The organism is Flectobacillus sp. (assembly GCF_049240685.1).
Classification (GTDB): domain Bacteria; phylum Bacteroidota; class Bacteroidia; order Cytophagales; family Spirosomataceae; genus Flectobacillus.
Genome location: NZ_JBMLSD010000425.1, coordinates 9,846 through 92,792, shown reverse-complemented (window position 1 = coordinate 92,792; position 82,947 = coordinate 9,846). Strand labels below are relative to the sequence as shown.

Below are 82,947 nucleotides of genomic sequence, written 5' to 3'. Positions count from 1 at the left end.
AAGACTAAAAAAGTAAGTCTCGAACTGGCACCGTATTCATTTTATGTAGTAAGGATAAAAACGCTTTAATCTATCTTTTAAAATCTGCTTTAGTTTGAGGGGAAAATTGTTATGATTTTCCCCTTCTTTTTTCAATTTCTCAAAAATGAAATCTATTTATATTGGTTGTATGGCATTGCTGATGTGGTGCCAATATGAAATCGCTTTTGCTCAAACTTCGCATCCTTATTCTCACGACCCAAGTACTATTGTAAAGGAAGGTGACAAGTTTTGGTACTTTTCAACAGGCTGGGGAATCACGCCAGCATTTTCAAAAGATTTGAAACATTGGGAAACTAAAACGCCTCCTATATTTAAAAAGGGAGAACATCCTGCTTGGATAGATAGCACTGTACGAGGCTTTAAAGGGCATTTTTGGGCACCTGATGTGATTTTTATGAATGGAAAATATCATGTATATTACTCATGTTCAACCTTCGGCTCACCGACTTCTGCTATTGGATTGGTAACCTCATCGAGCCTCAATCCAGACAGTCCCAATTACGGATGGGAAGACCAAGGTGTGGTCGTAAAATCACTAGACAAAAAAGATTTTAATGCCATTGATCCTAGCATTTTGAAAGATTTAGACGGTCGAGTGTATATGACCTATGGGTCTTTTCATGCGGGTATTGCTGGCGTAGAGCTAGATACCTTAACTGGTAAAGTAAAAGTGGGGGCATCTATTACCCCATTGGCTGGTGGCCGCGAATCAGATTGGGAAGCTTCTTGTTTGATTCGTGAAGGGAGGTATTTCTATCTTTTTGTAAATAATGGCTTATGTTGTAAAGGCTTGAATAGTACTTATTATATCGTGGTGGGTCGTTCCGAAAGTCCTCTAGGGCCATTTGTTGACCAATCGGGTCGTAAACTTACTGAAGGTGGTGGCATGGTTTTGCTTCGTAGTCAGGGTACTAAACTGGGGCCTGGACATGTGGGTTTGTTACGTGACGGAAAAAAACTTATTACCTCTGTACATTTCTACGACGCTTCAGATGAAGGAAAGTCAAAGTTTGCTTTGATTAATTTGAAATTTAAAAATGCTTGGCCTCTCCTCACGTGGGAATGAGTAGAGGCAGTTAAGTTTGAAAAACCAAGGCACTTTTTTTTACTTGTGGGAGTACACAAGTCATTTGTATACAGAGGTTTATCGTAGGTAATTTTAATAATCTTATAAATTTTTCTTATTATTTTTTGTATTAATCAAATATTTGATTTAAAATTGTGTCATAATAACACGTTTTGAATAATCATAGCGATTTGTATTTCATAAATAGTATATAGTGGGGGAATCGCTGATTCCCTTTCACTTCGATAGAAAGGAATAAATTTGAAATAATTTCCTCATTTTTAGTCCTTTTTTAAGTGAAAATAAGTTATTTCGAATTTTTAAAGTAAAAAGTATCTTTATAAGCATCATATTTTTACTTTAAGTTAAACGAATAACCATTTTCTGAGAGTAATCAGGCTATTTATGACAAAGCCCAAAGCTTTATAAAAACTATAACAAAGAATGCTAGCAAGATATAATCATAGTACTCGAATCCTTTTGGCTCTAGACTGTATTGTGTTTGGGTTTGATGGAGAAGAGTTGAAGTTATTATTAATCAAACGTGATTTTGAACCTGAGCGTGGCAAGTGGTCATTGATGGGTGGTTTCTTGAATGAGGATGAGGATTTGGAGGTGGCGGCCAACCGTATTTTGTATGACTTGACAGGTTTGAAAGATATATATTTCGAAGAAATTAAAACTTTTGGCGAAATCAATCGTGACCCCGTGGAGCGAACAGTTTCGGTTTGTTTTTTTGCTTTGATTAATATCCACGCACATAGTCAGGATGCAGCCAAGGCACAAAATGCTTTTTGGATTAGTCTGAAAGACCGTCCAGATTTGATTTTTGACCATAGTAATATGGTTGATTTGGCACTCGAAAGATTGCGGTATCGTGCGGCATTGCATCCCATTGGATTTGAGTTATTGCCTGAGAAATTTACGATTCCTCAATTGCAAAAACTCTACGAAGCGATTTATGATACGCCTCTGGACCGTCGTAACTTTAGCCGTAAAATTCTATCGACTAAATTGTTGATAGATACAGGTGAAAAGAACGAAAACTCGGCGACCAAGAAGGCGATTTTGTATAAACTAGACCAAGAGAAATATCAGAGACAGTTTAATGCTTTTCATTATTTTGTATCTGATTTTAAAGTCTAAAATCCGAAAGTACCAAGAGCGAATAAGTGAATCCATATAAACCTGAATAGGTCATGAGTATTTTATAAATAACTTGTGCTTAGGGAAATAACAGAAGGTTTATAAGAAAAAGTACTTATTCGCTTTTTTGAAATATAAAATTGTGTCAATTTAACGCATTTGGCTGATTTCAGCTCGGCTTTAAACATATATTCAACGAATGAAAAATCAATTTGTAATCGGAGTTGATTACGGAACAGACTCGGTAAGAGCATTGGTAGTAAATACCGCAACAGGCGAAGAAGTAGGTACAGCCGTTCACTATTATGCTCGTTGGAAGCAAGGTTTGTATTGCGATCCAGCTTCATCGCAGTTTAGACAACACCCTTTGGATTATTTGGAGGGTTTACAAAATTCGATAGCTGGTGCATTAGAAGGTTTGACCGATGAGGTAAAACAAAATATTGTAGGAATTTCGGTAGATACTACAGGTTCTACTCCTGTGGCCGTTGACCAAAACGGTACACCTTTGGCTTTGTTACCTGAGTTTGCTGAAAATCCGAATGGGATGTTTATTCTTTGGAAAGATCATACTGCAAATGCCGAAGCTGAAGAAATCAATCATTTAGCACATCATTGGGATACCGATTTTACAAAATATGTTGGAGGAATTTATTCATCAGAATGGTTTTGGGCAAAAATCCTTCGTACCCTACGCGTAGATGAAACCATTCGTGAAAAGGCCTATTCTTGGGTAGAACACTGTGACTGGATTTCGGCTGTACTAACAGGAAATACCGACCCAATTTCGATGAAAAGAAGTCGTTGTGCCGCAGGACATAAGGCGCTTTGGCACCAAGAATTTGAAGGACTTCCTTCTGAAGAATTTTTGACAAAATTAGATCCACTTTTGGGCGGATTAAGAGATAGACTTTTTAGCGAGACTTATACTTCAGACAATAGTATGGGTACCATTTCAAAAGAATGGGCTGACAAACTTGGTATTTCTGATAAAGCAATAATTGGTGTAGGCGCTTTTGATTGTCACATGGGGGCAGTTGGGGCAGATATTCAGCCTTATTCTTTGTGTAAAGTTATCGGAACGTCTACTTGCGATATGTTGGTAGCGCCAAACGAGGAAATTGGACATTTGTTGATTCGTGGTATTTGTGGTCAAGTAGATGGTTCTATTATTCCGGGTATGTTAGGAATGGAAGCAGGACAATCGGCTTTTGGCGATTTGTACGCTTGGTTCCAAAAAGTGATTGTTGGACCTGTTCGTGATTTATTGGGTCAGGAAGCTGCCGACAAACTTAGTGCTGAGTTGATTCCTTATCTTTCAGAAAAGGCCTCAGAATTACCTGTAAAAGTTAGTGATATTGTCTCTGTTGACTGGATGAATGGTCGTCGTACGCCTGATGCTAAACATACACTCAAAGGAGGTATTATTGGTTTGAATTTAGGTAGCGATGCTGTGAAAATTTTCAAATCATTAGTAGAGGCAACCGCTTTTGGTGCAAGAGCTATTTCTGACCGTTTCCAACAAGAAGGTGTACCTATTAAGCAAGTAATTGCCATTGGTGGAGTAGCCAAAAAATCACCATTTGTTATGCAAACTTTGGCAGATGTATTGAATATGCCGATTAAAGTAGCAAGTTCAGATCAAGCTTGTGCTTTGGGTGCAGCGATTTGTGCTTCGGTTGCAGCTGGTGTGTATCCAGATATGGCTTCGGCTCAGAAAAATATGGCTTCAGCATTTGATGCAACTTACGAACCTCGTCCAGAAGTTGTGCCTATCTACGAAGCACTTTATCAAAGATACCAAGGCATCGGACAGTATATCGAGGAGAATATATAAAAGAGCCTTAAGCTGTAAGCTGTATGCTATAAGCAAAGTCAATTATTGCTTACAGCTTATGGCATAAAGCCTAAAGCATCTTTCTAACAACTTAAAACATCAAGACAATCAGAACAATGAGTAATTTAAAAACATTTGGCGGTTTGCCATTAGAAGTGTGGTTCGTAACAGGTAGCCAGCATTTATACGGTGAAGAAACACTTCGTCAGGTAGATGAACATTCGAAAATCATTGCGGACTCGTTCCAAGCATCTTCGATTATCCCTGTAAATGTGATTTTCAAGCCAGTGGTGAAAACACCAGATGAAATTTATACGATCTGTCAAGAAGCAAACTTTGCTCCTAACTGTATTGGTATTGTTGCATGGATGCACACTTTTTCTCCTGCAAAAATGTGGATTCGTGGTTTGAATATTTTGAAAAAACCATTGTTGCACTTGCATACACAGTTCAACCGTGATATTCCTTGGTCGAGCATCGACATGGACTTTATGAACCTTAACCAATCGGCACATGGTGACCGTGAGTTTGGTTTCATTATGTCTCGTATGCGTTTGAGCCGTAAAGTGGTGGTAGGTCACTGGCAACAAGAAGATGTGTTACAAAAAATCAATGTTTGGGCACGTGTAGCGGCAGGTCGTTTCGAAATGCAACGTTTGAAAGTAGTTCGTTTCGGTGACAACATGCGTCAAGTAGCAGTAACAGACGGCGATAAAGTTGGTGCTGAAATGACTTTTGGATTCTCAGTAAATACACACGGTGTTGGTGATTTAGTAAAAGTAATCAACCAATTCTCTGATGCTGAAATCAATCAATTAGTAAAAGAATACGAAGATACCTACCAAGTAATGGATTCTTTGAAAGCTGGTGGTGCTATGCGTGCCTCTTTGTTTGAAGCTGCTCGCATCGAACTTGGTTTGAAAGCATTCTTGGAAGATGGTGGCTTTGGTGCTTATACCAATACCTTCGAAGATTTGTACGGTATGAAGCAATTGCCGGGTATCGGTTCACAACGTATGATGGCTGCTGGCTATGGTTACGGTGGCGAAGGTGACTGGAAAACCTCTGCTATGGTTCGTGTGATGAAGTTTATGGCGAGTGGTTTGGAAGGTGGTAACTCTTTCATGGAAGATTATACTTATCATTTCGATCCAGCTAATCCGATGGTATTGGGTGCACACATGTTAGAAATCTGTCCAAGTATTGCGAAAGGTGCAGTAAAATGTGAAGTACATCCATTAGGAATTGGAGGGAAAGAAGATCCAGTTCGTTTGGTGTTTAATGGTGGTGCTGGTGCAGCCTTGAACGTTTCTTTGATTGATATGGGTAACCGTTTCAGAATCTTAGTAAACGAAGTAGATGGCGTAGATGTAACAGAAGAATTACCAAAATTACCTGTAGCGCGCGTATTGTGGAAACCACAACCAGATATGGCAACAGGATGTGCGGCATGGATTTTGGCGGGTGGTGCTCACCACACCGTATTTAGCCAAAACCTTACAACTGAATATATCGAGGATTTAGCGGATATGTTTGGTGTTGAGTTGGTAGTAATTAATAAAGATACTCAGTTACGCAATCTTAAAAACGAGTTACGTTGGAATGAAGTAGCATACAAATAAGCAGTTTTGGGCGAATGGTGTCATTCGCATTATTCGCCCAAATACCAAAGTAGTGATAATGTAAGGTTTTGTATTAGAATAAAACAGACTCACTGCTTTATCGATTGCAAACAAACTATCCTCCTAAATTAATTAACTAAACTATGAAAAAATGGATTTCGACATTAGCGCTTGCAGCTATGTCATTACAAGGATTTGCTCAAAACGAAGTAACGCTTGATGCCTCGCAAGCTAAAACTCAAATCAACCGCCAGATATATGGTCACTTTGCTGAACATTTGGGGGCTTGTATTTATGGAGGTTTGTATGTTGGTGAAAATAACACGAAGATTCCTAACATCAATGGTGCTCGTAAGGATGTGATTGAGGCCTTGAAAAAAATGAAGATTCCTAACCTTCGTTGGCCAGGTGGATGTTTTGCTGATACTTACCACTGGAAAGACGGTATTGGTCCTAAAAAACAACGTCCTTCTATCGTGAATGCTTGGTGGGGTGGTGTAACAGAGGATAATAGTTTTGGTACACATGATTTTTTGAATTTGTGTAAAGAATTAGGTACAGAACCCTATTTGGCTGGAAACGTAGGTAGTGGTACTGTAAAAGAATTGTCTGACTGGGTTCAATATGTAAACCATAATGGCGTGAGTCCAATGGCTAATTTGCGTAAAGAAAATGGTCAGGATAAAGCTTGGGGAGTAAAATACTGGGGTGTTGGAAACGAGGCTTGGGGTTGCGGTGGTAACATGAAGGCGGAATACTATGCCAACATTTATCGTCAATACGCCACTTTTATGACGGATTGGGATAACGGTTCGAAGTTGTTCAGAATTGCGTCTGGCGCTAACTCGAAAGATTATAATTGGACAGAAGTTTTGATGCGTGATATTCCTCATCACATGTTGGAGGGTATTGCATTACACCATTACTCGGTGATTAACTGGGACAAAAAAGGTCCAGCAGCGAATTTTACAGAAGAACATTATTTCAAAACTATGCAGCAGGCTTTGTTTATGGATGAGCTTATCCAAAAGCATACAGCCATCATGGACAAATATGATCCTAAAAAGAAAGTAGCATTGGTAGTTGACGAATGGGGTGGCTGGTACGAAGTAGAGCAAGGAACAAACCCAGGGTTTTTGTACCAACAAAATACGATGCGTGATGCGGTGTTAGCGGGTGCAACTTTGAATATTTTCCACAAACATTCGGAACGTGTAAGAATGGCCAACTTAGCTCAAATCGTAAACGTATTACAGGCTGTAGTGTTAACGAAGGAGGAAAAAATGATTTTGACTCCAACTTATCACGTCATGGAAATGTACAATGTACACCAAGATGCAACTAATATTCCTGTGGAGATAAAGTCAAATGACTATGTGTTTGGTACTGAAAAATTACCAGCGGTTTCGGTTTCGGCTTCAAAAGACCAAGCAGGTGTAGTACATATTTCATTAACGAACATCGACATTAACAAAGGACAAGAGATTTCTATCAACTTGAAAGGAATCACAGCGAAGGCTGTTACAGGTCGTGTGTTAACGTCGGCAAAAGTACAAGACCACAATACTTTTGACAATCCTGAAAAAGTAAAACCAACTACTTTCACAGGGGCAAGTATTTCGGGTAATACGCTTAAAGTAAAATTACCTGCTACCTCGGTAGTAGTATTAGAGCTGAAATAATAAAGCTTTTACTATACAATTGTAAAAACTCGCTAGAAACCTCTGGCGAGTCTTTTACCTAAAATAAATTACAATCATGACTTATCAATCTCTACGTGAGGAATGTTATGAAGCAAACATGCAGCTTCCAAAACTGGGTTTGGTGCTTTTTACTTTTGGTAATGTAAGTGCTGTTGACCGTTCGCAAGGGGTGTTTGCTATCAAACCAAGTGGTGTACCCTATGAGTTTTTGAAACCAGAGGATATCGTTATTATGGATTATGATGCCAAAGTAGTAGATGGCAAAATGCGTCCTTCTTCAGATACCAAAACGCATGCTCAGTTATACAAAAACTGGGAAGGTATCGGCGGAATCACACATACACATAGTACTTATGCGGTGGCTTGGTCACAAGCTGGTTTGGACATTCCTATTTTCGGAACTACACATGCAGATCATACTCACCAAGATATTCCATGTGCTCCTGTGTTGACTGACGAAATGATTGAAGGTGATTATGAATTTGAAACTGGTAATCAAATCTTCAACTGTTTTGCTGATAAAGATCTTTCTTACAAAGAAATGGAAATGGTTCTTTTACAAAACCATGGCCCATTTACTTGGGGAAAAACGGCTGAAAAGTCAGTTTATAGCGCAGCTGTTCTTGAAGAGGTCGCTCGTATGGCTTATTTGACATTACAAATCAATCCTAATACACCCCGCATTAAAGACACTTTGCGCCTTAAGCATTACGAACGTAAACATGGTAAAAATGCTTACTACGGTCAAGGTTGCTAAGTGATGAGTTTAGATTTCTGAGTTTTGAAAACTAAACATTGTAAAGCATTTCTTTAAATGTACCTACGTTTCCGCTATTGGTTTTCTTGAAACATTAAAACCAATAGCGAAACAACCTACAAGTCAAACACTATATAATAATGAAGAGTGCTGAGTTGGGTAGAATTGTTGGGTTGTGAACACTAAATTTTTCATGCTCAATTCAGCAACGTATTTTTCAAAATAAACCTAAAAATCTTTGGTGAGTCTTAACCATCTTTTATCTCCTTCTATTAATCTATGAAGCTCGGATTAGAATCTCTCGACTACATTATTTTCTTTGTTTACTTCGTAATCGTGGCGAGCTACGGTTATTGGGTTTACAAAAATAAGGGTAAGCAAACTGCTGACTCAAAAGACTTTTTCTTGGCGGAAGGTTCACTTACATGGTGGGCTATTGGTTCGTCAATTATTGCCTCAAATATCTCAGCCGAGCAGTTTATCGGTATGAGTGGACAGGCTTTTCAATTAGGTATTGCTATTTCGGTGTACGAATTGGTGGGTGCTTTCTCGCTGATTTTGATTGCGGTATTTTTTTTACCGATGTATATCCGAAATAATATTTACACGATGCCGCAATTTTTGGCAAGTCGTTACGACAATCGTATCAGTACGATTATGGCGGTGTTTTGGTTGTTTTTGTACATTTTGGTAAACCTAACATCCATCATTTACTTGGGTGCCTTGAGTCTTGAAACGATGACAGGCTTTAGTTTTATGGCTTGTGCAACTTTCTTGACCATCTTTGCGATTTTTATTACCCTTGGTGGTATGAAAGTAATTGGTTATACCGACGTAATTCAGGTGGTTTGTTTGGTAGTAGGTGGTTTGGCAACGACTTACTTAGCCTTAGATTTACTTTCTGCAAAAGTGGGCTCGGGAGCAGGTATTTTCGAAGGCTTAAGTTTGATTAAAGACAAAGCGGATAGTCATTTACACATGATTTTTGCTAAAGGACAATATCAAGTGCATGATGGTCAAGGTGGTATGATTGATGCGTACAACCAATTGCCAGGCTTGTTGATGTTTATTGTTGGTGGTCAATGGATTGTAAACCTGAATTATTTTGGTTGTAATCAATATATCACACAACGCGCTTTGGGTGCAGATTTGAAAACGGCTCGTTCGGGTTTGTTGTTTGCTTCTTTCCTCAAAATGTTAATGCCAATTATCGTAGTGTTGCCAGGTTTGGCGGCGTATGTATTGTTCCAAGAAAATGCTGATATGGCAATTGTCGAAGGAATTAGAGAAGGTGGTATTGTAAAACCAGATAATGCTTATCCAGTTTTGTTAAATATCCTTCCTACAGGATTGAAAGGTATGGCGTTCGCAGCCCTTACTGCAGCGATTGTAGCGTCATTGGCAGGAAAGGCCAACAGTATCTCGACGATTTACGTTTTGGATATTCATAAGAAATTCTTTGCACCAGACCTCAACGAAAAGCAAATGGTATGGTTGGGTCGTGTATCTATTGTCGTTTCTTTTGTGATTGCATTGGCTATTAGTCCATTGTTGAAAAACTTAGGTCAAGGTTTCCAATACATTCAAGAGTATACGGGCTTTATTTCTCCAGGTATCTTGGCAATTTTCTTGTTAGGTTTCTTCTGGAAAAAAGCTACAGCCAATGGTGCTTTAGCAGCGACTATCTTGAGTATTCCAATGTCGGCATTCTTGAAAGTTCAAGCGCCAGATATGCCCTTCCTTAACCGTATGGGTGTTGTATTCTGGATTTGTGCACTGGTAACTGTTGTCATCAGTTTAATTGAATCAAAAGGGAAAGACCATCCAAAAGCATTTGTTGTAGATAGCAGCTGGTTTAAGTCAGATAAAGCGTTCCGTTTTGGAGCACTATTAATTACTGCCGTTGTTGTATTGATTTACACAATTTTCTGGTAGGATTATCGATTTGAAAATATGAAAATGAATTTGTATCCGTGGCTAGTACTCCAAACCATGGATACAAATTTTAAAAATCACTCAACCACTAATTCCATAAATCACTTAATACTTATCCCCACCCAATATTTCAGTTATTGATATGAAAATTCGATTTTTTTTAGGACTCCTCGTTGGAATGCTTCTTGGACTTGGAACAACATCTATGGCACAAAAAGATGTCTATTTGTTTTCTTCTTTCAGAGATAACGGTCAGGATGGTTTGCATTTGGCTTATAGTTATGATGGTTACAATTGGACTGCTTTGAAAAAAGATAGTTCATTTTTACGTCCAACTGTTAGCAAAGACAAGCTCATGCGTGATCCTTGTATTTTGAAAGGTCCAGATGGTTACTTTCACATGGTATGGACAGTTTCTTGGAATGATCTTGGTATTGGCTATGCACGTTCGAAAGATTTAGTGCATTGGTCTGAGCAGCAATTTATTCCTGTAATGGCACATGAACCAACGGCGCTCAACTGCTGGGCACCAGAGATTAATTATGATGCCAAAACCAAAGAATATTTGATTTATTGGGCTACTACCATTCCTGATAGATTTGTTAGTACCGAAGGTGGCAAAGGCGATGGCAAATACAACCACCGTATGTATGCGACTACAACAAAGGATTTCAAGACATTTACCCCTACTCGCTTGTTTTATGACCCTGGTTTCAACGTAATTGACGTATCTATTTTTCAAGTTTCCAAGAAAAAATATGCTATGATTATGAAAGATGAGACCAAAAACCCTGTCAAAAAGAATTTGAAGCTTGCTTTGAGCAAACAGTTGAACAGTGGTTTTTCGCCTGCTTCTGAACCAATCTCAAAACTAGATTGGATTGAAGGGCCAACGGTAACTAAAATTGGAGAGGACTGGGTTGTATATTTCGACCAATATACACGCCACAAAATGGGAGCTTTGAAATCGAAGGACCTAAAAAATTGGATAGATATTTCTGAAGAAGTTCATTTTCCGAAGGGTACTCGTCATGGTACGGTATTTAAGGCAAGTAAGGCAGAGTTGGAGTTTTTATTAAAACAATAAAAATCATTGGTGATGCAAAATGCTCTAATTTTTGATATGGACGGAACCATGGTGGACAACATGATGGTTCATCACCGTGCATGGCAAAAGAAACTCGCCGAACTGGGAAAAGTAATGACTTTGGAAGAAGTTATCGCTACATGTCATGGCAAAAATGATGAAATTTTACAGCGTATTTTCGGGGAACAATATTCTTTTGAAGAACGTGATAAAATTTCATTTGAGAAAGAAGCAATTTACCGAGAGGTATTTTTGCCCGAACTCAGGTTGGTGGATGGGTTAGCACAATTGCTACAAACGGCTCATGAGGCTGGCATTCCGATGGGGATTGGTACAGCTGCACGTGCCGAAAATGTAGATTTTGTACTAGACAATTTGAACATTCGTCATTATTTCAAGTCGATTGTTTGCGATCGTGATGTGACTTTAGGCAAACCCGATCCGACTGTATTCTTTAAGGTCGCCAACCAACTGGGCGTGCCTTACGAGCAGTGTTTGGTATTTGAGGATTCGCCCACAGGAGCACGCACGGCGCTCAATGCTGGAATGAAGGCTGTCATTATTACGACAACGCACAAAGCGGAAGAATTCGAAGGGTTTGCAAGCGTATTGTTTTGCCTACCCGATTACACAACCCTTAATCTGTTTTCAACTTTAAAACGTATTTGACATGAAATTTTTTATTGACACTGCCAATTTGCAGGAAATTCAAGAAGCACAAAACTTAGGTGTTTTGGATGGTGTAACAACCAATCCATCATTGATGGCCAAAGAAGGTATCAGTGGTAAAGACAATATTATTGCTCATTACAAAGCCATTTGTGCGATTGTAGATGGCGACGTAAGTGCTGAGGTAATCTCAACTGATTATGAAGGCATGATTGCTGAAGGCGAAATTCTTGCGGCATTGGATGAAAAAATCGTGGTAAAAGTGCCCATGATTAAAGACGGTATTCGTGCCATTCGCTATTTTTCTGATAAGGGCATCAAGACAAACTGTACGTTGGTATTCTCAGCAGGACAGGCCTTATTAGCTGCAAAAGCTGGTGCTACTTATGTTTCGCCATTTGTGGGACGTTTAGATGATATTTCATTTGATGGTATAGAGTTGATTGAGCAAATTCGCACAATTTATGACAATTATGGTTTCGAAACAGAAATCCTAGCAGCGTCTATACGTCACCCAATTCATATCTTGAAATGTGCTGAAATCGGTGCAGATGTGATGACTGGTCCATTAAGTGCTATCTTGGCATTACTTAAACATCCTTTGACTGATATCGGTCTTGAGAAGTTTATGAAAGATATGGCAGGAAAGTGGAACTAATTGTCTGAAGAAAGAAGAGTGCGGCGTTTTGAATTATTACTAAAAAATAGACAATTTTGGATAGGATTTTTGATTTCAAGATAGGAGAAGCTTTATCAATTCGAAATCAAAAATCCGACATCCGATATAATTCTTGATAACCCAAATTTTTCCATTTTACAGTAAAAAAACTATGAAAAAAAACAATCTCCTCGTAGCAAGTTTATTAGCAGCTAGTTTGTTGTTGGCTTGCGAAAGTAAAAAATCTGAATCTACTCAAGGAACTTCTGATAGCTTGAAAATCGAACAATCGGCTTTCGGAAAAGTTTCCGATAGCACACAAGCTACGCTTTACACCTTGCACAATGCCGCAGGAACTACCGTTCAAATTTCTGATTTTGGTGGTACAATCGTTTCTTGGACAGCTCCAGATAAAAATGGAAAATTTGATGATATCACGCTTGGTTGCGATTCACTTTCGGGTTATCAGAAAGGTGTTCCATATTTCGGCGCTTTGATTGGTCGTTATGGCAACCGTATCGCCAAAGGACAATTTACTTTAGATGGAAAAGCTTACTCTCTGGCTAAAAATAACGGACCAAATGCTTTACATGGCGGTTTGAAAGGGTTTGATAAAGTACTTTGGAAAGCTACGCCAATCGAAGGTGAAGAACCATCATTGAAATTGACTTACACAGCAAAAGATGGCGAAGAAGGTTATCCGGGCAATTTATCAGTAGAGGTGGTTTATACTTTGCAAAAAGATAATTCTTTGAAAATCGATTACAAGGCAACTACCGACAAAGCAACGGTAGTAAACTTGACAAACCATGCTTATTTCAACCTGAAAGGTGGTTTTGATAGCGATATCCTTGATCACGAAGTAACATTGAATGCTGATAAATTCTTACCAGTAGATGCAACGTTGATTCCTACGGGTGAACTAAAACCAGTAGCAGGTACTCCATTTGATTTCACTAAGCCATTCAAAATCGGTGCTAGAATCAATGATACTAAGGATGAGCAAATTAAATTTGGATTAGGTTACGACCACTGCTGGGTATTGACGGATTCAACGAAGAACTTGAAATTGGCCGCTTCGGTGTATGAGCCAACAAGCGGACGTGTGTTGGAAGTATTCACAACCGAACCAGCGATTCAGTTTTATACAGGTAACTTCTTGGATGGTACGATCACAGGAAAAGGTGGCAAAGTATACAAGCACCGTTTTGGGTTGTGTTTAGAGACGCAACATTATCCTGACTCTCCAAACCAAGCAAAATTCCCAAGCACTGTATTGAAACCTGGAGAAACGTATGAAACGACAACAGTTTATAAGTTTTCAGTAAAGAAATAAGAAAAATACAAAATGCTTTAAGGAAGACAGCTCTGTGTGAGCTGTCTTTTTTATTTTTTGTTAACAATAAAATTTAATTTTTTTTATTTTAAATATAATTATAATTTAAAAAATAGGGAAAAGTCCTATTTTTTTGGGCAAAACCGACATCTACACTAATTTTGTAATAAATCATGATATATTTTAAAAGTAACATATTGACCGCTTTTGCTATGATGCTCGCTATAATAATGATTAATTATGGCATTGCGGGGAAGGTTGTGTTACAATATCAGATTGAAAGCAAACCAGAAACCAATATCATTTTAGAACCAGTCGATGGCTATTTTGATGACATTGCTTTAGGCATTTCAAAGTGTTTTAAAAGCTTAGTAAAAATCTTACATGAATATGACGAACTAGGCTTTGGTCTTAAGTTCAATGCTCATCAGGCATCAATAAGATTTTATCATGCTTTTACGTTATGTAATATATTTCTTCTCATTCCTTATCGGTTATTAACCCAATATTATATCGACATCAATGCTCCATGAATTTTGGGTATATCGACTGAACTCTTCAGATATACAATTTATTTTTACAGTTAGGAACAAGCCAAATCACTGAATTCTGCTCTTGATGGAACAACTCAAGCTTTTGAGGAGTTGTAAAAGAGCCAACCTTATCATTTAACATTACACTATATGTGGAATAAAATCGCAGCGCTAATCATCCGAAATAGATTATTTTGGATTGGATTAATTATCGTATCAACCATTTACATGGGGTATCAGGCTAGCCGAATCCAATTATCTTATGAATTTGCCCGTATTCTTCCAGCAAACGACCCAATCGAACAAGAATATCAACGTTTCAGAAAATTATTTGGCGAAGATGGTAGCCTTATGGTGATTGGATACCAGTCGCCTGACTTATACAAATTAGAGAATTTTAACGATTGGTATGACCTTTCGCAGGCGATCAAAAAGCATGAGGGAATCAAAAATGTAATCTCTCTAACAAATTTGATTGACCTAAAAGTCAACGAGACAACCAAGCGTTTTGACGTAAAACCTTTGTTGACTCAAAAACCAAAGTCTCAGGCCGAGGTTGATTCAATTAAGGAAAAAATTGCCAATTTGAAGTTCTATGATGGTATGGTGATTAATACAAAAACCAATACCACCTTGATGGCGATTACTTTCAATGAGAAAGCTTTGAACTCAAAGAAACGTATTTCAATAGTTCAAGAAATCAGAGATTTAGCACATCAGTTTGAGGAAAAACACCATACTAAGCTTCATCTTTCGGGTATGCCTTTTATTCGTACTGCTACGATGCAAAAGGTATCGCACGAAATGGAGTTGTTTATGGGATTGGCCGTACTAGTGACTGCGGCAATTTTATGGTTTTTCTTCCGCTCTATTCGTTTCACTCTAGTATCAATTTTGGTGGTATTGATTGGTGTGGTATTTTCGGTGGGAACACTCGTAATGATGGGTTATAAGATTACGATGCTAACAGGTTTGATTCCGCCATTATTGATTGTGATTGGTGTACCAAACTGTATTTTCTTGATTAATCGCTACCAAGCAGAACTGTCGGCTCATGGCGATAAGCAGCTTGCGATTCATAATATGATCACAGGGATTGGTTTATCGACCTTCCTTGCCAATATGACTACTGCCATTGGATTTGGGGTGTTTTATTTTACTAACAGTAGTTTGTTGGTTGAATTTGGCGTTGTATCTGCCCTGAATGTAATGGTTACTTATGTATTATGTTTGGTGTTAGTTCCTATTTCGGTGTACTATATGGGCTTGCCGAAGGTAAAACATCTGAAGCATTTAGATGGAAAATGGGCAAAAAGTTTCTTGTCATGGATTGATCAAACAGTTCATAATCACCGTCCAGCAATTTATTTGACAGCTTTAGTAGTTGTGTTGGTATCTGCTTATGGTATGACCAAAATCAATGTAATCGGATATGTAGTAGATGACCTTCCTAAAAAAGATCCTATTTATGCTGATTTGCGCTTTTTCGAAGAAAACTTCAATGGTGTTTTACCTTTCGAAATTATGGTAGATACTAAGCATAAGAATGGGGTATTTGATAACCAAGCTGAAACCTTGTACAAGATAAAATCTTTACAAAATCGTTTGAAGCAATACAAGGAGTTTTCAAAACCATTATCGATTGTTGAGGCGGTTCGTTTCTTATACCAATCTTATAAAGGTGGCGAAGGACGATACTTTATTATGCCTAGTGTTTTTGAGTTGTCAAAACTCTCAGAATATCTACAAACTGATTCTTCATCAGCTTCAAAACAAATCAAACCGTTTTTGAACGATGATAAAAGTATCACTCGTATCAGTTACCAAATGGCTGATGTTGGATCGGTACGTATCAAAGAATTGATGAAAGAAATCCAGCCACAAGTGGATGAGATTTTTCCGAAAGACCAATATAAAGTAAGCTTGACAGGACATAGCTTGGTGTTTTTGAAAAGCAATGACTACTTGTTGGGCAACTTGTACGAAAGTTTGTTGATTGCCATTGTGTTGATTGCTTTGGTGGGTATGGTGCTTTTCCGCTCGATTCCTATCATTATTTTATCAAAATTACCTTGTTTGATTCCATTGGCATTGACAGCGGGAATTATGGGCTTTTTCGATATTCACTTTAAGCCTTCTACGATTCTAATCTTTAGTATTACTTTCGGTATTGCCTCAGATGGAACAGTTTATTTCTTGACTCGTTATCGTCAAGAATTGGAAGAAAAAGGCAATAGTGTACGCGAATCTATTACTAACACCATTTTTGGTACAGGTTTGAGTATGATTTATACAGCCGTGATTTTGTTCTGTGGATTCTCTATATTTGCTGCCTCAAGTTTTGGCGGTACCGCTGCAATGGGTGTGATGGTATCTATTACACTTTTGATTGCGATGTGTACCAACTTGATTTTGCTACCTGCTTTGTTGCTTACCATCAATCGTAAAAAATTGGATGTTAGAAAAACGAAAGCTGTAGTGTTAGAAGAACAATAAGATTGCTTTAAGCAGAATAGAATATACTAGAGGGATGATTGTCTTGTACAATCATCCCTCTTTTGTTTTTGACCGAATAATAGATTTTGGTGTATTATGAATGCTGAAATGCCTATTTTGCAGAAAATCTATCATAACATACATTTTAATCTCTCATGAAACACCTACTACCACTTTCTTTGCTAAAGCAGTCTGTTTTAGCCATAATTTTGTCCATTCTTTTTGCCTCCTGTAATGTTCTCAAAAATGAGGTTGACAAAATTGATTTGACCAAACCCCTCAACAAAGCCGAACCTGCCTTGAGTAATTTATCGTCAAAAGTAGGTGAAAACTTAGTGCTAGGTGCTACCAAAGCTCTTCCACACGCTGCGTCGAGTATAAAGGGATTTGCCGATACCTTAAATCCTGATATCGAAAAACTCATTCATGCGATTGCCATTGCGGGAGATACAACAAATATTCAGTTGACAAAGCTAGGGGATAATCTACATTGGCAAATTGGAAGACTCAAAGGAGATTTGAAATTCACAGATGAATTGGTTGCCAAAATCATGCGAACACTCGACAAAAATTCGCAAAGACTTTTGACCAATATGTTACAAAATGCCTTGGATTCAATGAATAGTCCAGCGTCGAAAGCAAAATTGGATTCTATTATTGGCAATATTTTAAGTGAAAAAACTTCCGTGCGTACCCAGCAATTGGTCAATAATACTTTACAACCAACAATAGATACTCTTACCAGTCGCATTGATAAAATCGTACATAAAGATATCCCTTTTGTGCAACGTCAGGCATCCATGATTATTGGCGGTATTACTTTGGCTGCATTGCTAATTATTGGTTTTGTGTGGTATCAAAGAAGAAAATATTTGAGACTGATTAAAGTATTAACCTACCAAATAGACCAAATTGCCGACCAATCTATTTATGATAATCTTACCAAGCATATAAGTTCACAAACTAAAAAGGAAGATTTAGAACCACTTCTAAAGAATATCCTCAGCGAGCAAGGAATCAATTAGTAGTTTGGAATTTTGAGTGATGAATTGTCCTTTGTCCTTGCCTAAAATAGGTTGTCCTCAAAACTGAACTCGATTTTAGCTTGTATTCCAAAGCTTGCTACTCAAAGCCAAACAAAAAACCACCGTACAAAATGCGCGGTGGTTTATTCAGTGCATTACAATATCAGATAATACACCTTGTCACTATTTCTATGATTTATTATCCAAAAAACTACTGCATTTGCATCCCTTCCATCGATGAGGCATTTTTAGAACTTCTCTTAAATATGCTCATATCCATCTGTCCGAAACGAATGGAGAGGTTCAATCTCACCAATTGTGGGTTGTTCAAACGATAGTAAGTTTGTGTAAATCCTTCGCCGTAAGATACTTGCGTATTTCCTCTTGTTCTGAAAATATCGTTTACCGAAAGTGTTGCCGAGGCAATATCGTTTTTCAAGAAACTTTTCTTAATAGCTATGTCAACTCCATAAAAAGGCTTGATATATCCTTGTGATGAACTTTGCGCCTGACTCATTGGAGGCCCAAAACCTTGATTTTGCGTAATAGGCATATTGGTTTTGCCTTGATAATCGCCAGAAAGCTGGATAACCCATTTTTTGGGTAAGGTAAAGTTATTGTTGATTTTACCAAACACTGTCCAAAGGGCATCTGTTGCCTGTGCGTTTTCTACGTTATCTGTGTTTATTTTTGAGTTATAGAAGTTCAAATTTGCAGTCAAATCCCAAAATGCCTTTAATTTAGTCGTAAATGTAAACTCTGTACCATAGGTAACGCTCGAATTGGCGTTGATATAGGTATTAATCAAGTCTGTTTTGCCACTAATAGGGTTGATTTCTTGGCTCAAATATCTTGTAATAAGGTTGTTGGTGTACTTATAATAGCCTGATGCCAAGAAGGTTGAATTACCTTTTGAGTGACTGTAGGAGATTTCGCTTGAGGTAGTAAATTCAGGAACTAAGTCTGGGTTTCCTCTTGTAATATTCAAGCTGTCGCTATAGTCAATGTATGGAATCTGTTGGAAAAAGTTAGGTCTGTTAACACGTCTTGTTACGCTCAATTGCAATTGATCTGTTTTAGACAATTCTCTTGTTAAGAATACCGAAGGAAACAAGCTGATTGGATATTCGTTACTAAATTTTTGATTGTTGGCTAAAAGAGAACCATTATATTTTGAGCTTTCGCCACGTAAGCCAACTTTGTAAGAAAACAATTTTGGCAATTTTCCAGCAAATGAAACATAGGCAGCATACACATAATTTTCACCTTCATAATTCACCGAAGCAGACGTGATATCTTTGTAAACATCAGAGCCTACTGCCTTCAAGGTATTGTTATTCAGGTTTTTGTTATAATTAATTTGGATTTTTGCGCCTGTTTCTAACGTAATCTTTCCTTTTAATGGTTTTACATAATCTGTTTGTACCGTCAAGACTTTATTGTTCCCTTCTCCAATATTTTTCTGGATTTGATTTCCAGTAATGGCATTTTGTGCATTAAAATAATTGGTAGAGTAAACCGCATTGGAAGAGTTGTTGCCACCAAAGTAGTTCAAATCGGCAGAAAGCTCCTCACCTTCTGTTTTAAAGTTTTGCTTGAATCCTAATTGCAAACCTCTTGGTTTGAAGGCTCTTTCGGTGTTCGAAAGTCTATTGCTCAAGCTGGTTAATCCGTTGGTTTTTGTTGTAATTTTCAAGTCTTCGGTTGGGTCAAAATTCCCTTGTCCAAAGAAGCCCGCTACCGAAAGTGTCGCACGGTTCGATACATAATAGTCCATGCCTAAACGACCAAAAGTCATATTGCCTTTTGTTTTGCTATTAATATCCTGAGCAATACTGGATTGGGTTCCACCTATGGAGCTTGAGCGGTCGCTATTACCAGTAACGTTGTTACGCATACGCATATTCATAAACATCATTGTTACGTTTACTTTATTTTGACGTACACTAAGGTTTCCCATAATATTAGAGCCACCAAAACGGTCAGCACCCACGTTTACCATGCCATTATAACCACTTTTTTTATTTTTCTTCAATACCAAATTCAAGATACCTGCTGTACTTCCAGAGGCATCATATTTGGCAGATGGATTCGTGATTACTTCTACCTTTTCTATTGCATCGGCAGGAATTTGGTCGAGGGTTAGGGTAGTCGGACGACCATCGATAAACAAAACAGGTGAGGCATTTCTTAATTTTACATTACCATCAATATCTACCTGTAATGAAGGAATATTGCGCATGATGTCTACCGCAGTTCCTCCAGAGGTAACTAGGTTTTTAGAAACGTTAAAACTTTTTTTGTCGATATCCATTTCTAATAATGGCTTAGAGCCATTGACAGTCACACCCTCAAGAAGTGTAGACTCGGAGGCTAATTTGATGTTCCCTAAATCTTTGTCCATAGCAGCCAGCATTTTCGCCATCATGGCAGGGTCTGGTTGTTGACCAGGTTTGGGAGCACCACCCTCCATTTTTGGCATAGATACAGCCAAGGGCATTTCTAGGGTTTTGTAGCCTACCGAGCTAATTTTGAGCTTTAACTTTGCCATCATGGGAAGACCTGAAAAACTAAAGTCACCATTTAATTCAGTTTGCATGGCTTTTACCAAAACATCCTTCTCTTTTTTGGTATCTTTATCAAATACGGATTTCAAGACAACTACAGAAGCAAACTCTACGGGTTTACCTTGTTCGTCTACTATTTTACCGTACGCTTTCCATTCTGGCATTTTGCCAGCGCCACCCGAAGGCATCTGGGCAATTCCCGTCATAGCGAGAAGCACCAACATTATTGTGAATATCTTGTTCATGATTGATAGAGTTAATTGAAAAGTTTATTGGAGGTTAATTTTACCTACTTCATTTTGAAAAATTGATTTTACTTGCGATTGATAGTTCAAATTTGGAGGCTATTTATGTAAATTCCATTTGGCTGTAGACGCAATGATGTGAACTGTATATGGATTGACTTAGAGGATTTCAATCTATTCACTAAGTTTGCTCTCAGAATAAATCTGCGCTGTGCCGCTTTACTGCGAAATAGGATAGTTTTTATATTCAAGGCTCGAAAAACTGGTAATTAGCCATTCTGCTATTTATCTCAATCATACAAACCAGATGATTAAACAAGTTATTAAACCATACATAGGACATATTCTTACGTGGACAATTCTGTATTTGTTTCCGTATATTATTTTCTTGTATGAGCCCAGCAAGCTTCAAAGGCTTGATTTTGCTTTCTTCAAGACTCATACAACCAACATGATTGTTTGGGCGATTATTTTTTATTCGCATCTACTTTATATTGGGCCAAAGCTTTTCTTCTCTGTTAAAAGATGGAAATACTTTAGTATTTTACTGGTTGGAGGATTGACTTATGCGGGTATCAATTATTTAATTTCGTTTATGGGACCACCACATCCCGTAAAAGTAGGTACTCTGGATTTCTTATTTGCTAGAGTAATTGGGCCTTTGTTTTTTTATACCGTTTGTATTTTGGCAAGTACGATGTTGTTTTTGTATAATGAGCAAGCACGACAAAAAGAACTATTTAAACAAATGGAATTGGAGAAGACCGTAGCTGAACTCAATATGCTAAAACTTCAAATTAGTCCTCATTTTTTGTTTAATACGCTCAATAACATTCGCTGGCTTGTCCGAAAAAGTCATCCAAACTCAGAAGATACGATTATCAAGCTGTCAGAAATACTTCGGTATATCATTTATGAAGTAAGCGATTCGAATGTTGAGATTAATAAAGAAATTGAACATCTCAGAAATTACATCGAGTTACAAGCGCTTCGTCTACCGATTGAAGGAAGTGTAGAGTTTCAGGTATCTTCATCTGTCAAGAATTACAGCATCGCCCCTTTGCTGTTTATTCATTTTGTTGAAAATGCTTTTAAATATGGTGTAGATAGCAAAAACTCTCCCGAAATCGTCTTTACCTTACAGAATACAGACAAGGGTATTTTGTTTTTATCAAAAAATAAAATACTCTTACAAAAGGCCACTCTCAATACCGAAGGCATTGGTTTGAGCAATATCAAACGAAGATTAGAGTTACTCTACCCCAATAAATATTACCTAGAAATTAGGAATCAAAATAATTATTTTGAGGTACAATTAGAGCTTATTTTAGATGAAAATTAGATGTATATTACTAGATGATGAGCCATTTGCGCTTAATATTTTAGAAGATGACTTATTGCAATTTTCTGAGGTAGAGGTATTGGCAAAATTTTATGATGCTAATGATGCTTTGGCGTTCTTGGAAGCAAATGAGGTAGATGTTTTATTTTCTGATATTCAAATGCCTGAAATACTTGGAACTCAGTTTGTAAAGACCTTGGAAAAGCCTCCTTTGGTAATTTTTACTACAGCTTACAATCAATATGCTGTCGAAGGGTTTGAATTAGATGCGGTAGATTATTTGGTAAAACCTATTCGGAAAGAGCGAATAGCGATAGCCCTTAAAAAGGTAGAAGATAGACTCAAGTTGAGAGAATTGCCACTTGCTGAGGAATTACCTCAGTATATCATCGTAAATGCTGAGTACAAAAAAGTGAAGATATTTTATGACGAAATTCTATACATTGAGGGGCTAAAAGACTATGTGAAGATTTATATTCATGATAAAACATATCCTATTCTTACAAGAAGTAATTTAAGAGGAATTGAAAATAAGCTATCAGAACAGTGTTTTGTGAGAATTCATAATTCCTATATTGTTAATAAACAGAAAATCACTGGATTCCATCACTCGAAAGTTTTATTGTCTAAAATTGAGCTACCTGTTGGGAAGAAATATATCAACAATATTAAGGCATTACAGTAACTGTTAAAGTAAGTCAAAACAGGATTATTATGGCTAAATCATAACAAAAAAGGAGATTTGCCGTTAATAAATCTAGAAAGAATAAAACGCCATAAATCCTCAATTCAATTTGTAAAAATACTACTTTATTCAACGCAAAATCCAAATACAAGTATCGGTTCGGTCAATTCCTGATTCTTGTCATTTTTTGAAAAAAACGTAGTATGACTCAAATTACTGGTTTATCTTTGCGCCATGGTAAACAAAGTCATAGCAATACTTCTACTGTTTTTACTAAACATACCGTTGTTTAGCAAGTGGAGTTTTGTGGTGTATTACCAAGTCAACAAGAGTTATATTGCCAAAGAACTTTGTATCAATAAAAACAGACCCCAGCTTCATTGTGATGGTAAATGTTTTTTAGCAAAAAAGTTAAAGGCTGAAGAAGAGAAAGAACAAAAAGCAACCTCTGAGAAATTAGAAAAAATGCCCGAAATTGTACTTTTCTTCGATAACAATCCTGTTGACTTTTCAGGAAATAGCTCTTTTGAAGAGCTTCCTAAGCTCCATTCTTTCTCTTATTTAGAGCCGAAATACGGTTCTCCTCTTCTTGGGATTTTTCAACCTCCCAAAATCTAATCCAATGTTTCCTACAATGTAATGGAATGGCTCGTTTGAGGGCATGGATTGACTATTGCTTTATATTTCAGGATTTTAACTTGCGAGTGTTTAAGTACTTTTTGTGGTACTTTTGCCTTCGCTTGTCAATGGATTTCTTTAATACGAATCACGATAGTCATGAAAAAACATTTGTTATTAATCTTCGGAGTTTTTGTTGTTGTTGCCTGTCAAAAAAAATCGGACGAACCTAGTCCTGAAACTTATTTTGTGGCACCTAGTCATTTTCCTAAGCCTGTATATCCAATTGATTCTAATGTGATAACAGCAGCGGGTTTTGATTTGGGCAAAAATTTATTTTATGACGGAATCTTATCCAAAGATAGCACCATTGCTTGTGGGGAATGTCATCGACAAACCTACGTTTTTACCCATCACATGCACGATTTAAGTCATGGGATTTATGGAAGAGTCGGTCTACGGAATGCCCAGTCTTTACAAAACTTAGCTTGGCGTGAGCGTTTTCAATGGGACGGTAAAGCGGCTACTTTAAATGAACAACCTATTCTTCCTATCGAACATCCCGATGAAATGGATGACGATATTGATGATGTGGTTGCCCGAGTTGGTCGCCACAAAGGTTATCAAGATAAATTTAAGGCTGCTTTTGGTTCTGAAGGGGTCACAAAAGAGCGTTTGCTTAAAGCACTCGCTCAATTTATGCTGAGCTTAGTTTCGTATCAATCTCGATATGATAAATATATTCTAAAAGATGCATCGGCGAGTTTTACGCAAGATGAGTTAGACGGTATGAATTTGTTTAACTCAAAAGGATGCTCAAATTGCCATAAAGGCGTTTTGTTTACGGATGAAAGTTTTAGAAATAATGGACTTTCAAAATTCGAACGAACAAAGATTGAATATATTAATGAGAAGCCTGTGCTTCAAATTGTAGTAGACGAAGGTAGATACAGAGTTACAGGAAATACGAATGATAAATTCAAGTTTAAGGTACCAAGTCTTCGTAATGTTGCTGCTTCATCGCCTTATATGCACGATGGAAGGTACACCAGTTTACTCGAAGTATTGAATTTTTATGATGCGAGTGTACAAGACTACGGAACGTTAGACCCAGTTTTGCGACAATCCAATGGGCGCTTAGGTATTCAGATGACCGCAGAGGAGAAAAGAAAGATTATCGCTTTTCTGAATACACTCACAGACGACACTTTTTTAAAAGACAAACGCTTTGCAGAGCCTGATGGCTTTCCTGTAAGGTAAATCAAAAACATTATAAAAGACATTTTACAAAATGAAATCTTTATTCAAATCTTTATCAATTATTGCCTTTACGTTTTTGACAGTACTTTCATGTACTAAAGATGATGTAGAGCCGATTGGAGCGAGTGATAAAAACAACGTAAGCCTTGAGTTTGATAACTTGATGGGCGGGCAAAAAATTGTATTGGGTTCTACCACTGCAAAAAATGCTGCAGGGGAAGATTTTACCGTAACTACGTTAAATTATTTTATCAGTAATGTTTCATTGAAAAAAGTGGATGGTAGTACAGTTGACTTCAAAAATCAATATTTTTTAGTGCGCCAAGCCGATGCAACAACTTTGATTCAATCTTTAAAAGACGTTCCTGCGGCTGATTACAAAGAAGTCACTTTTACGATTGGTGTAGATAGTGTAAAGAGTGTTTCACCAGTGGAAGAACGTACAGGAGTATTAGACCCAGCGGGATTCTCGGATGATGGCATGTATTGGTCATGGAACTCAGGTTATATTTTCATGAAATTAGAAGGAACCTCAACAGCAGTAGCTGCAAATGCAGCTGGCTTAAGAAGATATCAGTACCATGTAGGTGGTTTTGGTGGTCGTACTAGTGTTACTCCAAATAACTTAAGAACCGTTACGCTTTCATTGCCAAGTACGATGACCGTGCGCAAAAGTATTGCTCCGACGATTCATTTTGTGGCTGATGTAACTAAGGTATTTTCTGGCACTACAACGCTCAAATTGGCCGATGCACCTGTAATTATGTCTCCTGCACTGGCTACTCCAATTGCCAATAATTACAAAAATATGTTTGTAGTAGACCACGTACACAATGACTAATATTTAGCCTATTGGGACAAATGTAGTTTGTCCCAATGGTTTATCCTATTAAAGTGATGCTAAGAAGATACGAACTTGAAAAGTGGCTTGAAGGCACTGGAATTGTGTTACTTCCTAAGCCAAGTATTGTCGAAAGAGCAATTGCCATTATTCGATTGACTAGCGAAAAGAGATTGATTTTTTGGCTGCTAATATTTCATATATTTTCATTTGCCTTGTTGCTCATGGGGATTTTATCAATCTAAATAAATGATGAAGCGAGTACACTTGATGATGTCAATGGTATTGCTGGGATTTTTGGCTTGCACTGATTCAGAAAAGAATCCTTCTATTCAGTTTGTGCAACCAAGTAATTTCCCTGCACCAACTTATGATATTTCTCGAAATCCAGTCACACCCGAAGGATTTGAGTTGGGTAAAGCCTTGTTTGCTGATCCGCTTTTGTCACGCGATAATACGATTAGCTGTTCAGAATGTCATAGCCAGAGTTTTGCTTTTACACATCATGGTCATGATTTGAGCCATGGGATTGATGGAAAAGTAGGAGCCCGCAACTCGTTACCAATTCAGAATTTAGCTTGGCAATCAGAGTTTTTTTGGGATGGTGGTGTTGGTGACCTAGATTTTGTTCCCCTCGCTCCTATTGAAAATCCCGTTGAAATGGATGAGAAAATTGGGGTTATTCTCGAAAAACTTCGTAAGACTTCCTACTATCCTAGTCAGTTTAAAAAGGCATTTGGAACAGAAGAAATCAATACACAAAGATTCTTGAAGGCACTTTCGCAATATATGTTGACTCTGGTTTCTGCTAATTCTAAATATGATAAAGTCATGAGAAAAGAAGCTGGAGCTGTTTTTACAGCGGATGAACTGGCAGGAAAGGATTTGTTTGAGCAAAAATGTTCTTCATGCCACAGTGGAGTTCTGTTTACAAATCAGTCCTACCGAAATAATGGATTGAGGATTCAAGGACCTGAAGATTTAGGACGTGGTAGAATTACCGAATTAGAAGCTGATAAATACAAATTTAAAGTACCGAGTTTGCGAAATATCGAAGTCTCTGGCCCTTATATGCACGATGGGCGATTTTATACCTTGGAGGCTGTTTTGAATCATTACACGGATGATGTTCAGAATACTCCCAATCTCGACCCTGTACTAAAAGGGGGTATTTCGTTGACCGAAGAACAAAAAAAGCAAGTGATTGCTTTTTTGAAAACGTTGACGGATAAGACTTTCTTAACCGATAAAAGGTTACAATAGTCTTTAAATTGGTCTCATTTTTAACTAGGTTTTTATGCGATTCAAGCTATTTTTACTCATATTTTGTTGTACCTTTTTTTTCGAAAGTAAAGCATGTGATATTTGTGGGTGCTCTAATGGGAATGCTTTTTTTGGAATATTGCCTCAATCCCACCGAAGCTTTTTAGGGTTGCGTTATCGCTATTCAAATTTTGATTCGCATCTCAACTCACAATTGCTGAAAACTAAAGAAAGTTTTCATACCACCGAACTTTGGGGTCGATTTTATCCTTTCAAGAAAGTACAAATTTTGGCTTTTGTACCTTATAACTTTAATTCACAAACACAAATTTTGCCAAATATCACCAACACGATTCAAGGATTGGGCGATATTACAGTATTAGGTCATTACAATGTGCTAAATACTTTTTGGGATAGTACTGCACATGCAGTAAACCACAATTTAATGTTGGGTGTAGGGTTAAAAGCTCCTACTGGTAGATTCAAATATGATTTGAATAGCTCAGAAGAAGTAGCCAATCCTAATTTTCAATTAGGTACAGGAAGTACAGATTTTTTGATAAATGCGATTTATACAGTACGCTATAATCAATGGGGTTTGAATACTGATTTGACCTATAAAATCAATACAAAAAATAGTAATCAGTATCAGTATGGAAATAAACTTACAACTGCTCTTACAGCGTTCTATACCAAAGATGTAGGGAAAGGGAATACCCTTATGCCAAATGCAGGAGTTTATTGGGAATATGCTCAAAATGACTATGATAAAGGCGTTTTAAATAAAGATACTGGGGGTTATATGGCCTCGGCCAATATAGGATGTGAAGCATTTTTTAAGAAATTTAGCCTAGGCTTTACGCATCAAATGCCCTTCTCGCAAGAGTTATCAAGAGGTGAATTAAAAGCTAATGCTCGTACCTCTGCTCATATTACTTTTATGTTTTAATCCAAAATTCAATAATGAAGACAATCTTATGCTCTGTGTTGGTACTTGCAGTAAGTTTCCAACAAGCTCCTAAAGACAAAAAACTAAAAGGCGAAAGTAAAAAAGAGATAGTGGCAATGGAGGCCAAAGACCCTGTTTGCAAAATGCACGCTGAGAAAGACACCAAGTTTACAAGTACCTACAAAGGCAAACAATATGGCTTTTGTAGCGTAGTTTGTAAGGAGATGTTTGATAAAAAACCTGAAAAGTTTGTGAAGAAATAAAGAAAAAGGGCTGGGAATTTCTTCCAGCCCTTTACTTTTGTGAAAATCTTTTAACGTAGGCTTTAAAAGTATTTACCTAAATCAACACAAACTATCGCTACAGTATGAGAAGTACATATATTATCAGAACAGTTATATTATTAGGAATGATTTTTATCCTTGTCGACTTGGGATTCTTTTTGAAGGGAGATTTTAATGAGGGATACATGGATTATTTCAGAATTATTGATTGGAGCTGTTTTGGTTATTCTTTATACCAAGTATTTCAACTGAGTCGATATCGTTTGCCAGAACAAATGATGAGTAAATTGACCATTCGTTTGGTCGCATTTACCCTGATTTACTTTTTGTTTATATTTGTGTTCAAGAGTTATGCCGTGCCAGCAGGGGTATTTATTGGACATATTTTGATTTTAAGAAACGAATTAAAGGGAATTGGGTAGGGTTGTTGAAATTGTTCTTAGATAAATTCATGAAAAAAATTAAGCCCGATGGATAGTTTTTCTATCAATCGGGCTTTTTGATTGGTAACTTCTATCGTCCTGTAAGTATTTGTGGTTAGGTGGATAGATGTTTTTAGTTGTACTCAAATTCAGCTATCTATGTTTTAGATTACTGTTTTTTACCTTCAAAACTCATTCCCATTGCTTCGAGTTTGACGCCATTAACTTTTCCTGTGTCATCTCTTACAAATTGGACTTTTGCTTTGCCATCGGCGTCATACTTATCAGGCTCGAGCTCTGTTAATGCGCCACCTTGTCCACCAGCGTTGAGTATTACTTTTCCGTCTTTAATTTCGACTTCGATAAACTCAAAAGGCAAACCCGTCATTTTGTATTTTCCAGCATAATCACTTAAATCTTTCGACTTTGAGGGTTCAATCGCTTGTGCTGGTGTACTATTTCCCAATTCATCCTTGAAGGCTGTTCCCATAATTACCATCAACGAACCTTCTGCTTTTGGATTTTGGAAAACAATATACAAATCATGTGTGCCATCTGTTGGGTTAATTGGTACGTTTAATGGTGAAGGGGCAAATCCTGCTTTATCACTGGCTTCTAAGAATGCAGATTCTCCGACGAGTTTACCCGTTGGTGAATCAAGATGAATTTCGACTTTTCCCCCTTGTGCGTTTAGTTGTGCTTTTGGCGCTGCCGCTAATAACTCTAATTGTTTGATATTTGTCAAATCCGCATTTTTTAATACGATATAAGAACCTGATTTGCTAGGAATCATTAGTTCGTTGCCTCCAAAACTCATTTTTGAAACAGCCTCATATTGGTCGTATCCGTGTGGGCTGATTCGTGGGTTGCGTAAAGTAAAAGTTTGTTCGGAACTCAATGATGGAATACCGTTTGCTCCTTGGTCTTGATAAGAGGCACGTAAGATATATACACCTTGACCCTTATCACCAGCGCCAACTTTTGCAGTAAAGCTACCTTTTGTCGGAAGAGTTTCTTTTGCTTTTTCGTCTGCCAAATTCAAGATATATTTTACCATTTCAGCTGCATCGCCAGTTGATAATTGTGGGTGACCCGCCATGGCTACTTCGCCCCAAACTCCGCTACCTCCAGAGATTACTTTTTTGGTCAAACGCTCCAAAGCACCAGCATCGCCTTTGTATTTTTTTGCCACTTCACGGTAAGTTGGGCCTACCGATTTTTTGTCCATACTATGACACGCTTGGCAATCACTCGCATCGATTAATTTTTTACCTTTTACCAAACCTGTGCTTGCATCCGCCGAACGGTGTCCTTGTGCAATGGCAATTTTATCAAATCCTTCTGCCAAGTAATCAATATTTACTGCTACTTGTTCTGGTTTGATTTTACCATTTTCAAGACTACCATCTTCTTTATCTTTTACTTTTACCTCATAGTCAAATGACTTGTTTGGGAAGAAGAAAGTTTTATTGCTTTTTGGTAAATCAAAAGACAAAACAGGAGGCTCGTTTCCGGCTGATACTTCCATGGCTTGGGTACTAATACCACCTTTCCCGTCCGAGACTGTCAGTGCTACATTGTAAATTCCAGCCTTTGTGAGTGTTACATCTGCTGATGGCGTTGTGATTACTTTATTAAAGCCATTTTTCGAAGAAATTTTCCAAGAATAGGTCAACGCATCGCCATCTGCATCTTTTGTACCTTTTGAGTCAAGGCGAAGTTTAAATGGAAGTGCTCCTCCCATTTGGTTGGCAGCCATTTGAATAGCTGGTTTACGATTGCCACCGTTGTATTCAATACGAATCAAGCGGGCATCGTCGTTGGCCGTAAACCAACCCGAACCGTACTCGAGCATATACAAATCGCCATTCGCATCAAATTCCATATCCATTGGATTACTAAAGCGATAGCTTGGCATAAACTGTTCCATATCGGTCAGATTACCTTGTTTATCCATGGTTACAGCCATAATCCATCCTCGCATCCAGTCATATACCAACAATTTTTCATTGTAGTATTTTGGAAAAGCACGTTTTGCATTTTTGAAATCTTCACTATAAAATACGGGTCCTGCCATCGCATTGCGGCCACCGCTACCAACTAGTGGAAACTCAGCCGAGGCAGCATAAGGATACCAAATAAATGCTTTTTGAGCAGGAGGTAGTACTTTCAAACCAGTATTATTGGGTGAAGTATTAGTTGGAGCAGCGGCATCCCATTTTTCTAATGAAACATTTTTAACGAAGTCATATTTATTGTAAGCTTTGTTATCACCTACAAAATGAGGCCAGCCAAAATTGCCAGGTTTACGCGCTTGTCCTACTTCATCATGTCCTTCTGGTCCTCGGTCGGCCGCTGGTTTGCTAGCATCTGGCCCCACCTCGCCCCAATACACATATCCCGTTTTTTGATCGACCGAGATACGGAATGGGTTACGGTGTCCCATTGTATAAATTTCTGGACGAGTGTTTGGTGTACCCTTTGGAAACAAATTTCCTTCGGGAATAGTATAAGAACCGTCGGCTGTCGGTTTGATACGAATAATTTTTCCTCTTAAGTCGTTGGTATTAGCCGAAGATTTTTGAGCATCCCAAGGAGCACGGTCGGGGCGTTCGTCACTAGGGCTGTAGCCGTTTGAGCCGTGAGGGTTGGTATTGTCACCTGTCGAGAGATATAAATTCCCCATTTTGTCCCAAGCAATAGAACCGCCTGTATGACAACATTGCTCACGCTGAGTAGGAATGTCCAATAGAATCTTCTTTGAAGACATCACTAATTCATCGCCCTTCAATTCAAATCTAGCTAATACGTTTTTAGATTCTTTTGGATCAGAATAATACAAATAGATCCAATGGTTTTGCGCAAAATTTGGGTCTTTGTTCAAACCTAATAATCCATCTTCTGCTTCAGATTCTTTACCTTCTCTATCTTTATATTTAGTACTTACTTCAATGTTGGCAATCGTTTTAAGCTGTTTTGTTTTCAAATTATACAAACGAACAGCTCCATGACGCTCGATAAACAAGATACGTCCGTCATTCAACACGCTCAATTCCATTGGCTCGTTGAGCTTTTCTTCTAAAATAACTTTAGCAAAACGGTTTTCTTCTGGACGAGCTTTTGAAAAATCCAAAGGCTTCGGCGAATCTCCACCCATCACATAGTTTAATCCCGCCCAAACGTGGTCTAGGAAAAGAGGTTCTGCAAAGGTTTCATCGGTATGACCCATAGCAGTATAGAACGAGCGACCGCCGTCAAATTCGTGATACCAGCTGATAGGATGGTCATCTCCATTTTTACCACCTATATAGCTTTTCTCATCAATTTTTACCACTACATTGATTTTAGGATTGATGTTTTTGAAGCTATAAAACTCATCACTACGCTCAAACTCACTTGGCATATTCTTGGTAGCCCAACTGTTTTTGTCGACTACAAAGAATTTACCTTTTTGAACATTGCTTGGGGTCATTGGGTGGTCAAGAAAATAAGCGCCTGCCAACTTGCCATACCACGGCCAATCATACTCGGTATCTGTAGCAGCATGAATACCCAGATAGCCACCACCTGCTTGAATATAGCGCTCAAATTCAGCTTGTTGTGTTGGGTTTAGTACGTCGCCTGTTGTACTCAAAAATACGACAGCATTGTATTTACGAAGATTTTCATTGGTAAAGGCATTCGCATCTTCTGTGAGGTCAACAGAAAAGCCTTTTTCTTTACCCATTTTTTGAAAAGCTGCTTTGCCTACTTCGATAGATGCATGTCTGAATGCAGCCGTTTTGCTGAAAACTAATACTCGTTTACCTACATTTTGAGCATAAGTACCAAACTGAAGAATGGTACAGCCCAAGGCTAACAACAAGAGATTCAGTTTTCTCCATTGATTGAAAAGAAGATTCTTCATTGGAATAGTGTTCTGAAGGGTTGTGTTAATTGGATAAGTTAAATTCTAAAAAGGTATATTTTTATTATTTTCCCATTTTGAGACAATAATACTTGATTTTTTAGAAGTAGCAAAATATTTACATAAATTTGTAATTATCCGCCATGATTGTGTAGACCGATGGTGTAGAGTAAAAAGTAAAATCAAAGTGCTTTGTTTGACAGCAATAAAAGTTATTTTGAGCTTGTAGTTACGAATTAAAAAGTAGAAGGTATCACATGAAGAGAAAAATTGATTTGAATGGTTTTTTGGAAAATAAACAAAATTTTATTCCCCATCTATCAATAGATAGTGTCATTTTTGGTTTTCACCAAGACCAGTTAAAAGTCTTGCTTTTGAGGGTTCATGATTCGGGTGTGTGGAGTTTATCGGGTGGTTTTGTTCGGATGGATGAGGGTATCGACCCAGCGGCATTGAGGATTTTAAGAGAAAGAACAGGGTTAGAAAACATCTATTTGGAGCAATACCATACATTTGGTCATGAAGAGCGCTCCAAGAACAATACCTTGGCAGATATTCTTGATTTTGGACATACAGAGGAATTTAGAAATTCTTGGCTCAACAAGCGTTTCGTATCGATTGGCTATTATGCTTTGGTAGATTTTTCAAAAGTAAATCCAACACCAGATTCCTTCAGCGACAAGGCTGCATGGTTTGATTTAAAGGATTTGCCCCCAATGATTTTTGACCATCGTCAAATGATTGACAAGGCCTTGGAAAGTCTTCGTGCCAATTTAGATACCAAACTGGTAGGTTTTAACCTATTGCCCGAAACCTTTACCATGCCCGAACTCCAAAGTCTTTATGAGACCGTTTTGGGGTATCCGCTTCGCAGAAATAATTTTCAGCGAAAAATGCTTAGTATGGATATCTTGGAGAGAATCGAAAAACTATATACTGGTGCTGCAAATAAAGCTCCTTATCTATACAAGTTCAAAGCGCCATCTGTGGAGATTGCTGATGCGTTGTAAGTTTCTGATTATTAGTTTCTTGTATTAAGAAAGAACAAGTTGATTTTGCTAGGTTCACCCTGATTTTTTACCTTTAGTGCTAATTTAGGTAAAAAAGCGTTTCTCAATATTAGACAGAGGATTGAAGAAAAATACCTTGGGACATAGATTAACAAGGGGAATTTTATTTAATACTTAATCAAGATAAAGTATTAAATAATAAAGAGTAATTTGCGGAAAACTTACTGTACTTACCCTTTCAAAATCCCTGATTAATTATGAGAAAAATTTCGCATTTACAGCTTTTGTTGTTTTTGCTTTTAGGCTTAAACACGTTTGGACAAAAAACTAAAAAACTTTATACCTTTCCTATTGGTGCGCAGGCATATACTTTTCGAAATAGCTTTCCTAATGGAATCACTGCAACGCTCGATACAATCAAAGCATTAGGAATCACCGAACTCGAAGGGAATGTCCCAAAAGGAATGGAAGCAACGGAGTATCTTAAATTATTGAAAGAGAGGAATATAAAGGTTCCTTCGACAGGTGCTGGGTATGAAGAGATTGTTGCAAATCCTATGAGTGTGGTTGAAAATGCCAAAAAGCTAGGAGCTAAATATGTGATGGTGGCATGGATACCTCACAAAGATGATTTTGATATTTTTGAAGCACAACAAGCGGTAGAAGATTTTGATAAAGTTGGAAAAGTTTTGGCTGAAAATGGTATTACTTTTTGTTATCATATTCATGGATATGAGTTTATTCCGTATCAGGACGGAACGCTGTTTGACTTTATAGCTCGACGCACTAATCCTAAGTACGTTTCTTTTGAGCTAGATATGTTGTGGGCGTTTCATGGTGGCGCCAATCCCGAAGGACTTTTGGACAAGTATCCCACCAGATTCAAAATGCTACATGTAAAAGATTTACGTAAGGGCGTACAAGGAAATCATTCTGGTTCGACTCCCGTAACCAATGATGTGACTTTAGGCACTGGGCAAATCGACGTGGCGGGTATTATCAGAAAGGCTAAAAAACTAGGAATTAAGCACTATTTTATCGAAGACGAAAGCCCTATCCAAAATATTCAAGTGCCACAAAGTATTGCCTATTTGAAAAGCTTGAAAGAATAAGTCAGAGTGTTGAGATAGGTGTTGCTTTGCGATTTTCACAAAAAAACTGTAACTATGTAGCTCAATCCAACAGACTTTGTGATGAATTCAGTACACCGTTCGGCTTTTGCGAATGACCCTCGAAATGTTTATACGATTCCTGCTTTTAGTATCCATCTCCTCAACGAAATTTTGATAATTCAACATAGCGAATCTGTCCCTGATACAAGTATCAGGGGCTTTTTTGATTTACCAGTTGGTCATATCGAAATTAATTGGGTTGTGTTTGAACATCCGATGGGCTATTTGGTACAAGTTAATTTAGTGGGTGATTTGTTACAAACCCATTGTAATTGTGAGTCCTCCAAAGTTAAAATGTGTCCTCATCAAGCGCAGGCTTTGCACAATATTCAGAAGCACCAAGATTTATTGATTTTCTTTGACGATGCCTTACGTTTTAGAAAGGTACGCGCCAAAGCTTATGATTATGGTTTGGAAGCTGAACCTGATTTGATGAAGTATTTTCGTTTACTTTATCAGGAAAAACAAACACATATTCTACCCAAAAATCCTGCCCTTTTTGCCTTTACAAACGATACTAAGGTGGCTTTGCAAGACCAATTATTGTCGGCAAATCATTGGCAACATTTGTCTAATACACAAGGACATGAAAATCTGATTGTAGTTTTTAAATTGCATAAATACTTTGATCACTTTCATTTAGAGCTATATCAAGCTGATTTTACCAAGGAGGGAAAACCTAAAAATCCATTGATTTCAAGAGCGCCACTAGATAAAATTTGGCAAATTGACCAACCCGACGTATTGAAGTTTTTTATGGCTGTGGCTCGCTTTCAGCATAATTATGAGCAGACGCCTCCCGAAGAGGATTTAGCTAGTTTGAAAGCACTTGTCAAAAATCCTTTGGCTTTACCGATTTTTTATCATAATCATAAAACTTCTGTCAATATTGCCTCACAGTCGATTGTGCCTGTGCAATTGAGTACGCTTCCCATCGAGTTACAGTTGGAGGTCTTTCAGCAAAATGAGATGTATGAAATAAAGGTATACCTTCAAGTAAACGGACAGGTATATCCTCTGCAAGATTTGACTTTAAAATATGGCTATTTTATTCAAATTCATCAAACGATGTATTTGGTAGATAATCTTCATTTTCTCAAAGTAATTTCCTTTTTTAGAAGACATAATTATTACCTCGTCTTGCATGAATCAAAATATACAGAGTTTCAAAAGGAGATTCTCGACCCACTTGAAAGACATGTTCGTGTCAAATATTCCTATTTAAAACCAGCAAGTCCTGAGCAAATTCAGGAGGTAAATCTCAATCAAGCTTTGGTTAAGATGATTTATTTGTCTGAATATGAGGATTATATCTTGCTGACGCCAACGATGGTTTATGGCGAAGTAGAAATTCCTGTTTTGTCCAAAAAACAACTTTATGCCATTGACCGAAAAGGCAAGCCTTTTACCCTCCCTCGTAATGAGCCTGAAGAACAACGTTTTTTGGGAATATTAATCAGACAACATCCAGATTTTGAAGAGCAATTATATCAGGAAAGTTTTTATTTACACCGAAAAAGATTTTTAGAAAATGAATGGTTTTTGGATGCGTTTGAGGTTTGGCGAGAACAACAAATCAAAATTCTAGGATTTAATGAATTTAAGAAAAGTAGATTAAGTGCGCATAAGGCTAACGTGAGTGTGGTGGTTAATTCGGGTATGAATTGGTTTGATACGACTATCAAAATTCAGTTTGGGAAACAGAGAGTTTCGTTGAAGCACCTACAGAAAACAATTAAAAACAAAGAAAAATATGTTACTCTCGACGATGGCTCTTTGGGTATTTTGCCTGAGTCATGGGTTGCTAAATTTGCGGAGTATTTTCAAGCTGGGGAAATAGTCGAAGAAACTTTGCGAGTTCCACAATCCCGTTTGGGAAGTCTTGAAGAACTTTTTGATGCCGAAATGTTGACGCAAGAAGTCAAAGCTTTAAGTCAAGACTTTAAAGATAAGATTGAAAATCTTGACAAGATAGAGCCTATCCAAGTTACCTCTTTACTTCATGCTCAGTTGCGGAGTTATCAATCTGAGGGTTTGAATTGGCTGGCTTATTTGAATCAGTTGTGTTTAGGAGGCGTATTAGCCGACGATATGGGTTTGGGCAAAACGCTTCAGGTATTAGCTTTATTTTTATGGCAAAAAGAAAAAAGTACGCTTAAAACAAATTTGGTGGTTGTGCCTACTACTTTGATTTTTAACTGGTTAAAAGAAATTGAAAAGTTTGCGCCTACTTTAAAAGTGCTAGTCATGCACGGCCCCAATCGTCCTGAAAATACAATTGGTTTTGAGGAATATGATGTTGTTATTACGACCTATCATACACTTTTGTCTGATGTAAAGTTTTTACGAAAATACCTGTTTAATTATATTGTTTTGGATGAGTCCCAAGCTATCAAAAACCCTGAATCACAGCGATATAAGGCTGTTTGTATGTTGCAAAGTCGACATCGTTTGGTGATGACAGGTACGCCCATTGAGAATAATACCTTCGATATTTATGCACAGTTTTCTTTTGCTTGTCCAGGACTTTTAGGAACAAAGCGATTCTTCAAAGAATATTATTCTATGCCAATTGATAAGTTTAAAGACTTGTCAAGGGCTCAAGAATTACAACAAAAAATCAAGCCATTCGTCCTTCGAAGAACCAAACAACAGGTAGCCAAAGAACTTCCCGAAAAAACTGAAATGGTACTTTACTGTGAAATGAGCACCGAGCAAAGAAGGGTTTATGAAGCTTATGAGCGAGAGTTTTGGGATTATTTGAATACAAAAAAAGAAGGGGATATTCCGAAAGAAAGATTACATATTTTACAAGGTTTGACTAAACTCCGCCAGATATGTAACTCGCCTGCCTTGCTCAGTGATGAAGAGTTTTATGGACATGAATCAGCCAAATTGCAAGTTTTGATTGAAGAGATAGAAAACAAATCTCCGAAGCATAAAATATTGGTTTTTTCACAGTTTGTAGAGATGTTGGAGTTGGTCAAGAAAGAATTGCAACTTCGAGATATCCCTTTTAGTTATCTGACAGGACAGACCACAAATCGCTCAAAGGTGGTGGAGCAATTTCAGAATGATGACCAAATTAGGGTATTTCTGATAAGCTTAAAGGCTGGTGGAATAGGGCTTAATCTTACCCAAGCCGACTATGTATATTTGATAGATCCTTGGTGGAATCCTGCCGTAGAAAATCAGGCGATTGACCGAGTGTATCGAATAGGACAGCAAAAAAATGTGGTAGCTGTTCGTTTGATTTGTCCAGATACAATTGAAGAAAAAATGATGACATTGCAGTCTAATAAACAACATTTGGCGAATGAGCTTATTAAAACTGACCAAGATATGTTACAAAGTATGACAAAAGATGATTTGTTGAACTTGCTAAAACATGGATAGATAGGATTTTTTGTTAAAAAACAATCTTGTAAAAATGCAAAGGTGCTAAAACAATCATTTTATGTTTCAGTGCCTTTGCATTTTTTCTTAAAACTTACTTTATTACACTTGGATACAAAACACCGTCAAGATTAGTCATTGAGAGTCCCAACAATTTTGCCACAATTGGCGCAATATCTTCGAGTCCCATCGTTGGAATTACCACATCAGATTTTATATCAGCGCCGTAAGCGATGAATCCAGTTTCTATTTCTTTGAAATTTGGAAAATAGCCATGAGTTCCACCTTTGGCTGGTTTTAAGAATGGTTCTTCAAAAGAATCTGAAAACGAAAATCCTTGTTTGGCTGTCAGTGCAAGAGCTGCTTCTGGGTCAGCGCCAATAGCTTGGTAATCTTCTGGCTTTACAATATCGAATAACTTCTTGGTGCTAGCTGGCAAATCTGCCAAGATTTGTTGAACCTGCTTAAGTGTTTGTTGGTCTTTTTTATCTTTCAAATACAAAAATGCCATTCCGCCTTGTGGGTGGAAAGTGGCTTTCCAATTTCCTCTATCTTTCTTTTTTTCCATCAAACCAGCTTTTACAAGCCATGTATTAGGAGAAAGTTGTGCATGAATATTCACAAATCCATGATCACCGACAATCAAAAATGTAGTACTATCCTTGATACCTGCACGTTCGGCAGCTTCCATAATTTTACCTACAGCACGGTCAGCACCTGCGATAGCTCTCATGACACTTGGACCATTACGACCTTCTTTATGTTCAAAATGGTCTAGGTTGAAAATGTGTACAGTCGTCAAATTTGGTTTGTATTTTTCCAATACGTAAGCTGCCATTCTTGCAATATTTTCATCCATTGTCAAGTAATCGCTATCCATCGCTTTGGCAGTTAATTTGCCTGTTGCTTCACGTTCAATTTCTTCAAACAACCCTTGTGGTTTTGCAAATTTGCGCATTTGAATCAATGGATCTGCTACATTTTTTTCAATTTCAGTTTCTGGAATATTATAATCTACGGTTTGTGTACCCACTGTTACAGGCCAGTGGATAGAGGCTGTTTTAAGCCCTTTTTTATGTGCTGCATCCCAGATGGTTTCTGATTTAATCAAGTTGTTTTCCCAGTTCCAACGACCAGTTTGTCCTGTTGGCTCGAATGGAGTATTATGAAAAATCTTGTGTTTATTAGGTAAAACTCCTGTCACAATCGTAGTATGCGAAGGATAGGTAACAGTCGGAAATACACCTCTTACACCATCCGAAGAGGCACCTTGTTGAGCCATTTCATGAAGGTTTGGCGTAGGCCACTCAGCCTGACGATAAAAGTCTGGACGAAAACCGTCAATACTAATAACAACAACATACTTTGATTTTTGGGCAAATGTTATCGAAACCGTGGTCAACAATAACATTAGAAAAATAGCTTTTTTCATTTTTGGATATTTAAAGGTAGGATAAAAAAGGCTGTTAGAGCATCCATCTGACCTAACAGCCTGAAGGAGTATTAGTGCTGAATTGGGAATGATGAATTGTGATTATAAATATCTAATTATCAGAATTTTAATCTTAAAGTCAAATTGACAACTTGGTAAGATATGATGAGTTCACAATTCACGATTAATAATTCATAATTCACGCTCACTAGAATGCGTATCTTAAACCAAGTTGAATACGCCAAGGAGTTCCGCCTGCGGTTGATTGCTTACGACCAGCGCCACTTTCCACAGTGTAAGTATAGTTTTTAGTGGTTTGATCAAAACCAGTCATCGTTACCAAGTTGATATTACCATGGTTATAACTTACACCTTGAGTTTTATCCAAAAGGTTCATAAAGTTGAAGCAGTCGGCAGATACAGATAGCGTTCTACTAAGAATTTTTATATCTTTTGTTAAACGCAAATCAACGGTATAGTAAAATGGATTGACACCACCATTACGCTCTGCTACTTTACCAATGTTTTGTCTGATATAGTTTTTAACACTTTCCGTTACTTCTGGGTTATCCAATAATCCTTGAATACCTTTTCTGATTGGTTCTGGAACGCTTGGGTTATTTGGATCAAATACAAAAGCTAAGTCATTTGTTAATACGAAGTCACCATTCAAACTTTTATTACCACCTACCATGAATGAGTAGCGTGTACCTCCAACACCATTGAGGATAGCACCTAATTGGAATCCTTTTACGCTTGGAGTAGCCGCCGAAATCACTAATTTGTCTGAAAATTGGTCATCAGAGTATGATACTGTTTGGTCACGAGGGTCGTCTACAACTGGTCTGAAGGTCGAAGTATTAGCTACACAACAGTTGAAAGAGGTATTATCTTTTGTGTCATTTTTGGTGTAACTAATTGATAAATAGCCATCTTGGCCGATTTTCATACTTGCGTCCAACACAATAGCGTATTGGTCTAATACACCTGTCGACTCTAATTCTAACACACGACCAAGATTTTTATCTTTTCTACCTTGAGTCCAGTCTGTTGAGCCATTGGCAGGAATGGTATTAGCAGGAACGTAAACACCACGGTTAGCTTCGTTACTCAGTCTGAAATAAGGCTCGTCAACAATGTTTCGGTCATAATATACATAGTTGTTGACAGTTTTTGACCAAAGTAAATTTACCCCAGCTCTAAATCTTTCGTTGAAAAATCTATTATACGAAAGGTTCATTTTGTAAATAGAAGGTACTTGGAAATCCTTGCTTACTGCGTTGATTGTAGATACATAGCTTGCTCCCGCAGGAATGCCAGGTGTCGTAGATGGATTGTTGCGATACGAAACAAAATCAGGGAATGGAACACCAGCACCTGAAATGTCAATTGAGCCTACCATCGTACCACTGTTTTGGATATTGTTCAATTGCAAGTATGAAACTGGTTGTGCTGAGAAAATACCACCACCCAACTTAACAATATCTTTTTGGCGACCTTTTACGTCCCATGTCAACTGGAAACGAGGTTGGATATTGTTATAATCAGCTAAAGTATTGTTTGTTTTGATACCTAAACTTGTTTCGGTCTTAGGATTTGCATCGCCCTGACGGAAGAAAATTGTAGCATCATAACGCAAACCAAGCATGGCACTCAAATTGGGTGTTGGGTTAAAATCAACTTGCGCAAATAGCGCTAAGTCAAGCAATGATTGTTTAACCGCTGGATTAACCAAGGGTACTTCTCTCGCATAACGACTTGGCTTTTGGTCAATAAAATCTTGTAAACTGTTGAAGAAAAAGCGACCGTTCATTTCGTTCACAATTGTTGAATTCAAAAACGTCAACATATTGTCAGTACCGAATTTGTAGTTGAAGGCACCCTTGCGCAAATAGGTTGTATTGGCCAATTGGATTGTTTTATCTCTTGTTGTTTCAGTACCAAAACGTTGTCCACCAAACTGTACGGTTCTAGTTTGTGTCGCACTCGGATTACTAGCCGTTGGAATCACCGAGCGAACGGTAATGATAGCTCTTGGAATATTGGCACTTGGTAAATCGTCATTGACAATATAATCGCGAGCTACAGTTTGGAATTGTACTTTTAGCTCATTGGTTATATCTGGACTCAATGAAGAACGAAGAGAGACTAATGTGCTGTTTTCGAGTGACTTAAATCCAATCCAGCTTTCGAGTAGGTTAATATTGGAGTTATCAGAAGTAGAATTCGGACTAAACCATGTAGTAAGGTTATTACGGAAAGTAAGTTTATTTTTATCATTAATCTGCCAATCTAATCGGGCAAAAAGTGCATTCGCTTCGGTTTGTCTCGAAAAATCACCATACTGTTGGGTGTTTTTCATACCATATTTTGCTCTTGCTACCTCGATTAACTTATCCAAATTTTCTTTGGTAATCCCAAAGTTTTGTTCCTGTGTTTGGTTATACACTGGCGCAATCTGGTAAGGAATCGTTTCTGTCTGACGGTCATAAGCTACGAAGTAGTGAAGTTTATCTTTTACGATAGCTCCACCCAATGAAAAGCCATATTGTTTTTGGTCAAAAACTGTAGTACGTGGAGTTCCGTTGATATTGTACTCACTAGCCAAAGGAAAAAGCTTATTTCCTAAAAATGTTGCTTGATTGGCACGTTGGAAGAAAAAGGCCGAACCTTCTGTTTTGTTTGTACCATTTTTGGTAACAGCATTCACCGAACCGCCCCCTTGACGACCCTGTGTGACGTCGTAGTTATTGGTTGAAACCTGATACTCACGAATTGCTTCTTGTGAAATAGTATAAGGTCCATTACCGATTGCGCCGTTGGTGTACATATTACGAGCATTTACACCGTCCATGGTTACGTTGGTCGAAGAGCTGCGCTGGCCACCAAAGCTACCATTTTTACCTTGGAGTGGAGACAATGCCGTTAGAGCCGTAAAGTTTCGTCCTTCCATAGGCAATTGCTTCATCTGAAGAGAGGTCACAGCGATAGCTGCTCCAGCACGTTCGGTTTCTTTGTTGACAAAATTGGCGCTTACTACAACTTCTTTCAGTTCTGTATTGCTTTGCTTTAATTGAGCATTTACTCTCAACTTATCGCCTTGATTTAAAGCATAATCTGTGAACTTGGTTGTTTGATATCCAACAAATGAAATCGTAACCGAGTAAGGCTTACCCAAAGGAAGCTGTTGAATCTGGAATTCACCCTGCGCATTGGTGACAGTTCCAGTCTGAAAGCCTGTTGATTCATTTCGGACTTTAACAGAAACGCCTGGCATAATCTCGCCACTTTCATCAGTAATTTTTCCTAAAATGGTGGCGTCTGTACCTTGTGAAAATGAATTAAATGAGATAAACAGCCCTAAAAAAGTAAGGATAGTTTTTAGCTGTTTTAGAAGATTTGAATACTTTTTTAAAGTAGTAAACGTGAGCATAAACATGTATGTGTTTTGTTGAGGCCACAAAAGTATGACGACATTTTATGCTCTTTATCTGCTTTTTCTAATATGAACAAATTTTCATTTTGAGGTAACCTCCATTTTAAAAACCATGATTTTTAGTGACTTAATAGGTATGATTTGATATTGTTTAGGTAAAATATTTTTAATGGTTCGGAGTAAAATAAAAAATCCCCACCGAAGTGAGGAATCTTATAACAGCGTTAGATATGTTCTGACACCAATCAAATTTCAATAAGTAATAGGACATCAAACATATTTACGTTGTAGTTTTTACAAATTTTGTGCCGATAGTTTTCTACAAATTAATTTTTGAAGTAATCTTCAAAATATCATAAGCGGCTTTCTGAAGGTTTATGTATTGCTCGGGGATGAGAAGAATCGTTTCTTCGTCGTCTTTGAGCAAGGTTTTAGGTTGAATCAAGGTAATAGAACTTAAGTCTAGTTCTTTACCTTCCAGTATTTCAATACCCTTCTCAAGCATGGTTTCGGTATTATCACCCACTAACTGAAGATTGTCAAAATCTGGAATTTCCTGAAAATGCTCGGTTACATAAAGCCCTAGAGTGGCGGTATAGGAGGCAAAAAGGTGATTCAGTACCGAAAATTTATGAACTTCCTTAATACTCGTTTGCTTACTTTTGGGTTCAGAGAACATCCTTTGAAATGCCGATGCCAAGTTGGCCGTTTTGACATATACATCTTTGCGCGCTAATTTGTAAGGCAAATAATGAAATTGATTCCCTAAATACAAGCCTCTTACTTGTCTGAAATATTCTAAATTGGCCTTCAACATATCGATTAAGACCTTCTGGAGCTTTTCTTTTTCCCAACTTGGGAATAAAAAATAACTTGCTATAAACGAAATACCACCACCAATAAAGGTATCCATTACTCTTTCTTCGAGTATCGAAATATTCCCCATACCTAAGAAATCATAAAGAATAAGTACAAATGGGGTCATAAACAATACACTCACTACATAGTTTTTTCGCTGGAAACTATATGCGCCGAGCATACAAAGTAACAAAATGGCAAACAATACATTTTTGTTATGTTGATAGGAAAGGATTAATAAACCAAAAATTGCCCCGACAATCGTTCCAATTAATCGATGATAGTTACGCTCCTTTGTGAGGCTAAAGGCAGGCTTCATGATTACCATAATGGTGAGCAAAATCCAATTGCTATGCAAAAACTCAAAAGATTGAGCAATGATAAAACCAACTAGCATGACTAATGCCACTCGTAAGGAATGTCGAAATATCTCCGAATCGAAGGTTAGGTTTTCTCGAAAAATCTTAGGCTCAAACTCTTGGTGAGAAATAAATTGGTCGGTAGCCAAATCGCTGGATGTAAGCGTTTTTTTCTTTCTATTCTTAAAATTGCCAACTATTTTTTTTAGCCTTGAAAAGATATTCTTTATATTAACTTCTATATTTTTGAGTGCGCCGATACTCAGTGCTGTAAAGCTATGTTCTTCGGCCTGCGCTTCCAAATCCAACACAGCGAGGTGTAAATCTTGTAGTTTTCGAGGAATCATCGGCGAAAGATGCGGCGTTGTTCCCATTTTGAGGTCGTATCCAATCTTCTCTAGTTCATCTGCCAGCAAGGTCAGAATATCTTTGTACTTATTGAGAATACCTACACTATCAAACTGCTTGTGAAGATTTTGATAATTGTAAAAAGTAGACATAATTTGCTCAAACAAATCGATTATATCTACAAATACAATTACCAAAAAGCGGCCTTCTTGTGTAGACTCTCGAACAATCTCTCTTGTTTTAAAAAGCATTTCGCGCGTGGCGTCCTGCTTTTCATTTACACTAATTTGTGCTTCTATTAGCTTTTTGTAGTTCTCATCGTAATCAACACCTTCATCATAAAATGAGGCTTTTATCTTCATGAATTTTGCTACTTCTACGATTGAATCTCCTAGCGATTGTTGTGCAATACGATAAGGCATGATTCGGTACAACGATAAACTTAGGGCAGTATACCACAATCCACCCGACAAAATATACACAGGATGCATCATGATTTCTGGAAGTGGACGGATATCGCCTATACTGAGTGTCATTACGAGTAGTGCTGCTGTACCGATTGATGCAGCACGTAGCCCATAGACATAAAACATCGAGAAAAGAAAACTAAAACAAGTAATTAGTAGACCCAAAATTGGAATAGAGAGATTCGCAAATCCTACTAATAATGCTACCAAGGCCACAATACCAGTGGTTGTTAGCATTGCGTTTCGTCTATGAACAATCGGCCCGGGCGAATCTACCACGCTAGCACACAAGGCTCCCAAAGAAATAGTTATGCCAATATTGATTCGGTCAAACTCAAGCATAAAAAGACTTGGAAACAAAACCCCAAAGGTGATACGAAGCCCATCTCCAAAATAAGAGCTTAGGACGAAATGCTTGATTTCGTTGGTTGGTCTTTGTGCACTATTGAGCATAATATTCAAGATTAAGATTACTTATTCGTACTATATTCAATGGTAGGTTTTGGCTTTATGAATACACAACTATTTTACAAAGAAAAAGGGTATTTCGCTACAAAATACCCTTTTCTTTATTTAATCTTGGAATAACTTGATTTGTTTCAAATTATCAAAAGTTAATGGTTTTGTAATAAATCCGTTTACTTCCTCAAATCCCTTTGCTCGTTCTATATCGGCTGGATTTATCGATGAGCTTACGACATAAATCGGAATATCCTTATCAAATTTCTCCTTTATTTTGGAAAACTCTTCCAAAAACTCCCATCCGTCCATGACTGGCATATTTATGTCTAATAAAATCAAATCGGGAATTACTCCATCAGCATCCTTGAGCTCATTGAAATAATTGAAACCTGCTAAGCCATTTTCGAAAATGATTAAGCTTTTACAAAAGTTCTTGGAGACCAATAATTTTTTTACCCAAAAGCCATAAATGTTGTCGTCATCTATGACACAAATAGTTTCTACAGGTTTCATCAAAATGTAATCTTAAATGTTGTACCAATGTGTTCTTGACTTATTACCTCTATCTCACTACCCATTAGATCCAATTGATTTTTGATTAAAAACAATCCAAATCCTTTTCCACTAGTGTTTTTATGAAAGGTATTATGCATGCCAAAAAGCTTAAATTTATATTTTTCTAGATCGATTCCTACACCATTATCCTTGATTTCGAGTACGGTTTTATGGTTCTCAATTTTTGTAGAAATTGTGATTAGTGGTTGTATTTCTAGCTTTCGAAATTGAATAGCATTGGCAAGAAGATTGAAGAAGATACTTTCCAAATAGGCAGGAATATATAGTACATCTTCGCAAGCCTCAAAATTTGCTTCTATATTTGCCTTGCTTAGTGCTAATTCATCTTGAAGTTGATTTTTGACTTTTTGAAAAACCTCTTCAAAATGAATGCTAACTTTTGGTTGCTGAACTTGCGACTGTATTATGAGCACTTCGTTCAATTGAGCAATTGTTTCACTCAATTGCTTTGAGATTTGCTGAACATTGTCTAACAAGAGATTTTGTTCTTGCTCTGAGTTACATTCTTCTATTAGATTGCTAATCATTTCGAGGTTGCCAGTATGCGACCTTAGATTATGCGACACAATATGAGCAAAATTTAGCAATTTTTTGTTTTGTTCATGGATGATTTTTAAAGATTCTTGTAAAAAAAGTTCTTTTTGCTTTTCCTCATGAATATCTTTTATTACTCCACGAACGCCGATAATATTGTTTTGAGCATCGAATAATGGGCTTCCTATTACTCTTACCCAAATTATATTTTGCAAATGTGTAATAAACTCACAATTAATATCGAATACTTTCCCAGTGATTACGGTTTCGTCAAAAGCCTTCGCAATGAGTTCCCTTGATTGTTCTGGATAGTATTGAAATGCCTCTTCTAGGGAGGGTATGGCCATTTCGACAGGAAACTCATGAATTGCCTTCGTACTATCAGACCAAGATACTTTGCGCGTTTTTAAATCTACTTCCCATGCACCTATACGTGCAAGTTTTGAAGATTCATTTAATAAAAATTCACTTTTTAAGACCGAAATACGGTTATTTACCTTTTCGTTGATATCTATAATCGACCCAGCCATTTTAACGGGCTTTCCTTCGGTGTCCCAAATGGCTTGTCCTGAGGTTTGAAACCACTTATATTCTCCTTCTTTGGTAAGAAGTCTAACTTCCAATTTGTAGGGTTTGCGCTGATAAAGGTGCTCCCACAATAATTGTTCAACTTTGTCCTTGTCGTCCTGATGAAGGATTGTGTTGAAAAAAGTGTTGAAAGACGACGGAATTTCATCGTTATTGTATCCGAGTAATTGATAAAATTTACTTGACCACCATATTGTATCAAATTGAAGGTCCCAATTCCATATTCCTGCCTCGATTCCAGCTATTATGGATTCAAATTCGGATGCTTGGTGAGGCGCTTTGGGCACTATTTCTGGGTGTTCGACCAAATAGGAAAAATGCGTAAAAGTACCTTTTATTTGTGTAGCATTGTGTTTTTCATCGCGAGCTACTACGTACCCATTTATTTGAAAAAATTGAAATTTGTTTTCTACATTATAAAGTCTAATCTTTCTCTCAAAGTAGTCTTTATGATGAGTAAATTCTTTTATATAGTCAATCTCAAGCCACTTACTATCTACCGAAAATAAGCGTTTTTTAAGCGTATCTAAACTGTTAATTGTTTGGGAAGGAAGAGCTAAAACAGCATTTACGTTATCCGAAATAGAAAAGGTATTGCTTTTTAAGTCCCATGCCCAAAAGTTAGGAATATCTAAATATCCATCCTGACTCCAAGACTCTTGGATTGTTTTCATAACAAAGTGTGGTTTTACTCAAATCAAAAATTCAATTGTAAGTTTTAGGAAGTTTTCAGATAGTGGATAGGAATTATTTCATTACAAAATGAAATAAACGAAGCATAAGCTTATTTATTGGCTACTGATTCAGTTGCTATAATATTTTTACGGATAGACATTCGTCTATATTTGTAGAAAAATGAATTTTACTAGAAATTGTATATGGGTAAAATTCAAGAATAAATAAAGTTTTGATAGAAGCACATCAGATTTAATTTGTATAAATTTGAAAAAATTCGTAACCCATTTATACAAACCGATTACGAATTTCGTCAATTATAGACATAATACCAAAATCTTCACTAAGTATTGATTATTTGGTCGTGTTGATAACGAAGATGTTTTGCCAAAAGTAAATAAAGCTCTTCGGCTGTATGAGGCTTGAGTAGATAGTCATTCATTCCTATCTCGAATGCCTCTTTGATTGTTTCAGAATTATTGTCTGCCGAGCTAGCGATAATAGTCAGGGTTTGATTAATTTTTCGAATCTCTTTGCTAAGCTCGAAGCCGTTCATTTCGGGCATTTGTAAATCAATGATGGCCAAATCGTAGTTTTTGCCTGATGAAATAAGTTGAAGAGCCTCAAGTGGAGAAGCCGTTGTGTCTACATTAATTCCTTTTTTGAGCAAATTCCTAGCAATAATCTTTAGATTGATTTCATTATCATCCACTGCAAGTACTTGATATCCTCTAAAATCGAAGTCGGTTAACTCCTTAATCGAGTAGTTTTGATTTTCGGCGATGTTGAATTTGATAGTAAAATAAAAATTAGAACCTTCATTCAGTTTGCTAGTTACGTAAATTTCACTATCGAATAACTGCAAAATACGTTTAATAATGGCGAGACCGAGTCCGGTGCCCCCAAATTGCCGAGTAGTAAGGGCTGAAGCTTGAGCAAACTCATCAAAGATATTAGGTAATGAATCTTCTGAGATACCAATGCCCGTATCAATTACTTCAAATTTAAGTTCGACTTCTTTTTCTGCTTTTGCAAGGACTCCTACTTTGAGTGTTATCTCTCCGTTTTTGGTGAATTTAACGGCATTAGATACCAAATTATTGATAACCTGTACTAATCTTGTTGGGTCGCCTTCCAGAAATGCAGGAATGTTGGCGTCCAAATCTAATATTAGTTTATTTCCTTTCTCTTTCGAACGATGCCAGTTAATTTCGACAATATTGTTTAACAAATCGATAAGATTAAAAGGAATTTTTTCGATTTGAACTTTTTGTGCCTCTAGTTTGCTGTAATCCAGAATATCATTGATTATCGACAGGAGAGTTTCTCCTGTAAATTTTAATACTTTCAGAGGCGCCTCTTGCTCTTTTCGGGGTTGTTCTTCGAGCAATAAATGGATATTTCCAAGAATAGAATGCAAAGGAGTACGGATTTCGTGGCTCATCATCGATAGAAATACCGATTTAGCCTTTAAAGCTTCCTCCAAATTCAACTTTGCTTGTTCGAGTTCCTTATTTTTAATTTCTAAATCTTCCTTAATTTTTTCCAGTTGTAAAGTTTTTTTACGAAGTTCAAATTGATTAATCACTTGGTTGGCCAGAGCTTTCAAGGCCTCAATTTGGTCGTCTTCCAGCGAACGCGGTTTGCTGTCGAGCACACAAAGTGTACCCAAAGCATATCCCATAGAAGTAACAAGTGGTACTCCAGCATAAAACTGTACACCAGGGTCATTGGTTACAAAAGGATTATCAAAGAAACGTTCATCCTCCGAGGCATTTTCCACAATCAGAGGTTCATTTGGGTTTAGTATTGTATGTCCGCAAAAAGATAATTCACGCGGGGTTTCTTGTGCTTCTAATCCTTTCACAGATTTAAACCACTGCCTATCCTTATCAATCAAGCTGATAAGGCTTATCGGAGTTTGACAAATCTCTTGAGCGATTTGAGTAATTGAGTCATAATCTCTTTCTGGTAAGGTATCGAGAATCACATAACTCCTCAAGGCTTCTAATCTAGCAGATTCGTTGCTTGGTAAGAGTGGTTTTTTCATAAGTAGTTTGTTACGTAAAATTGAGGTAGTGTACCCAACATTATCTTTGTATATGCACAAAGACCTCAACAGCTAAGTCAACGTTGGTTGATGATAGCTATACAGATTTTAGCAATTCAAGGGGTTTCGCCTTTGGCGCATGACGAAACTTACTACTTAGGGCTTGGCAGCGTTATAATTTTTAAAATTAAAATTACTAGGTACTTTGAACAAAATACAAATTTATTTTAATTGGGTTACTTATTTAATACGTGAAGAATTCATAAAAGATACTTATTTAGAAAAGTAAAAATACATATTTTATTTAAACTAATAAAAATATAGTTCATTGATGAATTTATTTTATAGAATGTCAATACAAAGTGCTTGACACGCCGTTTAGTTTAACAGTAATGGTTAGATACCCAACCGAATATTCACCAACACTTTTTCCTTCTTGTAATTTGGGTGAAAACTGCGCACCTCTTCGGATATCATTTTTGTAGAGTTCAGTTATTCCTTTTGTCATGGTGGTATTCATAGTTTGTATATTTTCGATATGTCCATATTGATCAACGGTTATTTTAAAAACTATTTTACCCACTTCACCCGACCTATCCGAAAAGAGCGGTTCTCTGGATAAATAAAAATTATCTAAACCATAAATTTTTCCGTCTCCTCTTTGAACCCCATAATCTGGCAAAAAAGCTTTTGGATTGGGACTATATCCTTTATTGTTATCGTTTGAGCTTGGAAGCTTGGCATTGGGTACTTTGTATGGGCTACTTTTTTTGAATGAAGATTCTGCGCCCCCTGACTCGGTAGATTTTCTTTTTGGAGCCGCAGGGCCAGTAGCCTCTTTGAGTCTGGGTTGTTTGATAAAAACTTTTTGCGCGGAATTATTCTCAACCTCATTGGTTGGTGGGGGTAGTATATAAATGATTCGATTATTTGTAATTGTTTCTTGTTGCCATATTGGCAATTTCATAGCTCCATAAAACATTGAAATAGCGATAAGGAGAGTCCACAATAGGGCAATTTGAACATTTTCTTGATTTTCTAGTTTTTCTTGGTATGTTTTCATGGGTTAAGGTATCATATAATACAAATTTATATGAAAGCTTGAAAACAAGAAAAACTTAAGGGGTTGAATAATAGATTTATACACTATTATTCAACCCCTTAAGTTTTAAAATGTATTCTCCCCTATTTTAGGCGGGTTTTTTGGGTGCGTTTGTATTGGTGGCATATCCCGTTCTTGTCATTTCGCCCCAAGAGTGTGTTTTCTTAAAAAATAAGTCATAATTGCCTTTAATAGCCCAATAAACCGTGAGGGGATGGTAGATAAACGGCTCCAAAATCGCTGTAACGAATAGTCGACCCACCTCTTTTGGTTCTGAGTATCGATTAAAGAATGTTTCTTGTGCCTGTATGGCCAATATTGAGAAAAATAGTGACATCGAAAACACCAGCCCCAACATGGCTATAAAAAAGAAGATGTTGATATACCCCAGTAAAATCATTATCACTGTAAAAATGAGCCCAAAAGCTTCGATAAAGGGGCCAAACCATTCTGCAATAAGCCAATACGGAAAACTTAGCATTCCAATAATTCCATATTTTTTTCTTCCAATCATATCACGGTGAAGCATCAGACATTCGGCTGTACCCCGCGCCCATCTATTTCTTTGGCGAGAGAGGATTGTTTTGGTTGTAGGGGCTTCTGTCCAACATAGTGGTGTTGGTACATACGCTACCTCATACGGAAGTTTTTTATTTAGCATTAATTTGTGTAATCGAATCACCAGCTCCATATCTTCCCCGACGGTTTTTTTGTTGTATCCTCCCGCCTCAATCACTCGCTCACGATGAAAGATACCAAAAGCTCCCGAAATTAAAAGTAATCCATTGATTGAGCTCCAGGCCGTTCGTCCTAATAGAAAAGCCCTAAAATATTCTATCAATTGTATTCTTGGTAGAAATTTGTTTGGGACTTGTAGTTTTACCATGTGTCCATGATACACTTCTGCATCGTTATTGAGCCAAACGATTCCACCAACGGCAACCACTTCTTTGTGGCTATTGATTACGGGATAAATGAGGTGTTCGAAAGCATTCTCTTCCAACAAACAATCCACATCCACACAGGCAAAATAATCAGAATAGGAGATATTGATTCCAGCATTGAGGGCATCGGCTTTGCCTCCATTGGCCTTATCTACTACTATAAGCTTTTTAAAAGCTTTGTTCTTTGATTTATAGATTGCCTTGATTTCATTACAGGGTAGTCGATATTCGAAATAATAATCTACTTTTTCTAAATCATAAAATTTAATGGCCTTTTCTAGGGTATCATCTTTACTGCCATCGTTGACGATAATTAGTGTTAAGTTGTTGTAACCCAGCGACAAAAGCGAACGAATATTTTCGACGATAGTAACTCCTTCGTTATACGCAGGTGCTACTACAGATATAGACGGTAAATAGGGGTTTTGTCGAAAAGCGTTAAAATCTATATTCAAATTGGCCTGTTTGTGATGTTTAAGGATTTTCCACGAACGGATGCTCATCAGGATGTATGATAAAAAAATCATCATACAGTATATAAAAAGACCAAATTGTATAAAGTAAGAAAAGTATGTTAGCATCCGTCTAAAATTTGTTTAATACATGAATTGCCAAACGTTGGTCTGATTTATCACCGTTTGATTCTAAATAAGACAAGAATGAAACACTATTTGAATTCATGTTTTGCAGTGTTTCGGCTGCTTTCACTCTAATTGCAGGAAAGGCATCTTTTAATCTATTAAAAATAAAGGGAACATCATCATCTGTGCCATGCAACGAAATATATTTGAGAATCGCTATTTTTACGATTTCTTCTTCTGCTGCAAATCTACGTTTTAGCTCATTGAGATACTCACTACTGCCACATTCTGCCAAATATTCTACCACAGAAGCTCTTACTTTATGATTTGGATGAACAATAAATTCGTAAGGGTTCATTTCCAAATCGAGTTCTTGAAAAATATTGGCTAATTTGAGGCCGAGTATTTTGAGAGTAACAGATTCATGATTTATGAGTTTACTGAGATTAGGAATATGTTTGAATTGGCTTCTTTTCAAAAAACTAATGATTTCGTATATTTCCCAATCAGAAAGCGGGAAGTTGATTTCGGATAGAATTTCTACCTGATCGCCTCCCATAGAAATCTCCGCTTTGATGGCAACGAGTCTGACAAATTGATTTTCGTGGGTTAATAGTTCAGAAAACATGGTTGAGTTTTCAAGAGCCTTAATCGCCAAAAGGTCATTTGTAGCATTGACCAACTTATACCATTTGTAGCGAAAGAATTCTTTTTTTACTTTTTGCTCAAAGCCAAAAAATGTATACAATTCTTTGATTTTACGCTGGTCGTCGCCGAGTAGTACTTTATTAGCATTAAAGATTTCTTCGTACAGAATATCTCTGAAAATTTTAAACTTTAATTGTATATCCGAAAAGTAATTAGGCATTTCTTGGTTCATGAATTCATGAATGTTCAAATCTTCCTCCATTAGCCAAGCCGTAATATATTGTTGGATGATTTCCCTTATTTCGGCTCTTCGTTTAGCACTATTCTTAGCAATGATTTTTTCTCTCAATATCCTAAACATAATTACCACGTCCACTACCAAAAGGATAGCCGCTATGCATAGAATGAAAAATATCAATCTTTGGATATGAAGAGGTATGTTTGACATAAATTTTGAGAGAAACGGCAATAAAACAATAAGGTCGACAACAATTTGCTAAACTGTTGTTTCCAATAATCTTTTAACTCGAATAATTAGTTCGTTGAATCGAAAGGGTTTTTCTACAAAATCATTTGCGCCTAGTTCGAGAGAAGATACAATTTTGTCTTCCACATTGGTGCTAGAAAGTACAATAATTGGCGTATGTGCTGAACGGGTTTTGCGAATATGAAATATCAGCTCATATCCACCCGAAAATGGCATTTGCAAATCTGTGATTACAATATCAGGTTGTATCTGATCAAATAAATCGATTGCTTCTAAACCGTTTTGACAACCTGTGACTTCGTAGTTTTCCCTTTTAAATTTATCTACTAGCAATTTCAATAAGAGAGCTTCATCCTCGGCAATAAGTATTTTCATAATATCCTAAAAATTGGGTCGATTAGTAAAAGAAGTTATTGTTGATAATATATCAGTTTTTGGAATACACTCAGGATTAGCAGGATAACTTCAAAGTGTTTTACAGATATATTATTTTATCTTTCCTTTTACTCAACTAGTATTAATTAGAATTGTGAATCTAATGTTAAAATTTCTTTTATTAATAACCGTACAATCGTTTTTTTTCCAAAAACTGTACGACATAATTTATTTATGAAAGTATTTGAGCTTTAGTCCTAAAAATAGCCCAACTGGTTCTTTAAATTCCTTTTAAGTAAAAGTAAATATGTAAGTTATCTATACTAAACTTTGATAGTCTTCTACCGATTATGAGGGCATTTGGATAACTGATATACTATTGACTCACAACTTCGTGTTACCTATTCAAAGGTATTTGACAGCCATGCTCTCCATAACCTTGGATTATTAGTGAAAATAAAATGACAACCATTTGGGCCACAAAATTACATTTTTATACAGATAGCAGCTTTATTTGCTCAAAGTCGTGCTTTATGTGCAGCAATAATTCCTCTAGCTCTTCAATCATTTGTTCTTTCGGTACGATGAATATTTGTTTGTCTTCGAAAGCCCTTTCTACTTCCTTACATTTTGTACTGAATTCTATTTGACCAATACATCCGAACATTGAGCTCATTTTATGTAATTTTTTTGCAAAAGCAAAAGAGTCATTGGACGTAAAGGCAGCACGTAGTTCTGATAATTCTGTAGGGATATTTTCAAAAAAAAAATCCATAATCTCAAGAAAATATGAAGCCTCATTATCAAATAGTTCTTCGATATACTCTTTGTCGAAACTAGGATGAAATGGATAAGACTCTAAACTTGTCATATTAAATTGTTAGGTAAAAATCAGTTATAAAAGTTACACGCTAAAGCTGGCGGAGCGTTACTTTTTATTTGTCCGAATTTAAAATAGTCGGTAGCTGTTTTACAAAGAAAAACAAAAAACCTATATTTGACTAGCTTAATCAACGAAGAATTAAAATTATTAACGCAAAAATCATTCCAAATACGAAATTTTAGATTTTCGGTATTTTATTTGTGGAGCAATTACAAAATCCACTGTCATTGAAAAGAATCATTAAAAATATGAGTGAACCGACAACAAATAGTACAATATTAGACCAACAAAAAGCTGGCCTTATCCAATTTGGAAATCTTGCTTTGGGGTGGTTGCTTACGATATTTTTTATTAGTATCATTGAATTAATTTATGGTGCTGAAACTCAAAATATTGAAGATTCACTCATTTTTATAGCCTATTGCGAGAGTTTATTTGACTTTATTTATTTCGCTAAAACGATTGTTTTTTTAGGACTATTGCATCAGGCCTTATTATTAATTTCAGCAAAGCTTGCCAAAATTGTTATTTGGGTTTCGCTAGCATTTTTGACGGTATTGCAACTATCTCTTATGCAATACTTTATGACTGCGCTTGTTCCGCTTGGGGCAGACCTTTACAGTTACTCGCTAGATGACATCAAACAAACAGTTGGGGCTGCTGGTGTGCCTGTTTTGGGTATCTTGGTGATGGTAGGCGTGCTATTGCTGCAATTTGTTTTGTTTAGGGTTCTTCTGAAAAAGTCGGTATTCCAGAATACCCTTGTTTTATTAATTGTATGGATTGTGTCGTTTGGGGTATATTATTTTGATATAGAAATACAGATTCCGACTTATCAGTTTAAAAATGAATTTGATAACTATTTGACCTACAATAAGTCTCTTTACTTTGCCAATGCTACGTATGACAACTTTATGTCAACAGATACCGAAACAGATATTTATGCAGATAGCTATTTGGGAATTGGTGGTGCATTACTTGCAGGACAGAGCGAAATTTTGAAGGTAGATTATTTAGCAGAAAATAGCTATCCTTTTTTAAGAATAGATTCTACACAGGATGTCCTAGGTAACTTTTTTAGGCAATCGCCGCAGAAGCCCAATATTGTATTTTTATTGGTAGAGGGGCTTGGGCGAGCCTTTACGGGTGAGGGGGCATATCTTGGTAATTATACGCCATTTATAGATTCATTATCTCAAAAAAGCCTTTATTGGAAAAACTTTCTTAGCGAGGGTGGTCGTACATTTGCTGTTTTGCCATCGATTCTAGGCTCTCTGCCTTTTGGCAAAAGTGGGTTCAACGACATGGGAAACAATATGCCCATCAATAATTCTTTGATAGGAATCATGAAACGTGGGGGGTATCAAACGGCCTTTTACTATGGTGGCGATAGCAAATTTGATAATATGAAGTTATTCCTAGAAAAATCTGGCATCGATAATGTAAACGATGAACCAACTTTTGCAGGGAGTGGCTACACAAAATTGCCTAAAAACGGTACATTTACTTGGGGCTATGACGACAAAAGCTTGTTTAAACGTTATTTTGATGTAAATCCTGAGTCGAATGGTAAACCAAAATTACAAGTCATTTTAACAGTTTCGACACACAGTCCATTCTTAGTAAATAATCAAAGCGATTATATTCAAAAATTATTTCAATATAGTCAGAGTGCCAAAGCTAGAATGTCCGAAGCTCAAAAGAAAAATGCCAAAGATTATTCGAAAATGCTTTCGACCGTCATTTACACAGATGAAGCTATTCGTGAATTTTTTGAAACATACAAGAAAAGAAAAGATTTTGCTAATACTATCTTTATTATCACAGGCGACCACCGTATGCCCGAAATACCAATGGCTACCAAAATTGACCGCTATCATGTGCCATTAATCATTTATTCGCCTTTGCTGAAACGCCCAACTACTTTTGAGTCTATTTCAACTCATTTTGATATAGCCCCATCATTTGCGGCTTTTCTGAACAAGAATTATGGTATTGCCAAGCCAAGAGTCACAAACTGGATAGGTACAGGTATTGATACGGTCCGACAGTTTAGAAATATACATTCCTATCCATTGATGATGACCAAGGCACAGATGATAGACTATATTCATGGAGATTACATTTTGAACGGAACTGACCTCTATCAACTTGGACCCAACATGTCGATGGTCTTAAGTTCGGAAAAAGAAGCACAATCTGCCGTGAAGGCAAACTTTGAGATATTTAAGCAGAAAAATGAGAAGATTCTGCAGGGCCTTAAACTCATGCCAGACTCTGTTCGGTTGAAATAATTAGCCAAATGAAGTTAGCACACAAAATTAAATTGAATTTTTTAGGCTATAGGCATTAAGCCCTAAGCTAAAGTAAAAAGGCGTTTTAATAAAATTATAAAGACCTTTTGCCAAAGAACTACGACTTACAACCTAAAGCCAAGTACTTAATGAGCTTAGGGCTTTCGGCTTTGAGCATTTGGCAAGAAATATATCTATTGTTACAAACAAACAATTTAACACTCTTGCCTTGTGCCTAAACACACCAATTAAATCTAATTCTGCTCGATTACTTAAGTTAATGGGCAAAATAAAATTTAAGATTATGCTTAGGGTTTTCAGGTATCGGCTTTCGGCGGTGGGTTTTGGAAAAAAGCATGGTTGTAGGCAATAAAAAACATTTGAACACTTTGTGCCTTGTGCCTGTTGCCTTATGCCTAAAACACAAAAATTAAATCTTATTCTGCTCGATTACTTATTGAAACTCGAATTATCCCCTATCTACTTCATCAAAAAAGCGGTCGAAAAGTTTCTCGACCGCTTTTTTGATATCCATGCTCAAAGTTCGTCCTAGTTCAAACGAAATTCTCTGCGTATTTACAACCAAATACCATTTTTAATAGCTCACTTTTCCGTCAAACTTGGGAAATGTGAAAATCAGAAAAACATATTTTACTTCAAGCCTCTTTGTTTGATTAAGCGCTTTACAGTATCAATGCTCACTGCAATGTCCAATTCTTGCATAATGGTATTTTGTAATTCCTTCAAGTTTACAACATCATTTTTAAGAGCATTATCGATTAGCGCTAAATGCTGAGGGTTTTCCAATGAAATGATTTGCTTGCGCCCCTGACCTTCTTTTCTGAGTAATCCATTGAGACCATCAGATAACCATGCTTTTTTCCAATTGACAAAAGTATTTTCACTAATATTCAAGAACTTTGCTACATTTTTTTGGTTCATACCAAAATCATTTAACAAAAGCCCTAGACAACGCATACGCACCTCAGGCTTCGGATGATACATCGAAGTTTCTTGTAATAGTTTTTTTTCCGATTCAGAAAGTTTAAGTGCTTCTCTTTTTTGCATTTTGCTCGTAAATCTAGCGTGATTTAGGTACACCTTTTTTTTAAAAGATAACTTTACTCATTTTTTGCTAGATTTCCAAACCGTTACCTAATTCGGGGCTTGGTAAGCACCTTTTCTTTATAGTAATCCTCTAAAATCTTTCCTGTAAGCGGGCTATATACCTCCCAAAAGAAATCATTGCGTTCGGATACGGCTTCATCATGCACAAACCATGGCGCAATATATTCTATCCATTTGAAGTACGTCGAAAACATGCCAATTGGGTTATCACTGAAGTCGCCCGCAAAATAACTGAATTGATAATCTTCACCTTTGTGTATTATTACCGCTGGAAATCTACTCGGAATTCCAGCAGCGCGGAGTTCTTTTTGTCCTTTGGTGTTGGCATAAATTTCATGATTTGAAAGCACTTGATTGATTTTTGGATTGTACCGTAAAATATCAAACCAGTAAGGGTATTTTATTCTTTCGGGTAGACCATACTCCTCCTGCCCTTGTGTGTTACTTACCATAAAAGGTACTTCGGTGTCGAGATGCGTCTCATTTTCTAATACAACAACTTGGTCCTTCTCCGAAACGAAAGCTATTCCAGACTTTTTAAAGGGCCAAGCACCTCTTTGTCTAATGTAGTTTCGCACAAGCCACTTGGGCAATTCTACATTCACGGTGGTATCTAATGAATCAAAATATCGACCAATCCAGCCTGTCCACTGGACTCCAAATTCTCGTTCAAACTCTTCTCTTACATTGGGTGCAGTTGGCGAATTGATATCATTGAATTCCATCATTATTAGCTTTTTCTGATGCTTGAGATTCTTAAGTAAAATCAAATCTTGCTCCGACATTCCACCATACAGTATTCCTGAGCGTTCGGTTTGGCTTTTTCCTGCAAACCATTCTTGCCTATAGATACCATAGGTATCTGTAAAAAATGCCATATCGGCATCGTTGCTTAGCTGTTCGAGCTGAGAGCTTGAAAATCGTTCGAGCCCTTTTACCAAATATTTTTGGTCATCCTTTGGAAAGAATCCAAAGTAGTCGCTAATCTGATACAATTTAGTGCTCGTTTTGGTAAATCTTTTATGTTTGAGCATCCATATCAGAGAGATATGTTCTTGACCATCAGCTGTCAAGACAGTCTTATCGACTGTTGCTACGACCATTTTTCGTTTTGGTGTAAAACACCAAGCCAACCACATCCAAATAGGAGCCGTTATAATAACAATTACTACTAATTTAATCCAAGAAAATTTCTTCATATTGTTTTTAAAGCTTTCGACGAATGCTAATGCCTAGGTCATATTGATTACCATTAGTTCTTTGGCTCAAGTCCTCATTAAACCATGAGGCGGTTAAGCTAATGGTTGTTTTTTCTTTGAAAACTTTACTATAACCTAGATTAATTTTATAAGTATTGAGCTTTCTGCCATCCTCTAACAAGACATTTCGACTTTCATCGGGAGAGATACCAGAACCTACGCCGAGTGAAAGAAAATCGAAAGAGCCACCAAAATAATAACGTGTTGTAAAAGTATAGCTTTGCGAAATATCGCTATTGCCAGGAACTATAAAAGCCCGTAGGTTGAACCAATAGTTACCGATATATTTGCCCAAAGAACCTGTATAAATCCATGTTTCGTCTGAAAACTTTAAATAGCGGTATCCTATTTCTCCCTCAAAACTTTTAGGTAAGTTGGCATACAAAGAAACACCACTTCGGAAGGTTGGGAAAATAGGTAGATTTGGCGAGTATCCAATGTTTACATAGCTATAAAAGGTCTTGCTAATACGAGGATAAGCATCTACCTCGAACTGGACACCATCATCTCCAAATCGTTTGGCATGGGTAACTCGGCCAATCAAAGTCCCCAATTTTGTACCAGTACTCAACGACAAACTGGTGAGATGCCACGGTTGGTCATGAAGAGATGAGTTATAGTTTTTGTCAAAATAGAAAAAATCGTATGAAATGGTAGCAAAAAGCTGTCGAGCGTTATCCTGTAAACGAGCGGCTAGAGTACGAGCATCAGTATTCCGAGGGTCACGTTTGATGATGAGATTAACAATTGCAAGGGCGTCGTCAAACCTTTTAAGATCTTTGAGGACTTTGGCCTTTTTGATAAGGATTTCGGTATCGTCAGGATAAAATCCTAGGGCGGTGTCGCAGTAGGAAAGAGCATCTTGAGGATGGTCATTCCAGTACTCCAAATCAATCATTGAACTAAGAGCTTCCTTATTTTTGGGATTTAGTTTTAGTACTTTACCAATCTCAGTCCTTGCACTGTCTGTTTTGTCTGTCCAAATATATATTCTTCCCAAAAACACACGGATGTCTTCATAATCTGGGCTTCTCTGAAGGGCTTGATGACAATAGGATATTGCTAAAGGGTAGTTTTTTTGTTCAAATGCCGCATTGCGCGCCATCTTGAAAAGCTCGTCGGAGTCGACTACAGCAGTTTGAGAAAAACCTTGAAAGTGAAGGCTTACCAAGAAAAGCAATAAGTAATAAAACCTGAAGAGTAATTTCATAAGAGTTTTTTGGGAAATTGGGTAAGTTAGTACGCAAAATAAACTTAAATTTTTGAGCCTTTGGTTTTCGGCAAAAACTTATCTTACGTTACTAAAAAAAAATTTAACACTCATTGCCTTGTGCCTACGGCCAAACACTTGAAGGTAATAAGTTGATTTATCAAAGACTATCTAATGCCTTTTTCAATAATTCCTTAGTGCTGAATCCCATCCTAACACCTTGTTAGGATGGGATTCAACTTGAAGCCTTTATGTACTCTAGCAAATTTTATGCTATTATCATTATTTTTTTCCGTTCGGTAAAATAAATTTAAGGGCTTTCTTGAAAATATCAAATCGATTGCCCAAATCTTATCTACACTTCGACTCTCAAAGCCTTCAGTCCATAGACTCCCTGCATTTCTTCTAATTCGAGATGTTCGACTTTTCCAGAAAGTATATTCTTACTTTGGAGGTAAGTAATATAACTAAGATACTCTTCGGCATCTTTATGGTTTGCGTACACCATGGCGATTTTTCGAGGTTGGGTCAAACGTTCACCTGTGTCTTTAATAAGCGCTTTATCAATACGTTTTTTCATAATTTCGTAGCGCAAATTGTATGCTCCCTCTGTATCGAATCTTCTTTCGTCTTTTCTAAAACTAATATCAATAGGATTGCTATGAATCAAAATCAACTGCGTGGTATGCAAAGGCACAGGCAATTGCGGAACCAAATCCTCTGTCATTTTTACAATTTTGGCCATAGAAATCAATTGCCATAACCTTAAATTTTTAAGATATAGCGGGTTGAATGGCTTTTGAGGTGCTATACTTTGTCCGATGTAGATATTGTATTCCACTCCGTCGGTTTTGTATTTTTCAAAATAATTTGGATAGGCCTCCTGCAAAATTTCTCTTTCTTCTTCCAAAAAATTACTAATGGTATTATTAATTCTAGTTAGACTTTCTTCAAAGGCATTTCTATGAGTGAATATATGATGAAAAAAAGGCTCTGTTTTTGCAAAATATTGATTAATTACTTCGCTCGATTTTCCACTATTTCCTTGTAGGTGCCTAAATATCGGTTGTATTTCTTCTTCAAAATAATAATTGATATTCATTTCCTCATCGGGAAGTATCTCCTCTCCTATTTTGTCAATATATCCTTCATTTTTGAAATACAACTCATCCAACAGAGGCAAGGTATATTCGCCTCTAAGAACGTCTAATGTATCACGAATAAGATACAATTGTTCTAAGAAATCTTGTTGAAGCGCTTTATTTCTTTCTATCGATGAATTTCGAATATCTACTGCACCATAAAGTGGGTATACTTTTTCGAATACCACGTTGCCCATTGGGAGGTTGGAGGTATTTCTGTTTTTCAGATACTCCCAAGCTACTTCATTAAACTTCCATTCGACAGAGGGTTGTAATGAGGTGAATTTTTGTTTAATCAAACGCTCGATTCGGTCATCGAAACTTTTGATGTGATAATCCAATGCCTGCTCCAAAATAGGTAATACACTATTGATTTTTTGTAAAGAATCCATCGTTAGCTCCCCTGTAATTGGCGAGGCTATTTCGAGAACCCCAAGCATTAGTCCCTGACTTTGGATAGGATACATGAGGTAGCTTTTGAATCCCTGTTCCATCAAATAGCCTGCAATACTGGTGTCTTCGTTGATCAAGTTAGGAATAAAAACTACATGTGGATATTGTAAAAATTTCTCATATTCTTCTTGGAATGCTTGATAATATACGCTGTTAGTAGGAGGAGTTATAAATAATGAGGTACGGTGGTATTCGTTAGTGTTGACATAAGTATCATTTACTCTTAAATACGGAATTAAATTTACCCGTATGTTTGCCGTTCCTAATAAAACCGTAATGGTTTCGATAAGGGCATTATAGCTGACTTCCTCTTTTTCAGAAGGCATTTTAAGCACAATATTTTTCATATCGTGCAAACAAGTCTCAGCGGTAACATCCTTCACGGTAATGAGGCCAAATCCTTCAAACTCAAATAACTCTAGGGGCAACATTTCCATCAGTAGTTCTATATCAGTGATTTCGTTTCGCCCATCACAAATCATTCCGCATTCTAGTTTTGGTAAAGGCTTTTCACTAATATAATTTACATCCAAGAATCGCTTATCAGGCTTGATAAGATAGTGTGTTTGTAATCCTGTGTTTTTATTAAAAAAAGAATAGGCAACCTCTTCCTCGATATTGATAGAAATCCCATAATATTTGCCTAAAATCCATTTGTAAGCATGATGTAACTTGGTTGATTCTACTCTTTTAGTATTTTCGTTTTTATCACCTAATATTTTTCCTGTAGCCTTATCGATGAAAGTATCTTCGAAGGCTTCGGAATAATAAAAAAAGCGAATATTGAATGGATAACTTAAGGCAAACAGATGATTTTCATCATCCGATAACAATGGAAAAATAACCGTTTTGAGTAAATCCAAAACTTCGGGATACTTTGCTAAAATTTGTGGGTCATTGATAGGTTCCTGAAGCTCAGGATACTGTTCAAGTTGGGTAAGTACTTCTTGGTATATTCTTTTGAGAATACCCTCAGAAGATGCTGCGTATTCCTTCACCAAGCGTATAAACGGACGGAAAGAAAGTATGGTTGAGACGGGCGATTGGACTGTTTGGAAGTCACATTCTGATACTATCCTATTCATTTTGATTATTGCCTTTTAGGCATTCCTTACTGCGATTAAATTATACTTCCACACACTACTCGACAAAATCACAAGAAAGATTTTTGAGATAACTCAAAAGTAATCAGTGCTTTATGGCTACAGAAATTACATGTAAGTCCTTGAATTATAAACTTCGATTGTTGGTAATTTTATCTTAATTTGTATGTTGGCGTCCTATTGGAGTTCAATTTCTACATAAAATGGTAGTTGGTGTAGAGATTGGCATCTACCGTATTTTACTATCTATGAATACTGAATCACGAGATAGTACTGTACGATGGATTTCATGTTGTTCGGAAATATTCATTTCCTGAGCATTTTTGCAGTAATGGCAACCTTTGCGTTTGCTAGGTTGAGTTGTGCAACCACAAGGGTTGCCATTACTGCAATTTTATTTTAAAAACAAAACTTAATCCTTTGAACAGTCCTGATTACGAGTTATAAATGATGAGTGTAAAGTTTTTTTTATCAATATCTTATACTTGTAATTAGGCAATGTTAGATTTAAGTTTTGTGTTTTAGGCAACAGGCGTAAAGCAAAGCGTGTTAAATTGTTTTTTAGTAACAACAGATATGTTTTTGCTTGTGCCAAAGGTAAACAAATCGAGTTAATTGTATATCTAGCACATTTTGGCAGTATCCTTTTGCTTATAAGTGCACTCCTATAACTGATATACTATTAATTTAATCTTTCCTTTTACTTACCATTGAGAGTTTGTAATTAAGAAACAGAGGTAAAGTCTCAAAAAGTTTAATTTTTGTTAAGTTCTTAGAAACGTTATAAAAAATATTTTTAAAAGAAAAAACCAAGCTTAAAACTAATCACTTCATCCTCAGAAGACCGTCCATAGGTGAGTGTTAGTACAGCCATTTGAAAGGGTGAAAGCCACACACCACCGCCGTATCCATGATGCCATTTTTGCGAGTTTTCGTTTGGATTCCAAACACGGCCTAAGTCGTTGAATGCTAAAATACCAAATTGGGCAGGGAAAAGGTATGATTTGAATGAAAGTAGCTTGAGGCGAGCCTCCAAATTGTGATAAAAAGAACTTTTACCCGAAAAGCGAGAACGACGGTAACCTCTCAAATTGGATAAACCTCCGAGTGTATTAGCTTGATAAAACTCATAATCTAGCAAGTTGATACCCCCTCCTACGCGGGTGGCAAAGGATAATACTGCTGGTAACTTGAAAGTATGGTAAAACGCCAAATCAGTTTTTAAATTGAAATAGTCATCTTTATAGTTGTGTTCAAAAGCCTTTTGAAAAGTAAGTTCGCTATTCCATTTCAAACCTCTAGTGGTCATGACTGGGTTATTACGAGTATCTACGGTAAAGCCTGCTCTGATTCCGTAAAAATCCTGTTCTTCATATAGTTCAGAGCCTTTAGGTGCATATTCTGCGATAAAACGTCTAGCATTTTCTTTGACGTCATAACCATTAAATACAAAACCATAATATAGCTTGAGTGGCCCGTAGTTATTACTTAAGAGGATAGAGTTTTCGAGATTACTCAACTTTACGCGGTAATACTCTATTCCTCTTGACTGAATATATTTTGATTCGTTGCTCAACCCAAAAAAGTTATCCGTCAACCCTTCTTGTTGTAAGTTTATTTTTATTTCTAAATCTGTTTTACCAAAAATATCTACTGCCTTTCCTAGATAATATAGATTGAATGCATTTGTTGAAAATGCATAATTACCAGATAGACTATGTTGAAAGCGAAAGGGTGATTTCCTAAATCCTTGCTGAGTGTACTGTATACCCCCTCCAATAAAAACACCATCGTCGGGGTTGTAGGCCAAGGAGCCCAAGGGAGCCAATCGATCATAAACAAAGGCAAATCTGTCGAGGTCATTGATATGTTTATCTCCTTCGGTGGTATTATTTACGGTTTCGGCACTGCCCTCGATAACGGTATTCTTCTTTTTGTCGTAAATAATGGTTTTGCGTCCTCCTTTTTCTACTGATGAACTATCGATAAAAGTATCTTTTCCTTTGCCACCTATCAAACGAACTTTGATACCTTTATGGGCAATTCCCTCGACGTGAAATACATCCTCGCCGTCCATTCCCCATATTCGTATTTCTTTAGTATCTTGAGGCTCGAAGGTACGTTGATACAATAAACTTCCTTGTTTTCCTTTTTTGGTTTGATCAAATACTTGGACAAATGTATTGCCATCTTGGAGGCGTTTTATCGAAACAATCTCGTCTTTATCAGAGGCCACAATATCTACTTCTTTTGCCAAAAACCGATAATATTCAGAGGCGTAGGCTAACAAGTCCTTTTTGCGCTGTTTAAGTTTTGCTGCAATTTCTGGGGCAAAAGGATCATTGTCAGGAAGCTTTTTGACAGAAAGGTCAATCAAAGAGTCTGAAATATTGTGCTGTAGTTCGGCCACGGCGTTTTCCCAATCTTTTAAAGAAAGTTCAGTTAAAAAAGCCCTATCTACATATCTTGCGTTGAAGTTGAAAGTGTTGATATCTCTTATCTTATAGTCAAAACCTTGCACTTTGGGAAGAATCCACTTGCGAGAAACGATTCGGGGTAATATGCCTTGGCTTACAAAAAAAGCTTGGTCGCGGTCGCGTGGAATTGCCCTAAAAACGGTTTGTTTGCCTTCATCATAGGCCGCCCAACGCCATTGGTCATCGTGGCGGTCCCAATCTCCAATAAGCATATCCAATAATCTTGCTCGGAGCATTGCTTTTTGGTCGACCACATTTTTGTTGTCTTGCTCTAGTTTTTCAAAAAGTTTTAGGGTCGAATAGGTTTTTTTGGCTCCTGCAAACCCTTCGTCTGGTCGTTCTTCAAATAGTGCTAGTTGCCCCGCGAAAAGCCTTTGGTAAGGCCCCAAAATGGTGTCATTGGGGAGTCGAACTAGGCGAGGGTTTGTATGTAAAACCCTTGCGGCCTCTGCCAGCGATGGAATGGTAAGCGCCGCAAACGGATGCGAAGCAGATATTTGATCTCCTACGATATCAACAGTAAATTTGCTTCTAATGGCTTCAGGTACAGCACTTTCTGGATATTTTTCTACCGAGCGAGTTACATACTGATTTTGGTCTTTGCCTTCATATCTTAACGATAGGGTTTGCTGTCCGCCACCTCTTTGAATTACTTTTAGTCCACCCTTTTCAGAAGACAAATCTATCATTGGAGCCTGAACAGGTCTGGTCCAAATACTTCTATAATTTTTTCCAAGAAGCCATTCTTTAAATTTGTTGGCTTTAAATTTAGGATTAGGAATCGTTTGCTGATTGGGTTTTACGACTAATTCTTGAAAAGGTTTTTTCTTAAATGTTAAATTTTTTTCATAAAGTAACTTACCATTTTCGTCCCAAAAATAAATCTTTGTTTGCCCATCTGCTAACCAATCGAGTTGAGCAAAACCCTTCTTGGAAGCTGCGAAATAGGAATCTGCACCCTTCTTTACAGGAGTCGTTTTTGAGCCAGCACCAGAGGTGATGTAATATAAAGAGTCCTTTTCGATAAGTTGAAGGGTATGCTCATGTCCGTTGGCGTATAATACATTAGGATATTGTGCCATGATTTTTACCATACCATTGCGCATCTCTTGGTATACAGGATTGGGGATATCTTGGATGTTTCCAATCCAAGAACGATAGAGCGGGTATATCGACCCTAAAATAGGCAAAGGAATATTGATTCCTAACTCACTAAAAGGTAAAATATGAGACTTGAACGGATAATAACCTCCATGCAAACTATGAGAGTACATAGGATGATGCCCAGTAACTACCACTTTTTTGTGACGATTACGATAAAGAATATCATCCAGTGAGGTAAGCAAACCCGTGAGTGTTTTTACTTCACAATCAGAATTTTCATCTGGTTTTTTCCAAGGATGAAGATACCATTGTGTATCTAGTAATACTAAGGTTACGCTATCGGTTAGTGCCACTTCCTGAGGCGTTGGACACCCTCCTTTGGGGAAAAATACCGATGGATTTTGTAGGTAGTCAGTAACAAATTTTTCTTGGGCTATAATTTCTGCCCAACCATTTTTGCCTCCCTGTTCCCAATCATGATTTCCCGGAATCATATATCCAGCCCCAACATGAGATTTAATGATATCCAATTGAGCACTCAAACGTTCTTCCGATTGCTTTCGGTCTGGATGCTCGAGGTCTACTAAACCCCTTGGATAAATATTATCGCCTAAAAATACTACCGCACTTTTTTTACCTTTTTGTTTTAGTTTGGCCGATAACGAATTCAAAACAGCATCTTTACCTTGGATGTCTGGCTCGCCAGCATCCCCAATCAAAAACAAGGAATACACAACTCTGGAGGTAGTATCCTGTGCCAAAAGTTGTGATAAGGAAGATAGGAAGAGAAGTATACTTATAAATATGACTTTCATATAAAAATTATCAAGCAGTGTGTTCTACGTCAAAATCCAATAGTTAAGTTCCCTGTAAGAGCATAGCCATTATAAACTGGAACAAAGGATACATTGGACGGCAATTTAGGGGCTATTTGTTTTTTTATCCAAGGATAAATAATGTAGGAAGCCTTAGCCGAGAGAATACCAATCCCCGCTCCTACTAGTACATCTGACAACCAATGTCGATTATTTAACATTCTAAAAGTACCAGTAGCAGTGGCTACAGTATATCCGCCAATGGTGTACCATACGCTTTGGTCTCCGTACTCAGTGGCGAGCACCGTAGCACCAAAAAAAGCATTGGCCGTATGACCAGAAGGAAACGCATCATTACTAGAATCATCAGGGCGATTTACTTTAGTTAATTTTTTTAAACCCAAAACAGTTCCCAACATAATACCCGAACCCAAAACTATGATAGCTCCTTTATCTACAAAAGAGTTTTTACCCTTTATCCCAATCACACTAAGTCCCATGGCGGTTGCTTGAGGAGCAAGCTGAAGATAATCATCGGCGTGCGTTCTAAAACTCATAAGGTATTTTGTATGCCACTCTTTTTGTTCGGCTTTGGTACTATTGTTAATAAAAACTAGTCCAGTGCCAATCAGTATTCCTGGAGCGATTATTTCTTTGGCTGTAATAAGGGGTTTAGAACTATCGGAGGTAGTTTTTTGAGCAAAGGTAAATTTTGATAAAAAAAGAAAGCTGATGAATACCAGCTCAAAAGATTTTCTAATCATATAAAAGAAGGTTATGCAAAAAGTTTTGATATCATTGGAATTTATGTCAACAACTTAGTTGGGAAATAACAAGCACTGCGATTGCTGTATGAGTTATGATAAACTACTCATGGCTTGGACTGTAGGAGTTTGGCTATCGGCTTACAGCTTTGGGCATTCGGCAAAACATATCTATCGTTACTAAATAAAAATTTTTAATACTCTTTGCCTATTGCCTACGGCTCACAGCCTAAAGTACTCAAGTTGAATCGATTACTTAAGAATGCTTTTGTAAAACCGCAGCTATTCCAAAAGCTAGAATAGAGGCCACAAATCCATACATAAAAATATTGTAAGCTATTCGAAGTAATTTGTATTTCCGGCCTAAAACTTTACCCAAAAAATAAATATCCCTTGTCATAGAGGAATATAAAAACTCCGAATCATTCATCATTTCTTTCATACCAGCTTGATAATCCTCTAATTGCATTTCATGAAAATTTCCAAAAAATAGAAGGTTGGCACTTCGATTCGTTATATCTTCTTTCGAAAACTTACCTTTAGTAACGTTTGGAATTGTTGACAAAACTGCAAAAACGGTAGCCATTAAGCATACGGTTGTAATCATGATAGTAGGCACGATGAGATATTCATTTTCTTCTAACTTTCTGATTAAAATACTCACAATTAAAGAAATAACAATGGTATTGACAGAAATCATAATATTGGCCTTGTTATCGGCCATTGCTGAAAGCTGAAAATGATTTGCCGAAGTCGTTCTAAACATTGTTTCGATACCTCTATCAGGGCGTTTTACTTTGTTTTCTACTTCTTTTTCCTTTTCCTTACTTTCTTTTTTACTTTGTTTTATATCTTCTAAGCGTTTTTGAAGCAATGCCATATTTTTTTGCTTTTGTTGATTCAAAACTCTTTTTCCAAAAGCTGTAAAATAATGGTGTTCTTCCATAAAAGTGACGGTCTTCTTTAGCCAGTCTTTTTCGCTCAATGGCATTACTGTTAGGCTTATCTCAGTACGAAGATGCTCTGTTTTTTCTAAAAAATCTTCGGAGGCGAGATGAGATAAATCTGCATCACACAAAATCATTTGTTTGTGAGAATGCGGCGTTTGGGGCATACGAGTTGCTTCTATATAGCTTAATACCTTTTCGATTTGCTTATCGGAACACTCTATCGACTGCAAAAACTCTTTGGCCAGCATCATGCTGTGCGTTTCATGGTCATCACAACTAACCGAATAACCAATATCGTGTAGCCAAGCAGCCATTAAGAGGCTTTCGAGTGCCTTTTCTTTTACACCTTCTTCTTGCGCAATTTTTTTGGTTGCTTCAACCACGCTTTCTGTATGTAGCGCATTATGATAGCAAAACTTTGGGGGTAATTGCCTAAGAATATTCTGAGCGTATTCTTGGACTAGTTGAAGTTTGTCTTGTTGCATAAAAGCTATAGAAACACGACTAAAGTGTTTTTTTCAGGTAAAATGTTCCAAAAGGAACCAATGATAATAAAAAAGCAAAGATTGCTTTTGGCAAAGTCATACCCACTTGGATAATCATGGCTAAAATAGCAGCCACAAATGCCACAAATAATGCTCCATGAATATAACCAGCAATGCGAACTAATTCGGGTAGTTTGAAGATATATTTTAATGGCATTGCTACAAACAGTAACAATAAATAACTATAACCTTCGATTTTTCCTACTATTAGAAATACACGAATAATTTTTGCGGATAATGTTGAATTTTCTGACATAATTTAATCAAGCAATTTTAAATAGACTATCCAAAGCGACCTTACTAGCTGAAAAATAGTATTTGAAGGATTCAATCAATCAACCCCGAAGGAGTAAGAATCGTTTCAAAAGCCTAATTTTTAGCAAAATACACAATAAATGTAGTGCCTTTGTCGACTTCACTTTTCACATCAATTTTTCCTCCGAGAGCACGAATTTGGGAGCTAACAATGTATAAACCCAATCCTTTACTATCTGGATAATCATGAAAACGTTGATAAAGCCCAAAAATTTTACTTTGATGGCGGTTCAAATCAATGCCAATTCCATTATCACAAAAATACAATTCTGTATAGTTGGGGGTATCTTTAGTAAATACCTGAATTTCAAGCGGTCTGCTGAGCGAGCGGTATTTTAGTGCATTGGTCAACAAATTCAACAAAATACTTTCGAGGTAAGAGGAATCAAAACTGACTTTTTCTGCTAAGCTAAAATCAGTCTTGAGAACGGCTCCTGTTTCCCGAACTTGATAACCCACTGAGTTTTTGACCTTTTCAAATTCAATATTCAAATCCAGCGACTTTTTTTCGAGATTTACCTGATTTTTTATTACAAGAACATCTAGTAAATCGTTGATGGTCTGATTCAATAAAACGGTTGATTCCTTAAATTTGTTAAGTAACTCTAGCGTTTCGGCATCTTGTATAACGTCTGGGTCGACTAGTTCCAGAATACCCATCAAATTTGAGAGTGGTGCACGAAGATTATGCGAAGTAATAAAGGTAAATTGTTTTAAGTCGGTATTGCTGTCGGTCAGTTCTCGGATAAGTACTTCGCGCTCAGCCTCAGCTTTTTTTCGAGCCGATATATCCCTAAATACCGATATTGCGTGTGTAAACTCCCCTTTGGCATCGGGCACAGGCACTACTTCTAAGCTAGCCCAAAACTGCTCACCATTTTTTCGGTAAACAATAATCTCAACCTGCTCGTGCATCCAGTGTGCAATAGCATAGCTAATTTTCTGAATAGCTCCCAAATCGGTCTTTTCTCCGACAAGCATACTAGTAGGATTTGCGATGATTTCGGCAGGGTCATAGCCAGAAAGCCGTAAAAATGCTTCATTATAATAAATAGCTTTGTGGCAGGCATTCTCAAGATCTGGTTCTGTAATTACGATAGCATCATTGCTATTAGTAATCACCGATTCGCGTAAACGAAGCTGCAATTCTTCTTCTTTTTGTTGAGTTACATCACGTCCAGAGGCAAATATCAGCTTTTCGTCAGGCAAATAAGTTACCGACCAAGAAATCCAACGAATAGTTTTATCCTTTGCAATAAATCTATTTTCCAAGAAAGATACAGAAGATTTATCTTGTATACCTGTTAATATTTCCAAGGTTTTTTGCTTGTCATCGGGATGGACAAAATCCAATACGGCATGTTCGTTGATTTCGTTGGTATTATAGCCCAAAACGTGTAAGAAGGCATTATTGATACGAACAAAAAATCCTTCGAGTGTAACAATACCTAACAAATCGTTGCTCAATAAAAAGAAATGCTTGAGCATTTCATCTGCATTTCTTTTTTCAATTTCGGCGCCTAACTGCTTAGCCACTTCTGCCAAGAAAGCTATGATACTTTCATCGGCCTGATGATTAGCTTTACTAAAAAAAACCATCCAGCCAATGTGCTTTTCATCATAAATAATAGGAACCGATACCGCAGTGTGAATCCCGATTTTGTCGGATAAAGCAATCCTTTGGAATCCTTTTAGCTCATGTAAATCATTGAGCCAAATCGGCATTGACCGATGATGACTTTCGTTGTAAATAGTATGGTTAATATGAATATCCTTATTCAAAAAAGGAGAAACCATTTCGTAAAGATGCTCAAATTCTTGGGTGTAGCTGTAGGTCTGTAATCGAATATATTCTTTCTGATAATCTGTCATCCATATTTCACTGTGTTCCCAGCCAAGGTAGGTACGAATCGTTTCGATACAAGCTTTGAGTCCTTTTGTTAAGGAGGGCGCATTTCTAAATAATTCAAGGCTTTGTACTAAAATACGTTTTTCTTCCTCGGCTCTTACCTTTTCTGTGACATCTCTAATCAACATTTGCATAGCCTTTCGTCCAGCAAAATCAATAGGATAGGCCGTTACTTCGACAATGATTTTCTCATAACCTGCTTTTAAGTGAACTTGTAATTGATTGTTTTTGAGACTGATAGACTCATGTTGCATGGCATTTGGACAAATATCCTCCATGCACATTTCAAGAAATTCCTCATACTCATACCCATAGTGCGCAATAGCCGCAGGATTTACCTCCAGAAACTCCGTAGTGGAGCTATCATAAATCCACATTGGATTGGGGTTGTTATCAAAAATTTGTCGGTAGTTGTATTCCGAAATTCGGAGTTTTTCTTGAGATTCTTTTCTTTCGGTGATATCCATCATAGTGCCCAACATACGAACAGGAGCCCCATTGTCATCATAAATTACAGAACCACGATCATGAACATAAAAATATTTTCCATCACCATTTTGAAAGCGATACTCATATTCCCAGAATTTTATGCTTTTAGATTCAAGATGTAGTTTGATAACATTTTCTAAATCTTTGATATCCTCGGGATGAACTCTTTTTGCCCAAAAACTAAAGTCAGATGTAAACGACAATTCATCATAGCCATGTGTATGAAGAAATGTATCACCAGAGCGAACGACCTCTCGATTCACCAAGTTTACATCCCACACTACGCCTATTGTGGCATTAGAAACCATCGTGTATCTTTCGTTACTTTGTTTTATTCTTTCAAGGTTACGTTTTCGTTCGATACTGTATCGTATCGTTTTAGACAAAAGTTTTGATTCTAATTCTCCTTTAATGAGATAATCCTGAGCGCCATTGATAATTGCCTCTGTGGTAGTTTGGGTATCTTCCATGCCCGACAATACCACAATAGGAATATGAGCGGCCATTTTATTGAGATCAATAATTGATTGAATACCGATACTGTCGGGAAGAGATAAGTCTAAGAAAACTAAGTCATAATCTGTAGTTGCCAAGGCTTGTTTAGCTTCTGCTACCGAAATTACGTTCTGAACCTCTTTTACGTCAAGCCCTGTATCATGCAAATACTCCTCGAAAAGAACATAATCACCCAAGTTATCTTCTACGACGAGTATTCTCAATTTTTGTGGTTTTATAGTAATCATGGTGATGATATAGTTATTTGAGGGAGCAAAATGAGTTCAAGTTTTACCCACCTACTACTATGTGATACTGCATTTTTGATAAAAATTAAGCTATTGAGCTTTAGGCTTTCAGGTATGGACATGTGGCAAAAACATACTTTTAGCTACTAAAAAACCTGTTAAAACCAGTGCTTGCCTAAGTCTTGATACTTATGACCTAAAGTAACCAGACCGACATCCTTACCTAAATTTCTATTTCATTATATTTTGGTTTGCATTTGGGAAGCGAAAATTTGAAGGTACATCCTTCGCCAACAGTGCTTTCGACCCATATTTTTCCTCTGTGTCGTTCAACAATTTTTTTACAGATAGCCAACCCAATGCCAGTTCCAGAGTACTCTGTCTTGTTATGTAATCTTTGGAAAATAATAAATATCTTTTTGAAGTATGCAGAATCTATACCAATTCCGTTGTCTTTGACAGAAAAAATCCAATCCTCTTGTTGTTCTTCCAAACCAATATGGATAATTGGGTCTTTTTCACCTTTATATTTTAAGGCATTTCCGATGAGGTTCTGTATTAATTGTAACAACTGAACACGGTTTCCTTCTACGATTGGCAATTTGCTAAGGGTAATTTTTGCCTGTTCTTTCTTAATTTTTTCGTCATAAATTTGAATCACTTCTAATAGAATTTCATTCAAATCAATTAGTACGAATTCTTCTCTGTTGGTTCCTACTCTAGAGTATTCAAGCAAATCTAAAATGAGCTGTTTCATTCGCTCAGACCCATTGACTGCAAAGTAAATGTATTTTTTTGCTTGGTCATCCAGTTGAGCCTCATACTTTTTCTGAAGTAATTGTAAAAAACTACTTACCATACGCAGTGGTTCTTGGAGATCGTGCGAAGCCACGTATGCAAATCTCTCAAGCTCTTCATTTGAGGCAACCAACTCATTAGCTCTTTTTTCTAACTCAATATTAAGTTCATTTAATTTAAGCTCTGTTTTTTTCAGTGGCGAAACATCCTGAATGGCACCTATCATTCTGATAGCATTATTATTTTCATCATATAGCGTAAAGCATCGGTCGTATACAAATTTGTAGGAGTAATCTGCGCATAAAATTCTGTATTCATCTTCCCAATGAAGTTTTTTATCGGTAAGGTGTTTTCTCAGGCCAGAATTTACTCTTTCGGCATCATCTGGATGCACTTTTGACAACCACCAGTTGTAATTTCCTGTTATTTCTTGTAGTGAGTAGCCCAAAATTTGCTCCATGCTATCACTCCACAGGATTTCATTTGTGGCAATATCCAAATCCCAAATCAAATCGTTTGTTGCTTTTGCCACAAGGTTATAGCGCTCGTTACTTTGTCGTAAAGCCAACTCGGCCAGTTTGCTTTCCATGATTAGGTTTACCACTCGTTTTACGTTTTCGAGTGCTACCTCTTCCTCGCGTGAGGGTACCCTTTCGTCGTTGAAGAAATAGGCAAGAATTCCTAAAACCTTGTTTCCTGCTCCAATAATTGGTATAGACCAACAAGTTTTTATTCGTTGGGTACGCAGCATTTGGGCGAGTGGTTGCCACTGTGGCATCAGTCCAAGATTCTTAACAAATTGCTTATGCGGGAAAAACAAGCTTGAATATTCTCCATTTTCGTTGGGTTGAGTACTAAACCCAAAAGATTCAATGGCGTTAATTAAGTTTTCGTCGAGGGTCGAACCTACCAAAACCTTCAATCGTTTGCCTTCTACTTGCCAAGCTGTAATAATAGCATCTCCTTCTAATTCTTGTACCTCGTTGATATAATACTCTAGTACTTGAGCCAAGGTCGTATCTTGAAGGGTGTTATACTCAAGCGTGGCTTTTTCAATACGTGCTAGCTGTTCTTTTAGTTTTTGCTCTGTAACATCTCTGAAAAAAATAGAAAGTCCGTTTTCAGATGGATAGGCATTTATATGAAACCATCTTCTACCGGGTACATAGTAGTCGTCGAAGGACACCGCTACATTTTCTTCAATCGCTCGGGTGTACTCAGAGTAGTAGCTCAATGGTGCACCATGACCAAATGTATCCCACAAATTTTCATTGATTAAAAAATTTCTACTCATTCCTAGTAACCTTTCGGCCTCGGCATTCATATAGGTTACTGTATATTGATGATTGACAGCAAAAAAACCATCGGTTATACTTTCGAGGATATTTGTGATTTGAATATTATATTGCTCCAAATCTCTCTCGTGCTTCTTGCGTTCGGAAATGTCAGTAAAAATGGTAAAAAGCGATACAATCTGCTGGTTGTCATCGGCAATAGGGCCAGCACTCACGTAGTAGTCCACCCAATCACCCTGTTTGTCGGACATTACGATATCTTGGCTTACATGTTGCCCACGATTGAGTGTATCCAATAAATTTTGTGCTAATTTTTCATCAAAAAGAGGGAGTTTAAATTCATGATTATTGGTAAGCTCTCCTCTAAAATCAGTGAAAGATTTGTTAAAATAGATAGGCTTACCTTCTGGGCTCCAGAGGCATACCAAATCTTTCATATTGTCGAGTAGGTGCTTGTACAAACTGAGGTGTTGATCACTATGCTTTTTCTCAGAAATATCTTTGGCCACGGCAATGATACGATCTTGCTCTTTTATAGTCGCAACGGTCCAAGCCAACCAGCGTACCTCTCCATCCTCTTTGACAATACGATTTTCGAAATAACCAACTTGTCTAGTTTGTGTTAACAGAGCGATTTGTTGCTCTGTTTTGGTTCGGTCTTCTTCATGGACATAATCAAACAAAGAATTACCAATCAACGAAGACTCATGAGCATAGAGCCATTCTGTTGCTACCTTATTGAGTTTGGTAAAACAATAATCAGTATCAAGCATGCACAAAAAGTCGGGAGAGGAATTAAAGAAGATGTTCAATTCATCTTCGGCCTTCCTTCTTGAAAGGTCCACCCCAATTTGTCGAGAAACATTATCAAAAAAGTCTGTATCATTCGAAATACGCTCTTCGGTAGAATAAAAGCAAAATACCGCAATAACCTCACCTCTAAACAAAATTGGCAATGCTACTCCAGATTGGCAGTGTAATTTTTCGATGATACGCTTTTCGGTAGAAGGAATAAAGCCATGAGATAAATCCCACTCTTGTATACGTTGGGTAGCCCATGCCATTCCAGGCAAAAACTCGCCTCGATGAAGGTCTTGAAAAGCTAATCCTGTGAAATCAAGCCCTACAGACTCATCCGCAAACCAGTTGGTATGGAGATTTAACTTGGAGTGATTCAAATTGAGCATCCATGCCTCTGCATATACGCAATCGAGATAATAGGCCAATATTTTGAGTGCTTCATAAATGGCAATCTGTAGATTTTCGATTTCATTGAGTTTTCTCGAAATTGTCCAGAGATGTTCTTGTTCAAGCTCTTTTTTTACCGAATCTGTTATATCTCGACTTACGCCTACCACACCGATAATCGAACCATCTGGATCGAGTAAGGGAACTTTGTTGGAAAGTAACCATTTGATTTGTCCAGATTTAGTGAGGAAATACTCTTTTATATTTGACAAAGCATTTCCTGTGCTTAGGACGTATTCCTCTTGTTCACGAAGCAAATTAGCACTACTTTCTTCAAGCAAATTTAAGCCAGATTTGTGTAGTAATTCTTCTTCAGAATTTACGCCAAACAACTCCAACCCAATTTTGTTGACTAGCAAATGTCGATGTTCGAGGTCTTTGTAATAAATATAGGCAGGAATATTATCGATTACGATTTTGAGGAAATTACGCTCCTGCAAAAGGCTTAATTCAATCAGTTTACGATCGGTGATATCTTGAGAAGTACCACGAATCGCTAAGATATTTCCATTTTCGTCAGAGAGTAATTCGCCTCGCTGTTGTATATAACGGATTTCACCCGAAGGCAAGATGATTCTATGTTCTAGGCTCAAATTTCTTTTGCCCTCAGCTATCAACTTCCGCTGAATTTCAAAGACTTCTTTGTCTTCGGGATGTACAGCGTTCAAATAAGAATCGATAGTTGAGCCAAAGATATTTTTCTCCAGCCCAAATATTCGGTAAATTTCATCCGACCAAATTAGTTTATTATGCTGTAGGTCGTATTCCCAACTTCCGATTCGGGCAGTTTTTTGGGCATCCATCAAATTCTTTTCACTTTTCAATAATCTTTCTTCTACTTCTTTTAGATGCGAGATATCAGAAAGAGTACCTACCACTCGAGATGGTTGATGGTTTTCATCCCATTCCATTACAACCCCACGGTCGAGCACCCAAATGTAGTGTTGATTTTTGTGCTGAAAACGATAAATTTCTTCAAAATACTGTGTATTCTCATGTATTAATTGGTCAACAGACTGTAATACTCGCTCCAAATCATCTGGATGAACCCTCGAATGCCATTCCGAATAAGTATCTTTTATTTCAGATTCCTCATAGCCAATCAGTTCTTTCCAAATTTTTGAATAATATACATCACCGCTATTGATGCGCCAATCCCACACTCCTTGTTGACTACCCTCCAGCGCTCTTTTCCATTTTTGTTCATTGGCCAAAATTGCTTGAGCGGTTTCGTAACTACTAGTAATATCCTTGAGTATGCCATACACGCCCTGAATTTTGCCAGCAAGCAAAATTGGCATCGAAGTCAGCTGAACCTGCTTGATAAGGCCCTTACCTGTGGTAACTTCAATTTCTACACGTTGCGAAACTCCTTCGAGCGTATTTTCTATAATTTTGTCTAAATTTTTGGAGAAAGTCAACTCTGCGACTTTGGTAAATTGACATTGGAGCAAGGTTTCAATAGGATGCTCAAGGATTTCTGAAAGTGCCCTATTGGCTGAGGTAAATTTTTTGTCTAAATCTAATGAAAAAACTCCGTCGGGGTTTTGATCAAAAAGTGATTGGTATCGTTGTTGGTTTTCTAGTAGCCTACCTTCTGTTAGTTTACGCTGGGTAATATTATTCATTAAAACAGTAATCCCAATTACTTCAGCATGAGCACTATAGGCGGGGTTTATACTTATTTCATAAATTAGTTCCTGTCCTTGTAGAGATATAATTCTCTCGATAGTTGTACTTTTTCCTGACAAAGCATCTTGAAAAAGCATACCACAATCATTCAAATTGGCTTTTGTACAAACCTCATAGGGTAATACAGAGCCAATTTCGGGTTCTTCTCCAACGATTTGTATCCAAAAATTCTTAAACGCACCATTATATTTTAGAAGCTTAAAATCTAAATCCAAGGAAAATATCGCATAGGGGATGTTTTCGACTAAGGATTCCAAATCGGCTTCACTCTTTATAAGCGAATGTTCTAGTCGTTTTTCGTAGGTAATATTAGTAGAAAAAATCGCAATACCATTCGATGCAGGGAAGATTCGATTCTGAAACCAAGTGTTCCAAGGTCCAAAATGGCTGAGAATCATTCGTTTGCGCCGAGTATTCATTACCTCTATACAGGCTTCTTGAAAAGGCCCACCTGCAAAATCTGGCAGCAAATCCCAAACGTTTTTCCCGATTAACTGATCCACCGAGGTACGGATAGAACTAGCAAGTTGATCATTGGCAAAGGTAATAATCCAATCTTGGTTGATAACGACAAAGCCATCAGATATTCCTGCCAATAAATCGTAGGCAAAGTTTCCAGACTCTAGGGTATTAATCGTTTGGGGCACTTGGCTGTCTACTTTTACGGCTCGTATAATCCCCATCATAACATCTTCCTTGGGTTTGATTCCTTCCGAATTCCCTAAGTTCCAATGTGCAGATACTTCCAACCAATGTGACTGCCCGAGATGGTTGGCTTGTAATACGATTTCAAATCCTTTTTTGGTACTAATTGCATTAGAAAGATAGCGCTTGAGTACCTCTTTCCCCAAATCCGAAAATATTTCTTCAAGCCTATTACCAATCTGATAATCAGGCCAATAGTTTATAATATTATCAGAAAAAACAAATTCTTGAGTAGATGGAAAATATTCCCAAATGCATAGCTCGGCGAGCGAATCAATGAAGAAGTTTTGAGTATCAGAATATTTTTCTTCTTTTTGTTGAGATTCGCACTGATGAACTTTTTCTTTTAGAGATACTATTACCTCACGAAATTGCTCAGTAATAAAAGCGATTTGCTCAGTAGACGCATTGGGTAACTGATCAACCAAGAATTCAAGTTGAGAAAGAGTTTTAATCATTTGAATTGGGTAGCTATAATATTCAAAGGTAAGTAAGTTATTGTGCTATAAGTAATCGTGCAGCATTAGATTTAACTTTTTTGTTTTAGGTACAAGACAAAGATTCTTCACATGTTTTGTTAACAAAAGTCTGTTTTGCCGAATGCCCATAGCAGTAAGCCGTAAGCTCAAAAATTAAATTTTATTCTGCGGACTAACTTATTAGGAGCTGCAAAGGCAATTTTTGAGGGATTAATTTTATCTATTTGAACTTCAAAATTTACACGCCAGTACTCATGCTTTTTGTATCAATAGAAAATTTAATCAGCCTCGACTCTCTGACTTGGCCGCCGTACAAGTAGGTAGTTTACCTTCAAAAAATATGTATTTAGTAAAGCTTTTCTCTGATAATTCGAGTAGAAACCGTTTGATGAAGAGCCCTCCTACTGCACTAAAATAGCCTATAAATTTAATGATTAATATTTAAGCTACGCAGTATTTTCAAGATAAATCAGTGAAAGAGAAATTTAGGCGCTGAATAATGAATAAAACTATTAAAGTCCTAATCGAAGAAGATTTGAATAGGCTACGGTAGAAAGCTATACTACTAAATTTTGAGTGTTGGGCGGACACTCATTTTAAAGTTTACGAGTTAAAAGATTCTGAATTCATTAAGGTTTTTTCAATACAATCGAATTCGGCAGAGATACGTAGTGTTTCAACTTTCCTATTTTCGTCCAATGACTCATCTAAAGGTGAAATTTCTTCGGACTCTATTAAGCTATTGATGTTTGAAACGATGTGTAATTTAAACTGCTTTAATTCTAGCTTACTTAGAATATTCATAAAGTTTTGGCAATTAAATCGAAAAGGAATAGCTCAGAAAGTGAATCAAAACTATGCTTTTCATTAGGGGTTCTTATGTGTACGGGCAAGATTTTTGAACAATAATACAAGGAAAGTCCCTTATTTGCAAGTCACTTTATGAAGGATATTTATCAGTAAAGATTAGATAAATATGATAATAGTTACATATTTCTTAAATATCTGTTTTTCAGTAAGTTACTATTTTATTTAAAAGCCTTTTTCGTGGCTATACATCAAATAAAACGGAGATACTGTTGGAAGTATTCATAAAAAATCGTTTTGGTTACTAAGTTATCTTTCTAAACATTGTTTGAATGCTCAATTTTCAAAAGCTTTGCTTAGTGATTTTTACCTAACCATTCCAACATATATGTTTTCAAAGATTTCTACCATTGAATCGGGGATATTGGCCTCAATCATACAAGATTTTGATCATTGTATTTGTATCGTAAATACAAAGTATCAATTGATTGATGGAAATCAGGCCTTTTTGTCCAACTTCCCAAACAATGGTTTAGGACTTGATTTTTTATCCAACAATAAACAATTTAAAGAATCTCTTGAACAGGCCTTTAAAGGTGCCAAAATTCAGTATATTACCGAGCTAAACAATCGAATATTTGAAATCAAAATTAGTATTCAAGTAGTTGAAAATGAATCACTTGCCTTAGTTCAATTTTTCCCAAAGTCATCTCAGACTTTTGATTCTGAGCAAGCCTTACAATACAAATATATCGTTGACCATGTTCATGATGTTCTGTTTCAGACCGATGCTTCTGGAAATTGGGTATTTTTGAATCAAGCTTGGACCAATATTTTTGATTACACCCTCGAAGAAAGTCTTGGTAGACCCTTCTATGAATTTCTGCATCCCGAAGATGTTCAGAAGAATGCCCTATTGTTTGCCCCGCTAATCGCACAACAAAAGACCTATTGTAAACACATCATTCGATACATTTCAAAAGCTGGTTCGGTAAAATGGATTGAGGTTTTTGCTACCTTGGTAATTGATAAATTAGGTGCAGTAACTGGTACTGCGGGTACCCTTCGAGATATTACCAACGAAAAAGAGAAGACAAGAATAAATTCAATTCTTTCGAGTAATGTTCAGGATATCGTATGCATTCATGACTTAGAAGGTAATTATTTGTACGTTTCTCCATCGATTAGTTTACTAACGCTGTACAGTCCCGAGGAGCTTCTAGGAAAATCACATTACGACTTTGTACACCCCGACGACAGAGGACGATTTATGGCAATCGAAGGAGCCAACCACGAAACAAGCTATATTTCGTATCGTTTTAAGAAAAAAAATGGGGAATATATATGGTTAGAAACAAGCTTAAAAGTATTTTTTGATGATTACGATATTTGTAGTCGTATCATTACCTCTTCGAGAAGTATCCAAGAACGAAAACTTGTTGAGGAGAGTATGCTAAAGTCTTTGCAAAGAGAAAAAGAGCTAAATCAGCTAAAAACACGATTTGTAAATATGACCTCTCATGAATTTCGAACACCGCTCGCAACGATTAGATCAAGTGCCGAAATAATTGAGGCATACACAAAAATAGCCGATTTTCAACAGAAAGATAAAATCCTTAAACAACTCATCAATATTCAATCCGAAATAAGTCGAATTTCTAACCTGATAAACGAAACGCTTCTTATTGGTAAAATGGAGTCCCAGCAATTAACCGTGCATCGGGAAGAGGTAGATGTTGTTGAGCAAGCCCAATTTGTAATCTCCCGTCAAAACCAACAACAAAAGGATTTTCGCGAGGCAAAGTTGATAGTACTTGGAAAGCAGTATAAGATTTGGATTGACCCACAACACCTCATTCATATTTTAGATAATTTACTTACGAATGCCTTCAAATATTCGGAAGGAAAACCCGAACCCATTATTCTAATACGATTTGAAAAATGCCAGCTAAGTATCGAAGTAAAAGACTTTGGAATGGGCATTCCGTACGAAGAGCAACACAAAATATACTCCTCCTTTTTTAGGGCCAACAATGTAAGCAAAATAGAAGGAACAGGTTTGGGCTTAGTTATCGTAAAAAATTTGGTACAATTGAATGAAGGAAATATCAGATTTGAAAGTGTTGAAAATCAAGGAACAACTTTTTTTATTGATTTTTGAGCAAAATTAGATTTAGGCAGAAGGCAACAGGCACGAGGCAAAGAGTGTTCAGTTGTTTCTTAGTAACAATAGATATGTTTTTGCCGAATGCCTGTGGCTGAAAGACCTAAGCTCAAAAAGTAAATATTGTTTTGCGTGCTAACTTATTTAAAACTGTAATTAACAATTTTCTTTTACTTATAAAATAATCCTTAGTAGTTTATGAATGTATTTTCAAATCAAGAGTTACAGCATTTTAAGCGTACAATCTGTAATGAACTAAATCATCTTGTCGAAAAATGGAATACGTCCACGACATTAGCATCTAGCATCAACCTAAGTCCAGAACTGATGTATTCCTTAAGATTTTATCTTAAAAATTGTAATTAAATCTTTCTTTGATTG

52 protein-coding genes are annotated in these 82,947 nt (G+C 37.0%); 28 read left to right on the top strand and 24 right to left on the bottom strand.

The genetic code is table 11. From position 1 onward, the window contains the following. Nucleotides 1-145 precede the first annotated feature (145 nt). From ACOVQ4_RS19465 to ACOVQ4_RS19400, 14 genes are all read left to right on the top strand, one after another. Nucleotides 146-1,108 carry an arabinan endo-1,5-alpha-L-arabinosidase gene (locus tag ACOVQ4_RS19465; RefSeq protein WP_421822272.1) on the top strand — a complete coding sequence of 321 codons (963 nt, stop codon included), beginning with the start codon at nucleotides 146-148 and terminating at the stop codon, nucleotides 1,106-1,108. Nucleotides 1,109-1,552: 444 nt separating this feature from the next. Further along, nucleotides 1,553-2,254 carry an NUDIX hydrolase gene (locus ACOVQ4_RS19460; RefSeq protein WP_095168314.1) on the top strand — a complete coding sequence of 234 codons (702 nt, stop codon included), beginning with the start codon at nucleotides 1,553-1,555 and terminating at the stop codon, nucleotides 2,252-2,254. A gap of 199 nt (nucleotides 2,255-2,453) precedes the next feature. Further along, complete coding sequence (locus tag ACOVQ4_RS19455) at nucleotides 2,454-4,091, top strand: ribulokinase (protein WP_421822271.1); 1,638 nt, start codon at nucleotides 2,454-2,456, stop codon at nucleotides 4,089-4,091. A 116-nt stretch (nucleotides 4,092-4,207) separates the two neighbouring features. Then, complete coding sequence (gene araA, locus ACOVQ4_RS19450) at nucleotides 4,208-5,713, top strand: L-arabinose isomerase (RefSeq protein ID WP_421822270.1); 1,506 nt, start codon at nucleotides 4,208-4,210, stop codon at nucleotides 5,711-5,713. A gap of 143 nt (nucleotides 5,714-5,856) precedes the next feature. After that, the gene (locus ACOVQ4_RS19445; protein ID WP_421822269.1) at nucleotides 5,857-7,395 is read left to right on the top strand and encodes an alpha-N-arabinofuranosidase; all 1,539 of its coding nucleotides are present in this window, start codon (nucleotides 5,857-5,859) and stop codon (nucleotides 7,393-7,395) included. Nucleotides 7,396-7,471: 76 nt separating this feature from the next. Beyond that, a complete protein-coding gene (locus ACOVQ4_RS19440; protein ID WP_421822268.1) occupies nucleotides 7,472-8,173 on the top strand; it encodes an L-ribulose-5-phosphate 4-epimerase in 702 nt (233 codons plus the stop codon). Between the two features lie 279 nt (nucleotides 8,174-8,452). Continuing rightward, nucleotides 8,453-10,108, top strand: a complete 1,656-nt coding sequence (locus ACOVQ4_RS19435; protein WP_095168301.1) for a sodium/sugar symporter — start codon at nucleotides 8,453-8,455, stop codon at nucleotides 10,106-10,108. A gap of 142 nt (nucleotides 10,109-10,250) precedes the next feature. Next, nucleotides 10,251-11,195 (top strand): glycoside hydrolase family 43 protein, encoded by a 945-nt coding sequence (locus ACOVQ4_RS19430; RefSeq protein ID WP_421822267.1) that lies wholly within the window; start codon nucleotides 10,251-10,253, stop codon nucleotides 11,193-11,195. Between the two features lie 12 nt (nucleotides 11,196-11,207). After that, complete coding sequence (locus ACOVQ4_RS19425) at nucleotides 11,208-11,864, top strand: HAD family hydrolase (RefSeq protein ID WP_421822266.1); 657 nt, start codon at nucleotides 11,208-11,210, stop codon at nucleotides 11,862-11,864. A 1-nt stretch (nucleotide 11,865) separates the two neighbouring features. Next, nucleotides 11,866-12,522: a fructose-6-phosphate aldolase gene (gene fsa, locus ACOVQ4_RS19420; RefSeq protein WP_166579266.1), complete on the top strand. Its 657-nt coding sequence runs from the start codon at nucleotides 11,866-11,868 to the stop codon at nucleotides 12,520-12,522. A 172-nt stretch (nucleotides 12,523-12,694) separates the two neighbouring features. After that, nucleotides 12,695-13,858: an aldose epimerase family protein gene (locus ACOVQ4_RS19415; RefSeq protein WP_421822265.1), complete on the top strand. Its 1,164-nt coding sequence runs from the start codon at nucleotides 12,695-12,697 to the stop codon at nucleotides 13,856-13,858. Nucleotides 13,859-14,031: 173 nt separating this feature from the next. After that, entirely contained in the window at nucleotides 14,032-14,391 is a 360-nt protein-coding gene (locus ACOVQ4_RS19410) for a hypothetical protein (protein ID WP_421822264.1), read from the top strand. Nucleotides 14,392-14,541: 150 nt separating this feature from the next. Further along, nucleotides 14,542-16,887, top strand: coding sequence for an efflux RND transporter permease subunit (locus ACOVQ4_RS19405; protein ID WP_421822263.1), 2,346 nt, complete (start codon nucleotides 14,542-14,544; stop codon nucleotides 16,885-16,887). 155 nt (nucleotides 16,888-17,042) lie between these two features. Then, the gene (locus ACOVQ4_RS19400; RefSeq protein WP_421822262.1) at nucleotides 17,043-17,912 is read left to right on the top strand and encodes a hypothetical protein; all 870 of its coding nucleotides are present in this window, start codon (nucleotides 17,043-17,045) and stop codon (nucleotides 17,910-17,912) included. 211 nt (nucleotides 17,913-18,123) lie between these two features. Here the strand turns inward: ACOVQ4_RS19400 and ACOVQ4_RS19395 are convergent, their stop codons facing one another. Beyond that, nucleotides 18,124-20,724, bottom strand: coding sequence for a TonB-dependent receptor domain-containing protein (locus tag ACOVQ4_RS19395; protein ID WP_421822261.1), 2,601 nt, complete (start codon nucleotides 20,722-20,724; stop codon nucleotides 18,124-18,126). 307 nt (nucleotides 20,725-21,031) lie between these two features. Between ACOVQ4_RS19395 and ACOVQ4_RS19390 the strand changes: the two genes are divergently transcribed. From ACOVQ4_RS19390 to ACOVQ4_RS19350, 9 genes are all read left to right on the top strand, one after another. Then, on the top strand, nucleotides 21,032-22,066 hold the full coding sequence (locus tag ACOVQ4_RS19390; RefSeq protein ID WP_421822260.1) for a sensor histidine kinase: 1,035 nt from the start codon (nucleotides 21,032-21,034) through the stop codon (nucleotides 22,064-22,066). Further along, nucleotides 22,056-22,751, top strand: a complete 696-nt coding sequence (locus ACOVQ4_RS19385; RefSeq protein WP_421822259.1) for a LytR/AlgR family response regulator transcription factor — start codon at nucleotides 22,056-22,058, stop codon at nucleotides 22,749-22,751. Before ACOVQ4_RS19390 ends, ACOVQ4_RS19385 begins: the two co-directional genes overlap by 11 nt. A 285-nt stretch (nucleotides 22,752-23,036) precedes the next feature. Continuing rightward, a complete protein-coding gene (locus ACOVQ4_RS19380) occupies nucleotides 23,037-23,369 on the top strand; it encodes a hypothetical protein (protein WP_421822258.1) in 333 nt (110 codons plus the stop codon). Nucleotides 23,370-23,528: 159 nt separating this feature from the next. Continuing rightward, a complete protein-coding gene (locus ACOVQ4_RS19375; RefSeq protein WP_421822257.1) occupies nucleotides 23,529-24,629 on the top strand; it encodes a cytochrome-c peroxidase in 1,101 nt (366 codons plus the stop codon). A gap of 31 nt (nucleotides 24,630-24,660) precedes the next feature. Further along, nucleotides 24,661-25,470, top strand: coding sequence for an MbnP family protein (locus ACOVQ4_RS19370; protein WP_421822256.1), 810 nt, complete (start codon nucleotides 24,661-24,663; stop codon nucleotides 25,468-25,470). 249 nt (nucleotides 25,471-25,719) lie between these two features. Next, complete coding sequence (locus ACOVQ4_RS19365; RefSeq protein ID WP_421822255.1) at nucleotides 25,720-26,733, top strand: cytochrome-c peroxidase; 1,014 nt, start codon at nucleotides 25,720-25,722, stop codon at nucleotides 26,731-26,733. 169 nt (nucleotides 26,734-26,902) lie between these two features. After that, the gene (locus ACOVQ4_RS19360) at nucleotides 26,903-27,682 is read left to right on the top strand and encodes a hypothetical protein (protein ID WP_421822254.1); all 780 of its coding nucleotides are present in this window, start codon (nucleotides 26,903-26,905) and stop codon (nucleotides 27,680-27,682) included. Between the two features lie 14 nt (nucleotides 27,683-27,696). Beyond that, nucleotides 27,697-27,945 carry a YHS domain-containing protein gene (locus ACOVQ4_RS19355; protein WP_421822253.1) on the top strand — a complete coding sequence of 83 codons (249 nt, stop codon included), beginning with the start codon at nucleotides 27,697-27,699 and terminating at the stop codon, nucleotides 27,943-27,945. Nucleotides 27,946-28,049: 104 nt separating this feature from the next. Continuing rightward, nucleotides 28,050-28,388 (top strand): hypothetical protein, encoded by a 339-nt coding sequence (locus ACOVQ4_RS19350; RefSeq protein ID WP_421822252.1) that lies wholly within the window; start codon nucleotides 28,050-28,052, stop codon nucleotides 28,386-28,388. Nucleotides 28,389-28,557: 169 nt separating this feature from the next. Here ACOVQ4_RS19350 and ACOVQ4_RS19345 read toward each other — a convergent pair whose 3' ends face one another. After that, a complete protein-coding gene (locus ACOVQ4_RS19345) occupies nucleotides 28,558-32,295 on the bottom strand; it encodes a ThuA domain-containing protein (protein ID WP_421822251.1) in 3,738 nt (1,245 codons plus the stop codon). 257 nt (nucleotides 32,296-32,552) lie between these two features. Between ACOVQ4_RS19345 and ACOVQ4_RS19340 the strand changes: the two genes are divergently transcribed. The 3 genes from ACOVQ4_RS19340 to ACOVQ4_RS19330 all read left to right on the top strand — a co-directional run bounded on the left by ACOVQ4_RS19340 (nucleotide 32,553) and on the right by ACOVQ4_RS19330 (nucleotide 37,873). Beyond that, nucleotides 32,553-33,305: an NUDIX hydrolase gene (locus ACOVQ4_RS19340; protein ID WP_421822250.1), complete on the top strand. Its 753-nt coding sequence runs from the start codon at nucleotides 32,553-32,555 to the stop codon at nucleotides 33,303-33,305. 257 nt (nucleotides 33,306-33,562) lie between these two features. Further along, nucleotides 33,563-34,417 (top strand): sugar phosphate isomerase/epimerase family protein, encoded by an 855-nt coding sequence (locus ACOVQ4_RS19335; protein ID WP_421822249.1) that lies wholly within the window; start codon nucleotides 33,563-33,565, stop codon nucleotides 34,415-34,417. A gap of 81 nt (nucleotides 34,418-34,498) precedes the next feature. Continuing rightward, nucleotides 34,499-37,873 carry a DEAD/DEAH box helicase gene (locus ACOVQ4_RS19330; protein WP_421822248.1) on the top strand — a complete coding sequence of 1,125 codons (3,375 nt, stop codon included), beginning with the start codon at nucleotides 34,499-34,501 and terminating at the stop codon, nucleotides 37,871-37,873. A gap of 94 nt (nucleotides 37,874-37,967) precedes the next feature. Here ACOVQ4_RS19330 and ACOVQ4_RS19325 read toward each other — a convergent pair whose 3' ends face one another. The 11 genes from ACOVQ4_RS19325 to ACOVQ4_RS19275 form a co-directional block, all read right to left on the bottom strand. Next, nucleotides 37,968-39,305, bottom strand: coding sequence for an alkaline phosphatase family protein (locus ACOVQ4_RS19325; RefSeq protein WP_421822247.1), 1,338 nt, complete (start codon nucleotides 39,303-39,305; stop codon nucleotides 37,968-37,970). A gap of 208 nt (nucleotides 39,306-39,513) precedes the next feature. Beyond that, complete coding sequence (locus tag ACOVQ4_RS19320) at nucleotides 39,514-42,738, bottom strand: carboxypeptidase regulatory-like domain-containing protein (RefSeq protein WP_421822246.1); 3,225 nt, start codon at nucleotides 42,736-42,738, stop codon at nucleotides 39,514-39,516. Nucleotides 42,739-43,060: 322 nt separating this feature from the next. Then, the gene (locus ACOVQ4_RS19315; RefSeq protein WP_421822245.1) at nucleotides 43,061-45,226 is read right to left on the bottom strand and encodes an FUSC family membrane protein; all 2,166 of its coding nucleotides are present in this window, start codon (nucleotides 45,224-45,226) and stop codon (nucleotides 43,061-43,063) included. A 120-nt stretch (nucleotides 45,227-45,346) separates the two neighbouring features. Then, on the bottom strand, nucleotides 45,347-45,748 hold the full coding sequence (locus ACOVQ4_RS19310; RefSeq protein ID WP_421822244.1) for a response regulator: 402 nt from the start codon (nucleotides 45,746-45,748) through the stop codon (nucleotides 45,347-45,349). Then, complete coding sequence (locus ACOVQ4_RS19305; RefSeq protein ID WP_421822243.1) at nucleotides 45,748-47,607, bottom strand: sensor histidine kinase; 1,860 nt, start codon at nucleotides 47,605-47,607, stop codon at nucleotides 45,748-45,750. The genes ACOVQ4_RS19310 and ACOVQ4_RS19305 overlap by 1 nt, the downstream gene beginning before the upstream one ends. Before the next feature lie 344 nt (nucleotides 47,608-47,951). Further along, on the bottom strand, nucleotides 47,952-49,658 hold the full coding sequence (locus ACOVQ4_RS19300; RefSeq protein ID WP_421822242.1) for an ATP-binding protein: 1,707 nt from the start codon (nucleotides 49,656-49,658) through the stop codon (nucleotides 47,952-47,954). A gap of 352 nt (nucleotides 49,659-50,010) precedes the next feature. Beyond that, nucleotides 50,011-50,721, bottom strand: coding sequence for a hypothetical protein (locus tag ACOVQ4_RS19295; RefSeq protein WP_421822241.1), 711 nt, complete (start codon nucleotides 50,719-50,721; stop codon nucleotides 50,011-50,013). Between the two features lie 127 nt (nucleotides 50,722-50,848). Beyond that, complete coding sequence (locus ACOVQ4_RS19290; protein ID WP_421822240.1) at nucleotides 50,849-52,234, bottom strand: glycosyltransferase family 2 protein; 1,386 nt, start codon at nucleotides 52,232-52,234, stop codon at nucleotides 50,849-50,851. 55 nt (nucleotides 52,235-52,289) lie between these two features. Next, nucleotides 52,290-53,381: a HEAT repeat domain-containing protein gene (locus tag ACOVQ4_RS19285; protein WP_421822239.1), complete on the bottom strand. Its 1,092-nt coding sequence runs from the start codon at nucleotides 53,379-53,381 to the stop codon at nucleotides 52,290-52,292. A 48-nt stretch (nucleotides 53,382-53,429) separates the two neighbouring features. Continuing rightward, nucleotides 53,430-53,795, bottom strand: a complete 366-nt coding sequence (locus ACOVQ4_RS19280; protein ID WP_421822238.1) for a response regulator transcription factor — start codon at nucleotides 53,793-53,795, stop codon at nucleotides 53,430-53,432. A gap of 493 nt (nucleotides 53,796-54,288) precedes the next feature. Further along, the gene (locus tag ACOVQ4_RS19275; RefSeq protein WP_421822237.1) at nucleotides 54,289-54,666 is read right to left on the bottom strand and encodes an Hpt domain-containing protein; all 378 of its coding nucleotides are present in this window, start codon (nucleotides 54,664-54,666) and stop codon (nucleotides 54,289-54,291) included. A 260-nt stretch (nucleotides 54,667-54,926) separates the two neighbouring features. Between ACOVQ4_RS19275 and ACOVQ4_RS19270 the strand changes: the two genes are divergently transcribed. Then, the gene (locus tag ACOVQ4_RS19270) at nucleotides 54,927-56,972 is read left to right on the top strand and encodes an LTA synthase family protein (protein ID WP_421822236.1); all 2,046 of its coding nucleotides are present in this window, start codon (nucleotides 54,927-54,929) and stop codon (nucleotides 56,970-56,972) included. A 651-nt stretch (nucleotides 56,973-57,623) separates the two neighbouring features. Here the strand turns inward: ACOVQ4_RS19270 and ACOVQ4_RS19265 are convergent. The 11 genes from ACOVQ4_RS19265 to ACOVQ4_RS19215 all read right to left on the bottom strand — a co-directional run bounded on the left by ACOVQ4_RS19265 (nucleotide 57,624) and on the right by ACOVQ4_RS19215 (nucleotide 80,399). Next, on the bottom strand, nucleotides 57,624-58,040 hold the full coding sequence (locus ACOVQ4_RS19265) for a helix-turn-helix domain-containing protein (RefSeq protein ID WP_421822235.1): 417 nt from the start codon (nucleotides 58,038-58,040) through the stop codon (nucleotides 57,624-57,626). 83 nt (nucleotides 58,041-58,123) lie between these two features. Continuing rightward, nucleotides 58,124-59,299, bottom strand: coding sequence for a hypothetical protein (locus tag ACOVQ4_RS19260; RefSeq protein WP_421822234.1), 1,176 nt, complete (start codon nucleotides 59,297-59,299; stop codon nucleotides 58,124-58,126). Nucleotides 59,300-59,306: 7 nt separating this feature from the next. Continuing rightward, nucleotides 59,307-60,569, bottom strand: coding sequence for a YaiO family outer membrane beta-barrel protein (locus ACOVQ4_RS19255; protein WP_421822233.1), 1,263 nt, complete (start codon nucleotides 60,567-60,569; stop codon nucleotides 59,307-59,309). Between the two features lie 355 nt (nucleotides 60,570-60,924). Continuing rightward, a complete protein-coding gene (locus tag ACOVQ4_RS19250) occupies nucleotides 60,925-63,249 on the bottom strand; it encodes a hypothetical protein (protein WP_421822232.1) in 2,325 nt (774 codons plus the stop codon). An 814-nt stretch (nucleotides 63,250-64,063) separates the two neighbouring features. After that, nucleotides 64,064-67,663 (bottom strand): BamA/TamA family outer membrane protein, encoded by a 3,600-nt coding sequence (locus tag ACOVQ4_RS19245; RefSeq protein WP_421822231.1) that lies wholly within the window; start codon nucleotides 67,661-67,663, stop codon nucleotides 64,064-64,066. 29 nt (nucleotides 67,664-67,692) lie between these two features. Further along, on the bottom strand, nucleotides 67,693-68,427 hold the full coding sequence (locus ACOVQ4_RS19240) for a phosphatase PAP2 family protein (protein WP_421822230.1): 735 nt from the start codon (nucleotides 68,425-68,427) through the stop codon (nucleotides 67,693-67,695). Nucleotides 68,428-68,683: 256 nt separating this feature from the next. Then, nucleotides 68,684-69,862, bottom strand: a complete 1,179-nt coding sequence (locus ACOVQ4_RS19235) for a Pycsar system effector family protein (RefSeq protein ID WP_421822229.1) — start codon at nucleotides 69,860-69,862, stop codon at nucleotides 68,684-68,686. A gap of 19 nt (nucleotides 69,863-69,881) precedes the next feature. Then, entirely contained in the window at nucleotides 69,882-70,178 is a 297-nt protein-coding gene (locus tag ACOVQ4_RS19230; RefSeq protein ID WP_421822228.1) for a DUF3817 domain-containing protein, read from the bottom strand. A gap of 113 nt (nucleotides 70,179-70,291) precedes the next feature. After that, on the bottom strand, nucleotides 70,292-73,378 hold the full coding sequence (locus ACOVQ4_RS19225; RefSeq protein WP_421822227.1) for a PAS domain S-box protein: 3,087 nt from the start codon (nucleotides 73,376-73,378) through the stop codon (nucleotides 70,292-70,294). Between the two features lie 223 nt (nucleotides 73,379-73,601). Then, on the bottom strand, nucleotides 73,602-79,574 hold the full coding sequence (locus tag ACOVQ4_RS19220; RefSeq protein ID WP_421822226.1) for a PAS domain S-box protein: 5,973 nt from the start codon (nucleotides 79,572-79,574) through the stop codon (nucleotides 73,602-73,604). Nucleotides 79,575-80,198: 624 nt separating this feature from the next. Further along, nucleotides 80,199-80,399: a hypothetical protein gene (locus ACOVQ4_RS19215; protein ID WP_421822225.1), complete on the bottom strand. Its 201-nt coding sequence runs from the start codon at nucleotides 80,397-80,399 to the stop codon at nucleotides 80,199-80,201. A gap of 391 nt (nucleotides 80,400-80,790) precedes the next feature. Here ACOVQ4_RS19215 and ACOVQ4_RS19210 point away from each other — a divergent pair, with 391 nt between their 5' ends. After that, nucleotides 80,791-82,563, top strand: a complete 1,773-nt coding sequence (locus ACOVQ4_RS19210) for a PAS domain-containing sensor histidine kinase (RefSeq protein ID WP_421822224.1) — start codon at nucleotides 80,791-80,793, stop codon at nucleotides 82,561-82,563. Nucleotides 82,564-82,947 lie beyond the last annotated feature (384 nt).

Bases quoted from the DNA above. Each gene is read 5' to 3' on its own strand.
- ACOVQ4_RS19465 (WP_421822272.1), top strand. From the start codon at position 146: ATGAAATCTATTTATATTGGTTGTATGGCATTGCTGATGTGGTGCCAA.
- ACOVQ4_RS19460 (WP_095168314.1), top strand. From the start codon at position 1,553: ATGCTAGCAAGATATAATCATAGTACTCGAATCCTTTTGGCTCTAGAC.
- ACOVQ4_RS19455 (WP_421822271.1), top strand. From the start codon at position 2,454: ATGAAAAATCAATTTGTAATCGGAGTTGATTACGGAACAGACTCGGTA.
- araA (WP_421822270.1), top strand. From the start codon at position 4,208: ATGAGTAATTTAAAAACATTTGGCGGTTTGCCATTAGAAGTGTGGTTC.
- ACOVQ4_RS19445 (WP_421822269.1), top strand. From the start codon at position 5,857: ATGAAAAAATGGATTTCGACATTAGCGCTTGCAGCTATGTCATTACAA.
- ACOVQ4_RS19440 (WP_421822268.1), top strand. From the start codon at position 7,472: ATGACTTATCAATCTCTACGTGAGGAATGTTATGAAGCAAACATGCAG.
- ACOVQ4_RS19435 (WP_095168301.1), top strand. From the start codon at position 8,453: ATGAAGCTCGGATTAGAATCTCTCGACTACATTATTTTCTTTGTTTAC.
- ACOVQ4_RS19430 (WP_421822267.1), top strand. From the start codon at position 10,251: ATGAAAATTCGATTTTTTTTAGGACTCCTCGTTGGAATGCTTCTTGGA.
- ACOVQ4_RS19425 (WP_421822266.1), top strand. From the start codon at position 11,208: ATGCAAAATGCTCTAATTTTTGATATGGACGGAACCATGGTGGACAAC.
- fsa (WP_166579266.1), top strand. From the start codon at position 11,866: ATGAAATTTTTTATTGACACTGCCAATTTGCAGGAAATTCAAGAAGCA.
- ACOVQ4_RS19415 (WP_421822265.1), top strand. From the start codon at position 12,695: ATGAAAAAAAACAATCTCCTCGTAGCAAGTTTATTAGCAGCTAGTTTG.
- ACOVQ4_RS19410 (WP_421822264.1), top strand. From the start codon at position 14,032: ATGATATATTTTAAAAGTAACATATTGACCGCTTTTGCTATGATGCTC.
- ACOVQ4_RS19405 (WP_421822263.1), top strand. From the start codon at position 14,542: ATGTGGAATAAAATCGCAGCGCTAATCATCCGAAATAGATTATTTTGG.
- ACOVQ4_RS19400 (WP_421822262.1), top strand. From the start codon at position 17,043: ATGAAACACCTACTACCACTTTCTTTGCTAAAGCAGTCTGTTTTAGCC.
- ACOVQ4_RS19395 (WP_421822261.1), bottom strand. From the start codon at position 20,724: ATGAACAAGATATTCACAATAATGTTGGTGCTTCTCGCTATGACGGGA.
- ACOVQ4_RS19390 (WP_421822260.1), top strand. From the start codon at position 21,032: ATGATTAAACAAGTTATTAAACCATACATAGGACATATTCTTACGTGG.
- ACOVQ4_RS19385 (WP_421822259.1), top strand. From the start codon at position 22,056: ATGAAAATTAGATGTATATTACTAGATGATGAGCCATTTGCGCTTAAT.
- ACOVQ4_RS19375 (WP_421822257.1), top strand. From the start codon at position 23,529: ATGAAAAAACATTTGTTATTAATCTTCGGAGTTTTTGTTGTTGTTGCC.
- ACOVQ4_RS19370 (WP_421822256.1), top strand. From the start codon at position 24,661: ATGAAATCTTTATTCAAATCTTTATCAATTATTGCCTTTACGTTTTTG.
- ACOVQ4_RS19365 (WP_421822255.1), top strand. From the start codon at position 25,720: ATGATGAAGCGAGTACACTTGATGATGTCAATGGTATTGCTGGGATTT.
- ACOVQ4_RS19355 (WP_421822253.1), top strand. From the start codon at position 27,697: ATGAAGACAATCTTATGCTCTGTGTTGGTACTTGCAGTAAGTTTCCAA.
- ACOVQ4_RS19350 (WP_421822252.1), top strand. From the start codon at position 28,050: ATGAGAAGTACATATATTATCAGAACAGTTATATTATTAGGAATGATT.
- ACOVQ4_RS19345 (WP_421822251.1), bottom strand. From the start codon at position 32,295: ATGAAGAATCTTCTTTTCAATCAATGGAGAAAACTGAATCTCTTGTTG.
- ACOVQ4_RS19340 (WP_421822250.1), top strand. From the start codon at position 32,553: ATGAAGAGAAAAATTGATTTGAATGGTTTTTTGGAAAATAAACAAAAT.
- ACOVQ4_RS19335 (WP_421822249.1), top strand. From the start codon at position 33,563: ATGAGAAAAATTTCGCATTTACAGCTTTTGTTGTTTTTGCTTTTAGGC.
- ACOVQ4_RS19330 (WP_421822248.1), top strand. From the start codon at position 34,499: ATGAATTCAGTACACCGTTCGGCTTTTGCGAATGACCCTCGAAATGTT.
- ACOVQ4_RS19325 (WP_421822247.1), bottom strand. From the start codon at position 39,305: ATGAAAAAAGCTATTTTTCTAATGTTATTGTTGACCACGGTTTCGATA.
- ACOVQ4_RS19320 (WP_421822246.1), bottom strand. From the start codon at position 42,738: ATGCTCACGTTTACTACTTTAAAAAAGTATTCAAATCTTCTAAAACAG.
- ACOVQ4_RS19315 (WP_421822245.1), bottom strand. From the start codon at position 45,226: ATGCTCAATAGTGCACAAAGACCAACCAACGAAATCAAGCATTTCGTC.
- ACOVQ4_RS19310 (WP_421822244.1), bottom strand. From the start codon at position 45,748: ATGAAACCTGTAGAAACTATTTGTGTCATAGATGACGACAACATTTAT.
- ACOVQ4_RS19305 (WP_421822243.1), bottom strand. From the start codon at position 47,607: ATGAAAACAATCCAAGAGTCTTGGAGTCAGGATGGATATTTAGATATT.
- ACOVQ4_RS19300 (WP_421822242.1), bottom strand. From the start codon at position 49,658: ATGAAAAAACCACTCTTACCAAGCAACGAATCTGCTAGATTAGAAGCC.
- ACOVQ4_RS19295 (WP_421822241.1), bottom strand. From the start codon at position 50,721: ATGAAAACATACCAAGAAAAACTAGAAAATCAAGAAAATGTTCAAATT.
- ACOVQ4_RS19290 (WP_421822240.1), bottom strand. From the start codon at position 52,234: ATGATGATTTTTTTATCATACATCCTGATGAGCATCCGTTCGTGGAAA.
- ACOVQ4_RS19285 (WP_421822239.1), bottom strand. From the start codon at position 53,381: ATGTCAAACATACCTCTTCATATCCAAAGATTGATATTTTTCATTCTA.
- ACOVQ4_RS19280 (WP_421822238.1), bottom strand. From the start codon at position 53,795: ATGAAAATACTTATTGCCGAGGATGAAGCTCTCTTATTGAAATTGCTA.
- ACOVQ4_RS19275 (WP_421822237.1), bottom strand. From the start codon at position 54,666: ATGACAAGTTTAGAGTCTTATCCATTTCATCCTAGTTTCGACAAAGAG.
- ACOVQ4_RS19270 (WP_421822236.1), top strand. From the start codon at position 54,927: ATGAGTGAACCGACAACAAATAGTACAATATTAGACCAACAAAAAGCT.
- ACOVQ4_RS19265 (WP_421822235.1), bottom strand. From the start codon at position 58,040: ATGCAAAAAAGAGAAGCACTTAAACTTTCTGAATCGGAAAAAAAACTA.
- ACOVQ4_RS19260 (WP_421822234.1), bottom strand. From the start codon at position 59,299: ATGAAGAAATTTTCTTGGATTAAATTAGTAGTAATTGTTATTATAACG.
- ACOVQ4_RS19255 (WP_421822233.1), bottom strand. From the start codon at position 60,569: ATGAAATTACTCTTCAGGTTTTATTACTTATTGCTTTTCTTGGTAAGC.
- ACOVQ4_RS19250 (WP_421822232.1), bottom strand. From the start codon at position 63,249: ATGAATAGGATAGTATCAGAATGTGACTTCCAAACAGTCCAATCGCCC.
- ACOVQ4_RS19245 (WP_421822231.1), bottom strand. From the start codon at position 67,663: ATGAAAGTCATATTTATAAGTATACTTCTCTTCCTATCTTCCTTATCA.
- ACOVQ4_RS19240 (WP_421822230.1), bottom strand. From the start codon at position 68,427: ATGATTAGAAAATCTTTTGAGCTGGTATTCATCAGCTTTCTTTTTTTA.
- ACOVQ4_RS19235 (WP_421822229.1), bottom strand. From the start codon at position 69,862: ATGCAACAAGACAAACTTCAACTAGTCCAAGAATACGCTCAGAATATT.
- ACOVQ4_RS19230 (WP_421822228.1), bottom strand. From the start codon at position 70,178: ATGTCAGAAAATTCAACATTATCCGCAAAAATTATTCGTGTATTTCTA.
- ACOVQ4_RS19225 (WP_421822227.1), bottom strand. From the start codon at position 73,378: ATGATTACTATAAAACCACAAAAATTGAGAATACTCGTCGTAGAAGAT.
- ACOVQ4_RS19220 (WP_421822226.1), bottom strand. From the start codon at position 79,574: ATGATTAAAACTCTTTCTCAACTTGAATTCTTGGTTGATCAGTTACCC.
- ACOVQ4_RS19215 (WP_421822225.1), bottom strand. From the start codon at position 80,399: ATGAATATTCTAAGTAAGCTAGAATTAAAGCAGTTTAAATTACACATC.
- ACOVQ4_RS19210 (WP_421822224.1), top strand. From the start codon at position 80,791: ATGTTTTCAAAGATTTCTACCATTGAATCGGGGATATTGGCCTCAATC.